113 protein-coding genes and 2 tRNA genes (2 of these 115 cut by a window edge) are annotated in these 111,008 nt (G+C 65.9%); 63 read left to right on the forward strand and 52 right to left on the reverse strand.

Annotation, left to right across the window (positions count from 1 at the left end; genetic code table 11):
• Both sdhC and WKW80_RS02410 read right to left on the reverse strand, forming a co-directional pair.
• Positions 1–273, reverse strand: the 5' portion of a protein-coding gene (gene sdhC / locus WKW80_RS02405; RefSeq protein WP_340361916.1) for a succinate dehydrogenase, cytochrome b556 subunit. Its footprint begins 174 nt before the window's first position; the window shows 273 of its 447 coding nt (coding positions 1–273); it begins with the start codon at positions 271–273; the stop codon falls past the left edge of the window.
• Between the two features lie 175 nt (positions 274–448).
• Positions 449–1,210: a GntR family transcriptional regulator gene (locus tag WKW80_RS02410; protein WP_340361917.1), complete on the reverse strand. Its 762-nt coding sequence runs from the start codon at positions 1,208–1,210 to the stop codon at positions 449–451.
• A gap of 201 nt (positions 1,211–1,411) precedes the next feature.
• Here WKW80_RS02410 and WKW80_RS02415 point away from each other — a divergent pair, with 201 nt between their 5' ends.
• From WKW80_RS02415 to WKW80_RS02455, 9 genes are all read left to right on the forward strand, one after another.
• Complete coding sequence (locus tag WKW80_RS02415; protein ID WP_340361918.1) at positions 1,412–2,398, forward strand: malate dehydrogenase; 987 nt, start codon at positions 1,412–1,414, stop codon at positions 2,396–2,398.
• A gap of 8 nt (positions 2,399–2,406) precedes the next feature.
• Positions 2,407–3,186: a trans-aconitate 2-methyltransferase gene (gene tam, locus WKW80_RS02420; RefSeq protein WP_340361919.1), complete on the forward strand. Its 780-nt coding sequence runs from the start codon at positions 2,407–2,409 to the stop codon at positions 3,184–3,186.
• A gap of 127 nt (positions 3,187–3,313) precedes the next feature.
• Complete coding sequence (locus tag WKW80_RS02425; protein WP_340361920.1) at positions 3,314–4,330, forward strand: HpcH/HpaI aldolase/citrate lyase family protein; 1,017 nt, start codon at positions 3,314–3,316, stop codon at positions 4,328–4,330.
• A gap of 33 nt (positions 4,331–4,363) precedes the next feature.
• Positions 4,364–4,909, forward strand: coding sequence for a hypothetical protein (locus WKW80_RS02430; protein WP_340361921.1), 546 nt, complete (start codon positions 4,364–4,366; stop codon positions 4,907–4,909).
• Positions 4,910–4,974: 65 nt separating this feature from the next.
• Entirely contained in the window at positions 4,975–7,560 is a 2,586-nt protein-coding gene (locus tag WKW80_RS02435; protein ID WP_340361922.1) for a bifunctional aconitate hydratase 2/2-methylisocitrate dehydratase, read from the forward strand.
• A gap of 200 nt (positions 7,561–7,760) precedes the next feature.
• Positions 7,761–9,257: a DUF4331 domain-containing protein gene (locus WKW80_RS02440; RefSeq protein ID WP_340361923.1), complete on the forward strand. Its 1,497-nt coding sequence runs from the start codon at positions 7,761–7,763 to the stop codon at positions 9,255–9,257.
• A 10-nt stretch (positions 9,258–9,267) separates the two neighbouring features.
• Positions 9,268–9,624, forward strand: a complete 357-nt coding sequence (locus WKW80_RS02445; RefSeq protein ID WP_340361924.1) for a hypothetical protein — start codon at positions 9,268–9,270, stop codon at positions 9,622–9,624.
• A gap of 10 nt (positions 9,625–9,634) precedes the next feature.
• Positions 9,635–10,867 carry a hypothetical protein gene (locus WKW80_RS02450; protein WP_340361925.1) on the forward strand — a complete coding sequence of 411 codons (1,233 nt, stop codon included), beginning with the start codon at positions 9,635–9,637 and terminating at the stop codon, positions 10,865–10,867.
• Positions 10,864–12,027 carry a HupE/UreJ family protein gene (locus tag WKW80_RS02455; protein ID WP_340361926.1) on the forward strand — a complete coding sequence of 388 codons (1,164 nt, stop codon included), beginning with the start codon at positions 10,864–10,866 and terminating at the stop codon, positions 12,025–12,027. Before WKW80_RS02450 ends, WKW80_RS02455 begins: the two co-directional genes overlap by 4 nt.
• Here the strand turns inward: WKW80_RS02455 and WKW80_RS02460 are convergent.
• A complete protein-coding gene (locus tag WKW80_RS02460) occupies positions 12,008–12,832 on the reverse strand; it encodes a helix-turn-helix domain-containing protein (RefSeq protein WP_340361927.1) in 825 nt (274 codons plus the stop codon). The two genes, WKW80_RS02455 and WKW80_RS02460, sit on opposite strands and share 20 nt — an antisense overlap.
• Positions 12,833–12,968: 136 nt before the next feature.
• Between WKW80_RS02460 and acnA the strand changes: the two genes are divergently transcribed.
• Positions 12,969–15,704, forward strand: coding sequence for an aconitate hydratase AcnA (gene acnA / locus WKW80_RS02465; protein WP_340361928.1), 2,736 nt, complete (start codon positions 12,969–12,971; stop codon positions 15,702–15,704).
• A 168-nt stretch (positions 15,705–15,872) separates the two neighbouring features.
• On the opposite strand, the gene WKW80_RS02470 is transcribed toward acnA, so the two are convergent.
• Positions 15,873–16,778, reverse strand: coding sequence for a hypothetical protein (locus WKW80_RS02470; protein WP_340361929.1), 906 nt, complete (start codon positions 16,776–16,778; stop codon positions 15,873–15,875).
• Between the two features lie 385 nt (positions 16,779–17,163).
• Here WKW80_RS02470 and WKW80_RS02475 point away from each other — a divergent pair, with 385 nt between their 5' ends.
• The 4 genes from WKW80_RS02475 to WKW80_RS02490 are packed head-to-tail and all read left to right on the forward strand — an operon-like array spanning position 17,164 to position 20,798.
• A complete protein-coding gene (locus WKW80_RS02475) occupies positions 17,164–17,445 on the forward strand; it encodes a FeoA family protein (protein WP_340362198.1) in 282 nt (93 codons plus the stop codon).
• Positions 17,438–19,339 carry a ferrous iron transporter B gene (gene feoB, locus WKW80_RS02480; RefSeq protein ID WP_340361930.1) on the forward strand — a complete coding sequence of 634 codons (1,902 nt, stop codon included), beginning with the start codon at positions 17,438–17,440 and terminating at the stop codon, positions 19,337–19,339. Before WKW80_RS02475 ends, feoB begins: the two co-directional genes overlap by 8 nt.
• A 5-nt stretch (positions 19,340–19,344) precedes the next feature.
• A complete protein-coding gene (locus tag WKW80_RS02485; RefSeq protein ID WP_340361931.1) occupies positions 19,345–19,614 on the forward strand; it encodes a DUF6587 family protein in 270 nt (89 codons plus the stop codon).
• A gap of 5 nt (positions 19,615–19,619) precedes the next feature.
• A complete protein-coding gene (locus tag WKW80_RS02490) occupies positions 19,620–20,798 on the forward strand; it encodes an FAD-dependent monooxygenase (protein ID WP_340361932.1) in 1,179 nt (392 codons plus the stop codon).
• 8 nt (positions 20,799–20,806) lie between these two features.
• Here the strand turns inward: WKW80_RS02490 and kynA are convergent, their stop codons facing one another.
• From kynA to WKW80_RS02520, 6 genes are all read right to left on the reverse strand, one after another.
• Positions 20,807–21,643: a tryptophan 2,3-dioxygenase gene (gene kynA / locus WKW80_RS02495; RefSeq protein WP_340361933.1), complete on the reverse strand. Its 837-nt coding sequence runs from the start codon at positions 21,641–21,643 to the stop codon at positions 20,807–20,809.
• Between the two features lie 20 nt (positions 21,644–21,663).
• Positions 21,664–22,926, reverse strand: a complete 1,263-nt coding sequence (kynU, locus tag WKW80_RS02500) for a kynureninase (RefSeq protein ID WP_340361934.1) — start codon at positions 22,924–22,926, stop codon at positions 21,664–21,666.
• Positions 22,923–23,579, reverse strand: coding sequence for an arylformamidase (gene kynB, locus WKW80_RS02505; RefSeq protein ID WP_340361935.1), 657 nt, complete (start codon positions 23,577–23,579; stop codon positions 22,923–22,925). The genes kynU and kynB overlap by 4 nt, the downstream gene beginning before the upstream one ends.
• A 65-nt stretch (positions 23,580–23,644) precedes the next feature.
• Positions 23,645–24,316, reverse strand: a complete 672-nt coding sequence (locus tag WKW80_RS02510; protein ID WP_340361936.1) for a DUF899 domain-containing protein — start codon at positions 24,314–24,316, stop codon at positions 23,645–23,647.
• A 63-nt stretch (positions 24,317–24,379) separates the two neighbouring features.
• Positions 24,380–25,300 (reverse strand): ornithine carbamoyltransferase, encoded by a 921-nt coding sequence (gene argF, locus WKW80_RS02515; RefSeq protein ID WP_340361937.1) that lies wholly within the window; start codon positions 25,298–25,300, stop codon positions 24,380–24,382.
• A gap of 253 nt (positions 25,301–25,553) precedes the next feature.
• On the reverse strand, positions 25,554–26,750 hold the full coding sequence (locus WKW80_RS02520; protein WP_340361938.1) for an aspartate aminotransferase family protein: 1,197 nt from the start codon (positions 26,748–26,750) through the stop codon (positions 25,554–25,556).
• Positions 26,751–26,912: 162 nt separating this feature from the next.
• Between WKW80_RS02520 and WKW80_RS02525 the strand changes: the two genes are divergently transcribed.
• Positions 26,913–27,218, forward strand: coding sequence for a DUF3579 domain-containing protein (locus tag WKW80_RS02525; RefSeq protein ID WP_340361939.1), 306 nt, complete (start codon positions 26,913–26,915; stop codon positions 27,216–27,218).
• Positions 27,219–27,347: 129 nt separating this feature from the next.
• Here the strand turns inward: WKW80_RS02525 and rpsT are convergent, their stop codons facing one another.
• Positions 27,348–27,659, reverse strand: coding sequence for a 30S ribosomal protein S20 (gene rpsT / locus WKW80_RS02530; protein WP_340361940.1), 312 nt, complete (start codon positions 27,657–27,659; stop codon positions 27,348–27,350).
• Positions 27,660–27,978: 319 nt separating this feature from the next.
• On the opposite strand from rpsT, the gene murJ reads away from it, so the two are divergent.
• The 3 genes from murJ to WKW80_RS02545 all read left to right on the forward strand — a co-directional run bounded on the left by murJ (position 27,979) and on the right by WKW80_RS02545 (position 30,990).
• The gene (murJ, locus tag WKW80_RS02535) at positions 27,979–29,541 is read left to right on the forward strand and encodes a murein biosynthesis integral membrane protein MurJ (RefSeq protein WP_340361941.1); all 1,563 of its coding nucleotides are present in this window, start codon (positions 27,979–27,981) and stop codon (positions 29,539–29,541) included.
• A 67-nt stretch (positions 29,542–29,608) separates the two neighbouring features.
• On the forward strand, positions 29,609–30,460 hold the full coding sequence (locus WKW80_RS02540; RefSeq protein WP_340361942.1) for a SirB1 family protein: 852 nt from the start codon (positions 29,609–29,611) through the stop codon (positions 30,458–30,460).
• Positions 30,460–30,990, forward strand: a complete 531-nt coding sequence (locus tag WKW80_RS02545; RefSeq protein WP_340361943.1) for a VOC family protein — start codon at positions 30,460–30,462, stop codon at positions 30,988–30,990. Before WKW80_RS02540 ends, WKW80_RS02545 begins: the two co-directional genes overlap by 1 nt.
• A 7-nt stretch (positions 30,991–30,997) precedes the next feature.
• Here the strand turns inward: WKW80_RS02545 and WKW80_RS02550 are convergent, their stop codons facing one another.
• The 4 genes from WKW80_RS02550 to purM form a co-directional block, all read right to left on the reverse strand.
• The gene (locus WKW80_RS02550) at positions 30,998–32,008 is read right to left on the reverse strand and encodes a GlxA family transcriptional regulator (protein ID WP_340361944.1); all 1,011 of its coding nucleotides are present in this window, start codon (positions 32,006–32,008) and stop codon (positions 30,998–31,000) included.
• Between the two features lie 134 nt (positions 32,009–32,142).
• Entirely contained in the window at positions 32,143–32,703 is a 561-nt protein-coding gene (locus WKW80_RS02555; protein ID WP_340361945.1) for a cysteine hydrolase family protein, read from the reverse strand.
• 122 nt (positions 32,704–32,825) lie between these two features.
• The gene (locus WKW80_RS02560) at positions 32,826–33,950 is read right to left on the reverse strand and encodes an AI-2E family transporter (RefSeq protein WP_340361946.1); all 1,125 of its coding nucleotides are present in this window, start codon (positions 33,948–33,950) and stop codon (positions 32,826–32,828) included.
• Positions 33,951–34,991, reverse strand: coding sequence for a phosphoribosylformylglycinamidine cyclo-ligase (gene purM / locus WKW80_RS02565; protein WP_340362199.1), 1,041 nt, complete (start codon positions 34,989–34,991; stop codon positions 33,951–33,953).
• A 190-nt stretch (positions 34,992–35,181) separates the two neighbouring features.
• On the opposite strand from purM, the gene hda reads away from it, so the two are divergent.
• The 5 genes from hda to WKW80_RS02590 all read left to right on the forward strand — a co-directional run bounded on the left by hda (position 35,182) and on the right by WKW80_RS02590 (position 39,751).
• Entirely contained in the window at positions 35,182–35,865 is a 684-nt protein-coding gene (gene hda, locus WKW80_RS02570) for a DnaA regulatory inactivator Hda (protein WP_340361947.1), read from the forward strand.
• Positions 35,866–35,892: 27 nt separating this feature from the next.
• Complete coding sequence (gene pcnB, locus WKW80_RS02575) at positions 35,893–37,482, forward strand: polynucleotide adenylyltransferase PcnB (protein ID WP_340361948.1); 1,590 nt, start codon at positions 35,893–35,895, stop codon at positions 37,480–37,482.
• The gene (gene folK / locus WKW80_RS02580; RefSeq protein ID WP_340361949.1) at positions 37,482–37,937 is read left to right on the forward strand and encodes a 2-amino-4-hydroxy-6-hydroxymethyldihydropteridine diphosphokinase; all 456 of its coding nucleotides are present in this window, start codon (positions 37,482–37,484) and stop codon (positions 37,935–37,937) included. The genes pcnB and folK overlap by 1 nt, the downstream gene beginning before the upstream one ends.
• Positions 37,938–38,096: 159 nt before the next feature.
• Positions 38,097–38,741, forward strand: coding sequence for a DUF47 domain-containing protein (locus WKW80_RS02585; protein ID WP_340361950.1), 645 nt, complete (start codon positions 38,097–38,099; stop codon positions 38,739–38,741).
• Positions 38,741–39,751, forward strand: a complete 1,011-nt coding sequence (locus tag WKW80_RS02590) for an inorganic phosphate transporter (protein WP_340361951.1) — start codon at positions 38,741–38,743, stop codon at positions 39,749–39,751. The genes WKW80_RS02585 and WKW80_RS02590 overlap by 1 nt, the downstream gene beginning before the upstream one ends.
• Here WKW80_RS02590 and WKW80_RS02595 read toward each other — a convergent pair.
• The 3 genes from WKW80_RS02595 to WKW80_RS02605 are packed head-to-tail and all read right to left on the reverse strand — an operon-like array spanning position 39,724 to position 40,866.
• Positions 39,724–39,891, reverse strand: a complete 168-nt coding sequence (locus WKW80_RS02595; protein WP_340361952.1) for a hypothetical protein — start codon at positions 39,889–39,891, stop codon at positions 39,724–39,726. The two genes, WKW80_RS02590 and WKW80_RS02595, sit on opposite strands and share 28 nt — an antisense overlap.
• 10 nt (positions 39,892–39,901) lie before the next feature.
• Positions 39,902–40,348, reverse strand: a complete 447-nt coding sequence (locus tag WKW80_RS02600) for a TM2 domain-containing protein (protein WP_340361953.1) — start codon at positions 40,346–40,348, stop codon at positions 39,902–39,904.
• Positions 40,345–40,866, reverse strand: a complete 522-nt coding sequence (locus tag WKW80_RS02605) for a GNAT family N-acetyltransferase (RefSeq protein ID WP_340361954.1) — start codon at positions 40,864–40,866, stop codon at positions 40,345–40,347. The genes WKW80_RS02600 and WKW80_RS02605 overlap by 4 nt, the downstream gene beginning before the upstream one ends.
• 150 nt (positions 40,867–41,016) lie before the next feature.
• Here WKW80_RS02605 and rpsP point away from each other — a divergent pair, with 150 nt between their 5' ends.
• From rpsP to hisC, 7 genes are all read left to right on the forward strand, one after another.
• Positions 41,017–41,280, forward strand: a complete 264-nt coding sequence (rpsP, locus tag WKW80_RS02610) for a 30S ribosomal protein S16 (protein ID WP_286545636.1) — start codon at positions 41,017–41,019, stop codon at positions 41,278–41,280.
• 15 nt (positions 41,281–41,295) lie between these two features.
• Positions 41,296–41,847 (forward strand): ribosome maturation factor RimM, encoded by a 552-nt coding sequence (gene rimM / locus WKW80_RS02615; protein WP_340361955.1) that lies wholly within the window; start codon positions 41,296–41,298, stop codon positions 41,845–41,847.
• 19 nt (positions 41,848–41,866) lie between these two features.
• Entirely contained in the window at positions 41,867–42,622 is a 756-nt protein-coding gene (gene trmD, locus WKW80_RS02620; protein ID WP_340361956.1) for a tRNA (guanosine(37)-N1)-methyltransferase TrmD, read from the forward strand.
• A 109-nt stretch (positions 42,623–42,731) separates the two neighbouring features.
• Positions 42,732–43,115, forward strand: coding sequence for a 50S ribosomal protein L19 (gene rplS, locus WKW80_RS02625; protein WP_340361957.1), 384 nt, complete (start codon positions 42,732–42,734; stop codon positions 43,113–43,115).
• A 114-nt stretch (positions 43,116–43,229) separates the two neighbouring features.
• A complete protein-coding gene (locus WKW80_RS02630) occupies positions 43,230–43,952 on the forward strand; it encodes a CoA pyrophosphatase (RefSeq protein ID WP_340361958.1) in 723 nt (240 codons plus the stop codon).
• A gap of 86 nt (positions 43,953–44,038) precedes the next feature.
• The gene (locus tag WKW80_RS02635; RefSeq protein ID WP_340361959.1) at positions 44,039–45,040 is read left to right on the forward strand and encodes a CobD/CbiB family protein; all 1,002 of its coding nucleotides are present in this window, start codon (positions 44,039–44,041) and stop codon (positions 45,038–45,040) included.
• A gap of 4 nt (positions 45,041–45,044) precedes the next feature.
• Positions 45,045–46,130 (forward strand): histidinol-phosphate transaminase, encoded by a 1,086-nt coding sequence (gene hisC, locus WKW80_RS02640; RefSeq protein ID WP_340361960.1) that lies wholly within the window; start codon positions 45,045–45,047, stop codon positions 46,128–46,130.
• A 9-nt stretch (positions 46,131–46,139) separates the two neighbouring features.
• Here the strand turns inward: hisC and rsgA are convergent, their stop codons facing one another.
• From rsgA to WKW80_RS02655, 3 genes are read right to left on the reverse strand one after another with little or no spacing between them, the layout of a single operon-like run.
• A complete protein-coding gene (gene rsgA / locus WKW80_RS02645; RefSeq protein WP_340361961.1) occupies positions 46,140–47,081 on the reverse strand; it encodes a ribosome small subunit-dependent GTPase A in 942 nt (313 codons plus the stop codon).
• A 26-nt stretch (positions 47,082–47,107) separates the two neighbouring features.
• Positions 47,108–47,449, reverse strand: coding sequence for a 4a-hydroxytetrahydrobiopterin dehydratase (locus WKW80_RS02650; RefSeq protein WP_340361962.1), 342 nt, complete (start codon positions 47,447–47,449; stop codon positions 47,108–47,110).
• 21 nt (positions 47,450–47,470) lie between these two features.
• Positions 47,471–48,730 carry a M48 family metallopeptidase gene (locus tag WKW80_RS02655; protein WP_340361963.1) on the reverse strand — a complete coding sequence of 420 codons (1,260 nt, stop codon included), beginning with the start codon at positions 48,728–48,730 and terminating at the stop codon, positions 47,471–47,473.
• 59 nt (positions 48,731–48,789) lie between these two features.
• On the opposite strand from WKW80_RS02655, the gene orn reads away from it, so the two are divergent.
• From orn to katG, 4 genes are all read left to right on the forward strand, one after another.
• On the forward strand, positions 48,790–49,371 hold the full coding sequence (orn, locus tag WKW80_RS02660) for an oligoribonuclease (RefSeq protein ID WP_340361964.1): 582 nt from the start codon (positions 48,790–48,792) through the stop codon (positions 49,369–49,371).
• Between the two features lie 206 nt (positions 49,372–49,577).
• On the forward strand, positions 49,578–51,422 hold the full coding sequence (locus tag WKW80_RS02665; protein ID WP_340361965.1) for a DEAD/DEAH box helicase: 1,845 nt from the start codon (positions 49,578–49,580) through the stop codon (positions 51,420–51,422).
• A 196-nt stretch (positions 51,423–51,618) separates the two neighbouring features.
• The gene (locus WKW80_RS02670; protein ID WP_340361966.1) at positions 51,619–51,852 is read left to right on the forward strand and encodes a hypothetical protein; all 234 of its coding nucleotides are present in this window, start codon (positions 51,619–51,621) and stop codon (positions 51,850–51,852) included.
• Positions 51,853–52,028: 176 nt separating this feature from the next.
• Entirely contained in the window at positions 52,029–54,281 is a 2,253-nt protein-coding gene (katG, locus tag WKW80_RS02675) for a catalase/peroxidase HPI (RefSeq protein ID WP_340361967.1), read from the forward strand.
• 207 nt (positions 54,282–54,488) lie between these two features.
• Here katG and WKW80_RS02680 read toward each other — a convergent pair.
• Positions 54,489–54,564 (reverse strand) — tRNA-Lys (locus WKW80_RS02680).
• A 213-nt stretch (positions 54,565–54,777) separates the two neighbouring features.
• Between WKW80_RS02680 and WKW80_RS02685 the strand changes: the two genes are divergently transcribed.
• Positions 54,778–55,488 (forward strand): SDR family NAD(P)-dependent oxidoreductase, encoded by a 711-nt coding sequence (locus WKW80_RS02685; protein WP_340361968.1) that lies wholly within the window; start codon positions 54,778–54,780, stop codon positions 55,486–55,488.
• A gap of 47 nt (positions 55,489–55,535) precedes the next feature.
• Here the strand turns inward: WKW80_RS02685 and WKW80_RS02690 are convergent.
• Together WKW80_RS02690 and WKW80_RS02695 are read right to left on the reverse strand one after the other, a co-directional pair.
• Positions 55,536–55,611 (reverse strand) — tRNA-Ala (locus WKW80_RS02690).
• A gap of 139 nt (positions 55,612–55,750) precedes the next feature.
• Positions 55,751–56,728 carry a GMP reductase gene (locus WKW80_RS02695; protein WP_340361969.1) on the reverse strand — a complete coding sequence of 326 codons (978 nt, stop codon included), beginning with the start codon at positions 56,726–56,728 and terminating at the stop codon, positions 55,751–55,753.
• Positions 56,729–56,963: 235 nt separating this feature from the next.
• Between WKW80_RS02695 and WKW80_RS02700 the strand changes: the two genes are divergently transcribed.
• Complete coding sequence (locus tag WKW80_RS02700; RefSeq protein WP_340361970.1) at positions 56,964–59,369, forward strand: UvrD-helicase domain-containing protein; 2,406 nt, start codon at positions 56,964–56,966, stop codon at positions 59,367–59,369.
• A gap of 197 nt (positions 59,370–59,566) precedes the next feature.
• Here WKW80_RS02700 and WKW80_RS02705 read toward each other — a convergent pair whose 3' ends face one another.
• The 3 genes from WKW80_RS02705 to WKW80_RS02715 are packed head-to-tail and all read right to left on the reverse strand — an operon-like array spanning position 59,567 to position 61,806.
• The gene (locus WKW80_RS02705) at positions 59,567–60,370 is read right to left on the reverse strand and encodes a BPSS1780 family membrane protein (protein WP_340361971.1); all 804 of its coding nucleotides are present in this window, start codon (positions 60,368–60,370) and stop codon (positions 59,567–59,569) included.
• Between the two features lie 2 nt (positions 60,371–60,372).
• The gene (locus WKW80_RS02710; protein ID WP_340361972.1) at positions 60,373–61,419 is read right to left on the reverse strand and encodes a homoserine kinase; all 1,047 of its coding nucleotides are present in this window, start codon (positions 61,417–61,419) and stop codon (positions 60,373–60,375) included.
• Positions 61,420–61,425: 6 nt separating this feature from the next.
• Complete coding sequence (locus WKW80_RS02715) at positions 61,426–61,806, reverse strand: hypothetical protein (protein WP_340361973.1); 381 nt, start codon at positions 61,804–61,806, stop codon at positions 61,426–61,428.
• A gap of 97 nt (positions 61,807–61,903) precedes the next feature.
• On the opposite strand from WKW80_RS02715, the gene polA reads away from it, so the two are divergent.
• From polA to WKW80_RS02740, 5 genes are all read left to right on the forward strand, one after another.
• Positions 61,904–64,699, forward strand: a complete 2,796-nt coding sequence (gene polA / locus WKW80_RS02720; RefSeq protein ID WP_340361974.1) for a DNA polymerase I — start codon at positions 61,904–61,906, stop codon at positions 64,697–64,699.
• 201 nt (positions 64,700–64,900) lie between these two features.
• Positions 64,901–65,797, forward strand: coding sequence for a dienelactone hydrolase family protein (locus WKW80_RS02725; RefSeq protein ID WP_340361975.1), 897 nt, complete (start codon positions 64,901–64,903; stop codon positions 65,795–65,797).
• 82 nt (positions 65,798–65,879) lie between these two features.
• On the forward strand, positions 65,880–66,770 hold the full coding sequence (locus tag WKW80_RS02730; protein ID WP_340361976.1) for a ZIP family metal transporter: 891 nt from the start codon (positions 65,880–65,882) through the stop codon (positions 66,768–66,770).
• A gap of 62 nt (positions 66,771–66,832) precedes the next feature.
• Positions 66,833–67,048 carry a hypothetical protein gene (locus WKW80_RS02735; protein ID WP_340361977.1) on the forward strand — a complete coding sequence of 72 codons (216 nt, stop codon included), beginning with the start codon at positions 66,833–66,835 and terminating at the stop codon, positions 67,046–67,048.
• Positions 67,049–67,494: 446 nt separating this feature from the next.
• Positions 67,495–67,686 (forward strand): hypothetical protein, encoded by a 192-nt coding sequence (locus tag WKW80_RS02740; RefSeq protein WP_340361978.1) that lies wholly within the window; start codon positions 67,495–67,497, stop codon positions 67,684–67,686.
• Positions 67,687–67,996: 310 nt separating this feature from the next.
• Here the strand turns inward: WKW80_RS02740 and WKW80_RS02745 are convergent, their stop codons facing one another.
• On the reverse strand, positions 67,997–68,203 hold the full coding sequence (locus WKW80_RS02745; protein ID WP_340361979.1) for a dodecin: 207 nt from the start codon (positions 68,201–68,203) through the stop codon (positions 67,997–67,999).
• Positions 68,204–68,327: 124 nt separating this feature from the next.
• Here WKW80_RS02745 and WKW80_RS02750 point away from each other — a divergent pair, with 124 nt between their 5' ends.
• Complete coding sequence (locus WKW80_RS02750; protein WP_340361980.1) at positions 68,328–69,560, forward strand: FAD-dependent oxidoreductase; 1,233 nt, start codon at positions 68,328–68,330, stop codon at positions 69,558–69,560.
• Between the two features lie 51 nt (positions 69,561–69,611).
• Here the strand turns inward: WKW80_RS02750 and WKW80_RS02755 are convergent, their stop codons facing one another.
• The 4 genes from WKW80_RS02755 to WKW80_RS02770 form a co-directional block, all read right to left on the reverse strand.
• Positions 69,612–71,528, reverse strand: coding sequence for a DUF3300 domain-containing protein (locus WKW80_RS02755; protein ID WP_340361981.1), 1,917 nt, complete (start codon positions 71,526–71,528; stop codon positions 69,612–69,614).
• Positions 71,529–71,751: 223 nt separating this feature from the next.
• Entirely contained in the window at positions 71,752–72,648 is an 897-nt protein-coding gene (locus WKW80_RS02760) for a sulfurtransferase (protein ID WP_340361982.1), read from the reverse strand.
• Between the two features lie 20 nt (positions 72,649–72,668).
• Positions 72,669–73,592 carry a DMT family transporter gene (locus WKW80_RS02765; protein WP_340361983.1) on the reverse strand — a complete coding sequence of 308 codons (924 nt, stop codon included), beginning with the start codon at positions 73,590–73,592 and terminating at the stop codon, positions 72,669–72,671.
• Between the two features lie 63 nt (positions 73,593–73,655).
• Positions 73,656–74,822 (reverse strand): aromatic ring-hydroxylating oxygenase subunit alpha, encoded by a 1,167-nt coding sequence (locus tag WKW80_RS02770; protein WP_340361984.1) that lies wholly within the window; start codon positions 74,820–74,822, stop codon positions 73,656–73,658.
• Positions 74,823–75,156: 334 nt separating this feature from the next.
• On the opposite strand from WKW80_RS02770, the gene xseB reads away from it, so the two are divergent.
• From xseB to dxs, 3 genes are read left to right on the forward strand one after another with little or no spacing between them, the layout of a single operon-like run.
• Positions 75,157–75,405, forward strand: a complete 249-nt coding sequence (gene xseB, locus WKW80_RS02775) for an exodeoxyribonuclease VII small subunit (RefSeq protein ID WP_340361985.1) — start codon at positions 75,157–75,159, stop codon at positions 75,403–75,405.
• Complete coding sequence (locus WKW80_RS02780; protein WP_340361986.1) at positions 75,402–76,319, forward strand: polyprenyl synthetase family protein; 918 nt, start codon at positions 75,402–75,404, stop codon at positions 76,317–76,319. The genes xseB and WKW80_RS02780 overlap by 4 nt, the downstream gene beginning before the upstream one ends.
• Complete coding sequence (gene dxs / locus WKW80_RS02785) at positions 76,316–78,223, forward strand: 1-deoxy-D-xylulose-5-phosphate synthase (RefSeq protein WP_340362200.1); 1,908 nt, start codon at positions 76,316–76,318, stop codon at positions 78,221–78,223. The genes WKW80_RS02780 and dxs overlap by 4 nt, the downstream gene beginning before the upstream one ends.
• On the opposite strand, the gene WKW80_RS02790 is transcribed toward dxs, so the two are convergent.
• From WKW80_RS02790 to WKW80_RS02810, 5 genes are all read right to left on the reverse strand, one after another.
• Entirely contained in the window at positions 78,208–78,927 is a 720-nt protein-coding gene (locus tag WKW80_RS02790; protein WP_340361987.1) for an ABC transporter ATP-binding protein, read from the reverse strand. The two genes, dxs and WKW80_RS02790, sit on opposite strands and share 16 nt — an antisense overlap.
• Positions 78,928–78,988: 61 nt before the next feature.
• Positions 78,989–79,777: an ABC transporter ATP-binding protein gene (locus tag WKW80_RS02795; RefSeq protein WP_340362201.1), complete on the reverse strand. Its 789-nt coding sequence runs from the start codon at positions 79,775–79,777 to the stop codon at positions 78,989–78,991.
• Positions 79,778–79,791: 14 nt separating this feature from the next.
• On the reverse strand, positions 79,792–80,655 hold the full coding sequence (locus WKW80_RS02800) for a branched-chain amino acid ABC transporter permease (RefSeq protein WP_340361988.1): 864 nt from the start codon (positions 80,653–80,655) through the stop codon (positions 79,792–79,794).
• Complete coding sequence (locus WKW80_RS02805) at positions 80,652–81,533, reverse strand: branched-chain amino acid ABC transporter permease (protein WP_340361989.1); 882 nt, start codon at positions 81,531–81,533, stop codon at positions 80,652–80,654. The genes WKW80_RS02800 and WKW80_RS02805 overlap by 4 nt, the downstream gene beginning before the upstream one ends.
• 123 nt (positions 81,534–81,656) lie before the next feature.
• Entirely contained in the window at positions 81,657–82,814 is a 1,158-nt protein-coding gene (locus tag WKW80_RS02810; protein WP_340361990.1) for an ABC transporter substrate-binding protein, read from the reverse strand.
• A 170-nt stretch (positions 82,815–82,984) separates the two neighbouring features.
• Here WKW80_RS02810 and WKW80_RS02815 point away from each other — a divergent pair, with 170 nt between their 5' ends.
• The 5 genes from WKW80_RS02815 (at position 82,985) to WKW80_RS02835 (ending at position 87,700) form a co-directional block, all read left to right on the forward strand.
• Positions 82,985–84,067, forward strand: a complete 1,083-nt coding sequence (locus WKW80_RS02815; RefSeq protein ID WP_340361991.1) for a TRAP transporter substrate-binding protein — start codon at positions 82,985–82,987, stop codon at positions 84,065–84,067.
• A 16-nt stretch (positions 84,068–84,083) separates the two neighbouring features.
• Complete coding sequence (locus tag WKW80_RS02820) at positions 84,084–85,358, forward strand: SUMF1/EgtB/PvdO family nonheme iron enzyme (protein WP_340361992.1); 1,275 nt, start codon at positions 84,084–84,086, stop codon at positions 85,356–85,358.
• A gap of 67 nt (positions 85,359–85,425) precedes the next feature.
• Positions 85,426–86,160, forward strand: a complete 735-nt coding sequence (locus tag WKW80_RS02825; protein WP_340361993.1) for an ABC transporter permease — start codon at positions 85,426–85,428, stop codon at positions 86,158–86,160.
• Complete coding sequence (locus WKW80_RS02830) at positions 86,157–86,846, forward strand: ATP-binding cassette domain-containing protein (RefSeq protein ID WP_340361994.1); 690 nt, start codon at positions 86,157–86,159, stop codon at positions 86,844–86,846. The genes WKW80_RS02825 and WKW80_RS02830 overlap by 4 nt, the downstream gene beginning before the upstream one ends.
• Positions 86,843–87,700: an ABC transporter substrate-binding protein gene (locus WKW80_RS02835; RefSeq protein WP_340361995.1), complete on the forward strand. Its 858-nt coding sequence runs from the start codon at positions 86,843–86,845 to the stop codon at positions 87,698–87,700. The genes WKW80_RS02830 and WKW80_RS02835 overlap by 4 nt, the downstream gene beginning before the upstream one ends.
• Before the next feature lie 192 nt (positions 87,701–87,892).
• On the opposite strand, the gene WKW80_RS02840 is transcribed toward WKW80_RS02835, so the two are convergent.
• Complete coding sequence (locus WKW80_RS02840) at positions 87,893–89,095, reverse strand: aromatic ring-hydroxylating oxygenase subunit alpha (RefSeq protein ID WP_340361996.1); 1,203 nt, start codon at positions 89,093–89,095, stop codon at positions 87,893–87,895.
• Positions 89,096–89,239: 144 nt separating this feature from the next.
• On the opposite strand from WKW80_RS02840, the gene WKW80_RS02845 reads away from it, so the two are divergent.
• Entirely contained in the window at positions 89,240–89,620 is a 381-nt protein-coding gene (locus WKW80_RS02845) for a nuclear transport factor 2 family protein (protein ID WP_340361997.1), read from the forward strand.
• Positions 89,621–89,882: 262 nt separating this feature from the next.
• On the opposite strand, the gene WKW80_RS02850 is transcribed toward WKW80_RS02845, so the two are convergent.
• The 6 genes from WKW80_RS02850 to WKW80_RS02875 all read right to left on the reverse strand — a co-directional run bounded on the left by WKW80_RS02850 (position 89,883) and on the right by WKW80_RS02875 (position 93,828).
• Positions 89,883–90,368 carry a molybdopterin-binding protein gene (locus WKW80_RS02850; protein ID WP_340361998.1) on the reverse strand — a complete coding sequence of 162 codons (486 nt, stop codon included), beginning with the start codon at positions 90,366–90,368 and terminating at the stop codon, positions 89,883–89,885.
• Between the two features lie 2 nt (positions 90,369–90,370).
• Positions 90,371–91,057 (reverse strand): ATP-binding cassette domain-containing protein, encoded by a 687-nt coding sequence (locus tag WKW80_RS02855; protein WP_340361999.1) that lies wholly within the window; start codon positions 91,055–91,057, stop codon positions 90,371–90,373.
• Positions 91,057–91,710 (reverse strand): molybdate ABC transporter permease subunit, encoded by a 654-nt coding sequence (modB, locus tag WKW80_RS02860; protein WP_340362000.1) that lies wholly within the window; start codon positions 91,708–91,710, stop codon positions 91,057–91,059. Before modB ends, WKW80_RS02855 begins: the two co-directional genes overlap by 1 nt.
• Positions 91,711–91,713: 3 nt before the next feature.
• Positions 91,714–92,478 carry a molybdate ABC transporter substrate-binding protein gene (gene modA / locus WKW80_RS02865; RefSeq protein WP_340362001.1) on the reverse strand — a complete coding sequence of 255 codons (765 nt, stop codon included), beginning with the start codon at positions 92,476–92,478 and terminating at the stop codon, positions 91,714–91,716.
• Positions 92,479–92,534: 56 nt separating this feature from the next.
• A complete protein-coding gene (locus WKW80_RS02870) occupies positions 92,535–92,843 on the reverse strand; it encodes an SAM-dependent methyltransferase (protein ID WP_340362002.1) in 309 nt (102 codons plus the stop codon).
• A 130-nt stretch (positions 92,844–92,973) separates the two neighbouring features.
• Entirely contained in the window at positions 92,974–93,828 is an 855-nt protein-coding gene (locus tag WKW80_RS02875; RefSeq protein ID WP_340362003.1) for an SDR family oxidoreductase, read from the reverse strand.
• An 88-nt stretch (positions 93,829–93,916) separates the two neighbouring features.
• Between WKW80_RS02875 and WKW80_RS02880 the strand changes: the two genes are divergently transcribed.
• The 4 genes from WKW80_RS02880 (at position 93,917) to WKW80_RS02895 (ending at position 96,274) form a co-directional block, all read left to right on the forward strand.
• Positions 93,917–94,351 (forward strand): winged helix-turn-helix transcriptional regulator, encoded by a 435-nt coding sequence (locus WKW80_RS02880; RefSeq protein WP_340362004.1) that lies wholly within the window; start codon positions 93,917–93,919, stop codon positions 94,349–94,351.
• Positions 94,348–95,202, forward strand: coding sequence for a methylglyoxal synthase (locus tag WKW80_RS02885; RefSeq protein WP_340362005.1), 855 nt, complete (start codon positions 94,348–94,350; stop codon positions 95,200–95,202). Before WKW80_RS02880 ends, WKW80_RS02885 begins: the two co-directional genes overlap by 4 nt.
• 28 nt (positions 95,203–95,230) lie before the next feature.
• A complete protein-coding gene (locus WKW80_RS02890) occupies positions 95,231–95,983 on the forward strand; it encodes a TOBE domain-containing protein (protein WP_340362006.1) in 753 nt (250 codons plus the stop codon).
• 192 nt (positions 95,984–96,175) lie between these two features.
• Positions 96,176–96,274, forward strand: a complete 99-nt coding sequence (locus WKW80_RS02895) for a helix-turn-helix domain-containing protein (RefSeq protein WP_340362202.1) — start codon at positions 96,176–96,178, stop codon at positions 96,272–96,274.
• Here WKW80_RS02895 and WKW80_RS02900 read toward each other — a convergent pair.
• The 4 genes from WKW80_RS02900 to WKW80_RS02915 form a co-directional block, all read right to left on the reverse strand.
• Positions 96,243–97,223 carry a Rossmann-like and DUF2520 domain-containing protein gene (locus tag WKW80_RS02900; RefSeq protein WP_340362007.1) on the reverse strand — a complete coding sequence of 327 codons (981 nt, stop codon included), beginning with the start codon at positions 97,221–97,223 and terminating at the stop codon, positions 96,243–96,245. The genes WKW80_RS02895 and WKW80_RS02900 overlap by 32 nt on opposite strands.
• Positions 97,223–97,543 (reverse strand): SMP-30/gluconolactonase/LRE family protein, encoded by a 321-nt coding sequence (locus WKW80_RS02905; protein ID WP_340362008.1) that lies wholly within the window; start codon positions 97,541–97,543, stop codon positions 97,223–97,225. Before WKW80_RS02905 ends, WKW80_RS02900 begins: the two co-directional genes overlap by 1 nt.
• A gap of 107 nt (positions 97,544–97,650) precedes the next feature.
• A complete protein-coding gene (locus WKW80_RS02910) occupies positions 97,651–98,166 on the reverse strand; it encodes a Rieske (2Fe-2S) protein (RefSeq protein WP_340362009.1) in 516 nt (171 codons plus the stop codon).
• A gap of 287 nt (positions 98,167–98,453) precedes the next feature.
• Entirely contained in the window at positions 98,454–99,578 is a 1,125-nt protein-coding gene (locus tag WKW80_RS02915) for a helix-turn-helix domain-containing protein (RefSeq protein WP_340362010.1), read from the reverse strand.
• A gap of 156 nt (positions 99,579–99,734) precedes the next feature.
• On the opposite strand from WKW80_RS02915, the gene WKW80_RS02920 reads away from it, so the two are divergent.
• The 8 genes from WKW80_RS02920 (at position 99,735) to WKW80_RS02955 (ending at position 108,204) form a co-directional block, all read left to right on the forward strand.
• Positions 99,735–100,229 carry a (2Fe-2S)-binding protein gene (locus tag WKW80_RS02920; protein WP_340362011.1) on the forward strand — a complete coding sequence of 165 codons (495 nt, stop codon included), beginning with the start codon at positions 99,735–99,737 and terminating at the stop codon, positions 100,227–100,229.
• Between the two features lie 16 nt (positions 100,230–100,245).
• On the forward strand, positions 100,246–102,624 hold the full coding sequence (locus tag WKW80_RS02925) for a xanthine dehydrogenase family protein molybdopterin-binding subunit (protein WP_340362012.1): 2,379 nt from the start codon (positions 100,246–100,248) through the stop codon (positions 102,622–102,624).
• A 117-nt stretch (positions 102,625–102,741) separates the two neighbouring features.
• Entirely contained in the window at positions 102,742–103,533 is a 792-nt protein-coding gene (locus WKW80_RS02930) for an FAD binding domain-containing protein (RefSeq protein ID WP_340362013.1), read from the forward strand.
• A 145-nt stretch (positions 103,534–103,678) separates the two neighbouring features.
• Positions 103,679–104,578, forward strand: coding sequence for an AAA family ATPase (locus WKW80_RS02935; protein ID WP_340362014.1), 900 nt, complete (start codon positions 103,679–103,681; stop codon positions 104,576–104,578).
• A 22-nt stretch (positions 104,579–104,600) separates the two neighbouring features.
• Positions 104,601–105,794 (forward strand): vWA domain-containing protein, encoded by a 1,194-nt coding sequence (locus tag WKW80_RS02940; protein WP_340362015.1) that lies wholly within the window; start codon positions 104,601–104,603, stop codon positions 105,792–105,794.
• A gap of 40 nt (positions 105,795–105,834) precedes the next feature.
• Complete coding sequence (locus WKW80_RS02945; RefSeq protein WP_340362016.1) at positions 105,835–106,482, forward strand: SRPBCC family protein; 648 nt, start codon at positions 105,835–105,837, stop codon at positions 106,480–106,482.
• A gap of 12 nt (positions 106,483–106,494) precedes the next feature.
• Positions 106,495–107,505: an XdhC family protein gene (locus WKW80_RS02950; protein WP_340362017.1), complete on the forward strand. Its 1,011-nt coding sequence runs from the start codon at positions 106,495–106,497 to the stop codon at positions 107,503–107,505.
• Positions 107,506–107,655: 150 nt separating this feature from the next.
• Complete coding sequence (locus WKW80_RS02955; RefSeq protein ID WP_340362018.1) at positions 107,656–108,204, forward strand: murein hydrolase activator EnvC family protein; 549 nt, start codon at positions 107,656–107,658, stop codon at positions 108,202–108,204.
• A gap of 12 nt (positions 108,205–108,216) precedes the next feature.
• Here WKW80_RS02955 and mnhG read toward each other — a convergent pair whose 3' ends face one another.
• The 4 genes in view from mnhG to WKW80_RS02975 are tightly spaced (at most 5 nt apart) and all read right to left on the reverse strand, a layout consistent with a single transcriptional unit that may run on beyond the window.
• Entirely contained in the window at positions 108,217–108,564 is a 348-nt protein-coding gene (gene mnhG / locus WKW80_RS02960; RefSeq protein ID WP_340362203.1) for a monovalent cation/H(+) antiporter subunit G, read from the reverse strand.
• 5 nt (positions 108,565–108,569) lie between these two features.
• Entirely contained in the window at positions 108,570–108,848 is a 279-nt protein-coding gene (locus WKW80_RS02965) for a K+/H+ antiporter subunit F (protein ID WP_340362019.1), read from the reverse strand.
• Entirely contained in the window at positions 108,845–109,333 is a 489-nt protein-coding gene (locus WKW80_RS02970) for a Na+/H+ antiporter subunit E (RefSeq protein ID WP_340362020.1), read from the reverse strand. Before WKW80_RS02970 ends, WKW80_RS02965 begins: the two co-directional genes overlap by 4 nt.
• A protein-coding gene (locus tag WKW80_RS02975; protein ID WP_340362021.1) for a monovalent cation/H+ antiporter subunit D crosses the window boundary here: on the reverse strand, positions 109,330–111,008 show its 3' portion. The gene runs 16 nt beyond the window's last position; only the last 1,679 of its 1,695 coding nucleotides appear in the window; its start codon lies beyond the right edge, outside the window; its stop codon occupies positions 109,330–109,332. The genes WKW80_RS02970 and WKW80_RS02975 overlap by 4 nt, the downstream gene beginning before the upstream one ends.

Here is a 111,008-nt window from a genome sequence, read left to right on the forward strand (position 1 = left end):
AAGCGCAACCAGCTTGATCAACACGCCCGGAACAAACCAAAGGCCGCTATTGAACGCGGCCTTGAACTTTTCAAAGGAAATCTGGGAGCTGATCGAGGTATCGAACATCCAGATGATGAACGGCAGCAGCAGGAACATCAAGAAGCCGCTGATGCGGTGCAGGATCGACACGATGCCGGCCGGAGGCAGGCGGTAGGTGCTCAGATCCTTGAATGCGTTGATGTTGCGGAACTCGCGGCGTGGGGGCCGTGGGGAGGAGGCAAGCTCGGTCATGGGAGGCTTTCGTTGCTTTTCGTGGGGGACGGCTTGGTTCTGAAGGCAAATGCAAACAACGAAAAATTGTATTGCAATGCACCATGGCGCAACGTTGCGTCGTGCATCGGCACGGTGCATCGCTCGGGGACTCTGGATTTCGGAAGCGTTTGCGGCATGTCATTACCCGTGTCATCTACCCGAGTTGGTTCCTGTAGTGGTGCGTGTCGGTGCGGTACAGGCCGCGTCGGAGTTCCATGGGCGTGTCGTGATAGGTGTAGGCCACGCGTTCGACGCTCAACAGAGGCGTTGCGCTGGTGATGCCCAGCAGCACCGCCTGCGCGTCGTCGGGCAGCACCGCGCGGATTTTCTCCTCGGCGCGGACCATGTGCACGCCAAATTCGGCTTCAAAAAGTGAATACATCGGGCCACGCCAGCCGGCAAGGCGCTCGGCTGTCAGCCCTTTGAATGACACGCCGGGCAGCCACAGGTCTTCCAGGATGGTCGGCACGCCGCCATAGGCGAGCACGCGGCGCACCTGCAGCACGGCGTCGCCAGTGCGCAACGAGAGGGCGCGTGCCACGTCGGCGGCGGCGCGCAGGCGCTTGCAATCCACGATGGTGCGCTCGGCCGGGCCTTCCGTGTTGAGGTCGCCGCTGTCGGGCACCAATTTCAGGAAGCGGTATTGCACATGCTGCTCGGTGTGCGTCGCAACGAAGGTGCCCCTGCCCTGGCGGCGCACCACGAGGTTGTCGGCGGCCAGCTCGTCGATGGCCTTGCGCACCGTACCCTGGCTCACCCGGAAGCGGGCGGCCAGGTCCATTTCGCTGGGAATCGGTTCGCCCGGCTTCCACTCGCCGGCTTGCAGTCTTTGCAGGATCAGCGCCTTGATCTGCCGGTACAGGGGGCTGAACGATGGCGTCGACGTATCTGACAGGGCGGAAAGGGGCGTGTTCATGACGTGGGAAAGCGCAGCGATGGCGCTGGAATGGCCCCTATCTTATATAAGACATAAGACATGCGCCACCAAAACGCCTTTTGGGGCCTAAAATGCCGGCCGGTTTTGCGCGCACGGGTCCCGGGCCCTGCACGACCCGTGGAATTTGCGAGAAAGCCGCGGGGCGCATCCTCACTTTTCATCACCTTCTGGAGACTTCCCATGAGCAAAAAGCCCGTCCGCGTTGCCGTCACCGGTGCAGCCGGCCAAATCGGTTACGCCCTGTTGTTTCGCATCGCTTCGGGCGAAATGCTGGGCAAAGACCAGCCGATCATCCTCAACCTGCTGGAAGTGCCGGTCGAAGGCCCGCAAAAGGCGCTCAAGGGCGTGATGATGGAACTGGAGGACTGCGCCTTTCCACTGCTGGTCGGCATGGAAGCCCATAGCGACCCGATGACCGCCTTCAAGGACGCCGACTACGCGCTGCTGGTCGGTTCGCGCCCCCGCGGCCCCGGTATGGAACGTGCTGAATTGCTGGCCGTCAACGGCGCCATCTTCACCGCGCAAGGCAAGGCGCTGAATGCCGTTGCCAGCCGCAACGTCAAGGTGCTGGTGGTCGGCAACCCGGCCAATACCAACGCCTACATCGCCATGAAGAGCGCGCCGGACCTGCCGCGCAAGAACTTCACCGCCATGCTGCGCCTGGACCACAACCGCGCTGCCAGCCAACTCGCCGCCAAGACTGGCAAGGCCGTGGCCGACATCGAGAAGCTCACCGTCTGGGGCAACCATTCGCCCACGATGTACGCCGACTACCGCTTCGCCACCATCAACGGCGAAAGCGTCGCGAAGATGATCAACGACCAGGAATGGAACGCCAATACCTTCCTGCCGACGGTCGGCAAGCGCGGCGCTGCCATCATCGAGGCGCGCGGCCTGTCTTCTGCTGCTTCGGCCGCCAACGCCGCCATCGACCACATGCGCGACTGGGCCCTGGGCACCAATGGCAAGTGGGTCACGATGGGCATCCCGTCCGACGGCCAGTACGGCATCCCGAAGGACACGATGTTCGGCTTCCCGGTTACTTGCGAAAACGGCGAATACAAGCTCGTCGAAGGCCTCGAAATCGACGCCTTCAGCCGGGAACGCATCAACAAGACGCTCGAAGAACTGCAAGGCGAACAAGCCGGCGTCGCCCACTTGCTGTAATTCGCGGCATGCTCGACTGGAACCCCGCGCTCTATTCCCGCTTCGAGGATGAGCGCACCCGCCCCGCACGCGACCTGCTCGCGCGCGTGGCGATGGATCCGGCGGGCGTGGCCAACGTGGTCGACCTGGGCTGCGGCCCGGGCAATTCGACCGAACTGCTGGTGGAGCGCTTTCCGCATGCGTCGGTTGTCGGCACCGACAACTCCGAGGCCATGTTGGACAAGGCGCGCGAGCGCCTGCCTGCAGCGACTTTTCAGCTCAGCGATATCCAGGACTGGCAGCCAGACGTCGCGCCCGACCTGATTTACGCGAATGCCTCCCTGCAATGGGTGCCCGGGCACGAAACCCTGTTCCCGCGCTTGCTGGACGCCTTGGCGCCCGGCGGCACGCTGGCCATCCAGATGCCGGACAACCGCGACGAGCCCACGCACCGGTTGATGCGCGAACTGGCGGCCAAGGCGCCATGGGCGAAGGCGATCGGCGACTTCTCCCGCTTTCGCACCGAACTGATGGCGCTCGACGGCTACTACGACCTGCTCGCGCCGTTGGCAGAAAGCATCGACGTCTGGCGAACCGCGTACCAGCATCCGATGGAATCGCCAGCCGCGATCGTCGACTGGGTGCGCGGCACCGGTCTCAAGCCTTTTGTCGACAGGCTGTCGCCCGAACTCCAAGAAAGCTACCTCGCCGCCTACGAGCGGCGCATCGACATGAACTACCCCGAACGCAGCGACGAGAAGCGGCTGCTGGCCTTTCCCCGCATGTTCATCGTGGCGCGCAAGGCATGAGCGCAGTGCCGGGCCGCCCCAAACAAGCTCGCACCGCAGTGCGCAGCACGGAGGTTATCGAAATGAGCGCAGTGCCGGGCCGCCCCAAACAAGCTCGCACCGCAGTGCGCAGCACGGAGGTCCTCAAATGAACGCGGTATCGCCTACCGACGCCATCCGACCGGGAGACGTGCTGCGCGCGGCGCAGGCCGGCTCGGTCGTGCTGCCTGTATGCGACCACTACAGCGGCGTCGAAGCGCGCATGAAGAAGAGCCTTGCCCTGCAGGTTGAGCTGGCCGAGGAGTTCGGAGCCTGCGTATTCGACGTCACGCTCGATTGCGAAGACGGCGCGCCGGTCGGCGGCGAAGCCGAGCATGCGGCGCTCGTGACCGAACTCGCGCTGGGCGCCGCGCCCGGCATGCGCGTCGGCGTGCGCGTGCATCCGGTCGACCATGCGGCATTCGAGGCCGACGTGGCCACCATTGCAGGGCTGGCCGGGAAGCGGCTCAGCCACATCATGGTGCCGAAGGTCGAATCGTTTGCCGATGTCGTGCAGGCCGCCGCCGCGCTGGATGCCGCGGGCGCCACCGAACTGCCGCTGCAGGTGCTCATCGAATCGCCGCTGGCTGTGCACAATTCCTTCGACATCGCTTCGCACCCGCGCGTGCAGTCGCTCAGCTTCGGCCTGATGGATTTCGTCTCGGCGCATGCGGGCGCGATCCCCGCCGAGGGCATGGCGGCGGCGGGCCAGTTCACGCATCCACTGGTGGTGCGCGCCAAGCTCGAGATTGCGTCCGCCGCGCATGCGCATGGCAAGGTGCCGTCCCATTGCGTTGTCACTGAGTTCACCGATATTGACGCCATGCGTGCCGCTGCGCGACGTGCGGCCGGCGAGTTCGGCTATACGCGCATGTGGAGCATCCACCCGAACCAGATCCGCCCGATCCTCGACGCCTTTGCGCCGGGAGAAAGGCAGATCGAAACCGCGACGAAGATCGTCGCTGCTGCCGAGCGCGCCAACTGGGCGCCCGTTAATTTCGAAGGCGTATTGCACGACCGCGCGAGCTACCGCCTGTTTTGGCAAGTGCTCGAGCGCGCGCACGCTACCGGCCGTGCCTTGCCTTCGGAGGCAAGGGCATGGTTCGCCGCCCCCACCAAATCCTGATTGCTCCAAACACTCCAATTAAAGGAACTCACCATGAAGAAACTCGCACTCATCGCGGCCATCGCCCTGGCACTGCCGTTCGCCGCCTCCGCGCAGGATGCAGCCAAGGCCAAGCCCCTGTCGACCGGCAAGAAGGTCACGCAGAAAGTGGTGCCCAAGAAGGTGATCAAGAAGGTTGAGGAAAAGCAGCCGATCTCCGACGACACGAATGTCGTCCTGACGCCCGAAGACGAGGCCGTGGCAAAGCGCGTGCTTACCGGCACGATCAAGTGCGAACTGGGTGCCAGCGTGAATGTCGAGGCAGACGAAAAGAAGCCAGGCTTCTTCAATCTCACCCATGCCGGCGTGCACTACCGCATGCACCCGGTGGAAAGCCGCACCGGCGCGATTCGCCTCGAAGACCCGCGTCAGCAGGCCATGTGGCTGCAACTGGGCAACAAGTCGATGCTGATGAGCCAGAAGCAGGGTCAGCGGCTGGCCGACGAATGCCTGGCCGCCTCGCAGGAGGCAATGGCCGAAGACATGAAGAAGAACCCGCCGAAGGCCCTGTTCGACGGCGCCGACGCACCGAAGAAGTAATTCCCCGGCGCGGCTCTTGCTTGAGCCGTGCGCCGCCCGCTGTCTCAAGTTTCCGGAGAGTAAGAATGTTGCAAGCCTACGTTGACCACGTTGCCGAACGCGCCGCGCTCGGCATCCCGCCGCTGCCCCTGACGGCCAAACAGACCAGCGACCTGATCGAGTTGTTGAAGGTCGCTACCGCCAAGGACGGCGAGTTCCTGCTGAACCTGATCACGCACCGCGTGCCCGCCGGCGTGGACGACGCTGCCAAGGTCAAGGCCAGCTACCTTGCGGCAGTGGCCCACGGCACTGAAAAGTGCCTGCTGATCTCGCGCGCGCACGCCACCGAGTTGCTCGGCACCATGCTGGGGGGCTACAACATCGGCCCGATGATCGATCTGCTGGACGACGCCGAAGTCGGCGGCGTGGCCGCTGAAGGCCTGAAGAAAACGCTCCTGATGTTCGACCAGTTCCACGACGTCAAGGAAAAAGCCGACGCAGGCAATGCCAACGCCAAGGCCGTGCTGCAAAGCTGGGCCGACGCGGAATGGTTCACCAGCCGCCCCGAGGTGCCGCAAAGCATGACGCTGACGGTTTTCAAGGTGAGCGGCGAAACCAACACCGACGACCTGTCGCCCGCGCCCGATGCCACCACGCGTCCAGACATCCCGATGCACGCGCTGGCCATGCTCAAGAACGCCCGCCCCGGCATCACGCCCGAGGAAGACGGCAAGCGCGGCCCGGTTAAGTTCATCGAATCGCTGAAGGAAAAGGGCCACCTGGTCGCCTACGTCGGCGACGTGGTCGGGACGGGTTCGTCGCGCAAGTCGGCCACCAACAGCGTGCTGTGGTTCACCGGCGAAGACATCCCCTTCATCCCCAACAAGCGCTTCGGCGGCGTCTGCCTGGGTACCAAGATCGCCCCGATCTTCTACAACACGATGGAAGACGCCGGCGCACTGCCGATCGAGCTCGACGTCAACCAGATGAATATGGGCGACGTGATCGAACTGCGTCCCTACGAGGGCAAGGCGCTCAAGGACGGCAAGGTCATCGCCGAGTTCACGGTGAAGAGCGACGTGCTGTTCGACGAAGTGCGCGCCGGCGGCCGCATTCCGCTGATCATCGGTCGCGGCCTGACGGCCAAGGCGCGCGAAGCGCTGGGCCTGCCGGCATCGACGCTGTTCCGCCTGCCGCAAAACCCGGTGGACACGAAGAAGGGTTTCTCGCTCGCGCAGAAGATGGTGGGTCGCGCCTGCGGCCTGCCGGAAGGCCAGGGCGTGCGCCCCGGCACCTATTGCGAGCCGAAGATGACCTCGGTCGGTTCGCAGGACACCACCGGCCCGATGACCCGCGACGAACTGAAGGACCTGGCCTGCCTGGGCTTCAGCGCCGACCTGGTCATGCAGTCGTTCTGCCACACGGCGGCCTATCCGAAGAAGGTCGATGTGAAGATGCACCACGAGTTGCCTGATTTCATGGCCAACCGCGGCGGCGTTTCGCTGCGCCCGGGCGACGGCGTGATCCACAGCTGGCTCAATCGCCTGCTCACGCCCGACACCGTCGGCACCGGCGGCGACAGCCATACCCGCTTCCCGATCGGTATCAGCTTCCCGGCCGGCTCGGGTCTCGTGGCCTTTGCCGCCGCCACCGGCGTGATGCCGCTGGACATGCCGGAGTCGGTTCTCGTGCGCTTCAAGGGCAAGATGCAGCCCGGCGTCACTTTGCGCGACCTTGTGAATGCGATTCCGCTGTACGCGATCAAGGCCGGCCTGCTGACGGTCGAGAAGAAGGGCAAGAAGAACATCTTCTCGGGCCGCATCCTCGAAATCGAAGGCCTGCCGGACCTGAAGGTGGAACAGGCCTTCGAACTGAGCGATGCCTCGGCAGAACGCTCGGCCGCCGGCTGCACCGTGCACCTCGACAAGGCGCCGATCATCGAATACATCAACAGCAACATCACCCTGATGCGCTGGATGATTTCGCAGGGCTATGCCGACGCCCGTACGCTGGGCCGCCGCATCGCCGCGCAGGAAGCCTGGCTCAAGGATCCGCAGTTGCTGCAGCCCGATGCCGACGCCGAATACGCCGCCGTCATCGAAATCGACCTGGCCGACATCCACGAACCCATCCTGGCCTGCCCGAACGATCCGGACGATGTGAAGACGCTAGGCGAGGTGGCCGGCGTGAAGATCGACGAAGTGTTCATCGGCTCGTGCATGACCAACATCGGCCACTTCCGTGCCGCATCGAAGCTGCTCGAAGGCAAGCGTGACATCCCGGTCAAGCTGTGGATCGCGCCGCCTACCAAGATGGACGCGGCACAGCTCACCGAGGAAGGCCACTACGGCGTGTTCGGCAACGCGGGTGCGCGCACCGAGATGCCAGGCTGCTCGCTGTGCATGGGCAACCAGGCGCAGGTGCGAGAAGGCGCGACGGTGGTGTCGACCAGCACGCGCAATTTCCCGAACCGCCTGGGCAAGAACTCCAACGTGTACCTGAGCAGCGCCGAACTGGCCTCCATCGCCTCGAAGCTCGGTCGTATCCCGACCAAGGAAGAGTACATGGCCGAGATGGGCGTGCTGACCGCTGCCAGCGAACAGGTCTACCAGTACCTGAACTTCGACAAGATCGACGAGTTCAAGGAAGCTGCGGCAACAGTCGCGGCCTGATCCGCAACCGCCCACCGAAAAGCCCGCGCAGCGGGCTTTTCTTTTGGGGCGACGCGACGTTCGAGAGCGCGGTCCGGCATCCTGAAAGCCGCTGAAGCATTCAGTAGCAATTTCCGCTGAATCCACAGCGCGTCCCCTCGCGTAAGTGAAGTGCTCCACCCGTTCGGCGGAGTCCCACTCAACATTTCGAGGTGACGCCAATGAAACTTTCCAGCTTCCCGGTCCGGGCCAGCGTGGCCGCCCTCTGTGCGGTCGTGGCGGGCGGCGCCATGGCCTCCAGCCATCGCGAGGCGCCGTCGATTGCCGGCATGCCAAAGCTCGACGCGACGGACTTCTACATGTTCCGCAGCTACGACCCGGCCCGAGCCGACTACACCACGCTCATCGCCGACTACCAGCCCGACCAGAGTCCGGCCGGTGGCCCCAACTTCTTCGCGATGGACCCGACTGGCCTCTACGAGATCCACATAGACAACGACGGCGACGGCAGGGAAGACATCACCTTCCAGTTCAGATTCACCAACACCCTGCGCGACATCGCGTTGCCCATCGGTGGCCAGAGCACGTCGATCCCGCTGGTGCAGGCCGGCGGCATCACCGGTCCGAACCAGCCCACCAGCAATCTGCGCGAAACCTACACGGTGAGCGTGGTACGCGGGGACCGTCACGGCCGCGTCGGCGATGCGGTCCTCAAGACTGATGGCAGCCATGTGTTCGACAAGCCCACCGACAACATCGGCGAAAAAACCTTCGGCGTTGGCGGTGCCTACGCCGCCTATGCCGCGCAGCATGTCTACGACGTGAAGATCCCCGGCTGCGACGGTCTCGGCAAGGTGTTCGTCGGCCAGCGCAAGGACCCTTTCGTGGTCGCGCTCGGCCCGATCTTCGACCTGATCAACCTCAACCCGCTCGGCAATCCCGACGTGACCGGCGCCGATTCGCTCGCCGGCAAGAACGTGACCTCGCTCGAACTCGAAGTGCCGACCGCTTGCCTGACCACCGGCGGCAGCACCATCATCGGCGGCTGGACCACCTCCAGCGTGCGGCAAGCGCGCCTGATCGCCAGCCCGCCCAAGAGCGGCTACCAGACCACGGCGCTCAACGGCGGCCCGTGGGCGCAGGTGTCGCGGCTCGGCATGCCGCTGGTCAACGAAGTGGTGATCGGCCTGAAGGACAAGGACAGGTTCAACAGCTCGCAGCCGAAGAACGACGCGCAATTCCTGGGCTACGTCACCAACCCCGCGCTGCCGACGCTGATCCAGACCCTGTTCCCCTCCGCCAAGGCGCCCACCAACTTCCCGCGCACCGACCTCGTCGCCGCCTTCCTGACGGGCATCGCCGGCCTCAACCAGCCGGCCCACGTGACGCCTTCGGAAATGCTGCGGCTGGAGACCAGGATTGCGCCGACCCCCAAGGCCAGCCAGAGCAACCTCGGCGTGGCCGGCGGCGACTTTGCCGGCTTCCCGAACGGCCGACGACCGGGCGACGACATCGTCGACATTGAGTTGCGCGTGGCCATGGGCGCACTGTGCGTGCTGACCGGCGACACGGACAAGTTCAAGGTCGGCTGCAAGCCTTCGGACGCACCCGCCGGCGGCGCGCCGCTGACCGATGGCGCGCTGCAAAGTCCCGCGCAATTCCCTGCTGCGTTCCCATACCTCAACACGCCGCTGCCAGGCGCCACAGTCGCACCGTAAGGAGCCCATCATGAAAAGAATTGCCTTCGGTTGGGCCATTCCGCTGAGCATGGCGCTGACGACCACGCTGCTGGTGACCGGCTGCGGTGGCGGGGGAGGTGGCGGAGGCTTCATCCCGTCCGTCGCCACCACGCCATCAGGCAGCACGCCCTCGGGCAACATGCCGTCGGGCAACATGACATCGGGCAACATGACATCGGGCGACGCGCCATCGGATGGCGTGCAGGCGGCCGATCCCTACGCCGGCTTCATCACGTACGTCATGGCCTTGCTCGGTTCCTCGCCCGAAACCGGCGAACCCGCCGACGTGGCCAAGTTCGATCCGCCGCCGACGTCCGAGACCAAGGACCCTGTCTCGACGCCCTGAGGTCGTGGCCATGATTCGCATCGGCGCCCTGGGCCACCGGTTGGCCGGTGCAATCGCGTTGATCGGGTTGTCGGCGCTGCTGCCCGCCACCGGCCACGCCACGCCGCGCGTGCCGGCGAGCGACACGGAAATCGTCGAGTCGCTGCCGGCCGTGGCCAGCTGGTCACGCGAAGAGCGCCGCCTTCGCCGCGAGCTGGTGCAGCATCCGCGCGACGAGGGCGTGGCACTGGCGGCCGCGCAGTCCTACCTCGACCTGGCCCGCTCGCAGGGCGATGCGCGCTACGCCGGCTATGCAATGGGCGTGCTGCAGGCCTGGCAGCCGCTGGCGGACGAGACGCCCAACGCGATCCTCGTGATGCACGCGACGGTGGCCCAGTTCCTCCACGACTTCGACGGATCGGAGCGCACCTTGCGGATGGCACTCGCCGGCCACCCGGACAACGCGCAAGGCTGGCTCACGCTCGCGACCATCCTGCGGGTGCGCGGTCGCTACGAAGAATCCGACAAGGCGTGCCGCTCGCTTGTCCGCCTACGGCAGAACCTGTACGCCGTGGCGTGCCTCGCTGAGAACGCCGGCCTGCGTGGTGACCACAAGGGGGCGCAGGAAGCGCTGCAAGGCTTGCTCGACAACGCTTTGCTCCAGGACCCACGGCAGGCATCGACGCGGCAATGGCTGCTCACGACCATGGCCGAGATCCACGAGCTCGCCGGCCGCGTCCCGCAGGCCGACACGGCGTACCGGCAGGCGATGGGCGCAGGCGCCTCCGGCTACGACGTGTTGGCCTGCAGCGGCTTCCTGCTCAACCGCAACCGTCCCGCCGAGGTCTTGCCTCTGCTCGAGGCCGAGGCGCGCAGCGACGCGGTGTTGCTGCGCATCGTCATCGCCACGAGACGACTCGCGGCGCAGAACAAGCTGTCGACACCGCAGCGCGAAGCAGCACAGCGCGACGCCGAGGAATTGGCCGCGCGCTTCGATGCCGCAGCCCTTCGACCCGGCAACTCGCAACTGCATGCACGCGAGCACGCGCTGTTCGCGCTGGACGTCCGGGGCGATGCGCAACAAGCCCTTGCACTCGCGCGCCTCAACGTGCAGTTGCAGCGCGAGCCGATCGACTTGCTGGTGTTCGCCCGCGCCGCATCGGCCGCCGGCGACGATGGTGCCCGCCGCGAAGTGCGGGAACTGATGCAGCAGATCGGCCTGCGCGATGCCCGCGTCGACGCGGTACTGGGGGGGTCGGCATGAGGCGCTTCCTCACGATGCTGTTCATGCTCGCCATGGCCGCGATCGCCGGGCCGGCGCTCGCGCACAAGGCCAGCGACGCCTACCTTCAGCTGAGCCGCACGGATGGCATCGTGCACCTGCGCTGGGACGTGTCGTTGCGCGACCTCGATGCAGTGCTCGACCTCGACCAGAACGGCGATCAGAAGCTCAGCTGGGGCGAGGTCAGGGGCCGCATGGACGACATCCGCGCCTACGCACTGGCTCACCTGCGACTGCAGGCCGGCCAGTGCGCGATCAGCGAAACGCAGCCTCCAGCACTGGAAAGCCGCGTCGATGGCACCTACCTCGTGCTGCAACTTCACAGCCGATGCGCCGCCGGGGAGGCGCTGCGGCTCGACTACAGCCTGTTCCGCGAAGTCGACCCGACGCACCGCGGCTTGTTGCGTGTTGATATGGGCGAAGGCCGGATGCCGGCCCTGCAGTCGCTCGACCCGTCGGCGGGTGCGGTTTCGGTTGCGCTCGGGCCGACGGCTTCGGATGCGCGGGAGGATGCTTCGACGCCAAAGCGCGCCGACGGAACCAGCTTCTTCCTGGATGGCGTCCATCACATCCTGATCGGCTACGACCACATCCTGTTCCTCATCAGCCTGCTGCTGCCCGCGGTGCTGGTGCGCCGCAGCGGCGAGTGGCGTCCGGTCGTACGCTGGCCTCAGGCCGTGTGGCCGATGGTGTCGACGGTCACCATGTTCACCATCGGCCACTCGATCACGCTGGCCCTCGCGGGGCTCAAGGTCGTGTCGCTCCCACCGCGGCTGATCGAGCCCGCGATCGCGCTCACGATCATCGTGGCGGCGATCGACAACATCGTGCCGCTGCTGCACGGCCGGCGGCGCATCTTCACGTTCCTGTTCGGACTCATTCACGGCTTCGGTTTTGCGAACGTGCTGGCGGAACTCGACCTGCCGGTCGCCAGCTTCGCGGCGGCGTTGCTGGGGTTCAACCTCGGCGTCGAGGCGGGCCAGCTCATCGTCGTGTCGATCGCGCTCGCGGTGCTGTTGGCCTTGCGTCGGCAGCGCCGCTATCCGCCGCTGGTGCTGCGCGGCGGGTCGGCGTTTGCCATCGCGGTGGCGGCGGTATGGTTTGTCGAACGGGTGTTCGATCTCAAGGTGCTGCCGGTGTAAGTGCGGCGAGCGCGGCCGCCGTCTGCGCGTCGGCCGGAAAGAACGACTCCACCGCCAGCTCCTGCAGCGTCACGTCCACCGGGGTGCCGAAGATCGTCGTGGTGCTGATGAAGCTCAGCAGCCCGTTCGGCGTCGCAAGCTGGAAGGGCACGACCACGCCTGCCAGTTCGCCGCCAGCCGACGGCGCGTCGTGGCATGCGATTCCGACCGGATAGGCCGCCAGTTCGTCATGCAGGGCGGTGAGCGTGGCATCCCCCGTGGCTGCGATCTGCTGCTGCAGGCGCTCGAGCAAATGCGCGCGCCATTGCGCCAGATTGGCAATGCGCGGCGCGAGCCCGTCCGGATGCAGGCTCAGGCGCAAGACGTTGACCGGCGGCTTCAGCAGCTCGGCCGAGGCGCCGGCCATCAGCAGCGGCACGACGGCGTTGTGCGCCACCAGGTTCCAGTGCCGGTCCACCGCCAACGCGGGGAAGGGCTCGTGACCTTTCAGCACCAGGTCGACCGCACGCCGGGCCGGACGCAGCGCCGGGTCGTCGAGCGAGCGCTGCCGGTACATCGGCGCAAACCCTGCGGCCACGAGCAGGGCATTGCGCTCGCGCAGCGGCACCTCGAGCCGCTCGGCCAGTCGCAGCACCATCTCGCGGCTCGGTGCGGCGCGGCCGGTTTCCACGTAGCTCAAATGACGGGTGGACACATCTGCCTCTTGCGCCAGGTCGAGTTGGCTCAGGCGGCGATGCTGGCGCCAGTGGCGCAGGTGTGCGCCGAACGGGTCGGCAGCGGTCGGGGAGGCGGCGCGAAGGTTCATGCCGCCATGCTAGGACTTGCACGTCATTTCGAACATGACCCCGCAGGTCAAGTTCATGCGACCTGCCGACAGCCACGCATCGTCGATCCCTGCTATCTTCGCCACCCAGCCCCACACGACTTCCAAGGAGACCTCCATGGCCAAGGATTCGGCGCACGCTTTTGCCTCGACGCTCAAGACATTCAAGACCGCGTCTGGCATATCGGGCAAATTCTTCTCTCTGCCCGAGCTGGCAAAGCAATTCCCCAACGTCAACAAGCTGCCGGTCTCGATCCGCATCGTGCTGGAGTCGGTGCTGCGCAATTGCGACGGGCAGAAGGTGACGGCGCAGCACGTCGAGGAGCTGGCCAACTGGGCGCCCAATGCCGAGCGCGTGGACGAGATTCCATTCGTGGTCACGCGCGTGGTGCTGCAGGATTTCACCGGCGTGCCGCTGCTGGCCGACCTGGCCGCGATGCGCAGCGTGGCGCAGTCCCTGGGCAAATCGCCAAAGACGATCGAGCCGCTGGTGCCGGTCGACCTGGTGGTGGACCATTCGGTGATGGTCGACCACTACGGAACATCCAAGGCGCTCGACCTGAACATGAAGCTGGAGTTCCAGCGCAACAACGAGCGCTACCAGTTCATGAAGTGGGGCATGCAGGCCTTCGACACCTTCGGCGTGGTGCCGCCGGGATTCGGCATCGTGCACCAGGTCAACCTCGAGTACTTTGCGCGCGGCGTCTACAAGAAGCCGGGCGACAAGGGCGACTCCGCCGTCTACTACCCCGACTCGCTGGTCGGCACCGACAGCCATACGACCATGATCAACGGCATCGGCGTGGTCGGCTGGGGCGTCGGCGGCATCGAGGCCGAGGCGGCGATGCTCGGCCAGCCGGTCTACATGCTGACGCCCGACGTGGTCGGCTTCGAGCTCACAGGCAAGCTGCGCGAAGGTGTCACCGCGACCGACCTGGTGCTCTACGTCACGGCCATCCTGCGCGGCGAAAAGGTGGTCGGCAAGTTCGTCGAGTTCTTCGGCCCCGGCGCCGCCTCCATCGCCGTGCCCGATCGCGCGACCATCGGCAACATGGCGCCCGAATATGGCGCGACCATGGGCTTTTTCCCGGTCGACGAGATGACGCTGGCCTACTTCAAGGGGACGGGTCGCACCACCAAGGAAATCGAACTGTTCGAGGCCTACTACAAGGCCCAAGGCATGTTCGGCATGCCGGGAGTGGGCGAGCTGGAGTACACCAAGATCGTCAAGCTCGACCTCGGCACCGTCACGCCGAGTCTTGCAGGCCCGAAGCGTCCGCAAGACCGCATCGATCTCGGCCACTTGTCGACCAAGTTCTCCGAGCTGTACAGCAAGCCGCAGGAGGCCAACGGCTTCAACCAGCCGGCCGAGAAGCTCAATGAACGCGTCGCGCTCAAGGAAGCCGGCACGACCATCGGCAATGGCGACGTGCTGATCGCGGCCATCACCTCATGCACCAACACCTCGAACCCGAGCGTCATGCTGGCGGCCGGACTGCTCGCGAAGAAGGCGGTGGAGGCGGGGCTCACGGTCAAGCCGCACGTCAAGACGTCGCTGGCGCCCGGCTCGCGCATCGTTACCGAATACCTCACGAAGGCCGGGCTGTTGCCGTACCTTGAAAAGCTCGGGTTCTACCTGGCCGGCTATGGCTGCACGACCTGCATCGGCAATGCCGGCGACCTGACGCCGGAGATCAACGAAGCCATCACGAAGAACGAACTCGTGGGCGCCGCCGTGCTGTCGGGCAACCGCAATTTCGAGGCGCGCATTCATCCGAACCTCAAGGCCAACTTCCTTGCATCGCCGCCGCTGGTGGTGGCTTTCGCCATCGCCGGCAACGTGATGGTCGACCTGATGACGCAGCCGGTCGGCAAGGGCAAGAAAGGCAAGGACGTCTACCTTGGCGACATCTGGCCGACGCCGAAGGAGATCGACGAAAACCTGCGCTATGCGATGAACGCCAAGTCCTTCCGCGCCAACTACGACAAGGTCAAGACCGAACCTGGCAAGTTCTGGACGAGCATCAAGGGCACGCAGGGGCAGGTTTACGACTGGCCCAAGTCGACCTACATCGCTGAGCCGCCTTTCTTCGAGGGCTTCAAGATGCAGCCGCATGCGTCGGATGCGGGCTTCAAGGGCGCGCGCATCATGGCGCTGTTCGGCGACTCGATCACTACCGACCATATCTCCCCGGCCGGCTCGATCAAGGAAAGCTCGCCCGCCGGCATCTGGCTCAAGGCGCACGGCGTGGCCAAGGCCGACTTCAACAGCTACGGCTCGCGCCGCGGCCACCACGACGTGATGATGCGTGGCACATTCGCCAACGTGCGCATCAAGAACCTCATGATCCCGCCCGACGAGAACGGCACGCAGGAGGAGGGCGGCGTCACGCGCTTCCAGCCCGGCAACGAGAAGATGTTCATCTACGACGCCGCGCAGAAGTACATGGCGGCAGGCGTGCCCACCGTGATCTTCGGCGGCGAGGAATACGGTACCGGTTCCTCGCGCGACTGGGCCGCCAAGGGCACGCAGCTGCTCGGCATCAAGGCCGTGATCGCGCGCAGCTTCGAGCGCATCCACCGCGCCAACCTGGTCGGCATGGGCGTGCTGCCGCTGCAGTTCCGAGGCGCCGATTCATGGCAGACGCTGGGGCTGACCGGCGACGAGGAAGTCGACGTGGTGATCGGCGGCGAACTCAAGCCGCAGATGGACGTAAAGCTGGTGATCCGCCGATTCGACGGCGCGCACCAGGAGGTGACGGTACGCCTGCGCATCGACACGCCGATCGAGGTGGACTACTACAAGCACGGCGGCATCCTGCCGTTCGTGCTGCGGCAGTTGCTTGCTGCATGAGGTGAATCACCCCCGAAGCGCCTGCGGCGCCTCCCCCTCAGGGCCCTCAGGGGGCGCACCCGGCGGCCCGGCAAAGCCGGTTCCGCGGGTGCCCTGGCATTTGACGGCGCCGGTTGCATGCGTCGCGCGTTGCGCGAAGCGCGGAGGAGCAACGAAGAGGCGAGCCGTTCAGGTTTCGACGCTGTAGAAATACACCACGCTGCTCAGCGGGCGCGGCTTGACCAGGATGCTCTGGTTGTCGGAGTTGCCGTTGATCGTGATGATCGAATCGGCGGTCGGGCTGGCCACGATGAAGTGGTGCACGTTCTTTGCCATCACGGCGATGTCGCCGGGCTTGCAGTCGCGCGAGAAATTGAGCTTCAGGCCGCTGGGCCCCACGCCATAGCGCCACTTGGTCTCGACCCCCGCCTGGCGCACGCACCAGGTTGCGAAGATGCCGCACCAGCTGACGCCGCCCGTCCCGGGTTGCGGTATGCGCCGGCCCGGAATGCGCACGCCGTCGTAGGTGGCCTTGTCCTTCCATTTCTGCTCGGTCCAGCCGTCGACGCCCTCGTCGAAGTACTGCTTCAGCCGCTTCCATCCGGCGCGCACGGTCTCGTTGCCGTCGCGGATGGTCTTGAGGTCGGTCACGGCCGATTCGGGCAGCGCTTCGCCCATCGCGATCTGCAGGATCCGTTGCCGCAGCGGCGACAGGCCGGACGGGATGTTCACCGGCGGATTCGGCGGCTGGTCCGACATCGGCGGCAAGAACCCCGGCGGCGTGACGATCTGCGGCGACTGGACGCCGCCCGGCAACGGGGCCGGGCCCGCCCCCGGGCCCTTGTCGAAAGTCTGGAGGCGTTCCAACGTTCGTTGCCCCACGTCGACCCGGCCGTCCGCCGAACCGAATTGCGTGTTCTGGAACTTGCGAATGGCCGCGACCGTCAGCGGGCCGCACTTGCCGTCGGTATCGAGGGCGGGCGCCGGGCCGCCGCTGCCCGCCGGCACCGAATCGAGCATGGATTGGATCGTGGCCACGTCGGCGTTGAGATTGGCGCCGCCGAGCCCGACGGATGCGACGATGTTCCTGGCCACGATGACACCTCCTTGCGTCTCCTGATGGAGACAGTCTAGACAGCGATCGCGCGGAGTGGAACTGGCCGGAGGTGTCAATCCATGGCCCTGTTTGCTATGGCTTACGGTGGCCGCCGCGTGGGGGACTATCGCCGCCGCTCCAGAACGGCATATGGCGCCCTCGCAAACCACGAAGAGTTCATGGTTCACATCGAGCCGCGCGGCATGCTGCGGTTGTTTCAGCCGGCAAAGTCAGTCTCCAGTCAGCCCTTGAACAGGCAGGAGGTTCCTCGTTCATGCCGGGAACATGCTTTTACTTGGGGCTACTTCGTGCTGGGCGTGTCGCACTGCCGAGTTTTCGAGAATAATTCTCATTTTGCAGATTTGGACTCCCAGGGTGACCACAATGAATGGAGCGGCCTTGACCGCCATGAGCCTCGACCAACTGCCCAGGAACCAATGGGCCACCGTGGTCGATGTAGCGTTGCCTGAAGCAGCGGATGACCGCGAACTGGTGCTGCGCCTGACCGAGATCGGCTTCGTCCCCGGCGAAGCCGTGCGCATCGTGGCCACGGGCGTGCCGGGGCGCGAGCCGCTGGCCGTGCGGCTGGGCCACACCACCTTCGCGCTGCGCCGCCACGAGGCTTCGTTTATTCGCGTGATGCCGGGAGCCGCCCAACATGGTTGAAGCCACGCTCAATTTCCAGCCCGGCGCCACCGGGACGGCGACCACGCCGCCCGCCCGCATTGCACTGCTCGGCAACCCCAACTGCGGCAAGACCGCGCTGTTCAACCTGCTGACCGGCAGTCGCCAGAAGGTTGCCAACTACGCCGGCGTCACCGTCGAGCGCAAGGAAGGCGTGCTGCGCACAGCCGCCGGCCGGCGCGTGCTGGTGCTCGACCTGCCCGGCGCCTACAGCCTCAATGCGCTGTCGGCCGACGAAGCCGTCACGCGCGACGTGGTCACCGGCAAGAGCAAGGAAGCCTTGCCCGACCTGCTGGTGTGCGTGACGGACGCGACCAATCTGCGCCTGAACCTGCGCCTGGTGCTCGAAGCGCGCCAGCTCGGCCTGCCGATGGTTGTGGCACTGAACATGACCGACATGGCGAAGAAGCAGGGTATCGCGGTCGACGTGGTCGCCTTGTCGCGCGAACTCGGCGTGCCGGTGATCGAGACCGTCGGCGTGCACGTCGGCGGCGCGCAGGGCCTGCTCGAACAACTCGATGCACCCGTCGCGAGTGCCTCGCCCGTTCCCTGGCAAGCGCCCGCCATGGCCGACGTGCTGGCGACCCAGCGCGAGGTGCGCCGCATCCTTGGCGTGGCTGTCCGCGAGCCGGTCGGCAGCCTGGCCACCAGCGACAAGATCGACCGCGTGGTGCTGCATCCGCTGTGGGGCATGCTGCTGCTGGCCGTCACGCTGTTCCTGATGTTCCAGGCCGTGTTCAGCTGGGCGACGGTGCCGATGGACGCCATCAAGGCCGGCACCGAAGCGCTCGGCAGCCTGCTCAAGACCGTCGTGCCCGAAGGCATGCTGCAGAGCCTGCTGGTCGACGGCATCGTGGCCGGGCTCGGCAGCGTGATCGTGTTCCTGCCACAGATCCTGATCCTGTTCCTCTTCATCCTCGCGTTGGAAGATTCCGGCTACCTGCCGCGCGCCGCATTCCTGCTCGACCGGGTGATGGGTACGGTGGGCTTGTCGGGCCGCTCGTTCATTCCGCTGCTGTCGAGCTTTGCCTGCGCCATCCCCGGCGTGATGGCGACGCGCACGATCAGCAACTGGCGCGACCGGCTCACCACGATCATGATCGCGCCCCTCATGACCTGCTCGGCGCGGCTGCCCGTCTATGCCTTGCTGATCGCGGCCTTCATTCCCGAGAAGACGGTCGGTGGCGTGTTCAACCTGCAAGGCATCGTGTTGTTCGCGCTGTATGCCTTCGGCATCGTCTCGGCGATGTCGGTCGCGTGGGTGATGAAGCGCTTTCGCGACAACAACGCGCATTCGCCCTTGCTGATGGAACTGCCGGCCTATCGCTGGCCGAACCCGCGCAACCTGGGCCTGGGGCTGTACGAACGCGCATGGATCTTCCTGCAGCGCGTGGGCACCATCATCCTCACGCTCACGATCCTGTTGTGGTTCCTGTCGACCTTCCCGTCGCCGCCCGAAGGCGCGACCGGCCCGGCCATCCAGTACAGCCTGGCCGGCATGCTAGGCCGCGGGCTCGAACACATCTTTGCGCCGATCGGCTTCAACTGGCAGATCTCGATCGCGCTGGTGCCCGGCATGGCGGCGCGTGAAGTTGCCGTCGGCGCGCTTGGCACCGTGTACGCGCTGTCGGCCACGGGAGAGGAAGTGGCCGGCCAATTGCAGCCGCTGATCGCGCAGAGCTGGTCGCTTGCGACGGCGCTGTCGCTGCTGGTCTGGTACGTGTTTGCGCCGCAATGCATTTCGACGCTGGCTGCGGTCAAGCGCGAGACCAACTCCTGGAAATACGTCTGGATCATGGCCGGCTACCTGTTCGGCCTGGCCTACGTTGCCTGCTTCGTCACCTACCACATTGCGCTCGCGCTCGGCTGGGGTTGATTGCCATGACACAACAAATCATCGTGGGCTTGATCGTTGCGGCCGCCGCCATCTACGCGGCCTGGCGCTGGATGCCGGCGGGTTGGCGACTCGGTGCCGCGCAGAAGATCGCAGCCGGCGGACAGCGCGCCGGACTGGTCGACGAGGATCGCGCAAGGCAGCTTGCCGCTTCGCTCGCGAAGACCTCGGGCTGCGGCTCGTGCGACAGTTGCGGCGCTTGCGGCACGGCCGACGCCAAGCAGCCTGCCGACAAGCCCGCAACATCCGTGCGTTGAGCCGCATGGCGGCACACATCCTCGTTGCCGGCGGCGGCATCGGCGGGCTTGCGAGCGCGCTGGCGCTGGCGCGGCAAGGTCATCGCATCGAACTCCTGGAGCAGGCTTCCGCTTTCGGTGAGATCGGTGCCGGCGTGCAACTCGGTCCCAATGCGACGCGTCGCCTGCGTGCGCTGGGTCTCGAGAAGGCGCTGGCCGCCGTCGCGGCGCAGCCCGATGCGCTGACGGTACGCAGCGCCGCCGGCAACGACGTCCTGGCGCGCATGCCTCTGGCCCAGGCCATTGCGCAACGCTACGGTGCGCCCTACCTCTGCGTGCACCGTGCCGACTTGCACACGCTGCTGCTTGACGCCGTGCGCGACCAGGAATGCATAGCGCTGAACACCGATGCACGCATCGTCGACGTCAAGTTCAACGACAATGTCGTGTGCGCGTCAAGCGCCGATGCGCGTGCATGGGAGGGCGACGCACTGATTGGCGCCGATGGCCTGTGGAGCAACGTGCGCCAACACGTTGCGACGCCCGATTCGCCACCGCGTGCCACGGGCCACATGGCGTGGCGTGCAATGGTCGCGCAGTCCGCCATTCCTGCGGCGTTGCGCCGACATGGCGTCGAAGTCTGGCTCGGCCCGCGCCTGCATGCGGTTGCGTATCCGGTGCGCGGCGGCGAATGGCTCAACGTCGTGGTGATCGCCGAAGCAACGTCCGCTGGCGACGTGCGCGATTGGGACCAGGCCAGCAGCCTTGTCGCCTTGCAGCAGGCCACGGGCAGAAGCGGCGCAGCGCTGCAGGCATTGCTCGAAGCCATGCCGGGGTGGCGCGCCTGGGCCTTGAGCGATCGCGCGCCGCTCACAGGCGCCGACGAACTGGTGCGCGAACGCATCGCCTTGGTCGGTGACGCAGCGCACCCGATGCTGCCGTACCTCGCGCAAGGCGCAGGCATGGCAATCGAAGACGCGGTTGCGTTGGGCGAAGCCCTCGGTGGTGGCGCGCCGGCTGAACTGCCCAACGCGTTGCAGCGCTACGCCGCCGCCCGCTGGCAGCGCAACGCCCGGGTGCAGGCCAGGGCGCAACGCAACGGGCAAATCTTTCATGCGACCGGGCCGGTGCGGCTCGGGCGCGACCTGGCGATGCGGACGTTCGGCGCGGCGCTGCTGGATCAGCCGTGGTTGTACGCGGGCTGACTCGCGGATCAAAGATCCGTCCGCAGCTTCCAGATCTCCGGAAACAACACCACGTCCAGCATCTTGCGCAGGTAGCTTACGCCGCCTGTGCCGCCGGTGCCGCGCTTGAATCCGATCACACGCTCGACCGTCGTCACATGGCGGAAGCGCCAGAGGCGGAAGGCATCCTCGATGTCGGTGAGCTTCTCGCCGAGCTGATAGACGTCCCAGTACTTGTGCGGATCGCGGTACGCCGCCAGCCAGGCCTGCTCGACCTGGTCGCTGGCTTCGTAGGGCAGGGTCCAGTCGCGTTCGAGATGGTCTGCCGGTACGGCCAACCCGCGCCGCGCCAGCAGGCGCAACGCCTCGTCGTATAGCGATGGCGCGCGGTATGCCGCATCGACGCGCGCCAGTAGATCGGGGCGGTGCGCATGCGGCTGCAGCATTGCCGCGTTCTTGTTGCCGAGCGCGAATTCGATGCAGCGGTATTGCGCACTCTGGAAGCCGCTCGACTTGGCCAGGTACGGCCGCATGGCGCTGTATTCGGGTGGCGTCATGGTTGCCAGCACGGTCCAGGCGCCCACCAGCTGTTCCATGATCCGCGTCACGCGCGCCAGCATCTTGAACGCGTCGGGCAACTGCTCGTTCGCGATGCAGCGCATGGAAGCATGCAACTCGTGCAGCATCAGCTTCATCCACAACTCGCTGGTCTGGTGCTGGATGATGAACAGCATCTCATCGTGCGCCGGGGACAGCGGATGCTGCGCGTTTAGCACTTCATCGAGGTGCAGGTAGTCGCCGTAGCTCATCGACTCGCTGAAGTCGAGCTGCGCCTTTTCTTCGTGGACGATTTTCTCGGTGCTCATATTTGTGTGGCCCCGCTCGCTCACGTCACCGCGTTCTTCGCGTTGAACTCGGCGCGTTGCCATTCGGCCGTTTCGAGCACTTGCCTGAGGTGCTCTACCGAATTCCAGACGTCTTCGAAGCCCAGGTACAACGGCGTGAAGCCGAAACGCAGGATGTCCGGCATTTGTTCGTCGCCGGCACGGTAGTCGCCGATCACGCCGCGCGCGATCAAGGCTTGCACGATCGCATAGGCGCCTTCGCCGCGGCTCAGGCAGACTTGCGAGCCGCGGTCGGCATGCTCTCGCGGCGTGACGAGTGACAAGCCGTGTCCGGCGCAGCGCTCTTCGACGAGTTGGATGAACAAATCCGTGAGCGCGAGCGACTTGGTGCGCAGTGCCGCCATGCCACCGTGCGCCTCGGCTGCAAGCATCGTGTCGAGGCCGCATTCGAGGCCAGCCAGGGCCACGATGGGTTGCGTGCCGCACAGGTACCGCGCGATGCCCGAAGCAGGGCGGTAGTTCGGTGTGAATTCGAAGGGCGCCGCATGGCCCCACCAACCCGACAGCGGCTGCACGAATTTGTCCGCATGCCGGGCATGAACCCACGCAAATGCCGGCGCGCCGGGGCCGCCGTTGAGGTACTTGTAGCCGCAGCCGATCGCATAGTCGGCATTGCAGTCGTTGAGCGCGACGGGCACCGCGCCCGCGCTGTGCGCCAGGTCCCACACGGTGATCACGCCCGCGGCGTGGGCGGCGGCGGTGATGGCCTTCATGTCGTGCATCGCACCGGTGCGGTAGTTGACGTGCGTGAGCATCAGTACTGCCACCTCTTCGGTGAGTACCGCGGGCAGTTCGCTGGCCTCGATGAGCTTCAGCGTGAAGCCGCGCTCGCGGCACATCGATTCGGCGATGTAGAGGTCGGTCGGGAAATTGCTGCGCTCGCTGACAACCACCCTGCGGTTCGTGGGAAGCTGCTGCGACAGCGCGGAGAACAGCACCTTGTACAGGTTGATCGAGGTGCTGTCGGTGCACACCACTTCACCCGGCGCGGCGCCGATGAGGCGCGCAACCTTGTCGCCCAGGCGCTGCGGCAGGTCGAACCAGCCGGCGGTGTTCCACGAGCGGATCAGGCCTTCGCCCCATTCCTTCGCCACCACTTCGGCGATGCGCGCTGGCGCCGCCTTGGGCAGCACGCCAAGCGAGTTGCCGTCGAGGTAGATCACGCCCGCGGGCAGCGTGAATTGGGCGCGCAGCGCGGCCAGCTTGTCTTGCGCATCGAGTGCGCGGCAGTCGTCGAGAGTCATTGTTCTTGAGCAGGGTTGAGTTCGCGCAGGATCGCGCGGACGGGAGAGGCATCGGCGCTGACCAGCTTCAGTGGCAGCGCGATGAGTTCGTAGTCGCCTTCGGGCACGTCGTCGAGCACGAGGTTCTCGAGTACGCGCAGGCCCAGGCGGCGAATCACCTGATGGCTGTCGAGCGTCTTGCTGTCGGCTGGGTCGATGCTGGCGGTGTCGATGCCGACGAGCTTCACGCCGAGCGCGGCAAGGCGCTCGATGGTCGAGGGTGCATAGGCGGCGAGGGCGTCATCCCATTGATGCACCGGCGCGCGCGTATAGGTGCGCACCAGCACGCGCGGCGGCAGGTGGTCGACGGCATGTTCGATGTGCGCCCACTCGATCAGCGGACCGCGCGCAATCGCATGGATCACGCGGCATGGCCCGAGATACGTTGCCAGATCGACATCGCCGATCGTCGCGCCGGCGGGGTCGTAGTGCAGGGGCGCGTCCGCATGCGCGCCGACGTGTGGCGACAAGGTGATCTCGCTGACGTTCACCGGGCAACCGGGGCCGATGCTTGCGGCCCAGCGCTGCCGATAGGGCGTATCGCCCGGAAAAACCGGCGCGCCGACATAGACCGGCGGGGAAATATCCCAGAGGCGGGGCGCTGAAGAAGTCATGGGCGCAAAGGTAGCGCCGCGTCAACAATCGTGGTGTCGGTTATTTCCAACAGGAATTGAAACGATCAGCGTGCGTATTCGTCGTGCAGGCGCTGCCAGCTGTAGTTCGGCTCCTGCGGCCAGCCCGCTGGAGAGTTCTCCCATTCCTCCTGGCGGCCCCATGGCGTCATGTCGAGCAACTGAAAGGTGTTGCCGATCTGTTCCGCTCCGCGGCCGGACGTGAACCAGGTCTGGAACACGCGGTCATCCTGGCGAATGAATACCGAGACACCGAAAGATGCGTTGCTCTGCGCGGTGACGAGGTCCTCGTGGAAGGTGCTGCCATGGCACGAGTACCACGGAAAGGTCCAGCCCATGCGGGCCTTCACCTGCTCGATCTGCGGCACCTTCGCACGCGCCACCATGGCGAAAGACGTGCGCCTTGCATGGAGGTGCGCGAAGTTGTTCATCAGGTTGTCGCAGACCGTCGAGCAGCCCGGACAGATGTGGTCCGAGCCATCGTTCAGCATGTTGTGATAGACGATGAGTTGGGCGCGTTCGTCGAACAGGTCGACCAGCCGCAAGTCGTCGCGCGTGGTCGAGGCGAACCGGTAGTCGCGCGTGATCTCCGTCATGGGCAGGCGCCGACGTCGCGCATTCAGCGCGTCGTGCGCGCGCATGAGTTCCTTTTCAGCCTTGAGAAACTCGTCGCGAGCGCCTTGCCAGTCGGTTCGCGAGACGATGTCGGGATAGTTCATCGGGCTTCCCCAGTCGGTATGTGAACAATGTACACATACTGCATGGCCCCGCACTCGAAAGGGTCAGGCCACGCGTCCGACCAGCAGGAACTCCATCAATGCCTTCTGCACGTGCATCCGGTTCTCCGCCTCGTCCCACACCACCGACTGCGGCCCGTCGATGACGTCGGCCTCCACTTCCTCGCCGCGATGCGCAGGCAGGCAGTGCATGAAGAGCGCGTCGGGTCGCGCCACCCTCATCATTTCGCTGTCGACGCACCAGTCGGCAAAGGCTTTGCGGCGGGCCTCGTTCTCAGCTTCGTAGCCCATGCTGGTCCATACGTCCGTGGTGACCAGGTCCGCGCCGCGGCAGGCTTCCATCGGGTCCTTGAAAACCTTGTAGCTGTCGCTCGAGCGGATGCCCGCCACCGACTGGTCCACCTCGTAGCCGCTCGGTGTGCTCAGGTGCACCTTGAAGCCGAGGATCTCGCTGGCTTGAAGCCAGGTGTTGGCCATGTTGTTGCCGTCGCCGACCCAGGCCACCGTTTTCCCGGCGATCGAGCCACGGTGCTCGATGTAGGTGAAGATGTCCGCCAGGATCTGGCACGGGTGGAACTCGTTGGTCAGCCCGTTGATGACGGGCACGCGCGAGTGCTCTGCAAACTTCTCGATCTTCGTCTGCTCGAAAGTGCGGATCATCACCAGGTCGACCATGCGGCTGATGACCCTCGCACTGTCTTCGATGGGCTCGGCGCGGCCCAGTTGGCTGTCGCCGGTGGTCAGGTGCACCACGCTGCCGCCGAGCTGGTACATGCCGGCTTCGAAGCTCACGCGGGTGCGCGTCGAGGCCTTCTCGAAAATCATTGCCAGTGTGCGATCGACCAGCGGCTGGTGTTTCTCGTAAGTCTTGAACTTCTTCTTGATCAGTGCCGCCCGCGCGAAGACATGCGCGTACTCGTCAGCGCTGAAATCGGAGAACTGCAGGTAGTGGCGGACCTCCGTCATGGTGCCTCCTGCCGGGCCACCCCAAACAGGGCATGCGCCCGCTCGGGGGGCAGCGAGAACACGTAGTGACGAGCGTGGGGGTAGATCATTTCAATGCTCCATGACGCAGGAGCGTCTTCTGCGACGGATGAAACCGGGGCCAGCAAAGCGGAGCCCGTTCGTGGGCACCCGTGGAACCGGCTTCGCCGGGCCGCTGGGTGCGCCCCCTCGAGGCCCTTCGAGCGGGAGGCGCCGCAGGCGCTTCGGGGGTGTTTCATTCCGCAAGAAAGGCCTTCACGATCGGCGCCAGAATCGCCACGATTTCATCGGCCTCGGCAATGGTCAGGATCAGCGGCGGCACGAGGCGGATTACGCTGTCGGCCGTCACGCTCAGCAGCAGGCCCGCTTCGCACGCGCGATTCAGGATGTCGCCGCATGGACGATCGAGTTCAATGCCGAGCATCAGGCCCTGGCCGCGCACTTCCTTCACGCCCGACATGCGCGAGAACTCGCGCTCCAGCGCCGACTTCAGATGCGCGCCGACGGTGGCCGCGTTCTCGAGCAGCTTCTGCTCCTCCATGATGCGGATGGTCTCGATGCCAGCACGCATCGCGAGCGGATTGCCGCCAAAGGTGGTGCCGTGGTTGCCCGGCTGGAACAGATTGGCAGCCTTCGGACCCGCGACCACGGCGCCGATCGGAACGCCCGAGCCCAAGCCCTTGGCCAGCGGCATCACGTCAGGCTTGATCCCCGCCCACTGGTGCGCAAACCACTTGCCGGTGCGGCCCATGCCGCATTGCACTTCGTCGATCATCATGAGCCAGTCGCGCTGGTCGCACAGTGCGCGCACCTGCTTCAGGTAGTCCCAGCGCATCGGGTTGATGCCGCCTTCGCCCTGGATGGTCTCGAAGAAAACCGCCACCACGTTCGGGTTGTCCTGCGTGGCCTTCTTGAGCGCCTCGATGTCGTTCAGCGGTACGCGAACGAAGCCCTCGACCATCGGACCGAAGCCGGCCTGGATCTTCGGGTTGCCGGTGGCCGACAGCGTTGCGATCGAGCGGCCGTGGAAGGCCTTCTCGTAGACCACGATCTCGGGCTTCTCGATGCCCTTTTCATGACCGAACTTGCGCGCCAGTTTGATGGCAGCTTCATTGGCTTCCAGGCCGGTGCAGCAGAAGAAGGCGTTGGTCAGGCCCGAAAGCTCGGTCAGCTTGGTGGCCAGCGCTTCCTGGCCCGGCACATGGTAGTAGTTGGAACTGTGAATCAGTTTGGTCAACTGGTCCTGCAGCGCCGGCACCAACTCGGGGTGGTTGTGGCCCAGCGTATTGACGGCGATGCCGCCGAGCCCGTCGAGGTAGGCTTTGCCATTGGTGTCCCAGACTCGGCAGCCCTGGCCGTGCGACATCGCGATCGGCAGGCGACCGTAGGTGTTCATGACGTGGGGCGACGTGGGCTGGGGAATGGCGCTCATTGATCGAATCTCCGGAAAGGGAAGCGAATTCTAGGCGGGCACTCTTCACGCTTTGCTGAGGATTGCGCATCACAGCAATGCCCTCTGGCACGGCAATGCGAGGCTGCTGGCTAGAATTGTTGTGCGCTGCAGCAAACCGCTGATCGGCCGTCGACTCGCTCCATGGACATTTCCAGCACCAAGAAACTTTTCATCCAGGGCATCACGCACGATGGCCGGACTTTCAGGCCGAGCGATTGGGCGGAACGCCTGGCCGGCGTGATGAGTTCGTTTCGCCCGGGCGGCGCGACGCCGGACAGCTATCTGAGCTATTCGCCCTGGTGCGTGCCGACGACGGTCAACAACATCAAGTGCGTGATCGTAAGCCCCGAGTTGCGCCACCACGACGTGATGGCCTGGGACTTCGTCATGAATTTCGCTCGCGACAACGACCTGACCGTGGGCGAGGCCTGCGTCTTGCCGGAATAGGCCTGCACAAACCGTTCACCCATGAAAAAACCGCCCGAAGGCGGTTTTTCGCTTTTGCTGCAGCGCACCCCTGTCAAACGGCGGATGAATGCGTTTCAGCAATCATCCGGGCTTGGCCCGACGTTGAGGTCAGGCGGCGGCAGCGGGGGTCAGGGCGAGAGCCTTGACCTTGGCCGACAGGCGGCTCTTGTCGCGAGCAGCCTTGTTCTTGTGGAAGATGCCCTTGTCGGCGACGGTGTCGACAATGGCCTGTGCCTTGGCGAACAGTTCGGTTGCCTTGGTCTTGTCGCCGGCCAGCACGGCCTTTTCGACGTTCTTCACAGCGGTACGATATTTGGAGCGCAGCGAGGTGTTCGCGGCGTTGAGCTTGACGTCCTGGCGGACGCGTTTACGGCCCGACGCGAGGCGCGGGTTCTTTTTCTTTGGTTTGGCTGATGCCATGATCTAGATTCCTTGTGTCTGGGGATGTTGCAGCAAAGCTCGCGATTATAGCTCGCCCCCAGAAAGGCTTGTTGCTCACCCCCAGGCTCCACGCACTTCGTGCGCTCCTCCCACCCCCTACCGGGGGCAACACCAGCGGCCCGGAGGGCTTGTTGCTCACCCCCAGGCTCCACGCACTGCGTGCGCTCCTCCCACCCCCTGCCGGGGGCAACACCAGCGGCCCGGCTAAGCCGGTTCCGCGGTGTTTCACGAACGTGCTTTGCTGCGCTTGCCTTGGGAATCGGAGGCCGGTTGGCGGCCCATCTACACTGCCGGCGCTGTGTCTCTCTTCAAATCCGCCTCCACCGTTTCTTTGTTGACGCTCGCTTCGCGTGTGACTGGGCTCATTCGCGATGTTCTCTTCAGTTCGATATTTGGGGTCAACGCGCTTACTGATGCTTACTACGTCGCCTTTCGCATACCTAATTTGTTTCGGCGGGTATTGGGGGAGGGGGCCTTCAGCCAAGCTTTCGTGCCGGTGTTGGCAGCTTGCAAGACCGAGCATGGCGATGAAGGCGCCAAACAACTGATCGACCATGTCGGAACGCTCCTGAGCTGGACGCTGCTGGTCTTGTGCGTGGCGGGGGTCGTCGCGGCGCCGCTGATGGTCTGGGCGATGGCCAGCGGGCTTCAGAAATCCGGGGGCTTCGACGCGGCAGTGGTCATGACGCGGTGGATGTTTCCCTACATCGGGTTCATGTCGCTGGTGGCGCTGGCAGGCGGCATCCTGAACACCTGGCGCAAGTTCGTCGTGCCGGCGGCCTCGCCGGTGCTGCTCAACCTGGCGCTGATTTCGTCGATCGTGATTGGCGCGCCGCTGTTCGAGCGCTGGGGCATCCAACCGATCTATGCGCAATGCATCGGCGTGATGGTGGGCGGCATGCTCCAGCTGGGGTTGCAGATTCCCGCACTGCGCTCCCTGGGAATGCTTCCACATGTGGGATTGCGCCTGGCGGCCATTCGCGCGGCGTGGACGGATCCGACCACGCGAAAAATCCTGCAACTGATGTTGCCGGCACTGATCGGCGTCAGCGGCGCGCAGATCTCGTTGTTGATCAACACGCAAATCGCTTCGCACCTCGCCGCAGGCAGCGTCACCTGGATCACCAATGCCGATCGGTTGATGGAGTTTCCAAGCGCAATGCTCGGCGTCGCGCTCGGCGTGGTGCTGATGCCGCAACTTGCCGGTGCCCGCGCTGCGAAGGACGAACTGCGCTTCTCGGCGATGCTCGACTGGGGCTTGCGGCTCATCGTGCTGCTCTCGGTGCCCTGCGCGCTGGCGCTACTGGTGTTTGCCAAGCCGCTCGTGGCGGTGCTTTTCCACAACGGCGCTTTCGACGACGCGAGCGTGCTGCGCACGGCCGACGCACTCGCCGGCTACGGCACCGGCTTGCTGGGCATCGTGTCGATCAAGGTGCTGGCGGCAGGCTTCTACGCGCGTCACGACATGCGCACGCCGATGCGCATCAGCCTGGCCACGCTGGCGCTGACGCAATTGCTCAACATCGCGCTGGTGCCGTACCTGCAGCACGCGGGCCTGACCTTGTCGATCGGTCTTGCGCAACTGGTCAACGCGACCCTGTTGCTGATCGGCCTGCGCCGCATGGGCAGCTACAAGCCCGAGCCCGGCTGGTGGCGCTTCATTGCGCAGGTGGCGGCGGCCACGATGGTGATGGGGGTGTTGCTGGTGTGGGCGAATGGCCATTTCGACTGGATCGCGCTGCGCGAGCACCGGTTGGTGCGCATCGGCCTGCTTGCGGCCGTCATCGCGGGTGCAGGCGTGCTGTATTTCGGCGTGCTGGCGCTGTCGGGCCTCAAGCTGCGGAGCTTCATGCGGCGCTGATCGCCGCGGATGCGACGGATGGCGTATGCCGCCTTGACGCTCCGGGCGCGCTCCACTACAAAGACACATGCCGCTGAGCCTCTCCGCGCCCACAGCCCTCGAGTATTTTCGGACGCTCGTGGAGAGCGACGACCATTTCCCGCTCCTCGAAGCGGCCGCCAGCCTCGCGCAAGACGAATATGCAGACCTCGATGTGCAGCAGGTGCTGGGCGATGTCGACCAATTGCTGGCGCGCCTCAAGCGCCGGCTGCCTGCCGATGCGGCGCCGTTGCAACGCCTGCGCCTGCTGAACCAGTTCTTTTTTCATGACCTGAGCTTCGGCGGCAACGTCAACGACTACTACGACCCCGACAACAGCTACCTGAACGCCGTGCTGCGCACGCGGCGCGGCATTCCGATTTCGCTGGCCGTGCTGTGGATGGAGCTCGCGCAGGGATTGGGGCTGCAGGCACGGGGCGTCGGGTTTCCAGGTCACTTCATGCTCAAGGTGACGCTGCCGAAAGGGCAGGTAGTGATCGATCCGTTCACCGGTCGATCTCTCTCTCGCGAAGAACTCACGGAACGGCTGGAGCCCTACAAGCGCAGCAACGGCCTCGTTGGCGATTTCGACGTTCCGCTCGGTCTCTACCTGCAGCCGGCCACGCCGCGCGACATCATCGCGCGCATGCTGCGCAACCTCAAGGAAGTGCATCGAACGCAGGAAGACTGGCAGCGCGCCATCGCCGTCCAAGACCGCCTGATCGTGCTGTTGCCAGAGGCTTGGGGCGAGCACCGCGACCGCGGTCTCGCACACGCCGCGCAGGGCAACGCTTCGCTCGCGGTACGCGACCTCGAAACCTATCTTGCTCATGTGGAAGACGCGCTCGATCTGGACGCGATTGCAGAGCGTGTCGCGGCGCTGCGCCGCGCCGAAAACTGATGGCTGCCGACGGGGAACGCGGCCCACTCGGCCTGCCGCGAAGGAGCGAAGCGCCGGGCGTCGGAGTCGCGATCGACCTGGGCACCCGCCATCGGTTTCACGGCATCCAGCCCGTGCTGCCCGTTTCCGACGTCACGCGCGCCGCACGCTACTTTCGCGAGGTTCTCGGCTTCGAACTCGACTTCATCGCCGGCGAGCCGCCGAGCTACGCGCGCGTCAAGCATGTGCCCCCGGGCGACGATCCGGTCGACGCCTCGCTCGCAGTGGGATTGCCGGGCGTCCTGCCTGGCGACCATAGCCGGGGCGACGCTGTGTACATCCGCCTGTGGCAGTGCAATGCGCGGGAAACGCGCCAATGGCGCGGCGAGATCGTGATCCATGTCGGCCGGGACATCGACGGCCTGCATGCCGCCTACGTGAAGCGCGGGGTCGAGGTGACCGAGCCGCCCACGTCGCAGCCGTGGGGACTGCGCGAGTTCGCCATTCGCGAACCCGATGGACACGTGCTGCGGTTTTGCGGGTATCTGTAGGCCGCCGTCACAGCCGCGTTGTCGTGGCCTGCCGGGACGGTGACCCCGGCAGTCCGAACTGCCGCCAGGCGCGACGCAGTTGCGTGTCGGAACTGAAACCCGCGCGCTCCGCCGCACTGGTGACGTTGGCGCCCGAGCCCAGCGCGAGTTGCGCGCTTGCCAGGCGAATGCGCCGCAGGTACTCCAATGGCGGGACGCCTGCGTGCTCGACGAACAGGCGCGTCAGATGGCGTGGCGACGTCAAGGCGACAACGGCCATTCGCGGCACGTCCCACGCGTCCTGAGGTTGTTCGCTCACCGCGTCTTGCACGCGGTGCAAGGCGGCATGCATGTGGTTGCGGTAGGCCAGGAAGGGAGACAAATCCGGGTCATGCGGGCCGCGCCTCACCGCGACCACCATCGTCTGTGCGACATGGGCGGCCAGCGCTTCGCCGCAGGTCTCGGCGATGCGATGCAGCATCAGGTCGATGCCGGTCGTCACGCCGGCACTGCTGTACACCGGCGCATCAAGTACGAACACGCGATTGGCGACGACATCGCAGCGTGGCTCGATGCGCCGAAGTTCGTCGAGGTGATGGTGATGCGTGGTGGCGCGCCGGCCTGCGAGCAGGCCGGCATGTGCGGCGAGCACGGCACCGGCGCACACCGTGACCAGTTCGAGCCGCCCACGCTCCAGCCGCAGGCCGCGAAGCCAGTGCAGCAGTGCACGCGCTTCATCGTTCTGGACGCTGACGGCATTGCCGGGCAGGCCGACCAGCACGACCCAGGCCGGATCGCCGTCCCACTGCGTCGGGAGCGGCGCGAGGCCATGCAAGGCCACGCCGACCGACGTGAGGGCATCAGGTCGAGGGCTCACGAACTCCAGCGCGAAGCGCGCCGCCTTGCCGCTGGCAACGAGTTGCTGGTTGGCAATGCGCAGCGCCTCGGCCGGGCCCGCCCAGTCCAGCACCAGGCTGTGGGCCAGCAGCACGAAGACTACGCGGATGCCGCGAGGCTGCTCGGTGCGTTCTGCGTCCATGCGAAGTCCATTTGACGTGCCGTGCGTTCGGCGGGTGCGCGGCTGGCCAAGTCCTGTGCTTCGACGCCGTCGTGCCTGTACGAATGCCCGGATTCCGGTTTGCCGTAGCGCAAGCAATCCGTGGCCATCACGCTTCAGCCGACCACTCGCGCCAGTGCCTGCTCGACGGTGCAGACCTTGGCAAACCGGCCTTCCAGCACCGTCGCAGTGCGCGCCTTGATGTCAGCGGCGTGCAGCGGACGGCCGTCGGGCTGCACCATGTCGAAGGTGAGCGTGGCGTCCAGCACATAGTCGACCTCCCAGCCCGAATCCCAGGCATGGCGCGTGGTCGTCTCGCAGCATTGCTCGGTGCGGATGCCGCTCACGATGAGGCGTCCGATGCCGTTCTGCGTCAGCCACACGTCGAGGCCGGTACCGACCAGCGCGCTGTGGCGGTGCTTGATGAAACTCGCTGCGGGCGAAAAATCGGCCAGTCCTTCGAGCGGCCGTACATGGCCCGACTCCGTTGCGAAGGGGTTGCTGGCAACTTCCGGGCCGTCCGTATGCAACACGCGCAGGATCGGCACGCCGCCCGCAGCACAGCCTTTGATCAGCGCGTTCTGCGCCGCCAGGTAGGACGGCATGTCGCGCTCGGTGGAATAGGGGCGGTGGCGGAACGATTCCTGGACGTCGATCACTATCAGACAGCTTTTCATGGGCGGGCCTTGCAGGGCGAGGTGGATGATGCGGCCTATCTTCCCTCGCTACAAGCCGGCTGTCCCTGCTGGAAGAGACATGAACCGATCAATAACGGACATCGTGCGTCCCTCGGTGCCTCTCACACCAGCTTCGACGCCTGAAGCTCTTTCTTGAGGTACGCGTAGAACAGCGGTGCTGCCACCAGCCCGGCCGGGCCGAACACCGCCTCCGCCACGAACATCACGGCCAGCAGCTCCCAAACGGCCATTTGCGTTCGGCTGCCGACAACCTTGGCGTTGATGAGGTATTCGGCCTTGTGAATCATGATCAGGAAGGCCAGGCAAGCGGCGGCCGCCAGCGGCGACACCGACAGCGCGACCAGCGTGAGCACTGCGTTGCACAGCAGGTTGCCCACGATCGGCACCAGTCCGGCCACGAAAGTCAGCGTGATGAGTGCCGGCTCATAGGGCAGTCGCAGGTCCCATAGCGGGAGCACCAACAGCAGGAACACGGCTGTCAGCATGGTGTTGAAGGTGGCGATCCAGAACTGCGCCGCGACGATTTGTCGAAATGCCTCGCCGAACAGGCGGATGCGCCGGCGCAGTTCATTGGCGAGCGGTCCTTGCAGCTTGCTGTCGCGCGCCAACCCGGCCAGCGATCCAACGATCAGGCCGACATACGAAAATAAAAGCCCGCCCAACCAGGCCCGGCCAGTGAGGGCCAATGAGCCGGCTTGCGCACGCAGGTAGGTCGCAATCATGCGTTGCACCTCGCCGGAGCCTTCAGGCAGGTACATCGCCGCTTCCGGGGGCAGCTTGAGCCGCAATTCAAGAATGGTGCGCGCAATGTAGTCGAGCAGTTCCCGGTATTGCTCCGGCGCGTCGAGCACGAACTCGCGTGCCTCGGTATAGCCCAGTGCCAGCAGCCCGAGGGGCACGAGCATCACCAGCGCGGCTGCAAAACCGCCGGCCCAGGCGGACAGCCTTGCGCCGTTGCCGGATGGCCAGGCGCGACGCAGGCCGCCCTGGAACAGGCGCGAGAGGCGCCGCGTGCCCAGGAAACCTATGCAGACGAACAGCAGCCCCGGCAAGAGGTCGCGCCACAGCACGAGCAACAAGGCGCCCGCGATCAGCAAGTAGCTGGCGATGACAATGCCGCGCGAGGCCGATGTGGCGCGGCCCCCCACTTCGCGCAATTCAGGATTCGTCGAGACCGAAGCGCGCTTCTCCCGGGAAGAGTTGGGCTGCGGCCGTAACTCTTTCATTTAGCCGACCACCACCGCCGCGCCTTCACCCCGCGCGGCGATTACGCCAATTTCGTGGACCGTTTCGCCAGCAGCGCGCAGCGTGGCGACGCAGGCCGCCGCCTCTGCGGGGTCGATCACCACCACCATGCCGATGCCGTTGTTGAACGTGCGATTCATTTCGATGTCGTCGATGCCGGCCACTTTCTGTAGCCAGGCGAAGAGTTCAGTTTGCGGCCAGCTACCCTTTTGCAAGTGGGCGGCTGTTCCGTCGGGCAGCACGCGCGGAATGTTCTCGAGCAGGCCGCCGCCCGTAATGTGGGCCAGCGCCTTGATCGGGTGCTTGCCGAGCGCCTCGAGCACCGGCTTCACATACAACCGGGTCGGCGCCATCACGGCCTGCCTGAAGGGCTGGCCGTCCAGTGTGGCGGGCAGGTCGCCGCCCGCGCGTTCGATCACCTTGCGCACCAGGCTGAAGCCGTTCGAATGCACGCCGGCGGAGGCCAGGCCCAGCACCACGTCGCCCGGCTTCACGTTGGCGCCGGTGAGGATCTTCGACTTTTCGACCGCGCCGACTGCAAAGCCCGCCAGGTCGTATTCGCCGGCCGGGTACATGCCGGGCATCTCGGCCGTCTCGCCGCCGATCAGCGCGCAGCCGCTCAATTCGCAACCGCGCGCAATGCCGCCGATCACGGCTGCGGCGGTATCGACTTCGAGCTTGCCGCAAGCGAAATAGTCAAGGAAGAACAGCGGTTCGGCGCCTTGCACCAGCACGTCGTTCACGCTCATCGCGACCAGGTCGATGCCGACCGTGTCATGCATGTTCCATTCGAAGGCCAGCTTCAGCTTGGTGCCGACGCCATCGGTGCCGCTCACCAGCACCGGTTCCTTGTAGCGCTTGGGCACCTCGAACAGCGCGCCGAATCCGCCGATGCCGGCCAGCACGCCTTCGCGCATGGTTTTCTTCGCAAGCGGCTTGATGCGGTCGACCAGGGCGTCGCCCGCATCGATGTCGACACCTGCGTCCTTGTAGCTGAGGGGAGAGGTCGAGTTCGAGGTCATGGTGATGTCGGGACGGCGTGAAGCCATGGGAAGTGGGGAGATAGCGCCGGTCGCGATGTCCGGGCCGATAGAATTCGCCACGATTTTAAGGGCCGCGGGCCCGCGCCTCTCCCAGCTCCATGAACCTCAGTACAGCGCCCACGATGGAATTGGCCGGCCACGGCACGGTGCAGCGTTGCCGCGTCGGGGCATGAAACAACTCGCCCTCGACATTGGCCTGGCAACCGGCCCGACGCTGGCCGGCTTTTTTGCCGGCCCGAACGAGGCTGCCGTGCGACATCTGCAGGTGTGGGTCGGAGAGGGCGCGCAGGCTGTGCATTCCCCGGTGCCCACCTATCTGTGGGGCGACGGCGGCAGCGGCAAGACGCATTTGCTCGAATCGGTGTCCGCAGCCTTGCATGCGCAGGGCGGGACGGTCGGCTGGCTGCATGCGGGCCTGACAGAGCCGCCGGATTTCGACGAACGCTGGATCGCCGTGCTGATGGACGACGTGCACCTGTACTCGGCAGTGCAGCAGCACGCCGCCTTCAACTGGTTCGTCAACGCGCAGAGCCTGCAGCGCGGCGTGGTGGCGGCGGGCGCCTTGCCCCCCGCCGACCTGCCTTTGCGCGAAGACCTGCGCACCCGGCTCGGCTGGGGCCATGTGTTCCAGTTGCACCTCTTGGGCGAGACCGAACGCCGTGCGGTGCTGCGCCAGGCGGCCGATGCGCGCGGCGTCATGCTCTCGGACGACGTGCTCGACTACATGCTGCACCGTTTCAGCCGCGACCTCGGCAGCCTGATGGAACTGCTCAACCAGCTCGACGGATTCGCCTTGCGCACCCAGCGCGCGATCACGATCCCGCTGATCCGGGCGATGCTCGAGAATGAATAGGCAGCGCGAGCTGCAACCAGAACTCCAATGATCAAGAAATTCATAGACAAACTGCTTGGCAAATCGGCCGGAGCCACGCGCTTCGGCAAACGGCAGGAAGTCCCCGCCAGCGTGCACCGCATCGATCCCGCGCTGGTCGACGAACGCGCAAAGAACGTCGTCACCACCTTGCAGCAAGCAGGTTTCGAGGCCTATGTGGTGGGCGGCGCCGTGCGCGACCTGCTGCTGGGCCTGCGGCCGAAGGATTTCGACGTGGCCACCAATGCCACGCCGGAGCAGGTCAAGGGCCTGTTCCGCCGCGCATTCATCATCGGCCGGCGCTTTCGCATCGTGCACGTGGTGTACGGGCGGGGCCGCGAGCACGAGGTGATCGAAGTCTCGACCTTCCGCGCCTACATGGACAACGCCGCGGCCGAGCAGGTCAAGGGCAACGAGCGCACCAGCAAGGGCGAACTCGCGAGCATGAAGCACGCGGTGGACTCGTCGGGTCGTGTGCTGCGCGACAACGTCTGGGGCCCGCAGGACGAAGACGCCGCGCGGCGCGATTTCACCGTCAACGCGATGTACTACGACCCCGCCAACCAGGTCGTGGTCGACTATCACAACGGCATCAAGGACGCCAAGAAGCTCACCCTGCGCATGATTGGCGACCCGGCCACGCGCTACCGCGAAGACCCGGTGCGCATCATTCGCGCGATCCGCTTCTCGGCCAAGCTGGCAGCGCTGGGCTTCACGCTCGAGCCGAAGACGAAGGCCCCGCTCATCGACTCGAGCAAGCTGCTGTCCGACGTTCCGCAAAGCCGGCTGTTCGACGAAATGCTCAAGCTGCTCCAGACCGGGCATTCGATCGCCACCGTGGCGCAACTGAAGAAGCTGGGCCTGAGCATTGGCATCTATCCGCTGCTCGACATCGTTGTCGAGCGTGCCGACCAGCCTTTCGTCGCCGCCGCATTGCAGGACACCGACCGCCGCGTCGGCGAAGGCAAGCCGGTTGCGCCGAGCTTCCTGCTGGCCTGCGTGCTTTGGGCCGACGTGCGCGACGGCTGGGCCGCGCGCATCGCGGGTCAGCATGGCCAACGCGGGCAGCCCTCGTATCCTGCGCTGCAGGACGCGATCGACGACGTATTCAATTCGCGCATCGGCGATGTGTCGGGCCGCGGCAAGTTGGGCGCCGACATGCGCGAGATCTGGATGATGCAGCCGCGCTTCGACAAGCGCAGCGGCGCCACGCCCCACAGCCTGGTCGAGCAGGCGCGCTTCCGGGCCGCCTTCGATTTCATGCGCCTGCGTGCCGATGTGGGCGAGGTGAACGAGGCCATTGCCGAGTGGTGGCAGGAGTTCAGCATCGCCGACGACCTGCGCCGGCAAGACCTGATGGACCAGGTGCGCGACGAGCAGAAAAAGGGGGCGCGCGTGCGGGTCCGCGCGCCGCAAACGCAGGCGCCGCGCCGTGCCCCGTCGCAGTCCGACGCCGCGGAGCCCGTCACCCGCGAAGCCGAAATGGCCGTGCCGCCCGATGGCGAAGCTGTCGCGCCGCGCAAGCGCCGGCGTCGCCGCAAGCCGAGGCCCGAAGGCGGTGGCAGCGGTGGCGATCAGGGCGCGCATTCAGGCGAGTGATGGTGCGCGCCTACGTCGGCCTCGGCGCCAACCTGGGCGATGCAAAGGCCGCCGTGGAACGGGCCATCGAAGCACTCGATGCGCTTCCGCAGACACGCGTCGCAGCGCGTTCGTCGATGTACCGCAGCGCGCCGTTCGAGGCTACGGGCCCCGACTTCTTCAACGCCGTCGCCGCGCTCGAAACGGACCTGGAGCCCATCGCCCTGTTGGCCGAATTGCAGCGGTTGGAATTGCAGGCTGGCCGCGAGCGCCCCTACCGCAACGCGCCGCGCACGCTCGACCTCGACCTGCTGCTGCACGGTGCCGCCGTGCTCGACTCGCCCATCCTGACCCTGCCACACCCCCGCATGCTGCAGCGCGCCTTCGTGCTGTTGCCGCTCGCGGAGATAGCGCCCGACCTGGTCACGCCGCAGCAAATCGCGGCGGTGGCCGGGCAAGCCATCGAGCGAATCTGAGCTCGGGGTTTCAGCCCCAAGGGTGGGGGTACGCAGCCAATTACACGATTCGCGCAATCTTGTCTACGCCGCGGACCCCAGCCTAACCCTATTACACTTGCGCGGTTTTTCACAGCGGCGTCACTGACGTTTGGTAGCCGCCCCCACCCAGGAGAGGCCATGTTCGGCAAGCTGCTGCCCCGCGAGGGGAATTTTTTCGAGATGTTCAACCAGCATGCCGAGCGCATCGTGGAAGCGGCGCGCGCTTTCGAGCAGCTGGTGGCCAACTACAACGACGTACACCTGCGTGAGCAGTACAACCGCGACGTCGACAACGCAGAGCGTGCGGCCGATCGCGTGACGCATGACGTCAACCGCCTGCTGCACAAGACCTTCATCACGCCGATCGATCGCGAGCAGATCCACAAGCTCATCAACACGATGGACGACGTGGCCGACCTGATCCAGGATTCGGCGGAGACGATGGCGCTCTACGACGTGCGTCACATGACGGAAGAAATCACTCGCCTCACCGCACTCAGCGTGAAGTGCTGCGACAAGCTCAAGGACACCGTCAAGCACCTTGGCCGTATCGCCGAGCCAGCCGTTGCCGAGGCCGCCCTCAAGGGCTGCGAGGAAATCGACCGCATCGAATCCGATGCCGACCGCGTCATGCGCAGCGCCATGAGCAAACTATTCCGCGAAGAGCCCGATGTTCGCGAAGTGATCAAGCTCAAGGCGATCTACGAATTGCTCGAAACCATCACGGACAAGTGCGAGGACGTCGCGAACGTCATCGAGGGCATCATCCTCGAGAACTCCTGATGGAAGCGGTCCAGGTCAGTTTCTGGGTGGTGGCCGTGCTGGTGGTGCTCGCCATCGGCTTTGACTTCATGAACGGATTTCATGACGCGGCCAATTCGATCGCCACCGTGGTGTCGACCGGCGTGCTCAGGCCGGGCCAGGCGGTGGTCTTCGCGGCCTTCTTCAACCTCATTGCGATCTTCATCTTTCACCTGAGCGTGGCCGCGACCGTCGGCAAAGGCATTGCCGACCCGGGCGTGATCGACGTACACGTGGTGTTCGGGGCGCTGGTCGGGGCGATCAGCTGGAACCTCGTCACCTGGTACTACGGCATTCCGAGCAGCTCGTCGCACGCGCTGATCGGTGGCATCGTCGGCGCCGTGATCGCCAAGTCCGGCTCCGGCGGGCTGGTGGCGAGCGGCATCTGGAAGACGGTGGCTTTCATCTTCGTGTCGCCGCTGCTCGGGTTCTTCCTCGGCTCGATGATGATGGTGGTCGTGGCATGGGTCTTCCGCAAGTCGACCCCTTCCCGAGTGGACCGGTGGTTTCGCCGGCTGCAACTGGTTTCGGCGGGCGCCTACAGCCTGGGCCACGGCGGCAACGATGCGCAAAAGACCATTGGCATCATCTGGATGCTGCTGATCGCCACCGGCTATGCGAGCGCCAAGGACGCCAATCCGCCAACCTGGACCATCGTGAGCTGCTACACCGCGATCGCGCTCGGCACCATGTTCGGCGGTTGGCGCATCGTGAAGACCATGGGCCAGAAGATCACCAAGCTCAAGCCGGTCGGTGGCTTCTGCGCCGAGACTGGCGGGGCACTCACGCTGTTCCTTGCAACGGGGCTGGGCATTCCGGTGTCGACGACGCACACCATCACCGGCGCGATCGTCGGCGTGGGGTCGGCGCAGCGCGCCAGCGCCGTGCGCTGGGGCGTGGCGGGCACCATCGTGTGGGCGTGGATCTTCACGATACCAGCCTCGGCTTTCGTTGCCGCGATCGCCTACTGGGTCAGCCTGCAGTTGTTCTGACTGCGCTTGCTGCTGCACGCTTCGGGCTTGCGGCAGATCGCAACCACGTCATCGTTACCCGTCGCGCCCCACTGGAGCTTGACCTTGTCGATCGAAGCATCGTAGGCAAAGTGCCCTCGATGGGTCTGATCGAAAGCCATGCCAAGTCGCCTACTGCGACATCTTCCGGCCTTCTTCGACCTGATACTCGAAGTAGCGCTGGAAGCTGAACACGATGCTGGCCATCAGCACCGTGCTTCCGATCAGCAACGCCATCACCACGGCGCCGATCGTGAGCCATTGGGTGCGGCCCGGCGCCGCGTCGAGAGGGGCATTGGCGTTGTAGCGTGCATTCCATTTTTCCGGGGTCATCAGGCCGTAGACGATGGCCGTGAGCGCGCAGCCGGCAATGGTGAAGCCAAGCAACGGTACCAGCACCCAACTCCAGGCGTCGTCGAGCCCGTACAGGCGGACCCGCTCGATGCCATAGAGGCCCAGCGCCGTCGGAATCGGCAACAACCAACCGAGCAGGCTGCCAAAGCCGCGCAGGTAGAAGCAATGCAGGCCGAGCGGGCCGCCGAGGAATGCGAGCCACGCGGCCAGGGTCTTGTTTTTCATTCGGGGTTTGTCGTGCTGCCTTCGCCCAGCACCTTTTCCATCAACACCACGTCGCGCCATTGGCCGAACTTCCAGCCGCAGTCCTTGAGCACGCCCACATGCGTGAAGCCCTGGGCGCGATGGACGCCGACCGAACCGGCGTTGGCCGAATCGCCGATCACGGCGATGAGCTTGCGCACGCCGATCGCTTCGGCTGCCAGCGACAACTCTGCGAGGAGTCTCGCGCCCAGACCCTGACCCCGCGCTGAGTCGGCCAGGTAGATCGAGTCTTCCGCCGAATAGCGGTACGCCGGGCGCGGCTTGAACCAGTTGCAGTAGGCAAAACCCAACACTTCGTCGCCGCTTTCCGCGACCAGGTAGGGCAGGTTCTTCGACAGCACATCGGCGCGCCGGCCGGCCATGTCGGCCTCGGTAGGCGGCTCGGTTTCGAAGGTGCCGGTGCCGTGCAGAACGTGGTGGGCATAGATGGCGGTGATGGCCGCGACGTCTTCGTCGCGGCTCGGGCGAATGGTGATCATGTTGGGAAAGGGACGGGGAAAAAAGGAACAGCAGCCGCAGCAGGCTATAATAGAAAGCTTTTCAGCGTGTCGCTGGCCGGGTGGTCATTGCGCGTGTCTCAACGCTGAAAGAACTCGCTGGAAGAAATTCCACCACCCCAAGGATAAAACATGGTCGTCATTCGACTCTCCCGCGGCGGCTCCAAGGGCCGTCCGTTCTTCAACATCGTCGTGTCGGACAAGCGCGTTCGCCGCGATGGCCGTTTCATCGAGCGCCTGGGTTTCTATAACCCGATCGCCAAGGAAAACGAAGAAAGCATCCGCATTGCGCAAGACCGCCTGACCTACTGGAAGAGCGTCGGTGCCCAGGCTTCGCCGACGGTGATGCGCCTGATCAAGCAAGCCGCCGCAGCGGCTCCCAAGGCAGCCGCCTAAGCGCTGCACCAGGCGATGTTGCCGACACTCGAAGCCGCCGAATTGCCGGCGGACGCGATCGAGGTGGGGCGCATCGCCGATGCCTGGGGCATCAAGGGCTGGTTCAAGGTCCTGCCCCACAGTGCCCAACCCGAGGCGCTTTTCTCCTCCAAACGCTGGTTCCTGCAAGCCCCCGGTGCAGCCGCCGGCGTTTTCCGCTTGCCCATCCGGGAAGCGAAAGACCATTCCGATTGCATCGTGGCCTGCTCCGAAGACGTGGCGGACCGCACTGCGGCCGAGGCCCTGCGCGGGGCGCGCGTGTTCGTGCCGCGTTCGAGCTTCCCCACGGCCGGCGTCGACGAGTACTACTGGGTCGATTTGATCGGCCTGGAGGTCGTGAACCGCGAAGGCATCCAACTGGGCACGGTGCGAGAGTTGCTCGCGGCGGGTCCACAGACCACGCTTGTGCTGGCATCGGAAGAGGGCGGCGTCGCGATCGAGCGCCTGGTACCTTTCGTCTCCGCGTTCGTCGACGGAGTCGACCTGGCTGGCCGGACCATCACGGTCGACTGGCAGCCCGACTACTAGGCATCCGGCGCAGCCCTTCATGCGCTTCGATGTCATCACTCTTTTTCCTGAACTGTTCGCCCCCTTCCTGGTGAGCGGCGTGACGCGCCGCGCCTACGAGTCGAAGCAGGTCGAGGTGGTCTTGTGGAATCCGCGTGACTTTGCCGCGGGCAACTACAAGCGGGTGGACGACCGACCCTTCGGTGGCGGGCCGGGCATGGTGATGATGGCCGAGCCGTTGTCCGCTTGCCTGGATGCGGCGCTCGCGGCGCGCGGCGAGTCGTTGGAACCGGTCCCGGTCGTGCTGTTCTCCCCCATTGGCGAAGTGATGCGGCATGCGGCTGTCGAGCGGTGGTCGGCCAGCCCGGGCGCAATTCTCGTTTGCGGCCGCTATGAAGGCATCGACCAGCGGTTCATCGACGCACGCGTCACGCACCAGATCAGCCTTGGCGATTTCGTGCTCTCCGGCGGCGAAATTCCCGCGATGACCTTGCTCGATGCGGTCGCGCGATTGCAACCGGGCGTGCTCGGCGATGAAGCCAGCCACGTGCAGGACAGCTTCAACCTCGCGCTGGACGGCCTGCTCGATTGCCCGCACTACACCCGGCCCGAACAGTGGCAGGGCGAGTCGGTGCCGGCGCCGCTGATGTCGGGCCACCATGCGCAGATCGAGCGCTGGCGGCGAGACCAGCGCCTGGCAATCACCGCGGCGCGCCGGCCCGAATTGATCGAAGCGGCACGCGCCGCGGGCCGGCTGGACAAGGCCGATGAGGCCTTGCTCAAAAAAAAGCTATAATCTTTGGCTCCCCGATCCTCTGGCCGGCCGCGTCCGCTTCAATCCACTTAGTGGGCTCTGAACGCGAACGCCTTTAGTGCAGCGCGGACAAGATCGAACACAGGAAATCATGAACCTCATCCAGACCCTCGAGCAGGAAGAAATCGCCCGGCTCAACAAGAAGATTCCCGATTTCATGCCCGGTGACACCGTCATCGTGAGCGTGAGCGTCGTTGAAGGCACCCGCAAGCGTGTGCAGGCATACGAAGGCGTGGTCATTGCCAAGCGCAATCGCGGCCTCAACAGCGGTTTCACCGTGCGCAAGATCTCCAGCGGCGAAGGCGTGGAACGCACGTTCCAGACATACAGCCCGCTGATCGCCGGCATCGAAGTCAAGCGTCGTGGCGATGTGCGCCGCGCCAAGCTGTACTACCTGCGCGAGCGCAGCGGCCGTTCGGCACGCATCAAGGAAAAGCTGCCGGGCAAGTCGAGCAACGCTGCCGCCTCCCAGTAAGCTGCGCCTGCCGTTGCGTCAAGAAGCCGCCGATCGAGGCGGCTTTTTGCATTGGGCCCGGCCCATGTCTTGCATTGACCCTTGAAGGAGCTTTCCCTGACCGACCGATCACCGATGCAATCCGCCGCCGTCGTCGAGCCCGCGACTACCGTTGCGCCTGCGTCGCTGCTTTCGTTTGACCCGCGCGCCGTGCCGGTGGTTGCCGTTGACCGCGACCTGCCGGCGGTTGCCCGGATGCACCTGCTGCCGGACGCGCTGCGCGCACGCTTTGCGACGCCGCCGGATTGGTCGCCGGAAACGCGGCGCGAACCACGCCTGATGGACCGCGCGCCGGCCCAGGCGGCCGTACTGGTGCCCATCGTCCTGCATGACGGCGAGCCGACCGTTCTCCTCACCGAGCGCGCCTCGCGCATGACGACGCACTCGGGCCAGATTGCGTTCCCTGGTGGCAGGGTCGACCCCGAAGATGCCAACATTGCCGCCGCGGCCCTTCGCGAGGCCTGGGAAGAAGTGGGGCTGTCGGCCGAGTACGTCGAGGTTCTCGGCAGCTTGCCGACCTACACCACGGTGACTTCGTTCATCGTCACGCCGGTGGTCGCGTTGGTGCAGCCGGGCTTCGAATTGCAGCCGAACCCCGAAGAGGTGGCCGATGCCTTCGAGGTGCCCCTCGCGTTCCTGATGAACCCGGCCAATCACCGCCGTCACGCGATGCCGGACCCGGTTGGCATGTCGCGAGAGTGGTTGTCGATGCCCTATCAAGACGGTGCGACCGAACGATTCGTGTGGGGCGCGACAGCGGGCATGTTGCGCAACCTCTATCGCTTCTTGATTGCCTGAGAAGGAATGCGCTCTGCTTGGCTCGGGATGGCCCGGCGCGCCAATTCCCGAGTCGATCTTTCGCGGTGCTCGCTATCATCAACAGCATGAGTTTTTTCGCCATCCTGTGCGCATTGCTGATCGAGCAGGTCCGGCCCCTTGGGTACCACAACCCCGTGTATGGCGGGGTGCTGGCCTGGACGCGCTGGGTCAGTCGCAACTTCGATGCCGGCAAGCCGCATCATGGCTGGATCGCCTGGGCGCTGGCGGTGGGCATGCCCACGCTGCTTTCATTCGGCGTCTACTGGCTGCTGGTGCTCACGCTGGGCCTGCCGTTTGCGGTGATCTGGAACATTGCGGTGGTCTACACCACGCTGGGTTTCCGGCAGTTCAGCCATCACTTCACCGGCATTCGCGATGCGCTCGACGCAAGCGACGAGTCGCTCGCGCGATCGCTGCTGGCCCAGTGGCAAGGCGTTGATGCCACCAGCTCGCCGCGCAGCGAAGTCATTCGGCGCGTGATCGAGCATTCGGTGATTGCGGCGCATCGCCATGTGTTCGGCGTGCTGGCCTGGTTTTCGATCCTTGCGGCGTTCGGGTTGGGCCCGGCCGGCGCAGTGTTCTATCGCATGAGCGAATTCGTGGCGCGCTACTGGGCTCACAAGGATGGCGCATCGGTGCAGCCGTCCAGCGAATGGGTGCAACATTCGTCGGCCGGCGCGTGGAATGCGATCGACTGGCTGCCGGCGCGCATCACCGCGCTCGGGTTCGCAGTGGTTGGCAGTTTCGAAGAAGCGATCGACTGCTGGCGCAACGACGCGGGCCGCTTCCCGAATCGCAACGACGGCGTGATCCTCGCTGCGACCTCGGGCGCGGTGAATGTGCGGCTGGGCGGCGGCGGACTGCGACCCACACCGGTGATCGACCCGCTCCCGCGTGCCCAGGCCGGCGAATCGATTGCGGGCATGCAAGCGTCGGACAGCGGCAGCACGCCGGGGCGCGAGCCGGAACCAGCGCACTTGCGCAGCGTGGTAGGGCTGGTCTGGCGGTCGGTCGTGATGTGGATGGTGTTGCTTGCGCTCCTGACACTTGCCCGTCTGCTGGGCTGATTCGATGAGCGCATCCTTGCCGAGCTTTTACAGCCCGCGATTGGCCTCGCTCGAACCGTATCTGCCCGGCGAGCAACCGCGCATCGCCAACCTGGTCAAGCTCAACACCAACGAGAACCCTTACCCGCCGTCGCCGCTCGCGGTCGATGCCGTCCAACTGGCCGCTGCGACGGGGTTGGAGCGCTATCCCGATCCGGAGTCGCTGGCCCTGCGCGACGCGGTGGCATGGCGGCATGGTCTCGGCGTCGATGAAGTGTTTGCGGGCAACGGCTCGGACGAGGTGTTGGCGCATGCGTTCTTCGCGTTCTTTCGCCAGAGCGAGCCATTGTTGTTCCCTGACGTGACCTACAGCTTCTATCGCGTCTATGCGCAGCGCTACGACGTTCCTTGCGAGTTGCTTCCGGTGGATGACGGTTTGCGCATCGATGTCGACGCACTCGTGGCCCGTGCCGCGCGAGGTTGTGGTGGCATCGTGCTCGCCAACCCGAATGCGCCGACCGGCATCGGGTTGCCGCTCGCACAGATCGAGCGCTTGTTGCAGGCGTGTCCGCAGCGCGTGGTGCTGGTCGATGAGGCTTACGTCGACTTTGGTGGCGCGAGTGCGCTCTCGCTCATTGCACGGTATCCGAACCTGCTGGTGGTGCAAACGCTTTCCAAGTCGCGCGCATTGGCGGGCCTGCGCGTTGGCTTTGCGTGTGGACAGGCGCACCTGATCGATGCGATGACGCGCGGGAAGAACACCTTCAACTCGTACCCGCTGGGCCGCCCCGCGGTGGCCGGTGCCATCGCCGCGCTGCAGGACGAAGACTGGTTCGACCAGACCTGCAAGGCCATCATGGACACGCGCGAAGGCTTGAGCCTGCAACTGGAAGACCTGGGCTTCGAGGTGCTGCCATCCCAGGCGAATTTTGTCTTCGTGCGGCACCCCCAGCGCGACGCTGGCGAGCTTGCCGCGGCGCTGCGTGAGAGGGCGGTGCTGGTTCGGCACTTTCGCGATCCGCGCATCGCGCAGTACTTGCGCATCAGCATCGGGACGCGCGCACAGTGCAGCACGCTCGTCGACGCGCTGAACGAAATCCTGGCGAACTGAAAAGAAGCCTCAGGGGAAGCGCCGCTGGCTCAGTTCGGCAAAGAGTTCGCCGTAGATCTTGTACCGCGTGGCGCTGATCGGGCCAGTTTGGGTGGTTGTCTCGACCTGCGGAATCACGCCGCAGCCGGGTTCGTGCAAGTGGGTGCAGTTGTAGAACTTGCAGTTCGATGCGTGTTCGGCGATGTCGGGCATCAGGCCGGCCAGTTTCATCGGTTCGATGTGATTGAGCCCGAATTCCTGGAAGCCGGGCGAGTCGATCAACGCTGTCTCGCTGGCCTTGTCGACCCAGTACCAGCTGGTGCTCGTGGTGGTGTGCTTGCCGGCGTTGAGCGCCTTTGAAATTTCACCCGTCTGCGCAAGTGCGCCCGGCACCAGCAGGTTGATCAGCGTGCTCTTGCCCGCGCCGGAGGGGCCCAGCACCAGCGTGGTCTTGCCGGTGAGCAGCTTGAGCAACGATGCGCGGTCGACGGCCCCCGATGCCTTCAACGATAGCGGCAACACGCCGTGATGCATGCGGCGGTAGGGGGCGAGCCTGGCCCACGCGCGTTCGAATGGCGCTACCAGATCGCTCTTATTGAGCGCGATGACCGGCGCGATGCGCTCGGCCTCGGCAGCGATGAGCGCACGCGCCAGTTGGTGCTCGGAAAACTCCGGCTCGGCCGCGATGAGGATCAGCACATGGTCGAGATTCGCAGCAAACGACTTGGTGCGGATCTCGTCTTGCCGGTAGAAGAGATTTCGGCGCGTCTCGACGCGCTCGATCGTGCCTTCGTCTTCGCTCGCCTGCCAGCGCACACGGTCGCCGACCACGGCCTGGCTTTTCTTGCCGCGTGGATGGCAGATCACATGCTCGCCGTCGGGTGTCTCGATCACGCAATGCCGGCCATGGCTGGCAATGACGATGCCGACGTCCAGTTCGGCAATCGCCGGCGCGCTGTGTTGCTTAGCCACCGACGTATTCCATGGTCCGAAGGCGGTCAATGCGCGAGCAGCGCGTCGGCTTGCGTAGCGCAGTCGAAGTCACTCGACGAGATGCCGCCGGCGTCGTGTGTATTGAAGCGGACCACGCAACGGTCGTAGTGCACGGACAGGTCGGGATGATGATCTTCGCGGTGCGCGATCATGGCGAGCGCGTTGACGAAGGCGATGGTCTCGAAGTAATTTGCGAAGGTGAAAGTCTTCTCGATGGCCACGTTGGCGCCATCGCCGGTGAGCTTCCATCCATCGAGGCGCGCAAGGCTGGCCACGACTTCGGTGGCGCTCAGCGCGCGGCGCGGCTGCCCTTTCCATTCCTTCGGCTTGAACATGCTGCTGGTCATTGCGCGGGGGCTCCGTTCGGGTCAGGCCGCGGCCATGCGCGCGAGGCGCTCGGACGCGGGGGGGTGCGAGTAATAGAACTTCACGAACACCGGGTCGGGCGTCAATGTTGCCTTGTTGTCGTCGTAGAGCTTGAGCAATGCGGCGCGCAGGTCGTTGCCGTTGGTCTGGGCCACGGCATAGGCGTCCGCCTCGAACTCATTGCGCCGCGAGAATTGTGCGAACAGCGGCCCGATCGGGAAGGTGAATACCGGAATCGCCAGCATGAACAGCAGCAATGCGAGACCGTTGTTGGGTGCGGCCATGTTCGGTTGGACGCCCAGCCCCGTGTAGAACCATGACTGCGCACAGAGCCATCCCAGCAATGCGAAGCCGAGCAGGCTCATCGTGAACGACAGCGCAAGCGCCTTGAGGATGTGGTGCCGCTTGTAGTGGCCGAGTTCATGCGCCAGCACGGCTTCCATTTCGCCCGCGCTGAGTTGGCGCAACAGCGTGTCGTAGAACACGACGCGCTTGTTGGCGCCAAAGCCGGTGAAGTAGGCGTTGGAATGCGTGCTGCGCGTGCTCCCGTCCATCACGAACAGGCCCTTGGCAACAAAGCCGCATCGCTTCATGAGGGCAGTGACGCGGGCCTTGATCGTCGGGTCGTCCAGCGGCTTGAACTTGTTGAAAAGCGGCGCGATCAGGTTCGGGTAGACCAGTTGCGCGAGCAGCATGAAAAGTGCGACCGCACCCCAGGCCCAGAGCCACCACAAGGCGCCGGTCGCACCCATGAGCCACAGGACCAGTGCAGCAATCGGCAGTCCGAATGCAGCGAACAAGCCCGTCTTGATGAAGGCGTCCAGCAACCAGCGCTTCCACGTCATCTTGTTGAAGCCGAAGCGTTGTTCGAGCACGAAGGTATGCCACAGCGCGAGCGGCAGTTCGAGCACGCTGCCGATGCCTGTGAAGACCGCCAGCAGCGCCAACTGTTGCACCATGCCGCCACCCAGCCAGCCGAGCAGAGCCTTGTTGAGCAAATCGACTCCCCCGAGCAGCGTCCATGCCAGCAGCAGAACGGTGCTCCACGCCACTTCGATCAACCCGAAGCGCGCTTTCGAGATGGTGTAGTCGGCCGCCTTCTGGTGAGATTCGAGAGTGATCGCCGAAGCGTAATCCGCGGGGACCACGTTTCGATGTTGTGCCACGTGGCGAATCTGCCGCGAAGCCAGCCAGAACTTCAGCAGCAGGTCGACCACCAGCGCGGCCGCAAAGGCGGAAGTAAAGATGAGTGAGGCATTCATGGGCCGCCGAGTTTAGTCGCCGCGCCGGGTGCCCGCGAGCCATCGACGACAATCCCACGATGCCCGAATCGACCGAACCGACTTCCCCGACACTGAAAAAAAGCGACCAGAACCTGGTCTGGCTCGACTGCGAAATGAGCGGGCTCGACCCCGAGAAGGAGCGCCTGCTCGAAATTGCCGTGGTCGTCACCGGCCCCGACCTGACGCCGCGCATCGAAGGCCCCGTCCTTGTCATTCACCAGACTGGCGAGGTGCTCGACGCCATGGACGCCTGGAACAAGGGCACGCACGGACGCAGCGGGCTCATCGACAAGGTCAAGGCCTCCGCGATCGACGAAGCGGCCGCCGAGGAGCAACTGCTGCAATTCATTGCGCGCTATATCCCCAAGCAAGGCTCGCCGATGTGCGGCAACACCATCGGGCAGGACCGGCGCTTCCTGGTCAAGTTCATGCCGAAGCTGGAGGCCTACTTCCACTACCGGAATCTCGACGTCAGCACGCTGAAGGAAATCGCCAAGCGATGGAAGCCGGCGGCCTACAACGCCTTCAAGAAACAGCAGGCGCACACTGCGCTGGCTGACGTTCATGAATCGATAGATGAACTTGTTCACTATCGCGAAACGTTACTGAAGCTTGATTGATTAGGTAAATACCCGAATTCGTGCGATAATCAAAAACTTCGCTGCGTAGAGCAGCGTCTTCTTGCATCTCCCCGTCTTGCACTAGCGCCCAAACGAATGGGCCCGGCTTCGCGAAAGCGATCGCTGTATGTCGTTGGATGGTTGATGTTTTTAACCACCCGACGGAGCGCCGCCTACGGCAGCGCTCGCGTATGAGAAAAAATTACATGACCGACGCTTTTGAAGCGCAGGGCGAGTTCGCGCCTGTGCAATCCACTTTCGATTCCATCAACGAGTTCGCGCCCGTCGAGTCGCATTCCGACATCACCTTGCTCGACACGCTCGACGTGGCCGCTGTGCCGGCCGAAGAGCCGAAGGCGCCCAACGGCTTCATCCGCCTTGGCCTGGCCCAGGAATTGATCGCCGCCGTCGCGGACCTCGGCTACGAGCAGCCGACCACCGTGCAGGACAAGGTCATTCCGCTGGCCATGGGCAGCACCGACGGCTCCGCCAGGTTCATCGACCTGATGGTCTCGAGCCAGACCGGCAGCGGCAAGACCGCCGCCTTCCTGCTGCCCGTGCTGCACACCCTGCTGAAGCAGGAAGCCGAAGCCGAAGCAGCTGCCCGCTCCGAGTTCCAGCGCCTGTCGGAGGAAGCCATTGCCCGCGGCGAAGCGCCCCCGAAGAAGGCCAAGCGCAAGGACCCGACCAGCCCGCGCAACTTCAAGGCTGCCACGCCCGGCGCGCTGATCCTGTGCCCGACGCGCGAACTCGCGCAGCAAGTCGCGCATGACGCCATCGACCTGGTTCGCCATTGCCGCGGCCTTCGTGTCGCCAGTGTGGTCGGCGGCATGCCGTACCAACTACAGATCGCCAAGCTGCAGAACGCCAACCTCGTGGTCGCCACGCCCGGCCGTCTGCTCGACCTGCAACGCTCGATGCAAATCAAGCTCGACCAGGTGCAGTTTCTGGTCGTCGACGAAGCCGACCGCATGCTCGACCTGGGCTTCGCGGACGACCTCGCCGAAGTCAACCAACTGACCATCGAACGCAAGCAGACGATGATGTTCAGCGCCACCTTCGCGCCGCGCATCCAGCAACTGGCCGCGCGCGTGATGCGCCAGCCGCAAAAGGTGCAGATCGATTCTCCGCAAGAGAAGCACGCCAACATCAAGCAGACGCTGTTCTGGGCCGACAACATGGTCCACAAGCGCAAGATGCTCGACCACTGGCTGCGCGACACCACGATCAACCAGGCGATCGTTTTCGCCAGCACGCAAGTCGAATGCGACGGCCTCGCCAACGACCTGCAGCAGGACGGTTTCAGTGCCGTCGCCCTGCACGGCGCCCTGAGCCAGGGTCTTCGCAACCGCCGACTGATGGCGCTGCGCCAAGGCCAGGTTCAGATCCTCGTGGCGACCGACGTTGCCGCGCGCGGCATCGACGTGCCGACCATTACGCACGTGTTCAACTTCGGCCTGCCGATGAAGGCCGAGGACTACACCCACCGCATCGGCCGCACCGGCCGTGCTGGCCGCGACGGCATCGCCGTCACGTTTGCCGAGTTCCGCGATCGCCGCAAGATCATGGACATCGAGCACTACAGCCATCAGAACTTCAAGGCCGAGACGATTCCCGGCCTCGAGCCGCAGCAGCGCATGCCGCAGTCGCGCCCGCAGGGTTTCGGCGGTGGCCGTGACCGCGAACCGCGCGACTTCCATTCGCGTGATCGCAAATTTGGCGGCGGCCATCGTAGCGGCCCGAGCGGCGGCTATGCCGGCGCCAGCGGCTTCAATGATCGTGGCGCGCGTCCTCCCATGGGCGGCGGCGCTCCGGCCCCACGCGGGTTCGGCGGTGGCCAGAACGCCGGCTTCGGCGGCGGCCGTGACCGTGACGAAGGTAGCTACGGCCGCAAGCCGGGTTGGGGCGACAACGCCGCGCCGCGCGGCGGCTTCGGCGGTGGCCGCAACGAAGGCTTCGGTGCTCCCCGCGGCAATGGCGGCGGTGGCGGCGGCGGCAAGGTCTTCGTGCCGCGCGACGCGCAAAAGCGCGGGTTCAAGCCCAGCCGCTGAGTCGCATTGATCCAATGAAAGGGCCCGCGTCCGCAAGGAGCGGGCCTTTTCTTCGTGACGCCTGATTTGGATTTGCGATGTGAATGGCCAGCCTTTGCGTACTTTGGTCTTCAAGTCAACGATGCGGCGCTTGTGGATTGAGTGAATCGCTCAGCCGTCGGCCAGAAACGCCCGCTTTCACCCGCATACTCTCGCTGTGCCCATCAATCTCCTGCACCGTTTATCAGAACAAGATCTCCCTGTTGCCGTCACACGCGGCAAGGACGTGGATTCGGTACGCGTATTGGCCCTGGCTGGTCATATCAAGGCGACTGTTCCAAAGCCGGTGCGCACGCTGGATGGCTATGACCAGCCGCCGGCGGTGGTCGCTTCGATCACGTCGCTGGGGCGCAGCATGATCAAGCGGTTCCCGCGGCGGTCGATGCCGTAGTCGAGGAGAGGCCACGGGCTGCATGGCCAGGGGAACACCGTCAGCGACGACGGCGCTCCGGTCCCTCGCCGGCATCACTGCTGCGCGCTATCGCCGGTATTGAATCGATCTATTCGCGCCGGCGTCGCGTCTGTCACAGAATCTGGCCCTCTCATTTGCTCAATCAGGAGACATCCATGGCCGATGAAAAGATCGAAGCGAAGTGTCCGTTCAGCCCGGCCGCAGGTGCTGGAACGACAAACCGTGATTGGTGGCCCCAGCAGTTGCGCGTGGATCTGCTCCATCAGCACTCGTCGAAGTCCGATCCGATGGGAAAGGATTTTGACTACGCCGCGGCGTTCAAGAGCCTCGATCTGGCCGCGGTGAAGGCGGATCTGGCCGCCTTGATGACGGACTCGCAGGATTGGTGGCCGGCGGACTTCGGGCACTACGGGCCGTTGTTCATCCGGATGGCGTGGCACAGCGCCGGCACCTATCGCATCGGCGATGGGCGGGGAGGGGCAGGCCGCGGCCAACAGCGTTTTGCGCCGCTCAACAGTTGGCCGGACAACGTCAGCCTGGACAAGGCGCGTCGCTTGCTGTGGCCCATCAAGCAGAAGTACGGCCAGAAGATTTCGTGGGCAGACTTGATGATCCTGGCGGGCAACGTCGCACTGGAAACCATGGGCTTCAAGACCTTCGGCTTTGGCGGCGGGCGCGCCGATGTGTGGGAGCCCGACCAGGATGTCTACTGGGGCCGCGAGACAGCCTGGCTCGGCGGCGATGTTCGCTATTCGCAAGGTTCGCCGGGCGTCGAAGAGGGCCATGGCGTGCTCGTCAAGGACGACGACAGCAAGGTGCAGCACACGCGCGACCTGGAGAACCCGCTGGGCGCCGTGCAGATGGGCCTGATCTACGTCAATCCGGAAGGTCCGGACGGCAATCCCGATCCGATCGCCGCAGCCTATGACATTCGCGACACCTTCGCGCGCATGGCGATGGACGACGAGGAGACGGTCGCGCTGATCGCCGGGGGCCACACCTTCGGAAAGACCCACGGTGCCGCGGCTGCGTCGAACGTGGCGAAAGAGCCCGAAGCTGCCGGCATCGAGGACCAGGGCCTCGGCTGGAAGAACAGCTTCGGCACGGGCAATGGCGGCGATACGATCACCAGTGGCCTGGAAGTCACTTGGACCACCACGCCGACCAGGTGGAGCGGTAACTTTTTCTCGAACCTGTTCGGCTACGAATGGGAGCTGACCAAGAGCCCCGCTGGCGCGCACCAGTGGGTGGCCAAGGGTGCCGGCGCGACCATTCCTCACGCGCACGACTCGTCGAAGAAGCTGGTGCCGACCATGCTGACCACAGATCTTTCATTGCGCTTCGACCCGGCCTACGAAAAGATCTCGCGGCGTTTCATGGAGAACCCCGACCAGTTCGCAGACGCTTTCGCCCGCGCCTGGTTCAAGCTCACGCATCGCGACATGGGGCCGCGCGCCCGTTACCTGGGGCCGGAAGTGCCTGCAGAAGAACTCATCTGGCAGGACCCGATCCCCGCAGTCGACCATCCCCTCGTCGAGGCGCAGGACATCGAGTCCCTCAAGAAGAAGGTGCTGGCATCGGGCCTCAGCTCTGCGCAACTCGTGTCGACGGCCTGGGCCTCGGCTTCCACGTTCCGCGGCTCCGACAAGCGGGGCGGCGCGAACGGCGCGCGAATTCGGCTCGAGCCACAGAAGGATTGGGACGTCAATCAACCCGAGCAATTGGCGAAGGTTCTCCAGGTGCTCGAGGGAATCAGAGGCGAGTTCAACGCTTCGCAGGCGGGTGGCAAGAAGGTTTCTCTCGCCGACCTGATCGTGCTGGCCGGTGGCGCTGGCGTGGAGCAAGCGGCGCGCGATGCGGGCCGCGATGTCAAGGTTCTCTTCGAGCCAGGGCGAATGGACGCTTCGCGAGAGCAAACCGACGTGGCCTCCTTCGCACCGCTGGAGCCGGTCGCGGATGGCTTTCGCAACTACGTGAAGTCGCGCTACATCGTGCCTGCGGAGGTACTTCTGATCGACAAGGCGCAGTTGCTGACGCTGACGGCGCCAGAGATGACAGTGCTGGTCGGTGGCCTGCGTGTGCTGGGCGCCAATGTAGGCCAGGCCCCGCACGGCGTCTTCACGAAGAAGCCCGGCACCTTGAGCAACGACTTCTTCGTCAACCTGCTCGACATGGGCACGGAGTGGAAGCCGGCCCCAAATGCCAACGGTGAATTTGAAGGGCGCGACCGAAAGACGGGCGAGATCCGGTGGACGGCGACACGCGCCGATCTGGTCTTCGGATCGAATGCGCAACTGCGCGCCATCGCGGAGATCTATGCAAGCTCGGACGCGGAGCAGAAGTTCATCGATGACTTCGTGGCGGCGTGGTCCAAGGTGATGAACCTCGACCGGTTCGATATCGCCTGAGTTGGGTGCGCGTCGATCATTTTTTCTACTGCGGTGCGCAGCGTGACGGTGATCGACTGCTTGCACTGAATGAGTCGCCGGCCATTGGCAGATGAAGCTCGCGCCGAGGGTTGCATGGCCATCGGGCAGGAACTTCACCGGCACGGGCATGAAAAAAGCCTGCTATCCATTCGATAGCAGGCTTTTCAACGCTGGTGCGTGTGTTGGTGGTGGGCCCTGAGTGACTCGAACACTCGACCTACGGATTAAGAGTCCGCTGCTCTACCAACTGAGCTAAGAGCCCCTGAATCACATTGCTGCGATCAGGCAATCCAACGATTATAGCCCAGAATTTGCCACAGTCCTGGAACACGCTGCCGCAGCGAAACACAGGAGCGCGAGATGCCGTGCCCGGAATGCGTCACGCGCTCCGGGCGCGGCGCTACCATCCCCGCCTTCGCCACAGTATTGCCACACAGCTCACGCCGTCGCGTGCGCAGAACCCAAGGACGCATCCATGATCGAGTCTTCTTCCACCACCCCCGCGCATGTCGTGTTAACAGGTGCTGCAGGCGCGCTGGGCCGAGCCGTGGCGCAACACTTTCTCGACATGGGCGCACGCATCGCCTTGATGGACCACCATGTCGACAAGCTGGCCGAGGCGTTTCCCGGGCTCGACAACTCGCGCCATCTGCTGATTGCCTGTGACGTGACGTCGGCGCAGTCGATGCAGGAAGCGGCGGCGAATGTGCTCAAGTCGTTCCAGCACGTCGATACGGTGGTGCACGTCGCGGGCGGCTTCGAGATGGGGGCGCCCGTGCACGAACTGGAGCGCGCAGGCTGGGACCGGATGATGAATCTCAATGCCTGGTCGTTCGTCGCCGTCAGCCAGGCCTTTGTGCCGGCGATGATCGAGCGCGAAAGCGGCAGCGTGGTCGCGGTCACTGCCGGCTCGGCCTCGCGCGGGTTGGCGGCCATGTCGGCCTACATCGCATCGAAAAGCGCGCTGCAGCGCCTGGTTGAAGCGTCGGCCGCGGAGTTGAAGCCGCACGGCATTCGCGTCAACTCCATCGCACCGACGATCCTCGATACGCCGGCCAACCGGCAGGCGATGCCCGACGCCAATCCGGCCACTTGGGTGTCCACGGCTGTCGCCGCGCAAACCGTCGCATACCTTGCTTCGACGGCAGCAGCAGCGGTGCACGGACAGCACCTTTTGCTGGACTGACAGATGGAAAAGGCCCTGGCAATTGCCAAGGCCATTTTTTGATTCGTTGGTGGAGAGGAGGAGGATCGAACTCCCGACCTCCGCATTGCGAACGCGGCGCTCTCCCAGCTGAGCTACCCCCCCAACGCGGTGCGAGTGTAGCGCGATTCACGCGGAATCGCCGTGCAGGCATGGATCATGTCCCCACCGCTCTCATGAGGAAGGAATGGTGCATGGCGCACACCCCACAAGCCCCACCGCAGGGCGATGGCGCTGTCGACTGCTACATGAGCAGGTGCTCGCCCGCGTTGTCGCCACCCAGCGTGACGTAGTTGACCTTGCGGATGTCCATCAACTTCTTGCCCCCGGCGTAGCTGATCGAGCTCTGCACGTCCTGCTCCATTTCGACCAGAGTGTCGGCCAGCTTGCCCTTGATCGGCTCGAGGATGCGCTTGCCTTCGACGTGCTTGTACTCGCCCTTGTTGAAGTCGCTGGCCGAGCCGTAGTACTCCTTGAACAGCACGCCATCGACCTCGACGGTCTTGCCAGGCGATTCCTCGTGGCCGGCGAACAGCGAGCCGATCATCACCATCGAGGCGCCGAAGCGAATGCTCTTGGCGACGTCGCCATGGTCGCGGATGCCGCCGTCGGCAATGATCGGCTTGGTCGCCACTCGCGCGCACCATTTCAGCGCGCTGAGCTGCCAGCCGCCAGTGCCGAAACCGGTCTTGAGCTTGGTGATGCAGACCTTGCCCGGACCGATGCCGACCTTGGTTGCGTCGGCGCCCCAGTTCTCGAGGTCGATCACGGCTTCGGGCGTGCCCACGTTGCCGGCGATGATGAACGATTCCGGCAGCTTCTCCTTCAGGTAGCCGATCATGTTCTTCACGCTGTCGGCATGGCCGTGCGCGATGTCGATGGTGATGAATTCGGGCACCAGGCCCTTGGCGACGAAGGCGTCGACCGTGTCGTAGTCGGCCTTCTTCACGCCGAGCGAGATGGATGCGAATACGCCCTTGCCGTGCATTTCCTCGACGAACTTGACGTTGTCGAGGTCGAAGCGGTGCATCACGTAGAAATAGCCGTTTTGCGCGAGCCAGAGGCAGATGGCTTCGTCGACCACCGTCTTCATGTTGGCCGGCACGACCGGGATGCGGAAGCTGCGGCCGCCCAGCTCGACGCTGGCGTCGCACTCGGAACGGCTCTCCACGCGGCACTTGCGCGGCAGCAGGAGGATGTTGTCGTAATCGAAAATTTGCATGATGAACCAGGCTCCTTGAAGGATCGTTTGAATGAACGAATGAGCGCTTGGTCCGGCCGGCCTTTGCAGCGCCCCCGCCAAGGGACGGCCACAAAAAACCGGGCGCAAGAAACTTGGGCCCGGTGACTGATTGTACGCCCCCACTCCTGGGTGCATCAAAGGCCTCTTCGTATACCCCCTATTCGCCTCGCATATGCACAGCGACCGGGGCGAGCGTGCTTCCTACAATCGAAGGATGCTCACCGATCTCGCGCCACAGGCTGGCTTGCCCCTGCTTCAGAACCTCAATCCGGAGCAGCTGGCGGCAGTCACCTTGCCCGCCGGCAACGCGCTGATCCTTGCCGGTGCAGGTTCCGGCAAGACGCGCGTGCTGACCACGCGCATTGCCTGGCTGCTGCAGACCGGCCAGGTGTCACCGGGCGGAATCCTGGCCGTGACGTTCACCAACAAGGCCGCCAAGGAAATGATGACGCGGCTGGCGGCGATGCTTCCAGTGAACGTGCGCGGCATGTGGATCGGTACCTTCCACGGACTGTGCAACCGTTTCCTGCGCGCGCACTGGAAACTGGCCGGATTGCCATCGACCTTCCAGATCCTCGACACGCAAGACCAGCTCTCGGCCATCAAGCGGTTGATGAAGCAGTTCAACGTCGACGACGAGCGCTTTCCGGCCAAGCAGACGCAATGGTTCATCGCGGGCGCCAAGGAAGACGGCCTGCGCCCGCGCGACATCGAGGCACGCAGCGAGGACGATCGCAAGAAGATCGAGCTTTACCAGTTGTACGAGGAACAATGCCAGCGGGAAGGCGTAGTCGATTTTGGCGAACTCATGCTGCGCAGCTACGAGCTTCTGCGCGACAACGATCCGGTGCGCGAGCACTACCAACGGCGCTTCCGCCACATCCTCATCGACGAATTCCAGGACACGAACCGGCTGCAGTACGCCTGGATCAAGATGCTTTCGGGTGCCATCGTGGAGGGGACGTTCCACCCCGGCGGCAACAGTGTGATCGCGGTGGGCGACGACGACCAGAGCATCTATGCCTTCCGCGGCGCCCGCGTCGGCAACATGGCCGACTTCGTGCGCGAGTTCGATGTGCGCCAGCAGATCAAGCTCGAACAGAACTACCGCAGCTACAGCAACATCCTCGATTCGGCCAACGCGCTGATTGGCCACAACACCAAGCGGCTCGGCAAGAACCTGCGCACAGAACAGGGTCCGGGCGAGCCGGTGCGGGTGTACGAATCGACCAGCGATTTCGCCGAGGCGCAGTGGATGGTCGACGAGATTCGTCAACTGGCGCGCGACGGCATCGACCGCAGCGAAATGGCTGTGCTCTATCGCAGCAATGCGCAGAGCCGGGTGATTGAAACCGCGCTGTTCAATGCGTCGGTGCCGTATCGCGTTTATGGCGGCTTGCGCTTCTTCGAGCGCGCGGAAATCAAGCACGCACTGGCTTACCTGCGACTGCTGGAGAACAAGGACGATGACACGAGCTTCCTGCGCGTCGTTAACTTTCCGCCGCGCGGCATCGGTGCGCGCAGCATCGAACAATTGCAGGACGCGGCGCGTGCGCGCGGGCAGTCGCTTCACGATGCGGTCGGATTGCTCGGCGGCAAGGCCGGCTCGAATCTATCGGCCTTCGTCGCGAAGATCGACGTGCTGCGCGAGCAGACGCAAGGCATTTCGCTGCGGGAAATCATCGAGCTCGTGCTCGACCACAGCGGCCTCATCGAGCACTACAAGGCCGACCGCGAAGGCGCGGATCGCCTCGAGAACCTGGACGAACTGGTGAACGCCGCTGAAAGCTTCGTCACGCAGGAAGGCTTTGGCCGCGACGCGGTGGCGCTGCCAGTCGACGAGTTGCGCCAGAGTGCCGCCAGCCAAGGCATCGACACCAGCCGGCCGTTGCTCGACATCCCGCTGGCAGACCTTGCGCCTGACGCGGACACCGGAGAAACGCTGAGCCCGCTGGCCGCCTTCCTCACGCATGCCGCGCTGGAGTCCGGCGACAACCAGGCCAAGGCCGGACAAGACGCGGTGCAGCTCATGACGGTGCACGCCGCCAAGGGCCTCGAGTTCGATTGCGTGTTCATCACCGGCATGGAAGAAGGGCTGTTCCCGCACGAGAACTCGATGAGCGACCGCGACAGCCTCGAGGAAGAGCGTCGCCTGATGTACGTCGCGATCACGCGCGCGCGCAAGCGCCTGTACCTGAGCCATTCGCAGACACGCATGCTGCACGGCCAGACGCGCTACAACCTCAAGAGCCGTTTCTTCGATGAGTTGCCCGACAGCGCGCTCAAGTGGCTGACGCCGAAGAACCAGGGCTTTGGCCAGTTTGGTGGCGGCATGACGAGTGCGGGGCGCGCGGGCGGAAGTTCGGGCAGTCGCTTCGGATCAGGCTATGGCGGTGGAAACCGGGCGCCGGAAACCTACGGAAGCGGCGCGGTGCCGATACAAAAGGCTGCACCCGCGCACGGCCTTCGCATCAGCCAGCAGGTGTTCCACAACAAGTTCGGCGAAGGCACGGTGACGGCGCTCGAAGGCAGCGGGGATGATGCGCGCGCGCAGATCAAGTTTTCGCGGCATGGCATCAAGTGGCTGGCACTGTCGGTGGCCAAGCTGACGCCGGTGTGACCGGCGCGCCGACGGGCGATCGAGTCCGTCGCCTTGTCTCAGTGCTCCATGACGCTGGCGCGTCTTCCGCGACGCATGAAACCGGGACGAGCACGGCAAGTCTGTTCGTGGCACCCGGCGACCGGCTTTTGCCGGGCCGCCGGGTGCGCCCCCTCGAGGACTTGAGGGGGAGGCGCCGCAGGCGCTTCGGGGGGTGCCTAGTCCGCGTTGAAGCTGTCGCGGAAACTGAACCAGGTGGAGCTGAGCGGCATTGCCGCCAGTGAAAGGGCGCAGCCGATCATGAGCGCGCCGCCCAGCACCGATGCCGCGTCGCCCAGGGCGAGCGCGCCAATGCCGACCAGCAGGGTGGCGATCAGTGCGAAGCTGATCGCGGCAACCATGCACACGCCGAACCACGACAGCAGGAACATCGCGTGGGCCCTGAAGTTGCGAAACAGCGCCACCAGGCTGAAGAACAGGCTCTTGACCGGCTCGACGCCATGCCAGTGCACGAGCCCTGGCGCATGCCACATGGCCAGCGACAGCGGTAGGTTGAGGCACATCACGAACAACTGCGCCAATTGAAATCGCTTGCTTGCCACGACTTCCGGGAGCACGTTGCTGTTGAGAAGGTAGGCGCCGGCGACCAGGCCGCCATCGATCAGCGCGGAAAGCCCGACCACCACCGCGAAATACAGCGCCGAAATCATGCCGAGCACCAGCATCGGCCGCCAACGCAGGCGCAGTGCCTGCAGGGCCGCGGTGAACATGGCGGGACCGACCGGCTTCGGTGTGTCGTCGTTGCTTGCTACCGATGCAGCGACCATCATTCCCAGCGTCAGGATCGGGACGAACAGGAACGGCAGGAAGCTTCCGACGAGCGGGAGTTGCGAGACGATCGAGATCAGCGCCATCAGCGAGAAGAACAACGAGATGAATGCCAGCGGTTGCCGCCAGAAAGTACGCAGGCCGAGTCGGACCCATTCGATCCCTGCGCGGGCCGGGACGAGGTGGAGTTTCATGGTCAGGCAGCTTGCAGTACGGGCCGCACGCGAATCGGCGAGCTGAGTTGCTGGACACGTTGACGCAGCACGCGCTCGAAGTGGCTCGGGTCGTGCGGCTTGAGCATGCTGGCTTCGCGCGGCAGGTGGAAATCCCACAGGCGAGAGATCCAGAAGCGCAGCGCGGCGGCGCGCAGCATGGCGGGCAGCAGGGTCCGCTCGGCCGGGTTCAGCGGACGCACGGAGCAGTAGGCGTCGAGCAGGGCCGCTGAGCGATCCACGTCTGCCTCGCCGGTAGGCAGGTCGATCGCCCAGTCGTTCAGGCACACGGCAAGGTCGAACAGCCAGGTGTCGGTGCCGGCGAAGTAGAAGTCGAACACGCCAGTGAGACGTGGCTTGCCGTCGCCGTCCACGGAAAACATGGCGTTGTCGCGGAACAGGTCGGCATGGATCGGGCCGCGCGGCAGGGCGAGGTAGGCGGACGACTCGGCCACATGGTTCTGGTAGGCCAGCTCGCTTTGCAGCAGGGCGGCTTGCGGCGCTTCGAGGTAGGGCAATACCACCGGGGCCGTGTCGTTCCACCAGGGCAGTCCGCGCAGGTTGGGCTGGATGCGTGGAAAGTCTCGCGCCGCGATGTGCATGCGGGCCAGCAACCGGCCGAGTTCGGTGCAATGCGCGGCGGTCGGCTGGAGTTCGCTGTGGCCTGCCAGCTTTTGCACCACGGCGGCCGGCTTGCCCTGGACCGTGTGCAACAGTTCGCAAGGGGCGTTGGCGGCTCGTTCCAGCGCGTGGCCCATCGGCGCCAGATGGATGGCCGGGTCGGCAGCCGGTGCCGGCACCGGAACGCCGCGCTCCGCCAGGTGCTGCATCAGGCAGAGGTAATACGGGAGCTGGTCGAAATGCAGGCGTTCGAATAGCGTCAGCACATATTCGCCGCGCTCGGTGGTCGCGAAGTAGTTGGTGTTTTCGATGCCGCCCTGGATGCCGCGCAGCTCGCGCAGTTCACCCAGGCCCAAGCGCTCAAGTAGCGCGCGCGCTTCGTCCGGCGCGACTTCCGTGAAGACAGCCACGGACGTTCAGAACTTGAAAACGTTCCAGACCCGGGGACCATTGCCCCCGGCGTCGGACTGGCCTGGCTGGTTCTGCTGCACGTGGGCGCCCGTACCCGGCAGCACCTCGTACTCGGGCGCCCTGCCTTTAGGCTTGACAGTGATGCTCTGCGTCTGGCCGCCATAGCGGACTTCATCGACAGTGGCGTTGCCGTCCTCGACGTGGATGTTCTCGATCTTCTGGTTTTGCCGTCCCGATGCGCCTTCAGGGACTGGCCGCACATCCGGCGCGGCCTGCGTGGGCGCCGGAGGTGGAGGGGTGGTCTGGGCCTGAACGCCGGCCAGCGGCAATACCCAGGCCAATACCGCGAGGGCATCGCGAACGGGCGGCAAATTGAGACGGCGCATAAAAGGATTGTAGGCCGCTGAACATGCCCGCGTTGTAAGAAGGTGCCAGCGGCGGGCGTCCGGAGAGGGACGTTTGGCCGCACGGCAAAATGGGCCGATGACCGACAAGAAAACGCTGCTGCTCGTCGATGGATCGAGCTACCTTTACCGTGCCTTTCACGCCATGCCGGATCTGCGCGCCGTGCCCGGCGACAACACGAGCCCGGCCACCGGCGCCATTCGCGGGATGATCAACATGACGCAGGCGCTGCGCCGCGAAGTGCGCGCCGATTACGCCGCCTGTGTCTTCGACGCGCCGGGCAAGACCTTTCGAGACGACTGGTACGGCGAATACAAGGCCAACCGCTCGCCGATGCCCGACGACCTGCGCAGCCAGGTGGCGCCCATCTACGAGGTGGTGCGCCTGCTCGGCTGGCCGGTGATGGTGGTGCCGGGCGTGGAGGCCGACGACGTGATCGGCACGTTGGCAAGGACGGCCGCGGACCAGGGCGTCGAGGTGATCGTGTCCAGCGGCGACAAGGACATGAGCCAGCTGGTCGACGAGCACATCACCATCATCGACACGATGAACGGCAAGAAGCGCGACGTGGCGGGGGTGACGGCCGAGTTCGGTGTGCCGCCGAACCTCATGATCGACTACCAGACGCTGGTCGGCGACTCGGTCGACAACGTGCCTGGGGTGGAGAAGGTCGGCCCCAAGACTGCCGCGAAGTGGTTGCTGGAATACGGCTCGCTGGATGGCCTCATCGCGCGGGCCGGCGAGGTCAAGGGGCAGGCCGGCGAGAACCTGCGCAAGGCGCTGGAATGGCTGCCGCAGGGCAAACGTCTTGTAACCATCCGCACCGATTGCGACCTGGCCGAGCATGTGGCCGGGCTGCCGTCGCTGGACGCGCTCGTGCCTGGAGCGCAGCAGGTCGACGAGCTGAAAGTCTTCTACGAGAAGTTTGGCTTCAAGAGCCTGGTCAAGACGCTCGAAACGCACGCCGTGCCGCCCGAACTCATCGAGCAGGACGCCAAGGCACAGCAGAGCGCCGACCCCAACCCTGGCCTGTTCGACGAGCCGGCCATGGCCGCGGCGGAGAAGGTCAGCAACCTCGCCTACGACACCGTCATGACGTGGGAAATGTTCGATGCGTGGCTTGCAAGGATCGAGGCCGCGGAGCTGGTTGCCATCGACACCGAGACCACGTCGCTCGACGAGATGCGCGCGGAGATCGTCGGCATCAGCTTCAGCGTGAAGCCGGGCGAGGCGGCTTATGTGCCGGTCGGCCACAACTATCCCGATGCGCCGGCGCAGTTGCCGCGCGACGAGGTGCTCGCGAAGCTCAAGCCCTGGCTCGAAAACGGTGCGAAGAAAAAGCTCGGCCAGCACGTCAAGTACGACCGCCACGTGTTCGCCAACCATGGCATCGAGGTGCAGGGTTATGCGCACGACACGATGCTGCAGAGCTACGTGCTCGAAGTGCACAAGCCACATGGCTTGGCGAGCCTGTCCGAGCGGCATCTGGGCCGCAGCGGCATCGACTACGAAGACATTTGCGGGAAGGGCGCGCACCAGATTTCGTTCAGCCAGGTGTCGATCGACAAGGCGGCCGAATATTCATGCGAGGACAGCGACCAGACGCTCGACGTGCACCTGGCACTGTGGCCCCAGTTGCAGGCCAACGAGAGACTGCTGTTCATCTACCAACTGGAGATGCAGAGCAGCGAGGCGCTGTATCGCATCGAACGCAACGGCGTCCTGATCGACGCGCCCACGCTGTCGGCGCAGAGTCACGAACTCGGCACGCGCATCATGGCGCTGGAACAGGAGGCCTACGGCATTGCGGGGCAGCCGTTCAACCTCGGCTCGCCCAAGCAGATCGGCGACATCTTCTTCAACAAGCTTGGCCTGCCGGTCATCAAGAAAACTCCCAGCGGTGCGCCGAGCACGGACGAAGAAGTGTTGGAGAAGCTCGCGGAAGACTATCCGCTGCCGGCGAAGATCCTCGAGCACCGTGGATTGTCGAAACTCAAGGGCACGTACACCGACAAGCTGGGCCAGCTTGCCAACCCGCGCAGCGGCCGCGTACACACGCACTATGCGCAGGCCGTGGCGGTGACCGGGCGGCTCAGCAGCAACGATCCGAACCTGCAGAACATTCCGATCCGCACGCCCGAAGGCCGGCGCGTGCGCGAAGCCTTCGTGGCACCCGCAGGCAGCGTGATCGCGAGCGCCGACTATTCGCAGATCGAGTTGCGCATCATGGCGCACCTGAGTGACGATGCCTCGCTGCTGCGTGCCTTCACCGAGGGCATCGACGTGCATCGCGCCACCGCGGCCGAGGTGTTCGGCAGCACGCCGGACCAGGTGTCGAGCGAGCAGCGCCGCTATGCCAAGGTGATCAACTTCGGCCTGATCTACGGCATGAGCAGCTTCGGCCTGGCACGCAACCTGGGTATCGAGACGAAAGCGGCTGCGGCGTACATCGACAGGTACTTCCAGCGCTATCCGGGCGTGAAGGTCTACATGGACGAAACCAAGGCATTGGCGAAGGAGAAGGGCTACGTCGAGACGGTGTTCGGCCGTCGCCTGTATCTGCCCGAGATCAATTCCCCCAACGGTCCGCGCCGCGGCGGCGCCGAGCGCGCCGCCATCAACGCGCCGATGCAGGGCACGGCAGCCGACTTGATCAAGCTCAGCATGGTCGAGGTGCAGCGTGTGCTCGATGCCGAGCAGCGTTGCACGAAGATGATCATGCAGGTGCACGACGAACTGGTGTTCGAAGTGCCCGAGGCCGAGAGCGAGTGGGTGCGCACGGAGATTCCGCGCATCATGGCCGGCGTCGCGTCGCTGAAGGTGCCGCTGCTCGCAGAGATCGGCTTTGGTCCGAACTGGGACAAGGCGCATTGAGTCCGGACAGCCGGACGGGGACGAGTCAGAGGTACTTGTGGAAGTCCGCAACACGCGGCCGCTTGCAACTCCCATTGCGCCGTCTTGTCGCAGTAGGCGCATTCCTTCAGCCAGGGGCGGCACCAGCCGGTTGCACCCGAATCCGCAGCTAATTCTCATCAAGCAAACTCTTGTCCAATCACACTCTGGAGACACCCTCCGATGCTCAAGTCAGACCTGCAAGACGAATTTGATTCCCTGAACCCCGGCGACTCGAACGAGGCGGGTGCGTCGCGCCGCACCGCGCTCAAGATCGCCATCGGCGTGGGCTATGCGGCGGCGACGCTGCCGATTGCGGCGCAGACGGTGATCTCGACAACGACCGAGGGGCTGAAGGCGGGTCCGGTCAAGTACCCGGTGAATGGGTTCGATGTGCCGGCCTACATCGCGGCGCCCGCCGGGGGCACGGGCTTTCCGGTCATCCTGGTGGTGCAGGAAGTCTTCGGCGTGACCGAATATATCGCCGATACTTGTCGCCGATTCGCCCAGCTCGGCTACCTTGCCATCGCGCCTGAACTCTATGCCCGACAGGGTGATCCGCGGCGCGCCGACGACACTGGCAAGCTGCTGACCGAGATCGTTTCGAAGGTGCCCGATGGACAGGTGCTGGCGGATCTCGATGGTGCCCTGGCATTCGCCGGCGCCAACGGCGGCAACGTGGCCAAGGCCGGCATCACCGGCTTCTGCTGGGGCGGTCGCATCGTCTGGCTGTACGCGGCCACCGGCAAGGTCAAGGCCGGCGTGGCCTGGTATGGCCGGCTGGTGGGGCAGGAGAGCACGCTCACGCCGAAGCAGCCGGTCGACGTCGGCGCCATGCTGCAGGCGCCGGTGCTGGGTCTCTACGGCGGCAAGGACAAAGGCATCCCGCTTGACACGATTGATAAGATGAAGTCCGTCCTGGCAATCGGCACGCCCGCTGCCAGGGCCTCGCAGTTCGTCGTGTACCCCGAAGCAGGCCATGCCTTCCATGCCGACTACCGTCCGAGCTATGTGAAGAGCGCGGCAGACGATGGATGGCGGCGTGCGCTGGAGTGGTTCAAGGCCAACGGCGTGGTCTGACGACGACAATTGCAACCACGGCATTCGCGCTCAGCGCATGTGAGCCGTCCTTCGGGGCGGCTTTTGTTTTGACCCGAGCTACATGAACCTAATCGCCATCACCGTTGCGACCCTGGTCGCCGGCATCGGCAGCGTCTGGATCGCGGCCTTGCTGCTGCGACTCGGCGTGCAGCGCGACGACAGCGCGCACGGCGCGCAATACCTGCTGAGCCTGGCAGCCGGCGCGCTGCTGGCCACCGCCTTCATGCACCTGCTGCCCGAGGCTTTCGAAAGCGGCCTGGAGCCCGCCACGCTGTTCGCGACGCTGCTGCTGGGGCTGGTGGTTTTCTTCCTCCTCGACAAGGCCGAGTTGTGGCACCACGGGCACGAGCATCATCACGAAGACAAGCACGAGCTCGAACACGGTCACGCCCATGAACATGCGCACGCGCATCACCATCATCACGGCGAAGCGCCGCGCGCCGGCGGCTGGGCTGTGCTTACGGGCGACAGCGTGCATTGTTTCGGCGATGGCGTGCTGATCGCATCGGCCTTCATCGCCGACATGCGCCTCGGCATGGTCGCCGCGCTGGCCGTGCTGGCGCACGAGGTGCCACACCACATCGGCGACCTGGTGGTGCTGCGCCAGACCTCGGCAAACCCGCGCGCGGCGCTGGTCAAGGTGTCGCTGGCCGGCACCATGACTGCCTTGGGCGGGCTGGCCGGCTGGGCGCTGGTCGATTCGCTGCACAGCCTGCTGCCTTACTTCCTGGTGCTGGCGAGCAGCAGTTTCATCTACGTGGCGCTGGCCGACCTGATTCCGCAGTTGCAGAAGCGCTTGACCGCGCGCCAGACCGTTGCGCAGATCACCTGGCTCGCGGTCGGCATCGTCCTTGTCACATTGGTGAGTCGCCTGGCGCATGGCGAGCGTGGCCATGGTCATGGGGAGCCGCACGCGGCGCACGGTCCGGCATCGAGCACGTTGCAACTTTGAACATTTCGGGCCAAATCAGGCGCACCATTGGGGGTCTGCGAGAAATCCCAAGGAGCACGACCATGAGCAGGGCCCCATCAACCCGCCGCACCGTCAAGCCGCCCACGGGCGCCCCCGACGTTCCCATGCTTGGCGATGGCTTCGAAGTGTCTGACGACGACCTGGCCAACGAGCTGGAAGAAGAAACCGGCATCGACCTGACCGATGCCAGCGAACTCGATGCCGACAACGTTCCGATCGATGAGGAGTTCGATCGCGTGAGGCAGGCGCCCGATTGACCGATTGATTCGTCAGGCCTTGCGCACCGCCGCGCGCACGGCGGCATTGACCGAGGGCCGGTCGGCGTAGAAGTGGAGTCTTCAACGCCCTCCGATGTCGCCTTACCGGCATAGGCCGTGATTTCCGCGCCGTCACCTTGTGCAGTTCACCTGCCATCGGCACGATCAGGTCGTGCTCCCCGCCGGCCGCTTCCCACAGCTCGATGGACATGGCGTAGTTGTCGGCCGGGTCGCCATTGCCTACCGCGCCCGCATCGCCGCGCCAGTACGCCTGGGGCAGCAGCACCGTCGCATGCCTGAAGAACGCTGCCCAGGGCAGGTTGGGGTGTTGCATGCTGGCGCGATAGTGCGAGGTCACGCCGAAAGGCCGGCCGTTGGCCGCACAGGAAATCGTTTCGCAAAATTCCAAGGCCAGGCCGGCAAGTCCGGGGCGGTTCCAGTCGCAGGTGGCCTGGCCCGTTGAGCCTTTCGGGGGCGACGTAGTAGCCGTCGAGGCCGTGCGCGAACAGCTCGACCGCCTTTTGCGCCTCTTGCATCGCCGGATCGCGCCGGGGCCGAGGGCCGGCGCCAAGCCGTACACCGCCATGCCCGCCGCGTGGAACACGCCGATCGCCTTCTGCTCGTCGTTGTCGGCGTGAATCGCTACGTCGGTGGCGCCGTACTGCTGCGCGCTCTGGAGAAATTCGTTGACCTCGTCGTAGTGGACCGCCCAGAGGACTTTTTTCGGGACATGGCAAGGACCCCGGTCAACAAGGGATGAATGGGGTTGCCAGAGTGCGCGGGCTTGCACGCTTGCACATCCCTCCCGCGGGGGCGTCCACGCGCTTGTCGCGCCCATGGCATCTGGGTTGGCCTGATCCGGGACGCGCAGCGAATGCACGGCCGCAGCCCCGCTGCGCGGGGTGCGTTCCGCGGCCTGCGTTCAGGCCCTGAGGAGGGGTTCGGCGATCACTCGAGGGTGAAGCCGACCTTCAGCGTCACCTGCCAGTGCGCTACCTTGCCATCCTGCACATGGCCGCGCGTTTCGAGTACCTCGAACCACTGGATGTTGCGCACCGATTCGCTGGCCTTGGTGATGGCATTCTTCACCGCCTCGTCACTGCTGGTCGGCGACGAGCCGGTGAGTTCGATGTGCTTGTAGATGTGCGTGCTCATGATGTCTCCGGTTGGTTGAAAAAGCGGCGGCGCCATCTTATGACCGAAGACGCCTTGGGTGCACGCTGATGGACAGCCGCGCCGCATTGCGGCTCAATCCGGCATGGTTGCCGGAGTCGCACCGATGAAGTCCATTGATCCCACGCGCTGCTGCATCGTCGGTGGCGGCCCGGCCGGCATGATGCTTGGGCTCTTGCTGTCGCGCGCCGGCGTCGAAGTGATCGTGCTCGAAAAGCACGGCGACTTCTTGCGCGACTTTCGCGGAGACACGGTGCATCCCTCCACGCTCGACGTGATGGCCGACCTGGGCCTGCTCGACCGCTTCCTGTCCCGGCCGCACGACGAGGCGCACCGGCTGCGTGCGCACATTTCCGGGCAGGAAGTCGGGCTGGCCGATTTTTCGCGCCTGTCGACGCGTTGCAAGTTCATCGCGATGATGCCGCAGTGGCACTTCCTGGATTTTCTCCGTGATCAGGCCGAGCAGTACGCCGAGTTCCGGCTGATGCTCGACACCGAGGCCACTGGTCTCGTCGAGCGTGACGGGCGCGTGGTGGGTGTCGAGGTATCGAAGGCGGAGGGCGCGTCGCGGATCGCCTGTGATCTGGTGGTGGCGGCCGACGGGCGCCACTCGGTGCTTCGCGGGGCGGCCGGGCTCATGGTGCGCGACATTGGAGCGCCCATCGACGTGCTGTGGATGCGCCTGCCCAAGCGGCCCGACGACCCCGACGGATCGAGCGGCTACATCGACACCGGCCACTTCATGGCGACCATCGACCGCAACACCTACTGGCAGTGCGCCTACGTCATTGCCAAGGGCGGCATCGCGGCGATCCAGGCGCGCGGGATCGAGAGCTTTCGCAAGGAAGTCGCGGCGATCGTGCCGCCCTTTGCGGATCGCGTGGACCAGATTGCGAGTTGGGACGACGTGAAACTGTTGAGCGTGACGGTCGACCGGCTCGAGAAGTGGTGGAAGCCGGGCCTGCTGTGCATTGGCGATGCGGCGCACGCGATGTCCCCCGTGGGCGGCGTCGGCATCAATCTCGCTGTGCAGGACGCGGTCGCCACGGCCAACCTGCTGCGCGACGTACTGGTCGACCCGAACGAGAGCGCCAATGCCATCACGGCGCTGCTGCCCAAAGTGCAAGAACGGCGCGAGTTTCCCGCCAAGGTGACGCAGGCAGCGCAGGTGGCGGTGCAGAACCGCTTGCTCGCGCCGGTGCTGCAGAGCGGCGCTGGGCCGGGAAAGCGATTCGCGGTGCCGTGGATCTTGCGCATGGCGCAGCGATTTCCGATCTTGCAGGGCATCCCGGCGTATGCCGTCGGGATCGGGGTGCGGCCTGAACGGGTGCGCCGATAGGCCGAACTGGGTCCCGGCGCTGGCGCGCTTCGGGAAGCAACGCAATCCGTGTCAGCGGTTGTTCGGATCGTCCGGCCGGTGGCCCGGAGGGCGGTCCGAGGAACCGCGCGCCTGCTGTTCCCGGGCGCGGTGTTGTTGCGCCTGCTGGGCCTGCTGGGCATGCTGGGCCTGCTGCGCCTGCTGCGCCTGCTGCGCCTGCTGCGCCTGCTGCGCCTGCTGCGCCTGCTGCGCCTGCTGCGCCTGCTGCGCCTGAGCCTGAGCCTGACGGGCCTGGGCTTGTGCGAGCTGTTGGGCTTGCTGTTGTTGTTGCTGTTGCCGTTGCTGCGCCTGTTGCTGCCGCGCCTGCTCCTGATGTTGAAGCTGCTGTTGCTGCTGCGCTATTTGTTGTTGGCGTTGCGCCTGTTGTTGCTGCGCTTGCTGCTGCTGCTGCTGCTGTTGCTGCAGTTGTCGTTGATGCCGCGCCTGATCCTGCTGCTGGGCCTGCAACTGACGGGCTTGCGCCTGGTGCGCGTGTTGCGCCTGCGCCTGCGCTTGCTGTGCCTGTGCCTGCTGGGCTTGCAACTGTTGGTGGTGTTGCTGTTGTTGTTGTTGCTGCTGCTGCTGCTGCTGCTGCTGCTGTTGCGCCTGATGCCTGCGCGCGTCTTCCTGCTGCGCTTGCTGCTGATGAAGCTGGCCCTGCCGTGCGTCGTTCTGCGCCTGCCTTGCTTGCTGTGCCTGTTGCGCCTGTTGCTGCCGCGCCTGCTCTTGCTGCTGGCGCAATTGCGCCTGTTGTTGTCTCGATTGCGCTTGCTGGGCCTGTGCCTGTTGGCGGCTTGCCTGCTCCTGCTGCAGTCGCTGCGCCTGCTGTTGTTGTCGCGCTTGTTGTTTGCGCAACTCGTCGAGTTGGGCCTGCTGTTGCCGCTCCTGCGCCTGCAGCGCCTGCATCTGCTGCGGCCGTGCGCCGGTATTGTTGTTGAAGTAGTTGTTGCGAGTGTTGTTCTGAATCACCGTTTCGGAGCGCGACACGTAGGTCGAGCGGTTGTAGACCACCGCGGGCCTTTCATACACAGGCGCCGCTTGCGGCGCGCGCGCGCCGCGCGGGTAGGGTACCGGCCGGCCCCAGTTCATGCCCCATGAATGCCAGCCCCAGTCGTGCCGCTCCAGCGCCGCGCCGACCACCACCCCGGCACCGAATGTCAGCAGGCCCGCCGTCGCGACCTGGGCGTTGCTATAGCGCGGCTCGGCGTACACGGGGGGCGACCAGACATAGCCGGGGTACAGGGGTACGGGCTCCCCGTAGATAACCTGCGGGTCATAGCTCGGCACGTAAACCAGGTCGGGTTGTGCGGGCGCAATGGTGATGTAGGCGTCCGGCCCCGGCGCCGCCGCGACGCGCAGTTTCGGCGTGCTCTTCAACTTGCCGGCCCGCGACGCACGCTGGCGCATCGCCTGGACCGCGCCCAGCGTGCCGTCCGGGTCGTTGTAGTAGGCCTGCCCGAGCGCGGTGGTCCACGGCAGGTTGTTTGCCATCTGGTCGAGCACGGGCCTGAAGGCGGTGAGCGACTTGATGCTCGGGTCCCATGGTTGTCGTTCGGCGGCATCAGCCAGCGGGCCGGCCTTGAGTCCGGCGTTCCGCGCGAGCCATTGGTCGGCGGCCGTGACCTGGTCGGGCCAGGTAGCGCCGGCCAGCACTTGCGCGACCAGCTTGTCGGGGTACAGCGCGATCGGGGCCACGAGTTGATCAAGCTGTTCCGGGGTCGGTGGCGTGTAGGCCGGTGGTGCGGGCGCGGCGACGGCCACGGTCTGTGGCGCCGGCTCGGCCGGCGGTGGTAGCGGCTCGGCTGTTGCGGAAGGCGCCGGCGGCGCGGTGGGGTTGGGAACGCCCTTGAGCTTGTCGCAGCCGGCCAGAGTGAGTACGCCCGCGCAGGCCGCAAGAATCAGGAGCCGGGAGAGCGGGGCGCCGCGAAAGGAGGTAATGGCAGAAGTCATCGCATGCAGGGTGTGAAAGTCGTCATGGTCCTCCACAGACTTGTACAACGTCCATCTTCAAGGGTGCGACGACATCCGGGTGACGGCCTTCGTCGTCGTGCCTTGTAGTCGCAGCGCCATTGCTTCGCGCCGCCGGTGCATTCTGCCGGACCTTTTCCGGCCTTCAATACTTGCGCGCCCGGCCAGCCGGAGTCAGTCGATCCGTGTTGGACCGGCGGTGCGCTCAGCCCTTTGCGACAGGCCTCGCGGCATCGCTGCACCACTCGCTCCAACTGCCTGCATAAAGGCCGGTGGCGCCATAGCCGGCCACGCGCATGGCCAGCAGGTTCGGCAGGGCGCTCACGCCGCTGCCACAGTGGTGCACCACGCCGGCCGGATCGCGTCCGGCCAGCAGGGCATCGAACTCCTGGCGGAGTTGCGCTGCAGGCTTCATGCGCCCGTCGGCACCGAGGTTTTCGCTGAACGGACGGTTCAACGCGCCCGGGATGTGGCCGGCCACCGGGTCGAGGGGTTCCACTTCGCCGCGATAGCGCGGTGCGGCGCGCGCATCGATGAGGGTTTGGCCGGAGTCGCCGAGCCGCTGGAGCACCGTGTCGGTCACGACCAGGCCGGCCAGTTCCGTCCCGATCACGAAGTTGGACTGGAAGTGCGACGGCTCCTCGCGTCCGGTGACTTCGCCGCCCGCGGCCTGCCACGCTTGCAACCCCCCGTCGAGCACGGCTGCGGCCTCGTGCCCGACCCACTGGAGCATCCACCAGAGCCGGCCGCAGTAGTTCAGTCCATTGCGGTCATACACGACGGCCTGCATGTCGTTGCGAAAGCCGATGCTCGACAGCCATTCGGCAAAGCGTTCGCGGCTCGGCAACGGATGGCGGCCCCCCGATGCCGGCGCGCCCATGTCCGCGGCGATCACCGTGCCGCCCTTGCCCGGCACGCCGTGCGGCGCGCTCAGGTCGGTGTCGAGGTTGGCATACACCGCGCCAGGGATGTGGCCCTCGCGGTATTGCTGTTCGCCGGCATGCGGCCGGGTCAGGTCGAAGGTGCAGTCGAACACCATCAACGGTGTGCCGCCGGCCTGCAGGGCCTTCAGTTGCTCGACGGAGACTAGGGTCGTATACATCGGTCTGTCCTTTTCCTGGCTCAGTGTTCTTCCGCTGGCGCCTTCGGCACGGCACGCTGGCGCAGGATGGTCGCGACGATGCCGCTGGCCACGATCAGCGCCATGCCGCCCCAGCCCAGCGCGTCGATGCGGTCGCCGAACAGCAGCACACTGTAGAGCCCCGCGAAGACGATGCCCGAATATTGCAGGTTGGCGACCAGCAGCGTACCGCCGGGGGTCTTGGCCCTCGAGTAGGCGCGTGTCATGCACAACTGTCCGAGGGCAGCCAGTACGCCGACCGGCAACAGCCACAGGGCCTGGACCCCGGGCCACTCCGAGAACCCGGTCGCCACCGAACCGATGCCGCCCGCCACGGCGGAGCCCACCGCAAAGTAGAACACCGTGCGCGCCTCCGGTTCGCCGAGCTTCGACAGCGCCACCACCTGCATGTAGGCAAAGGCGGCCGTCAGGCCGGACATCAGGCCGATCATTCCGGCAAAGGCCTGCCGGGCGCCGAGCGTGGGCCGCAGCATCATCACCACGCCGGCAAAGCCCACGACCACCGTGAGCATCAGCGCACCCTGCAATGCCGGACGTTGCACACGGCCATCACGCCCCGGCAGCGGCACCCACGCGAGCAGCGTGCCGCCGATCAGGAACACGGCAATCCACACGCTGCTCATGTAGTTGAGCGTCATCGACGTGGCCAGCGGCAGGTGGGCAATGGAATAGAACCAGGCGCCCAGCGACACCACGCCGATGAAGCTGCGCCAGGCATGCATGCCGGGGTATTGCGTGCCCAGCGACACGCCGCGGCTGCGTGCCAGCAGCGCCAGGAAAACGATGCCGATCAGCCCGCGGTAGAACACCAGTTCGGCGCTCGAGAACCACACCGAGGCAATCTTCACGCAGACCCCCATGGTCGCGAAAATCAGTGCGGCCAGCACCATCCAGAGCGCTTGCATCTTGCCTCTAAACGTGTGAAAAAAGGGGAGGCAGCGCCGGGTGAAAGCACGCTGCAAACGGGCTCAGGCCGACAGTGCTTGCTGGGGCAGGGCCTCGGGCAACATCGCGCGCCGATACCACTCGTGGAAGTGCTCCATGCCGTCTTCCATCGGGCTCTGGTAAGGGCCGCTTTCATCGTCGCCGCGCAGCATCAGTGCGCGGCGGCCGGCGTCCATGCGCTCGGCGATCTCGTCGTCTTCCACGCAGGTTTCCATGTACGCGGCCTGCTGCGCCTCGACGAACTCGCGCTCGAAGGCGACGATCTCCTCGGGGTAGAAGAACTCGACCATGTTGAGCGTCTTCTGCGGCCCGATCGGGTGCAGCGTCGACACGGTGAGCACATGCGGATACCACTCGACCATCACGTTCGGGTAGCAGGTGAGCCAGATCGCGCCGTATTTCGGCGGCTTGCCCTCGCGGTATTGCAGGAGCTGCTCCTGCCACTTCTGATAGACCGGGCTGCCCGCACGGCCGAGGCGGTTGGCCACGCCGACGGTCTGCACCGAATACTTCTCGCCGAACTCCCAGCGCAGGTCGTCGCAGGTGACGAAGCTGCCCAAGCCGGGGTGGAACGGACCGACGTGGTAGTCCTCGAGATAGACCTCGATGAAGGTCTTCCAGTTGTAGTTGCACTCGTGCAGCTCGACGCGGTCGAAGGCGTAGCCAGTGAAGTCGAGATCGGCGCGCGGGCCCAGCGTGGCCAGTTCGGCCGCCACGCTGCGGCGGCTGCCGCCAGGACGTGTTTCGAACAGCAGTCCGTTCCATGCCTCGAGCGGATAGTTGTGCAGGTTCAGGCAGGGGTCTTGCGCGAAGTGCGGCGCGCCTATCAGCGTTCCGGTGAGGCGCGGGTCGGCCGCGGCATAGGTCCAGCGATGCAGCGGGCAGACGATGTTGCCGCCGGTCTTGGCATCGAGCGCGCCGCGACCCTGCAGGATCACCGCCTGGCGGTGGCGGCAGACGTTGGAAATCAGCTCCACGCCCTTGGGCGTGTGCACCAGCGCGCGGCCTTCGTGTTCTTGCGGCAGCGTGTGGTAGTTGCCCAGCTCGGGCACCGTGAGCTGGTGGCCGACGTAGCGCGGGCCGTCGGCAAACAGCGTGGCCATTTCGCGGGCGTAGAGCGCCTCGTCGAAATACGAGGAAACATGAAGAGGGCTTGAGGCCTGCTGCAGTTGAAGACTTAAATCAGACATCGAGGACCTGACCAAGCTCCCCACAGGGAGAAAGATGAAACGGGAGACGCCGTCGCGAAAGCAGGAACGGCCCAACAAAAGGAATCGGCAACCTGCCGGGGCGGGACGGCGGATTGTACCCGCCGGGTAAATTTCTGCCCTCGCGTCTCGCCGCCGCGTGTGCTTCGCCAACCCGAGCGCAGGCGCCGCTCGCCTTGGACGCGCCCGGCGGCTACCGCCTGTTTCCGCCTCCGCCGGTCGTACCATGCGATTTGTCACGTCCCGGTGTCAGTGGCGGGACGGCCCCGATTGTGGCCCCCGCCCTAAAATGTCTGGTTTGATCGACCATCCCCGCATGCCCAAGCCCATCCCTCCCGCGTCCGCGCCGGCCGCGCCGTTGCCGGCCAGCTACGAAGCCGGCCTGCAGGAACTCGAACAACTGGTAGCCGCCCTCGAATCGGGCCAGCTGCCGCTGGACGAACTGCTCGGCAGCTACCAGCGCGGCGCCGTGCTGCTGCAGTTCTGCCGCCAGAAGCTGCAGGCCGTCGAAGACCAGATCAAGGTGCTGGATGCCGGCAGCCTGAAGGCCTGGGCACCCGAATGACCGTTCGCCAACTGGAGTCCTGGGACGCGGCTCGCCTGGCCGCCTGGTGCAATCCGCTGCTGGCCGAAGTCGAGGCCGCGCTGTCGCGATGGGTCGGCGTCGACGGGCCGCCACCGCTCGGCGACGCAATGCGCTATGCCGTGCTCGATGGCGGCAAGCGCCTGCGCCCGCTGCTGGTGCTGGCCGCGAGCGACGCCGTCGGTGGCGAGCCGCAAGCCGCCCTGCGCGCGGCCTGCGCCACCGAACTGATCCACGCCTATTCGCTGGTGCACGACGATTTGCCTTGCATGGACAACGACGTGCTGCGCCGCGGCAAGCCGACGGTGCACGTGAAGTTCGGCGAAGCCGATGCGCTGCTCGCAGGCGATGCCCTGCAGGCGCTGGCCTTCGAGTTGCTCACGCCTGGTGACGGCAGCGTGGCCGACGCTGTGCAGGCGCGCCTGTGCCGCCTGTTGGCACTCGCGGCCGGCAGCCACGGCATGGCGGGCGGCCAGGCCATCGACCTGGCCAGCGTCGGCGTGGCGCTGGACGAGCCGCAACTGCGCCGCATGCATCAACTCAAGACCGGCGCGCTACTGCAGGCCAGCGTCGAAATGGGCGCGTCATGCGCCGAAGGCGTTTCCGTCGAAGCCATGCGGGCCCTGCGCGCGTACGGTGCGGCGCTCGGCCTCGCGTTCCAGGTCGTCGACGACATCCTCGACGTGGTCGCCGATTCGGCCACGCTCGGCAAGACGGCAGGCAAGGACGCCGAAAACGACAAGCCCACCTACGTATCGCTGCTCGGCCTCGAGGGCGCGCGTGCCCGTGCGAAGGCGCTGCTGGCCGATGCGCTGGCCGCACTCGAGCGCAGCACACTGCCCGACACTGCGGCGCTGCGCGCGTTGGCCCACATGGTCGTGGACCGCGACCGATAAAGACAAACATGGCTCCGCTTCTCCCCACATTGCACGACCCCTCGGCGCTGCGCCACTTCGACCGGGCCCAGCTCAAGCAGTTGGCCGACGAGGTGCGCGACTGCGTGCTCGACAACGTGTCGCGCACCGGCGGCCACCTGAGCTCGAACCTCGGCACGGTCGAACTGACCGTGGCCTTGCACCACGTCTTCAACACGCCGCATGACCGCCTGGTGTGGGACGTGGGCCATCAAACCTACCCGCACAAGATCCTGACCGGCCGGCGCGAGCGCATGCCCACGTTGCGGCAATTGGGCGGCCTTTCGGGCTTCCCGCAGCGCGGCGAGAGCGAATACGACACCTTCGGCACCGCGCATTCGTCGACCAGCATCTCGGCCGCACTCGGCATGGCGATGGCGGCCAGGCAGAAGGGCGAAGACCGCCATTCGGTCGCGATCATCGGCGACGGCGCGCTGACCGCCGGCATGGCCTTCGAGGCGCTCAACAACGCCGGGGTCTGCGACTGCAAGCTGCTGGTCATCCTGAACGACAACGACATGTCGATCAGCCCGCCGGTCGGCGCGCTGAACCGCTACCTGGCGCAACTGATGAGCGGCCAGTTCTATGCCGCGGCCAAGAATGCGGGCAAGAGCGTGCTGCGCAAGGCGCCGCCGTTGTTCGAGTTCGCCAAGCGCTTCGAGCAGCATGCCAAGGGCATGGTCGTGCCGGCCACGCTGTTCGAGAAATTCGGCTTCAACTATGTGGGGCCGATCGACGGCCACGATCTCGATTCGCTGATTCCCACGCTGGAAAACCTCAAGCACCTCGAAGGCCCGCAGTTCCTTCACGTGGTCACGAAGAAGGGGCAGGGCTACAAGCTGGCCGAGGCCGATCCGGTGGCCTATCACGGGCCGGGCAAGTTCGATCCGTCGGTGGGCCTGGTCAAGCCGGCGACCGCGCCGAAGCAGACCTTCACCCAGGTGTTCGGCCAATGGCTGTGCGACATGGCCTCGCATGACGGCCGCCTGGTCGGCATCACGCCGGCGATGCGCGAAGGCTCGGGCATGGTGGAGTTCGAGAAGCGCTTTCCAAACCGCTACTACGACGTCGGCATCGCGGAACAGCATGCGGTGACTTTCGCTGCCGGCCTGGCGTGCGAAGGGCTGAAGCCGGTGGTGGCGATCTACTCGACCTTCCTGCAGCGCGCCTATGACCAGATGATCCATGACGTCGCGATCCAGAACCTGCCAGTGGTGTTCGCGCTGGACCGCGCCGGCCTCGTCGGTGCCGATGGCGCGACGCATGCGGGGGCCTACGACATCCCCTTCATGCGCTGCATCCCGAACATGAGCATTGCCTGTCCGGCCGACGAGGCCGAATGCCGGCAACTGCTCACGACGGCCTATCAACAGAACCACCCCGTTGCCGTGCGTTATCCGCGCGGTGCGGGGGCCGGCGTGATGCCGCATCTCACGCTCGATGCGTTGCCGTTCGGCAAGGGCGAGATCCGGCGCAACGGCGAACGCATTGCGATCCTCGCCTTCGGCACGCTGCTGCATCCGGCATTGCAGGCAGCCGAGGCATTGAATGCCACGGTGGTCAACATGCGCTGGGCCAAGCCGCTCGACGTGGCGTTGCTGCTGCGGGTCGCGGCGTCGCACGAGGCCATCGTCACGGTGGAAGAGGGCGCCATCATGGGTGGCGCGGGAAGTGCGGTGACCGAGGCGCTGAACGCGGCCGGCGTGCTCAAGCCCGTGCTGCAGCTGGGCCTGCCCGACCAGTTCATCGAGCACGGCGATCCGGCCAAGCTGCTGGCGCTTCAGGGGCTGGACGCTGCAGGCATCGAGGCCCGCATCCGCGCGCGCTTCCCGAGGGAGCAGCGGGTCCAGTCGCCCGCCCCGTCCCTCGTTCAGTTCCCCAGGTAGGCGTCCTGCACCCTTGGGTTGCCGAGGAGTTCGCGGCCGCTGCCTTCGAGCACGATGGCGCCGGTTTCGATCACATACGCGCGATCGGCGATCTTCAGCGCCTGGCGCACGTTCTGCTCCACCAGGAAGATCGTCAGGCCCTGCTTGTTGATCTCGCGCAGCGTGCGGAAGATGTCCTGCACGATGATCGGTGCCAGGCCCATCGAGGGCTCGTCCAGCAGCAGCACGCGCGGCTTGGCCATCATGGCGCGGCCGATCGCGAGCATCTGCTGTTCGCCGCCCGAGAGGTTGCCGGCCAGCCCTTCGGCGCGCTCTTTCAGCACCGGGAACAGCGCGAAGATGCGTTCCAGGTCCGCGGCACGCGCCGCCGCTCCGTCACGGCGCGTGTACGCGCCGAGTTCGAGGTTTTCGCGCACCGTCAGCGTGGTGAGCGTCGCGCGGCCCTCGGCCACCTGCACGACACCGCCCGAGACGATCTTGTGCGGCGCCAGCGCGGTGATGTCGCGCCCGTCGAACGTCACGCGTCCGGCGGTCTTCTTCACGAGGCCCGACAGGGCAAGCAGCGTGGTCGACTTGCCCGCGCCGTTGGCACCGACCAGCGTGGTGATCTGGCCTTCGTGCAATTGGAAGTCGATGCCCTTCACGGCTTCGACGTGGCCGAAGGAAACCTTCAGGCCCTGGACTTGCAACAGAGGGAGGCTCATTGTTCAACTTCCGTGCATCGCACTGCGGTGCGAGCTTGCTTGGGGCGGCACGGCACTGCGCTCATGCTGTCGCTCCTTCGTCGTTGGTCGCTTCGTCGTCTTCGCGGCCGAGGTAGGCCTCGATGACTTGCGGATCGTTGCGGATCTGGTCCGGCCCGCCGCGCGCAATGATGCGGCCGAAGTTGAGCACGGCGATCTGCTCGCACAGGCCCATCACGAAGCGCATGTCGTGTTCGATCATGAAGATGGTGTAGCCGCGTTCGGCGATGTTCTGGATCTCGCGCATGAGGTCGAGCTTCTCGGTGCTGTTCATGCCGGCGACCGGTTCGTCGAGCAGCAGCAGGCGCGGTTCGGTGGCGAGCGCGCGGGCCAGCTCGAGCTTGCGCTGGTCGCCGTAGGAGAGGTTGTCGGCCAGTTGGTCGGCCTTGTGGTCGAGCTTGACCCAGCTCAGCAATTCACGCGCACGGTCGCGCGCGCGGCGCTCCTCGCTGCGGAACATGCCGGTGCTGGCCAGCAGCCCGAACGCGCCGTAGCGCAGGTGCGCGTCCATGCCGACGATGACGTTCTCGGTCAGCGACATTTCCTTGAACACGCGGATGTTCTGGAAGGTGCGCGCAATGCCGCCACGCGTGATCTGGAAGGGCTTGCGGCCGACCAGGTCCTGCCCGTCGAAGTGGATCGTGCCGCTGGTAGGCGGCAGCAGGCCCGTGATCAGGTTGAACACCGTGGTCTTGCCGGCGCCGTTGGGGCCGATCAGCCCGAACACGCCCTTGTCCGGCACGGCCAGGTTCACTTCCTGCAGCACCTTGAGGCCACCGAAATGGCGCGAGACGCTGGAAAGTTCAAGCAGGGTCGCGGACGTGCTCATGCTGCTTCTCCCTTGCGGCCGAACCATTGGCGAAAGCGCGTCGGATCCCAGATGCCCTTCGGCAGGAACAGGACGATCAGCACCAGGACAAGTCCATTGACCACGAGGCGGAAGCCGCCGAGGCCGCGCAGCAACTCGGGCAGGATCGTCAGGATCACGCCGCCGAGCACCGGGCCGGTCAGGCCGTTGATGCCGCCGAGGATGGTCATCGTGAGGATGTCCACGGCGCGGTTGAAACCGTATTCGCCGGGGCCGATGAAGAAAGTGAGGTGTGCGTTCAGCGTGCCGGCCAGGCCCGCGATCGCGGCGCCGAGCACGAAGGCCAGCATCTTGTGGCGGGCCACGTCGATGCCCATCAGGCCGGCGGCGGTCTCGTCTTCCTTGATGGCCTCGAAGGCGCGGCCGACCTTGGAGCGGCGCAGGCGCCAGAGCACCAGCAGCGTGAGGACCAATGCCAGCAGCACATGCCACCACTGGGTCAGTTGCGGGATGCCGTTGAGGCCCAGTGCGCCGCCGGTGATGGACTCGGTGTTCAGCACCGCGATGCGCACGACCTCGCCGAACGCCAGCGTGGCCATCGCCAGGTAGACGCCCGACAGCCGCAGCGTCGGCTTGCCCATGATGAAGGCGACGATCGCCGGTGCTGCCATGCCGGCGAGGATGGCCACCGGGAACGGCACGCCGTAGTTCATCGTCAGGATGGACGCCGTGTACGCGCCGATGCCCATGAATGCCGCGTTGGCCACGGAGAGCATGCCGCAAGCCAGCGTGAGCCAGATCGAGAGCGCGAGCAGCGCATTGACGCCCAGCGATAGCACCAGGTTGCTGTAGACGGCCCAGAAGTTGTCGAGCGAACTCATACCTTGCGCTCCTGCAATGAGCCAAAGAGCCCCTTGGGTCGCACGAGCAGAACGAGGAAGAGCAAACCGAAGGCCACCGCGTCGCGCATGCTCGAACCGACATACGCCACCGACAGGACTTCCGCAAAGCCGAGGAACAGCCCCGCCAGCATGGCGCCGCGGATGTCGCCCATGCCGCCGAGGATGATCACCGCGATGCCCTTCTCGAGCATCGGCTGGCCCATCAGCGGGAACAGCGCATTGGAGTACAGGCCGATCAGCACGCCAGCCAGACCGCCAAGCCCTGCCGCGACGAACGACGTGAGATAGAACAGGCCCTCGACGTTCACGCCGACCAGGTACGCGGCCTTCGGCGATTCCGCGATGGCCCGCAGCGCGCGCCCCATCTGCGTCCGCTTGAGCGCCAGCATCAGCACGCCCATCAGCACGAAAGACATCAGGATGATGCCCAGCTCCAGCACCGTGACATGGATGCCCGCGAACTCCAGCGCGTTGTCCGGAATGGTGCCGGCCGGAAAGCGCAGGTTCTCCGCGCCGAAGATGGCCTGCACGCCGTTGTTCAGGATGATCGCCACGCCGATGGTCGCGATCATCGGAATCAGGTGCGGTGCATTGCGCTTGCGCAGCGGCTTGAGCACCAGCACGTCGATCAGCAGCCCGAACAGGCCGCTGAAGACGAAGGCGCCGAGCAAGCCGGCCCACAGCGGCAGCGCGGCCAGGCGCATGAACGTCGCCGCCGCATAGGCGCCCACCATGAAGACCGCGCCATGCGACAGGTTGATGACGCCGAGCACGCCGAAGATGAGGGTGAAGCCGAGCGCGAAGAGTGCGTAGACGCATCCCAGCGAGAGGGCATTGACAAGTTGCTGATCGAGCACGACGGGCTCCTGACATTCACAGCACTGCGCTGTGGCACTACAAAAAAGAAAACGGCGCAGATGTCTGCGCCAGAGGCAAAACCGAACGCAAGGCCGCGGGGGCGACCTTGCGACAAAGGCGGCTTACTTCTCGATCTCGAACTGCGTGCCCTTGGTCACGCTGACGATGGCCTGCTGCCGCGCATCATAGCCAGCCGGCTTGCCGGACTTGTCGGTGGCGCGTGCGAACGTGAAGGCACCGGTGGCGCCGGTCCACTTGACGTTGGGCAGCGCGTCGCGCAGTGCGGCACGGTCGGCCGGCAGTGTCCCGGTGAACTTGACCGCCTTCAGCGCCTGCGCCGCGATGTACATGCCGTCGTAGGCCTGCGCCGCGAACTGGTCGGGCGAGGCGTTGTACTTCGCGCTGTAGGCCTTGATGAACCTGGTGTTCTCGGGCGTCGCGTTGCTGGCCGACCAGGGGCTGCCGACATAGAGGTTGTCGGAGGCGCCCTTGGCCAGATCGAAGATCTTCACCGAGTTCATGCCGTTGCCGCCGATGAAGGGCACGTTGATGCCCAGCTGGCGGGCCTGCACCATGATCGGTGCGCCTTCGGCAATCAGGGCCGACAGCACGATCGCATCCGGGTTGGTGGCCTTGATCTTGGTCAGCTGCGCCTTGAAGTCGACGTCGCCCTTGGCGAAGGTCTCGGTGGTGGTCACCGGCATCTTCGCGTCTTCGAGTGCCTTCTTGAAGTTGTCGTAGCCGCTCTTGGTGAACACGTCGTCATTGCCGTAGAGCACCGCGACCTTCTTGAGGTTGGCATGCTTGACGGCCACGCGCAGCGTCTCGGGCAGCACGTCGGCTTCGGTGACCGAGTTGCGGAACACGTGGTCCCCGATGGAGGTGATGCCGTCCGCGGTGTTCGAGGTGCCGAAGGCCACGGTCTTGGCGGCCTGGGCGATCGGGTCGGCGGCCTGGGCCGAGTTCGACAGCGTGGGGCCGAAGACCATCAGCACGTTGTCCTGGAAAATCAGTTTCTTGAAGACGTTGATCGCATCTTCCTTCTTGCCCTGCTCATCCTCGATCACCAGCACGATCTTGTTGCCGTTGATGCCGCCGGCAGCGTTGATCTCGTCGGTCGCCAGTTGGAGTCCGTTGCGGATGGCCGTGCCGTACTGGGCGGCGCCGCCGGACAGCGCTTCCGCGACACCGATCTTGATGTCGGCAGCCTGGGCGGCCGCGGCGAATGCGGTGGCGGCGAAGGCCGCAAGAAGCGCAGGTCTGAATCGGGGTGAGTTCATCTTTGATGGCACTTTGGATAGAGTTGGAAGAGAAGCGGGTTGGCATTTTAAGACGCGGCCGTCAATGCAAGGTCCGCTGCATTGCAGGGTATCCCCTCGACGCCGGCTTGGCAGCGTCCATGATGGACGCGCTGCACGGGCCCTGAAACACACCTAAGGAGAACGAATCGATGGACCGTCGCGGGTTGATGAAAAACGCAGGGGTCGCAGGCGTGCTGGCCGCGGGCCTTGCGCCCGCCGTCCATGCGCAGGCGGCAGTGCGCTGGCGCCTTGCGTCGAGTTTTACGAGCTCGACCGCGAACCTCTTCGGCGCGGCGACGGCATTCGCCAATGCGGTCAAGGCCATGTCGGGCGGCCGCTTCGATGTCTCGGTGCACGCGGGCGGCGAACTCATGACACCGCTGGGCGTGGTCGATGCGGTGCAACGCGGCTCGATCGAGATGGCCCACACCTTGACGTCGTCGTTCTATGAGAAGGATCCGGCCTTCGCCATCGGCGCAGGCCTGCCGTTTGGACTCGACGGGGAGCAAATGGCCGCATGGATGCAGGCCGGCAACGGCCGCAAGCTCATGAACGACTTCTACGCGGCCTACTCCATGGTGGGGCTGGAGGCAGGCAACACGGGCATGCAGATGAGCGGCTGGTATCGCCGGCCGATCCGCAGCGCGGCCGACTTCCAGCAACTCAAGGTGCGCGCCACCGGCGGGCCGATGGACGCGGTCATGACCCGCCTTGGCGCCGTTCCCCAGCCTGTTGCAGTGACCGACCTCCGCCAGGCGCTGGCGAAGCGGCGCATCGACGCGGCGGAGTGGCTGGGCCCGACCGACGACCTGGCCCTGGGCCTGCCGGGCGCGGTGCCGTACTACTATGCGCCGGGCTGGTGGACTGGCGGCCTGAACATGAGCTTCCTGATCGGCCAGAAGGCGCTGGCCGCGCTGTCGGCTGAACACAAGGCCATCGTCGAAGCCGCCGCGGCCCAGGCGGGCGCCGCGATGCGGGCGCGGTACGACGCATCGAACGCCATCGCGCTGAAGGACCTGGCGGCGCGCGGCGTCGTCGTCCAGTTGGTCCCGCTGGCTGTGATGCGGGCCGCGTACGCGGCTGCGAAGGAGGTCTATGCCGACAACAACGGGAAAAGCCCCGAGTGGAAAAAAATACACGCGGACTACCTGAGCTTCCAGCGCGGCCAGTTGCACTTGTCGCGCATCGGCGGTGCGCCAACGGAAGCGTTCGTGTCCAAAATGCAGCCTTGACCGCCAAGGCCAGCCAATGTCCACGTCGTCCTATTCCGATCTGCCCGACTCGATCGATTCGCCATTGATGCGCCGCGCCGGCCGCGAGCTGCTGTCGTTGGCGCTGATCGACGCACGCAATCACACGCTGCACCTGCTGTCGCTCTACGAGCAGGCGATAGGCACGGCCAGATTGCCGGTCGAGCGCCTCGACGGTGTGCTGCCGCCGATCTGGCTGGCCGGCCATGTCGCGTGGTTTGCCGAATGGTGGATCGGCCGCAACACGCAGCGCGCCTTCGGTATCGATTGCCCGTCGCGGCCGACGCGCCTGGCCGCCATCGACCCGCAAGCCGACGAGTGGTGGAACCCGCTTCTTGGCGGAGCCGAGCAGCCTTGGGCGCAGGACCTTCCGGACCTTGGCCAGACCAAGGCCTACCTGCTCGAAACGCTGGAAAGCACGCTCGAGCTGCTGGAGCGTGCGGCCGAGACCGATGCGGGCCTCTACTTTTATCGGCTCGCGCTGTTCCATGAAGACATGCGCGGCGAGCAACTCGTGGTGATGGCGCAAACGCTGGGCCTGCCGATCGGCGTCGAGATCGCGCCCGCCGCGCCGCCGCACGAGGCGGTGCTCGTCCCGGCCACGCATTGGGAACTGGGCCTGCCGGCCGCAGGGTTTTCGTTCGCCCAGGAGCAGGGCCTGCAAGAGGCCGAAGTGCCCGAATTCGAGATCGACGCGCAACCCGTCACCTGGAGCCAGTACGTCGAGTTCGTCGACGACGGCGGCTATGACCGCAGTGAACTCTGGGCGCCCGAAGGCTGGGCCTGGCTCGGCCAGCATGCCGAGGAAGGGCGTCGCGGCCCGCGCCACGTCGAGCAGATCGGCGTCGAGCGACATGGCACCGGCGGCTCGGTGCTGCAGCACCGCTTCGGCCGCACCGTGCGTGCGGCCGGCCATCAAAGCGCCGTGCACCTGAGCTGGTGGGAAGCCGATGCATGGGCGCGCTGGGCAGGTCGCCGCATCGCCACGGAGGTCGAATGGGAGATTGCTGCAGAGACCGCGTCGCGCCGCGGTTTTCGCTGGTCCGACGTGCACGAGTGGACCGCAGGCACGCTGAGGCCATGGCCCGGATTCCGCACCGACCCGTGGAGCGAGGGCACGCCCTTCGACCCGGTGCCGGCGTTCGGCCAGGCGCGCGTGCTGCGCGGCGCCTCGCTCGCCACGCGCGCGCGGCTGCGCTCGACCAAGGCCCGCGGCTTTGCCCTGCCGGCGCGGGACGAAGGCTTCTACGGATTTCGCACCTGCGCGATCTGATCGCACACGCAGGGCTTCGAGGAGGCACGGCCATGGCGGCTTGTTCTTGCCCGTTGGTTGACTATCGATGAATACCCTTGTCGCAAGCCTCGTGTCCGCATGGCAACTCGTCGTGTCGGGAGACCCGGTGCTGCTTGGCATCGTCGGGCGGTCGTTGGCCGTGAGCGCCACTGCGTGCGCCCTGGCCTGCGGCCTTGGCGTGCTGGCCGGCGCCTGGCTCGGCGTGGCCCGGTTCCGCGGGCGTGGGGCGGTGCTGGCGTTGCTCAATACGCTGCTCGCGCTGCCCTCGGTGGTGGTCGGGCTGGTGGTCTATCTGCTGCTGTCGCGCTCGGGTCCGCTGGGTTGGCTGGGCTGGCTGTTCAGCTTCAAGGCGATGGTGCTGGCACAGACGGCGCTGGTGCTGCCGATCGTGACCGCACTCACGCGCCAGGCCATCGAAGACGCCGACCGCGCGCATGGCGAACAGTTGCGTTCGCTCGGCGCCGGCAGGCTGGTGCGTGCGGTGCTGCTCGTGTGGGACGAGCGGTACGCGCTTGTCACAGTGCTGATCGCGGCTTTTGGCCGCGCGGTGTCGGAGGTGGGTGCGGTGATGGTGGTGGGCGGCAACATCGATGGATTCACCCGCGTGATGACCACGGCGATCGCCCTGGAAACCAGCAAGGGCGACTTGCCGCTGGCACTGGCGCTGGGGCTGGTACTGCTGCTGGCGGTGCTGGCGCTGAACGTGCTGATTGCGGTGGTGCGCAACTGGCGCGAACGTGTCGATGGCGGTGCGGCGTCGGCCATGCCGGTCCCTGCATGAGCTTGCTGTTTGCATTGAACCAGGTCGATGTGCGGTTCGGCCGCGTCACGGCCTTGCACGGTGCGACGCTCGCCATCCATGCTGGCGAGCGAGTCGCTTTCATCGGCGCCAACGGCAGCGGCAAGAGCACGTTGCTGCGCCTGCTGCATGGCCTGGTGCCGCATGCGGCGGGGCAGTTCGCGAGCCATGCGCCGCAGCGCGAGCAAGCCATGCTGTTCCAGCGGCCGCACATGCTGCGCGCGAGCACCGCCACCAACGTCGCGCTGGCGCTCTGGCTGCGCGGAACGCCGTGGCGCGAGGCCCGCAAGGCCGCGGCACCGGCGCTGGCCCGCGTCGGGCTTGAGGCGCTGCTCTCCCGCAATGCACGTACGCTGTCGGGCGGCCAGCAACAGCGGTTGGCACTGGCGCGTGCCTGGGCGCTGCAGCCGCAGGTGCTGCTGCTCGACGAGCCGACTGCCAGCCTCGATCCCACCGCCAAGCGTGAAGTCGAAGCCCTGATGGCCGAGGCCGCGCAGGGCCGCACCCTGCTGTTCGCGAGCCACAACCTGGGCCAGGTCAAGCGTCTGGCCAGCCGCGTGGTCTACCTGGAGCAGGGCAGGGTCGCGGCCGACCTGCCCGTGCATGACTTCTTCCACGGGCCGCTGCCCGAGGAGGCCCGTTTGTTTGTCAAAGGAGAGTCGGTATGAGGGTGTTTTTCAAGCGCTTCGGCGTGGGACCGACGGCGCAGGCGACGGTCGCGCTGGTGTTGCTGGGCGCCAGCATCCTGGCGGCGCGGGCCGAATCGATCACGATGGCCTCGACCACGTCGACGGAGCAGTCGGGCCTGTTCGCCCACATGCTGCCGGCGTTCAAGCAGGCCAGCGGCATCGACATCAAGGTGGTCGCGGTCGGCACCGGGCAGGCCATCGACATGGCGCGCCGCGGTGATGCCGACGTGCTGTTCGTGCACGACACCGTGGCCGAGGAAAAATTCGTTGCCGAGGGCTACGCGGCGAAGCGCTATCCGGTGATGTACAACGACTTCGTGCTGGTCGGCCCGAAGAACGATCCGGCCGGGGTCAAGGGCAACGACATCGTCGCGGCGCTGAAGAAACTGGCAGCGGGCAATGCGCCCTTCGTGTCGCGCGGCGACAAGAGCGGCACCGATGCGGCCGAGCGCCGGCTCTGGAACCAGACGGGGCTGGGCGACGCCAGCCAGCCATTGCCCAACGACAGGAAGGGCAGCGGCTACCGGGAGTGCGGCTGCGGCATGGGCCCCGCGCTCAACATCGCGGCCTCGACCGGCGCGTACGTCGTGGCCGATCGCGGCACCTGGCTGAGCTTCAAGAACCGGGCCGGGATGGCGGTGCTGGTGGAAGGCGACAAGCGCCTGTTCAACCAGTACGGCGTGATGGTGCCCAGCCCGCAGAAGTTTCCGAACCTCAATCACAACGGTGCGCAGAAGTTCGTCGACTGGGTGATCTCACCCGCGGGGCAAGCGAACATTGCGAGCTACAAGATCGACGGCGAACAGCTTTTCTTCCCGAACGCCACGAAGTAGCCGAGACGTCGTGAAATGACCCCCCCCGAAGCGCCTGCGGCGCCTCCCCCTCAGGGGGCGCACCCGGCGGCCCGGCAAAGCCGGTTCCGCGGGTGCCCACGAACAGACTTCGCCGTGCTCGTCGTGGTTTCATGCGTCGCGGGTCACGCGACGGCGGGTGGCGCAAGACTGATCAGAGACTATCAAGCACAGTCAACCTGCAGGGACCAGCGCTCCTGAAATCGCCTGGTCGACGCGGCGGTGGAACCCCAGCACGTCGCTCTCCAGCCGGCCGGCAACGAGCCCGGTGTTGGCCCCGCTCGGCAACCCGCGCTGGATCGCGACGGCACTGGCGATGTCTTCCCGCTGGAACACTGTCTTCTCGATCAGGTCGAAGGTTTTTTCCCAGTGCGCGTTCCATTCCTCGCCGGTGCGGTCCGGCGGAATCAGCATGGTGTGGACCCAGCGCACCTGATCGGGCGCCGGCGAGAACATGCCGATCAGGCTGACGTAATCCGGGTGCCAGATCAGGAAGCTGTTCGGGAACAGGAACTGTGTTGGCGTGGCCAGCTTGCACAACGCCTTGCGGTCGCGCGGCGGCTCGAACGGCTCGAAGGCGGTGCGCCGTGCGACCAGTGAATCCTGGTGCGGTCCCGCGTAGAGGTTGACCGCGAATGCATCCGCGAAGAACGGATAGATCGTGTCGCGGTGCAGCACGCGGATGTGATAGCTCTCGAGGAAGGCGTCGGCGGTGAGCTTCCAGTTGGCCGGGTAGACCTGGTCGACCTTGCGGAACACCTTCATGTCGGCCAGGCCGAGCCACAACAGGTGCTGGTCCAGCCCGTGCAGGCAGTCGGCGGCGGAAAATGGCGGGCCGGGCGTCCGCTTGACGAAGATCAGCCCGCCCGCTTCATCGCAGGGCAACTCGACCAGGTTCAGCGTGGCCGGGTCGATGCCATCGAAAGTCTCGGCATGGAGGCGGTGGCGCAGGTGCCCGTCGAGGTCGTAGGTCCAGCCGTGGTAGGGGCACACCAGCGTCTTGCAGGGCTTGGCCATGGCCGGGCCCGACGCGGGAGAGGCGACCAGCGCCATGCCGCGATGCCGGCATACATTGAAGAAAGCCCGGGCGCGGCCATCGACTGAGCGGGTCATGACGATGGGCACGCCGAGTGCATCGAAGGGCAGTGCGGAGCCGATCGCAAGTTCCGAGCTATGGCCCGCCACGATCGGCCACTGCCCGAACAGCACGTCCTGTTCCTGCTGCCAGTGGCCGCGATTGATGTAGTGGCTTGCGGGCACGCGGCCTGCCTCGGTGCCCAACTGGCGCTCCCCGCTGACGCAGGCCTGTTCGAACCGGCGGATCAGGTCGGCCAGCGTGGCGGGGACTGGGGCGGCGGTCGCGATTGCTTCTGTCAATGTGGACTCCCAAAACCCCATGGTAGCGGCCTGCCTCGTGGCCGTCGCACATGACCTGTCACGTCATCGACACCCTGCGCGGGCTTCGCGACCATTCGTTCACCCCGCGCCGTTGCGGGCCTCCAAACCGAAAGGAATCGCATCATGAACACTGCCAACGCCACGCCTGATGCCGCCGGCATCGCCCACCGCTACATCGCTCTCTGGAACGAGTCCGACGCCAGCCGCCGCCGGCAGATGCTCGAAGCCGGCTGGGTCGCGGACGCACGCTACGTCGACCCCGTGATGCAGGCCAGCGGCATTGAAGAAATTAACACGCTGGTCGGCGCGGTGCACCAGCGTTTTCCGGGCTTTCGGTTTGCATTGGCAGGCAATGCGGATGCGCACGGCGACAACCTGCGCTTCAGCTGGACGCTGGGCCCGGGCGACGCGGCCGACCTGATCCAGGGCACCGACTTCGCGCAGCTCCAAGCCGGCAAGCTGCAGTCGGTCACAGGCTTCCTGGACAAAGTCCCGGCAAGCTGAAATGCACGCCCTCGATGCGCGTGCGGCGCTTCCCCCTCGAAGGGGCGCACCCGGCGGCCCGGCAAAGCCGATGGAATGAAACACCCCCGATGCGCCTGCGGTGCCTCCCCCTCGAGGGGGCGCACCCAGCGGCCCGGCAAAGCCGGTTCCGCGGGTGCCCACGAACAGACTTCGCTGCGCTCGTGCTGGTGCGTCGCGGGTCACGCGATGGCGTGCTGGAAAGCTGAAATGAGTCAGTCGAGCGGGCGGACTTCGATGCGCATCAGGTTGCGCACATGGCGCGGACCGAGGCTGCGGTCCGAGGTCGACATGAGCGCGATGCGCCTTCGCGGTCGTCGAGCGGCTTGCCGTCGCGTTCGAGCAGGACCAGCACGCCGTCGCCGACGGCGGTGTTGGTGATCTCGGGCCACGAGAACACTGCGCGGTAGCCGTCCGTCGCCGTGCCGACGATGACGAGCGCCTTCCATCTGTCGCGGCCCTTGGCCGCCAGTGCGGCGCGCTCGATGAGGGCCGACAGCTTCACGCCGCGCACCGTGCTTTTGCTTTCGACGCCCTGGCCGCTGCGCGCCTGGACGAAGGTGCCGATCTGCTGTGAGTCGAACGCAGCGAGCTCGATCGCATCGAGGCGGAGCGGGTGAAGCACTGCGCCGGTGACTTCGACGTGCGGGCTGACCTGGGCAGCGGCAAAGGCACAGCACAACGCGCAGAGTGCGATGAAGGCAGCAGCGCATCGGGAACGCAGCCGCATGGTCATCCTTTGCTGGAATCGGCGGCCACGACCTGGCCGTTGTCGAGCTCGACCGTACTCTGCGCCAGCGCTTCGACATCGTGCGGATCATGCGTCACGAGCAACGTCGGCACCTGCACGCGGTCGAGCATTTGGGCGAGTTCCGCGCGCAGCCGCGTGCGCAGTTGCGTGTCGAGCGCCGACAGCGGCTCGTCGAGCAGCAGCAGGCGCGGATTGGGCGCCAGCGCGCGGGCCAGCGCCACGCGCTGCTTCTGCCCGCCCGACAAGTGCCGCGGATAGGCGCGGGCGAGCGACTCGATGCCGAACTGGCGCATCAACTCGTCGATGCGCGCCGTCGTCGAGGCGGGCACGGCGGCGCCGAGCCGGTGCATGCCGAACAGCAGGTTCTGCGCGACCGTCATGTGCGGGAACAAGGCGTAGTCCTGGAACACGAAGCCGATGCGCCGCTCGCGCGCTGGCAGGTCGACGCCGGCCGAGGTGTCGAGCAGCGTCGTGTCGCCGAGCCGCACATGCCCGCGCGCGCCGGGTATCAAGCCGGCCACCGCCAGCAGCACGGTCGACTTGCCTGCGCCCGATGGCCCGAGCAATGCAGTGCGCATCGACTGCGTGGTGAAGCGGGCATGCAGCGCAAAGTCGCGCTCGTCCGAGTGCAGCGCGACGTGCAGGTCGATGTCGAGGAGCGCGGCCATCAATGCTTCGCCTGCAACAGGCGGCCGGAGATCACCAGCACGACCACGCACACCACCGAGATCACCAGCGTGAGCCACAGCGCCTGCGCATCGTTGCCGGCCTGCACCGCGTCGTACACGGCGATCGACAGCGTTTGCGTCTTGCCGGGCAGGTTGCCGGCGATCATCAAGGTGGCACCGAATTCGCCCATGGCGCGTGCAAAGGCCAGCATCAGGCCGGCCGCGATGCCGCGCACGGCCAGCGGCAGGCTCACGCGCAGGAAGACCTCCCACTCACCGGCGCCGAGCGTGCGCGCCGCATGCGCGAAACGGCCGTCGACGTCCTCGAACGATGCACGCGCCGCCTTGTAGATGAGCGGCAGCGACACGATGGCCGCCGCGATCACCGCGCCCTGCCAGGTGAAGATGAGGTTGATGCCGAACCACCGGTCGAGGTATTGGCCCAGCACGCCCTTGCGGCCGATGAGCACGATCAGGTAGTAGCCGAGCACCGTGGGCGGCAACACCATCGGCAACATCAGCACGGCATCCACGACGCCATGGCCCCAGAAGCGGCGGTGCGACATCCACCAGCCCAATCCGATGCCTGCCGCGCCGGCCAGCAGCGTGGCGATCAGCGCGACCTTGAGGGTGAGCCAGAGGGGGACGAGCAAGGGTCAGGGCTTCGAGAAGCCGTAGCGTTCAAGGATCTCCTGGCCCGGCGCGCTGTGAACGTAGGCGACGAACACCTTGCCGAGTTCGGCGTTCTTGCTTGCGGCCAGTTGCGCGATCGGGTAGCTCACCGGCGTGAGGGTCGGGACCGTCATCGTGATCCTTGCCTTGTCGCGCTCGATCATCGCGTCGGTGCGGTAGACGAAGGCGGCATCGACTTCTCCGCGCGCGACGTAGTTGAGCACCTGGCGCACGCTCTCGCCGTAAATCCACTTGGGTTCCAGCGCGGCGGTAAGGCCGGCCTTCTGCACGGCTTCCATCGTGTAGCGGCCGATCGGCACCGAGGCGGGCGTGCCGGTGGAGATGCGCTTGTAGCCGTCCCCTGCCAAGTCGGCGAGTTTTTGCGGCGCAGCCGTCGCGGTGGCCGGGACGATCAGCACCAATGTGTTGTGCGCAAAGTCGGCGCGCGTGCCTTCGGCGATCAGCTTGGCGGTGACGGCACGGTTCATCGTCTCCTGGTCGGCCGATGCGAACACGTCGACCGGTGCGCCCTGCGTCATCTGCGCCAGCAGCGCGCCCGAGGCCCCGAAGTTGAACGTCACCTTGGCACCCGGCTGTGCCTTCTCGAAACCCTTGCCGATTTCCTGGAAGGCATTGGTCAGGCTGGCCGCGGCTGACACCACGATCTCTTGCGCTTGCGAGGCGACAGCGCCGAAGGAAAGCGTTGCCAGCACGGCGGCGCTGCGCAGCCAGCGGGGATATGTCTTCATTTGCGGTGGACCTTTCATGCTCTGCGGTGTCGCTATTCATCAACGGAATAGCGAAATCATAGCCTCAGGTCACATGCGCGGTCAGACGGTGCTGTCGGTAATGCGAGGAAGGGCAGGACCTCCAGCGGCTCGCGCGTGCACAGGTGCATGTGTGTGACGAAGATCAGGTGGGCGAAGCCCTCGATGTCGCGCAGGCCGGGTGCGAACTCGCCGAACAGTTCGAGCCGCGCCGTCTCTTCGGACGCTGCCGCCTGGATCGGCATGCCCGTGACTTCGGTGAAGCGGCTGCGCACGATGCCGACGGGGCGGCAGGCGATGCGGGGCGCACCGACACCGTTCGGGTCGGCGTCCGGTTCGGCGGTCATGCGAGGCTCGAGAAGCGGTGGCGGTGGCCGGGAAGGCGCTGCGGGTCGGCGAGCATCATGGAAATTGCGGCGCCGCGGCAGGCGCCGGCGCTATTCGGTTTGTGAATAGCGAAAGTGTAGACCGGCCTTCTCAGCCGGCCAATGCCGCGGTGATCGTGCTCGCCATCGGCGTGGTGGCATGGCCGATGAGTTTGCCGAGCTGATGGCCTTCATCGAACAGTGCCCCTTTCGACGCGCATGCATCGGAGTCCGAGAGCAATGCAGCAATGGGCTCCGGCAGACCGAAGCCGAGCAGCGCGGCCTTGTGTTCGGCCTCGGACACGTTCTTGTAGACGACTGGCTTGCCCGATTGCTTCGCGATCTCGGCGGCCATCTCGGCCAGCGTGTAGGCAGTGTCGCCGGCCAGTTCGTATACCAGGCCGGCCTGGTTGTCGCGGGTGAGCACGGCCGCGGCCGCTTCGGCAAAGTCGGCGCGGGCGGCCGAGGCAATGCGGCCATCGCCGGCGTTGCCGATCAGCGCGCCGCTGCCCACGGCGGCGCCAGTCCAGCCCGCGTGGTTCTCGGTGTACCAGCCGTTGCGAAGCAGGACGAAGGGAATGCCCGAATCCTTGAGCATGTTCTCCGTGGCGACGTGCTCGGCGGCCACGCCCAGCGGCGAGGTGTCGGCCCGCAGCAGGCTGGTGTAGGCGATGAGCTTCACGCCGCCGGCCTTGGCCGCGTCGATGACGGCGCGGTGGTGTACCGCACGCTGCCCGACTTCGCTGGACGAGATGAGCAGCAGCTTGTCCGCGCGGGCGAATGCGGCGCGCAGCGTGTCCGGCTTCGTGTAGTCGGCCTGGCGCACGGTAACGCCGAGATCGGCCAGGTCCTTCGCCTTGTCGGGAGTGCGCACGGCCGCGACGATTTGGCTGGCGGGGATGGTGCGAAGCAGCGCCTTGATGACGAGACGGCCCAACTGGCCGGTAGCGCCGGTGATGACGATCATGATGGAAATTCCTTGTGGTGAGAGATGAGGGAGGGCAGAATAATCCTCAAACTTACTTTTTGTAAGTACGTACCTGAAGGTTAGCTAGATGAAACCGTCGCCCGCCACCGCCACGTCTCCCTCCACCCTCGCCGAAGTGATACGCCGCGGAGAACTCCTGTCGGCCGAATGTCCGTCGCGCGAAGTGCTGAAGCACGTCACCAGCCGCTGGGGCGTCCTGCTGCTGGTGGTGCTGCTGGGCGGCATGCATCGCTTCAGCGAACTGCATCGCAAGATCGGCGGCGTGAGCGAGAAGATGCTGGCGCAGACGCTGCGGTGGCTGGAGGCGGACGGGCTGGTGTTGCGCAAGGCCTACGCCACTGTGCCGCCGCATGTCGAATACAGCCTGACGCCGATGGGCGTCGAACTTGCCAGGCGGGTCGAGTCGCTCGCGGACTGGATCGAGTTCAACCTGCCGCGGATCATGGAAGTGCGGCGGGAGCAGGCGGGTGCGGGCGAGGCGCTGGAGGCGCAGGTCGCATGAAGCGCTTCGGTCTCGTTGCGAACAGGCTGCATCGCCAGGATGCCGACGGCGCACTGGCAGGATGGGCCAGGGCCTGCGATGCCGGTATCCGCGCACTGGGGCTCGGGCTGCATGCCGTCGGTGGCACCTACGACGCGCTGGAACGGCTCAAGTTGCTGTCGGATTACCCACCGCTTGCCCGGCTGCCGTCCGGCGTGGAAGGCGGCGTGATGCGCCTCGCATCGCGCATCACCGGCGGGCTGGCGCCGGGTGACGAACTCGACGGCGTGATCTACCTCGTCGATCCGGTCGATCCGTCGAGCCTCTATCCGGAGACTCAGGCGCTGAAGCGGCAATGCGTGATCCATGGCAAGCCGTTCATTTCCACAGCCGCGGGCGCGGCCGAATGGATCGGCGTCGAGCTGGTGCATGCGAAGAAGGGCGGCGCCGAACTCGCAGGCGCCATCGAAGGCAGGACGGTCGCGCTGATCGCGCACGATGCGTTGAAGCGGCGCATGGTCGACTTTGCCTCCGCGCACTTCGATCTGCTGTCGCGCTTTGCGACGCGCGTGGGTACCGGCACGACCGGCGGGCTGCTCAACGACTTGGCCTGGTCGCGCGGATGGCCGGCCGGCAAGCCCTGGGTCAACCGCTACCTCAGTGGCCCGATGGGTGGCGATGCGCAGATCGCCGAACTGGTGCTGGACCGCCGTTGCGACAAGGTCATCTTTTTCGAGGATCCGCACGTGGCCAGGCAGCATGAGGCCGATATCCAGTTGCTGGAACGCGCCGTGAGCGCGGCAACGCACGACACCACCTGCTTCAATTCGCCGGTGACGGCCGAGCGCTGGGCTGCCGCGGTCACCGCGTAGGCGGTACGGCTGCCCGCACAATCCGGGCATGACAGCACCCCGTTTCAGCGATGCGCTCGGCCACGGCATGAGCGACAAGCGCATCGATATCCTGCGCGGCATCGGACGCACCGGCAGCATCTCGCAGGCCGCGCGCGAAGCGAAGGTCAGCTACAAGGCGGCCTGGCAGGCGATCGCCACGCTGACCAACCTGGCGGGGGTGCCGCTGGTCGAACGCTCGGTGGGTGGCGCGGGCGGCGGCGGCGCGGTGCTGACAGATCAGGGCCGGCAGTTGCTGGTGCTCGCGGATGCGCATGAAGCGGCGCGGCGCGCGGTGCACTCGGGCAGCACCGCGTCGACGGCGATGGCACGACTGTCGATCCGCACCAGTATGCGCAACCAGTTGCCGGGCACGGTGAGCGGGCTGGAGACCAGGGGCCGCGTCGTGCGCGTGCTGATGACCTTGCCCGGTGGCGACGGCATCGCCGCGCGCATCACGCACGAGAGCGTCGAACTGCTCGGCCTTGCTGCAGGCATGAACGCGATGGCGCTGTGCAAGGCCACGGCCGTGCAGGTCGAGCGCGCCGACGTCGTGGACGGACAGCGCGGCAACCAGCTCACCGGCACGGTGGCGCGCATTGCGCGCGGCGGCGATGGCGACAGCGGCGACGAGATCGTCATCGCGCTGGCCGGCGGCCTGCAGGTGGTGGGCTTTGCCGCCGGCGGCAGCGGCCTGCGCACGCGTCAGCGCGTGACGGCCGTGGTCGACGAATCGGCGGTCGTGGTGGCCTTGCCGGGCTGAGGATCGCGAAGCGGATCAAGCCGACGGCATCGTCCAGGTGGATCCATGGCGCCGGCTGGCCTCCGCTGCCGAGCTGCGCACCGAAGCCCAGGCGCGCGCTCAGCGCGAGCATCGGGTAGGCCCCGCCGCCGCGGCCGAGCACGACGCCGCAACGCATGCGATGAACTGGAATTGCGCCTCGTCCGCGACGCGATGACGGCGACTGGCGGCAATCAGTCCGAAGCCGCGCGGCGACTGGGGATTTTGCGGGTGGGGTTGATCAAGAAGCCGACGCGTCTCGGGTCGAGGTGACGTGCGGATCCACGGCTTGCGGAGCGGATGCGCTCGTCGATTCATCCGCCGCGCGATCGAGGCTCTGGACTTGCAAGGCCGCTTGCAATACCGCTTCGAGCTGCCGCGCCGTGGACGCATCGATGGCACCTCCCTCCAGCGCCAACTTGACCGTGCTGCCGCACAGCACGCGATAGAAATCCAGCGTGTGGCTGCCCAATCCGCCCAGGGCAGCCACGTGCTTTTCGACCGAGCTCACGTCGCCGCGGGAAACCGGCCCGGGCATGCCGCGCGCAATGCCGGCGGATTCGATCGATGCCAGCGTGCCTTTTGCCATGGGCATCATGGCTTGCAGCGCGTCGGCCTCCGTCGCGCCCCATGATTCCCACACGCGCGCGGCCTCGGCGAAGAGGGCGTTGATGAACTGCGAGGTGAAGCCGGCCGCGGCGTGATAGCGGCCGCGCATGCCGGGCGGCAGGCGGTTGACGCGGCAGCCCAGTCGCTGCGCCAGCATGACGAGCGCGGCATTCAGGGTTTCGGATTCGGCCTCGATCGTGATGGTCGAGCCGGGCAGCGAAGCCACCGCGGCTTCGGGATCGCCGAAGGTCTGCATCGGATGAAAGCCGCCGATCGAGGCGCCCTGGTCCCTCGCGGCGGCGAGCGCATCGACCTCCGTGACGCCGCTGCAATGCACGACGGCGACGCCTGTGCGCCAGCGCAGCGCAGCCACGGCCCGGGCGATGGCGGCATCCGGCGTGGTGACGAAGACAAGATCGCAGCCATCGACCACTGCCTGCGCCGTCGTCGCTTCGCAGCCGTCGATGCGGGCGGCAAGCTCGGCCGCCCGGTCGTGCTGGTTGCTGGCCGCCGCGGTCACGCGCAGGCCGGCGCCCGCCAGGCTCCAGGCCAAAGCCTTGCCCAGTCGGCCCGCACCGATGAAGCCGATGCGCGGATCGAGGATGCCGTGCATCAGGCCCACCCATCGTTGAAGCGATGGCCGGGCACCACTTCCGGCGGCCGCGCGAAGGCCTCGAGCCTGCCGCTCACGCCATCGAACAGCGCGACCAGCAATCGGTCTTCGTCCGGGGGCGCGATGGAAGCCATCAGGTCGGGCATGGCCCATCTGTCGATGCGTCCTCTCTCGGGGTGCCGCCGGCGGATGGCGGGGCGGCGGGTTTCCACCCAGTAAAGGCATTGGCCCCGGTCGCCCCAGATCGGGCTTTCGCCCAGGGTGTCGGTCTGCGTGCCGACGCGCAGGGGCGCGACCTCGGCCGTGTGTCGTGTGTACATGTACAAATAGTAGGAGCCCGTTCGCAGCCGCGCCATCTGCATTGCGGCTATCGAGGTCTTTGAATCAGGGCAAGCCCGGCCTTCGCTTGGGGCAAAGAGCGCGTTGCCTATCGCTTCGGCGCACGGGTAATGCGCAGGATGTGCTGTTCCCTGAGTTCGAAGTCCGGAACATCCAGATCGGGCATCCGCAGCAACTGCGCGTCCTGGTCCGCGTACTGCTTGATGGCGCGGCCAGCGTAGTCCCATTCGCCAAAGCGGCAAGGGTCGTAGTACCCGCCTTGCCACGGGCGAACGGGCGCGTAGCGATCCGCGCCCTTGGGCACGTGTTCGACCTCGCATCCGTCGGCCGGGCTCACCAGGGAGTAGACGAAGAACGATGGACGCGGAGCCGCGATCGGACGCTGGTACCAGGTGTGGGTGGTTTGCGCCTGAAGGTCATCCAGCATCGCCTCGGTGGTTCGCACGAGGGCCAGCGGTGTACGTTGGAAGGTGTAGAACTTCGGGCTGCCCGTCGGAATCTCCGCAAGGTCGATGTCCAGGTAGGCCGCCTCCTTGCGTTCCAGCCCTGTCATCCAGTACACGAAGGCAACCCAGGCGCCCGTGGCGACAAGGATGGCGATCACAAGCAGAACGCGGCGTAGGGTCACTTCGTATCGAGGAAGTCAGCGACAAGATGAAGTCTTTCGGACTGGGTCCAGGATCCGCGTCCACGAAATGAATGATCCCACACGGGTCGCTATTCCGTGGGCACCGCCGTCGGCAATTCAGCCAGCGTGTACGCGCTGACCGTGGGATCAGCTCTCGATGGCAGATCGATGGCAGATCGATGGCATGCCCCGATGTACGCAACGTCACGACTGCGATGCAGCGTGGTTCCGGCGCCGTACCGCCGCCGCGCGAGCAGTGCGGTTCAGCGCCCGCCGCGCCCCAGCTTCCGGTATACCGTCGCGCGGCTGATGCCGAGCACGCGCGCCGCTGCGGCCACGTTGCCCCGGGCCTCGCCGACTGCCTTGCGGATCAGCGCGGTCTCGACATCGCGCAGGCGGGGCCGGGGCGCGAGATCGTCCAGGGTCGAGGCAGCCTCGCGCCCGGCGCGTGCGGCCTGGGGCCGCGCCTGCAACCGCAGTCCCGACCACAACGGCACCTCGATCACCGCCTCGTCCGCCCGTTGCGCGGCATCCCACAGCATCGTCCAGGGCAGGGCGAACAGGTCGCTCGCGTGCAGCAGCGGCGCCCCCGCCATCACCACCACCGGCTGATTGACCATCTCGCGCGCCGCCGCGTTGCTGGCCGTGACGCGGCCGTCGCGGTCGAGGCAGAGCAGTCCTTCGGATTCGGCATGGTCGCCCCAGCCGGGCCAGTTCAGGCGCACCAGCAGATCGTGCGGCTGCCGCAGCACCAGCGCGTTCTCGATGCTGCGCGCCGACAGCGCGGCCAGGTGCTTGAGTTCGGGGCGCTCGACCACGTTCACACCGCTCAGGTCAAGCATGCCGACGCACTCCCCGTCATGCCCGAACAGTGGGGCGCCGGCGCAGCTGAAGACGCTGGTGTCGTCGAAGAAGTGTTCTCCGCGGTGCAGCCACACCGGCTGCAATTCGGTCAGCGCCGCGCCGATGGCGGTCGTCCCCACCGCGCGTTCCGACAGGTCGACGCCGATGCGCGCAATGTCAGTGGCCACACGCTCCGCATTGGCCGGCACGCCGCGCGAGTCGATCACGATGCCGTGCGCATTGGTGAGGATCGCGAAGTAGCGGGTGCCGGCGATGGCGCGCGCCAGCCGGTCGAGCACCGGACCGGCCGCGGCGACCAGGCCGCGATTGCGTTCGCTCATGCGTTGCGCGTGCTGTGCCGACACGGCATCGAAATGGACGCGCTGCTGCGGCCTGTGCCCAGCCGACAGGCAGCGCTGCCACGAGCGCGTGATCCAGGGTGCGATGCGCGGGCTGTCGGAGGCGGCGGAGTCCATCACCTCGTGGCGCGCCTTCGCGATCGACGCGGTGCGTTCGGGTAGCAGGGCGGGAGGGGGCGGCAACATGCAGGGATTGTGGGCGTGCGCTGTTTCATTTTGAGAATTTCAAAGCAAGCCTGCAAGCGTCTAGGGTTTTGCCTAGCATCTCGCTTTCGACCCGCGCCGAAGATGCAACTCGCCGGAATCGGTCATCAGCCATCACCCTCAACAGGAGACAGCCAAATGCAGGTCAAGCTCACGGTCAACGGCCGCGAAGTAACGGTCGACGCGCCCCCCAATACCTTCCTGGTGCACGCCCTTCGCGAGCACCTCCACTTGACCGGTACCCACGTCGGCTGCGATACCGCCCAGTGCGGCGCCTGCACAGTCCATGTCAACGGCCGCGCCGTCAAGTCCTGCAACGTCCTCGTCGGCCAGGTGGCGGGCGCCAACATCACCACCATCGAAGGCATCGCCCAGCCCGATGGCACCATGCACCCGATGCAAGCCGCCTTCAAGGAGTGCCATGGCCTGCAATGCGGCTTCTGCACGCCCGGCATGGTGATGAGCGCCATCGACCTGTGCACGCACCACCCGAAGTCGAGCGAGACGGAGATCCGCTCGCTGCTCGACGGCAACATCTGCCGCTGCACGGGCTACCAGAACATCGTCAAGGCCGTCCAGATGGGTGGCGAAGCGATGCTTGCCGCGCCGGCCAAGTCCGCCGTCACGGCTTGAGCAAGGAGCACACATCATGGGTGCATCCGACTTCTCCAGGCTGCCGCACATCGGCGAGGCCCTGCGGCGCAAGGAAGACTATCGCTTCCTGACCGGCGCCGGCAACTACACCGACGACGTGACGCTGGCCAACCAGGCTTACTGCGTCTTCCTGCGTTCGCCGCACGCGCACGCGACCATCAAGTCCGTCGACACCGCCGCCGCGTCGAAGATGCCCGGCGTGGTCGGCATCTTCACCGGCAAGGACATCGAGGGAAAGATGGGCGGGCTGCCCTGCGGCTGGCTCATCAACAACCCCGACGGCACCCCGATGAAGGAGCCGATGCATCCGATCCTCGCGATCAACAAGGTGCGCTACGTGGGTGACCACGTCGCCATGATCGTGGCCGAATCGGTCGAGCAGGCGAAGAACGCGGCCGAGGCCATCGAGGTCGACTACGACGTGCACCAGGCGCTGGTCAGCGTGGCCGACGCGGCGAAGAAAGCGAGCGGCGTCACCATCCACGACGAGGCGCCCGACAACCAGTGCTACAAGTGGGCGATCGGCGACAAGGCGGCGGTCGACGCGGCCTTTGCGGGCGCGGCGCACGTCACCAAGCTGGACCTGGTCAACAACCGGCTGGTGCCCAATGCCATCGAGCCGCGCGTCGCCATCGGCAGCTTCAGCCGCGCCAACGACGAATACGTGCTGTACGTGTCCAACCAGAACCCGCACGTCGAGCGGCTGCTGATGACGGCCTTCGTGCTCGGCCTGCCGGAACACAAGGTGCGCGTGATCGCACCCGACGTGGGTGGCGGCTTCGGCTCCAAGATCTACCTGTATGCCGAGGACGTGTGCCTGACCTGGGCCTCGAAGCAGCTCAACCGCAGCATCAAGTGGACGGCCGACCGCTCGGAAGCCTTCCTCAGCGACGCGCACGGCCGCGACCATGTGAGCCATGCCGAGATGGCGATGGACAGCCAGGGCAAGTTCCTCGCCCTCCGGGTGCACACCGATGCCAACCTCGGCGCCTACCTGTCGACCTTCGCGACGGCGGTGCCGACCATCCTCTACGCGACGCTGCTCGCCGGCCAGTACACGACGCCGCAGATCTACGTCGAGGTCGATGCGTGGTTCACCAACACCGCGCCGGTCGATGCCTACCGCGGCGCGGGCAGGCCCGAGGCAACGTATCTGCTGGAGCGCCTGGTGTCGCGCTGCGCCTGGGAAATGAAGCTCGGCCAGGACGAGATCCGCAAGCGCAACTTCATCTCCGCCTTCCCGTACCAGACGCCGGTGGCGCTGCAGTACGACACCGGCGACTTCCATGCCTGCATGGACAAGTCCAAGGCGTTGGCGGACGTGGCCGGCTACGCTGCGCGCAAGTCGGCGACCGAGGCCCAGGGCAAGCTGCGCGGCATCGGCTATTCCAGCTACATCGAGGCCTGCGGCATTGCGCCGTCGAACATCGCGGGCGCGCTCGGTGCGCGTGCCGGCCTGTTCGAATGCGGCGAGATCCGCGTGCATCCGACCGGCAGCGTGACCGTGTTCACCGGCTCGCACAGCCACGGCCAGGGCCATGAAACGACCTTCGCGCAGGTGGTGGCGGCGCGCCTCGGCATCTCGCCGGAAGCGGTCGACGTGGTGCACGGCGACACCGGCCGCGTGCCCTTCGGCATGGGCACCTACGGCTCGCGCTCGATCTCGGTCGGCGGCGCCGCGATCATGAAGGCGCTGGACAAGATCGAGGCCAAGGCCAAGAAGATCGCGGCGCACCTGATGGAGGCCAGCGATGCCGACATCGAGTTCGCCAACGGCGAGTTCACCGTCAAGGGAACCGACAAGAAGATCCCCTTCGGCCAGGTGGCGCTGACGGCCTACGTGCCGCACAACTACCCGCTCGACAAGCTGGAGCCGGGACTGAACGAGACCGCCTTCTACGACCCCACCAACTTCACCTTCCCGGGCGGCACCTACATCTGTGAGGTGGAAGTCGACAAGGGCACGGGCGAGGTCAAGGTCGACCGGTTCACCGCGGTGGACGACTTCGGCACCATCATCAACCCGATGATCGTCGAGGGCCAGGTGCATGGCGGGATCGTCCAGGGCATCGGCCAGGCGCTGATGGAGAACTGCGTATACGACAAGGAAAGCGGGCAACTGCTCACCGGCAGCTTCATGGACTACGCCATGCCGCGCGCCGAGGACTTCCCGCAATTCAAGCTCGACACCGTGTGCACGCCTTGCACGCACAACTCGCTGGGCACCAAGGGCTGCGGCGAGGCGGGCGCCATCGGCTCGCCGCCAGCGGTCATCAACGCGGTGCTGGATGCGCTCGCGCCGCTCGGCGTGAAGGATATCGACATGCCCGCGTCGCCGAACCGCGTGTGGGAAGCCATGCAGGCGGTGAAGTGAACCACCCCCGATGCGCCTGCGGCGCCTCCCCCTCGAGGGGGCACCACCCGCGGCCAGGCAAAGCCGGTTCCGCGGTGGTCCTTGCCTTGCCGTGCCAATAAAGAGGAGATCTCCATCATGTACGCCTTCACACTCGAACGTCCCGCCACGGTGGCCGATGCGGTCAAGCTGGCCGCGGCCGGCGGCAAGCCGCTCGCCGGCGGCCAGACGCTGCTGGCCTCGATGAAGCTGCGCCTGTCGGCGCCCGAGCAACTCGTCGACCTCGGTGGCATCAAGGAACTCACTGGCATCCGCAAAGACGGCAATACGCTCGTCATCGGTGCGATGTCGCGCCACCTGGACGTGGCCAACAACGCCGACGTCAAGGCCGCCTACCCGGCGCTGGCCGACCTGGCCTCGCGCATCGGCGACCGGCAGGTGCGCGCGATGGGCACCATCGGCGGCTCGGTGGCCAACAACGATCCGGCGGCCTGCTACCCCAGCGGCGTGCTCGGCTCGGGCGCGACCATCGTCACCAGCAAGCGCGAGATTGCTGCGGATGATTTCTTCGTCGGCCTGTTCACCACTGCGCTCGAAGACGGCGAACTCATCACCGCCATCCGCTTCCCGATCCCGAAGCGGGCGGTGTACGAGAAGCTGCTGCAGAAGGCATCGCACTTCCCGCTGGTCGGCGTGTTCCTGGCGCAGTACGACAGCGGCGTGCGCGTGGCCGTCACCGGTGCGGGCAACGGCGTGTTCCGGCACAAGGGCCTGGAGGATGCGCTGAACAAGAGCTTCACGCCCGAGGCAGCCGCGGCGGTGAAGATCGATGCGAGCGAACTCAATTCCGACCTGCACGCGTCGGCGGCCTATCGCGCCAACCTGATCAGCGTGCTGACGCAGCGGGCCGTGGCGAAGGCGGTGGGTTGATCCTGCATACGGCCAACCGAAGAACTACGGGCAGCCGAACGCAAAGGGCGCGCGGGCTGCGCAAGGGACGCCGGAAAGCCAGGGAGAATATTGGGCAAGATTCTCCTTGGCGACTCCAGCACCTTCGCGGCCCCTGCGTTCAAACATGACTTTCACATCCATCGACGGCGTCGCGCACGGCCTCCAGCAAGAAGGCTACTTTGCCGACAGGCGGCTTGCGACGGCCGTGTTCCTCGCGCTCAAGCTGCAGCGTCCGCTGCTGCTCGAAGGCGAGCCCGGCGTCGGCAAGACCGAACTGGCGAAGGCGCTTGCCAAGGCGCTGGGCCGCGAGCTGCTGCGCCTGCAGTGCTACGACGGGCTGGAGCAGCGCGAAGCCCTCTACGAATGGAACTACGCCGCGCAGTTGCTGCATATGCGTGCGGCCGAGGCGCATGGCGCATCGAGCGACATCGAGTCCGAGGTCTACCAGCCGCGCTATCTCGTGCGCCGCCCGTTGTTGCAGGCGCTGCAGGCGCCGGCACCCGGCGCGGTGCTGCTGATCGACGAGGTCGACCGCGCCGACGAGCCCTTCGAAGCCTTCCTGCTCGAATACCTGGGCGAGTACCAGGTCAGCATTCCCGAACTCGGCACGGTGCGCGCGCTGGTGCCGCCGGTCACCATCCTCACGAGCAACCGCACGCGCGAGCTCAACGATGCTGTCAAGCGGCGCTGCCTCTACCACTGGCTCGACTATCCGGAGCGCGAGCGCGAACTGGCCATCGTGCGCGCGCAGGCGCCGCAGGCCGGCGAAGTGTTGTCGGAGCAGGTCGCCACCTTCGTCGGCAAGCTGCGGTCCACGCCGTTCAGCAATGCTTTCCAGCGCGCGCCCGGCATCGCCGAAAGCGTGGAATGGGCGAAAGCGCTGGTCGCCCTGGACACCCTCGAGCTCGACCCCGAAGTTGTGGTCGACACCGCCGGCATCCTCTTCAAGCAGCGCGACGACGTGGCCGCCCTGACGCGCGAGCTGGCCGCCGACCTGCTGAAACCGGAGGAGGCGGGGGCATGACGCCGGTCGCGGCCGTGGCGCCATGCAGCAACTAGGCGATGCCCGCCGCGGCAAGCTGGCCGGCAACATGGCCGCGTTCGGCCGTGCCCTGCGCCGCGCCGGCGTCCGGACTGATTCGGCGCGCATCGCGCTGGCGGCCGAGGCCGCCGCGCTGGTCGGCGTCGACAGCCGTCTCGACCTCGCCGCCGCGATGGAATCCGTGATGATCAGCCGCGAGCAGGACCGCATGGTGTTCCGCGAACTGTTCGACGCCTGGTTCCGCGACCCCGAGCTCGCGAAGAAGATCCTGCGGCAGATGCTGCCGAGCGCCGAAGGCAAGGCCGAGCCCGTCAAGCGCCGGCCGCGCGTGCGCGAGGCGCTGGCCGCGCCAAGCCCCAAGGTCATGCCTGCGAAGAACGAGCGCGAAGTCGAGTTCGACGCCGCCATGACCGCCAGCGATCGCCGGCGCCTGCAGCATGCCGACTTCAACGCGCTGGGCGCCGCCGAATACCAGCTGGTCGAACGGCTGGCCCGCGAGATCGCACTGCCGGTGCCCGAGCTTCCGGCACGGCGCCTGCGCGTGGCCAGCGGCGCCAGCACACATTCGCGCATGCACTGGCCCGGCGTGCTGCACCAGGCCGCGCGCACCGGCGGCGAGTTGATCCGCCTGCCGCGCCTGGAGCGTCGCCGGCAACCGCTGCCGCTGCTCGTGCTGGTCGACGTCTCCGGCTCGATGGAGCGCTATGCCCGCCTGCTGCTCGCCTTCCTGCATGCGGCCACGCGCCGGGCCGGCCGGCGCGACGTATTCGCGTTCGGCACGCACCTGACCGACCTGACGCCCGCTTTCCGCATCGCCGACACCGACGCGATGCTCGAGGCCGCCGGCGCCGCCATCGACGACTTTGCCGGCGGCACGCGCCTCGGCGGTTCGTTGGTCCAGCTGCGCCGCCGCCATGCGAGAAGGCTGACCGGTCGCCGTACCCTGGTGCTGATCATCAGCGACGGCCTCGACACCGGCGAGCCGGCCGAACTGGAGCACGAACTGCTCTGGCTCAAGCGCCATTCGCGCAAGCTGCTGTGGCTCAACCCGCTGATGCGCTACGAGGGCTATGCACCCCTTGCGCGTGGTGCGGCTTTGCTGCATCGCCATGCGGACGCGATGCTCGCGGTCCACAATTTGACCGCACTGGCGCAATTAGCCACGAGCCTTGCGGCGCTCATGAAAGCGGGGCGTTGAGAAGCCGCCGCGAACGACCTCACAAGAGAAGGAATCCACCATGGAAATGCTCGGCACCCGCCAGCTCGGCGTCACGCAACAACAGGCGTGGGAAGCACTCAACGACCCCGAGACGCTGAAAGCCTGCCTGGCAGGATGCGACAAGTTCGAGCCCGCCGGCAGCGACACCTATGTGGTCGGCATGGCCGTCAAGGTCGGTCCGGTCTCGGCCAAGTTCAACGGCAAGGTCACGCTTTCCGACATCGTCCCGCCGCAAAGCTACAAGCTGTCGTTCGAAGGGCAGGGCGGCGTCGCCGGTTTCGGCAAGGGCTCGTCCGCCGTCTCGTTGACGCCCAACGCCGGAGGCTGCGAACTCGGCTACACCGTGCAGGCGCAGGTCGGCGGCAAGATCGCGCAGTTGGGCCAGCGGCTGATCGACGGCGCCGCCAAGTCGATGGCCGATGATTTCTTCAAGCGCTTCGACACGATCATGGCCGAGCGCTACGCACCCGCCGTGGCCGCCACTGCGGCGAACGACGACGAGGATGAAGGCGGCACGTCCTTCGGCAGCATCGATTCGCCTGCGCCCCGCACACGGCCGATGACACCTGCCGGCGCGTCTTCCCCGGGCGGGTCGAGCCAGAAGTGGATCTGGGTCGTCGTGGCCATCGTCGTGGCCGTCGGCGCCTACCTCTACATGCGCGGCTGAGGACCCACGGCCATGGAAAACCTCGATGTGATGGTGCTGCGAACCTTGCGCGACTGGCGCCTGGCCGGCCGCCGCGCCATGCTGACCACCGTCGTGCGCACCTGGGGCTCGTCACCCCGGCCAGTCGGCTCGATCATGGCGCTGGCGGAAGACGGCGTCGTGGTCGGCTCGGTGTCGGGCGGCTGTATCGAAGACGACCTGGTCGCACGCTATTCGCGGATCCATGGTTCTGGCGCGATGCCCCACGGTGCGCCCACGCTGGTCAAATACGGCATCACCGCCGACGAAGCTCATCGCTTCGGCCTGCCCTGCGGCGGCACCCTGGAATTGCTGCTCGAATACGACCCCGAGCCGCAACCGCTGGAGGCGCTCGTCGCCCAACTCGAGCAGGGCAAGCTGATGCGCCGCACCGTTCGGCTGGCCGACGGCGGCGTCACGCTGGCCGAAGCCTCGTCGCCGGCCGAGCTCGCCGTGAACGAGCACGAGCTGGTCAACACCTTCGGCCCCGAGTACCGCATGCTGCTCATCGGCGCCGGACAGCTGGCCGAATACCTCGCCACCATGGCGCGCTTCAGCGGCTTTGCCGTCACCCTGTGCGACCCGCGCGCCGAGTACCGCAGTGCCTGGGCCGTGCCCGGCGTCACCATCTCCACCGAGATGCCCGACGACGCCGTCATCGCCTTCCAGCCCGACCGCCGCAGTTGCGTGGTCGCCCTGACCCACGATCCCAAGCTCGACGACCTGGCACTGCTGGAAGCGTTGCAGAGCGATGCCTTCTACGTCGGCGCCATCGGCTCGCGCCGCAACGCGGACGCGCGACGTGACCGCATGATCGAGCACTTCGATCAGACCCACGAATCGCTGGCCCGCCTGCGCGGCCCGATCGGCATCTACATCGGCAGCAAGACGCCGCCGGAAATCGCGGTGAGCGTGATGGCGGAGATTCTTGCCGTCAAGAATGCGGTGGTGTTGCCGCGCGAGACTGAAGTGGCGCATGCCAAGGCTCTGCAGGAAGCCGATTGACGTTGAACATTCACGGGATCGCGTTCGGAGCGCGGCTACGTCGAGTCTGCGGATTTGTGGACCGCAGAATCGGGTTGTGATGTATAAAACCTTGGTCTGGCATGACGTTGTCGCACCTGATCGTCGATCCATCACGGCCGGCAGGCAGATATGCACCACTCACGCAGTCCTATTACTTCGGCCCTTGACACCCTTTGCACCGGCTTTTGGGCAGTCGCACTGATCGGCATCGCGGGCTGCGCCAGCGACCGGGTCCCCCTGCCACCGCTACCGCCGTTGCCCGCTTCGACGACCGGCCCCGCAGCGCCAGTGGTTGCGCCCCGGTCCACGGCTGCCTACATCCGGCCAGCTCGTGGCCCGGTTCTCGCCCGATACGACCGCGATCGAAACAAGGGACTCGACATCGCAGGCATGGTGGGCGAGCCAGTGCTGGCGGCACGCGACGGGCGCGTGGTGCTCGTGAGCAGTGCGCTGGCGGAATACGGCACGATGGTCGTCGTCAAGCATGACGAGACCTTCATCACGGCCTATGCGCATGTCGGCCGCGTGCTCGTCAAGGAAGACGAAGTGGTTCGGCAAGGCCAGCAGATCGCCGAGATGGGCAGCAGCGGCGCCAACCGCGTGATGCTTCATTTCGAGATCAGGAAGCAGGGTGTTGCACAGGACCCCGAGCCCTACCTGAGCGGCGAGTTGCACTGATCCGCGACAAGGCTACGCATCGTCCGGCGAGGCAGCCTCGGCCGCCTCCCGGTTGCCTTTTCGTTCACGGAACAGCGCTGCGCGCATCAGGAATATGGTGGTGACCGGCGCCGTCAGCGCAACGAACAGCGCAATCAGCCCCGCGTGCAGGAACAGGTGGAGCCCCTGCACCGAGAAATAGATGCCGGTTGCCAGGGTGATGCACCAGACGCCGAGCGTCGCACCCAGCGTCGGCGCGTGGATCCGGCGGAAGAAGGTCGGCAATCGGACCAGGCCGAACGAGCCGATCGCGGCGAACGCGGCCCCGAGCACGGCGAAGACGGCCGTCAGGATTTCCGCCCACAGCGGCAAGGCCTCCATCGGGTTCACTCGATCACCTCCCCGCGCAACAGGAACTTCGCCATCGCCGTCGATCCCACGAAGCCGAACAGCGCAATCAGCAGAGCGGCCTCGAAGTACACGCTGCTCGCGTAGATGATGCCGAGCACCAGCATCATCAGCATGCCGTTGATGTAGAGGCAGTCGAGCGCCATCACGCGGTCCTGCGCAGTGGGGCCGATGAGCAGGCGGGCCAACGCGCAGAGCATCGCAACCGCGAGCAGGAAGAGGGCCCCCTTCAGAGCCCAGAACAGCACGGGCGTCATTCGAAGATCTCCATCAGCAGGCGCTCGTAGCGCTGCTTGACCAGCGCGATGAAGGCCTCTTCGTCGTCCACGTCGAACACGTGGATCAGCAGCGTCGACCGGTCCAGCGCCAACTCCGCCCAGGCCGTGCCGGGCGTGAGGCACAGCACCATCGCCAGCATGGCCAGGCCGTTCGGATCGCGCAAGTCCAGTGGCACACGCACGAAGCGCGACCGGATGGCGCGGGTGCGGCGCGTCAGCAGCAACCGTGCAACGTCCAACGCCGACACCACCAGGTCCACCGCCACATGGCCCGCCAGCTTGAACAGCAAGGCCGGGCGGCGCACGTGCGCGCCAGCCGGCCGCAAGCTCCGGGTGATCAGCGGCACCGCAATGGCCAGCACGGCGGCCAGCAGCAAGGTGCCGGCATCCACCGACTGGTTCAGCAGCACCCACACCACGAAAAGCACAACCGACAGCGGCGGCAACGGTATCCAGCGATTCATGGCGCACGCTTTCCGGGAACGGGGTTGGGCACCTGCCGGGCACTCATCACGGCCTTGCGATAGGCGGTCGGGGTGAACAAGCCCTTGGCCGTCGCGGTGGCGTGCTGCATGACCGCCCCTGCTTCGGTCGTCAGCGCCACGCACGCGAGCAGCAACGCGGCCACCGGCACCACCTCGACCGCGCGCAGCACCGGTCGACTCGACACCGGATGGGTCCAGAAGTGCCGCACGCCGGCGCGGCTCATCGCCACCAGCGTGAGAAAACCGGACACCAGCAGCAGCACCATGAAAGTCCAGCTTGCCGCGCCCACCTCGCGTGCGTCGAGCAAGCCTGACAGCATCGCGAACTTCCCGATGAAACCCGAGAACGGCGGCAGGCCCGCGAGCAGCAGCGTGCAGCCGATGAAGCCCAGGCCGAGGAAGGCGATCCCCGCCGGAATGGCGCGCCCATAGAGCGCCTGCTGATCGTCGTCCAGGTTGACGTCTTGAAGCGGCTGGAGGTCGGGCGCAAGAAACGGTGCGTCACCGGCGCTCTCGTGCGGCGCGATGCTGGCGCCCTCGTTGCGCCAGCGCTCGATCATGTCGATCAGCAGGAAGAACGCGCTCACCGCCAGCGTCGAACTCAGCAGGTAGTAGACCGCGCCGGCCCACACGGCCGGCTGGCCGAGGCCGATGGCCGTCAGCAGCGTCCCGGCCGACACCAGCACGCTGAACCCCGCCAGGTTCGACATGCGCTGCGTGCCGACGATGCCGAGCGCGCCGACAAATAGCGTGGTCATCCCGAACCCCATCAGCACGTTATGGCCGATCTGCGCCGACGCGCCGGTGTCGGGCGCGAACAGCAGCGTCCACAGCCGCAGGATGGCGTAGATGCCCAGCTTGGTCAGCAGCGCGAACACCGCACTCACCGGCGACACGGCCGCGCTGTAGGCCGGCACCAGCCAGAAGTTGAGCGGCCACGCGCCGGCCTTCGCGAAGAAGGCGGTGAAGAGGATGGCCGTTGCCGCATGCACCAGGCCGCGGTCGGCCGGCGCGATCTGCGCGATGCGCATGCCGATGTCCGCCATGTTCAGCGTGCCCGTCGCACCGTAGAGCATCGAGGCGCCGATCAGGAACAGCGATGAAGCCGCCAGGTTGAGCGCGACGTAGTGCAATCCGGCCTGCACGCGCAGCTTGCCCGAGCCATGCAGCAGCAGGCCATAGGAAGCGGCCAGCATCACCTCGAAGAACACGAACAGGTTGAACAGGTCGCCGGTCAGGAAGGCGCCGTTCAGGCCCATCAGCTGCAACTGCAGCAGCGCGTGGAAATGCACGCCGGCGCGGTCCCAGCGCGATGTCGAATAGACCGAGGCCGCAAATCCGATCACGCCGGTAAGCGCCACCATCAGCGTTGACAACCGATCGGCCACCAGCACGATGCCGAAGGGCGCGTGCCAGTTGCCGGGCAGGTACACGCCGATGGAGCCGGGGCCGCTGCCGGTGTCGGGCGCATTCACCCAGCGCAGCAATGCGAGCGCGGCGATGAGCCCGACCAGCCCCGCCGCCACGCTCAATGCGGCCTTCGCGCGGCGCCGCTGCTCGTTCAGCAACATCATCAGCGCCGCCGTCAGCATGGGTACGAGGATCGGCACCGCCACCAGGTGCGGCATCGTGGCTTCGAGGAGGCGGTCGAGCA

The organism is Variovorax humicola (assembly GCF_037889915.1).
Lineage (GTDB): Bacteria > Pseudomonadota > Gammaproteobacteria > Burkholderiales > Burkholderiaceae_C > Variovorax > Variovorax humicola.

Coding starts and splice junctions, on each gene's coding strand:
- kynU (WP_340361934.1), bottom strand. CDS start 22,926: ATGACTCTCGACGACTGCCGCGCACTCGATGCGCAAGACAAGCTGGCC.
- WKW80_RS02560 (WP_340361946.1), bottom strand. CDS start 33,950: ATGAAAGAGTTACGGCCGCAGCCCAACTCTTCCCGGGAGAAGCGCGCT.
- WKW80_RS02585 (WP_340361950.1), top strand. CDS start 38,097: ATGTTCGGCAAGCTGCTGCCCCGCGAGGGGAATTTTTTCGAGATGTTC.
- folK (WP_340361949.1), top strand. CDS start 37,482: ATGGTGCGCGCCTACGTCGGCCTCGGCGCCAACCTGGGCGATGCAAAG.
- WKW80_RS02770 (WP_340361984.1), bottom strand. CDS start 74,822: ATGTCTGATTTAAGTCTTCAACTGCAGCAGGCCTCAAGCCCTCTTCAT.
- WKW80_RS02650 (WP_340361962.1), bottom strand. CDS start 47,449: ATGACCAGCAGCATGTTCAAGCCGAAGGAATGGAAAGGGCAGCCGCGC.
- trmD (WP_340361956.1), top strand. CDS start 41,867: ATGCGCTTCGATGTCATCACTCTTTTTCCTGAACTGTTCGCCCCCTTC.
- WKW80_RS02635 (WP_340361959.1), top strand. CDS start 44,039: ATGAGTTTTTTCGCCATCCTGTGCGCATTGCTGATCGAGCAGGTCCGG.
- WKW80_RS02880 (WP_340362004.1), top strand. CDS start 93,917: ATGAAACCGTCGCCCGCCACCGCCACGTCTCCCTCCACCCTCGCCGAA.
- WKW80_RS02460 (WP_340361927.1), bottom strand. CDS start 12,832: ATGAACCTTCGCGCCGCCTCCCCGACCGCTGCCGACCCGTTCGGCGCA.
- polA (WP_340361974.1), top strand. CDS start 61,904: ATGACCGACAAGAAAACGCTGCTGCTCGTCGATGGATCGAGCTACCTT.
- WKW80_RS02630 (WP_340361958.1), top strand. CDS start 43,230: ATGCAATCCGCCGCCGTCGTCGAGCCCGCGACTACCGTTGCGCCTGCG.
- WKW80_RS02715 (WP_340361973.1), bottom strand. CDS start 61,806: ATGCGCCGTCTCAATTTGCCGCCCGTTCGCGATGCCCTCGCGGTATTG.
- WKW80_RS02835 (WP_340361995.1), top strand. CDS start 86,843: ATGAGGGTGTTTTTCAAGCGCTTCGGCGTGGGACCGACGGCGCAGGCG.
- WKW80_RS02820 (WP_340361992.1), top strand. CDS start 84,084: ATGTCCACGTCGTCCTATTCCGATCTGCCCGACTCGATCGATTCGCCA.
- hda (WP_340361947.1), top strand. CDS start 35,182: ATGAAACAACTCGCCCTCGACATTGGCCTGGCAACCGGCCCGACGCTG.
- argF (WP_340361937.1), bottom strand. CDS start 25,300: ATGACGGAGGTCCGCCACTACCTGCAGTTCTCCGATTTCAGCGCTGAC.
- WKW80_RS02885 (WP_340362005.1), top strand. CDS start 94,348: ATGAAGCGCTTCGGTCTCGTTGCGAACAGGCTGCATCGCCAGGATGCC.
- WKW80_RS02455 (WP_340361926.1), top strand. CDS start 10,864: ATGAGGCGCTTCCTCACGATGCTGTTCATGCTCGCCATGGCCGCGATC.
- WKW80_RS02945 (WP_340362016.1), top strand. CDS start 105,835: ATGGAAATGCTCGGCACCCGCCAGCTCGGCGTCACGCAACAACAGGCG.
- WKW80_RS02955 (WP_340362018.1), top strand. CDS start 107,656: ATGCACCACTCACGCAGTCCTATTACTTCGGCCCTTGACACCCTTTGC.
- xseB (WP_340361985.1), top strand. CDS start 75,157: ATGCCCAAGCCCATCCCTCCCGCGTCCGCGCCGGCCGCGCCGTTGCCG.
- WKW80_RS02790 (WP_340361987.1), bottom strand. CDS start 78,927: ATGAGCCTCCCTCTGTTGCAAGTCCAGGGCCTGAAGGTTTCCTTCGGC.
- WKW80_RS02900 (WP_340362007.1), bottom strand. CDS start 97,223: ATGCACGGCATCCTCGATCCGCGCATCGGCTTCATCGGTGCGGGCCGA.
- WKW80_RS02425 (WP_340361920.1), top strand. CDS start 3,314: ATGAACGCGGTATCGCCTACCGACGCCATCCGACCGGGAGACGTGCTG.
- WKW80_RS02555 (WP_340361945.1), bottom strand. CDS start 32,703: ATGAAAAGCTGTCTGATAGTGATCGACGTCCAGGAATCGTTCCGCCAC.
- WKW80_RS02850 (WP_340361998.1), bottom strand. CDS start 90,368: ATGCGGCTGCGTTCCCGATGCGCTGCTGCCTTCATCGCACTCTGCGCG.
- WKW80_RS02925 (WP_340362012.1), top strand. CDS start 100,246: ATGGGTGCATCCGACTTCTCCAGGCTGCCGCACATCGGCGAGGCCCTG.
- WKW80_RS02830 (WP_340361994.1), top strand. CDS start 86,157: ATGAGCTTGCTGTTTGCATTGAACCAGGTCGATGTGCGGTTCGGCCGC.
- WKW80_RS02605 (WP_340361954.1), bottom strand. CDS start 40,866: ATGATCACCATTCGCCCGAGCCGCGACGAAGACGTCGCGGCCATCACC.
- WKW80_RS02445 (WP_340361924.1), top strand. CDS start 9,268: ATGAAAAGAATTGCCTTCGGTTGGGCCATTCCGCTGAGCATGGCGCTG.
- WKW80_RS02590 (WP_340361951.1), top strand. CDS start 38,741: ATGGAAGCGGTCCAGGTCAGTTTCTGGGTGGTGGCCGTGCTGGTGGTG.
- katG (WP_340361967.1), top strand. CDS start 52,029: ATGGCCGATGAAAAGATCGAAGCGAAGTGTCCGTTCAGCCCGGCCGCA.
- WKW80_RS02930 (WP_340362013.1), top strand. CDS start 102,742: ATGTACGCCTTCACACTCGAACGTCCCGCCACGGTGGCCGATGCGGTC.
- WKW80_RS02750 (WP_340361980.1), top strand. CDS start 68,328: ATGAAGTCCATTGATCCCACGCGCTGCTGCATCGTCGGTGGCGGCCCG.
- WKW80_RS02410 (WP_340361917.1), bottom strand. CDS start 1,210: ATGAACACGCCCCTTTCCGCCCTGTCAGATACGTCGACGCCATCGTTC.
- rpsP (WP_286545636.1), top strand. CDS start 41,017: ATGGTCGTCATTCGACTCTCCCGCGGCGGCTCCAAGGGCCGTCCGTTC.
- pcnB (WP_340361948.1), top strand. CDS start 35,893: ATGATCAAGAAATTCATAGACAAACTGCTTGGCAAATCGGCCGGAGCC.
- purM (WP_340362199.1), bottom strand. CDS start 34,991: ATGACCTCGAACTCGACCTCTCCCCTCAGCTACAAGGACGCAGGTGTC.
- WKW80_RS02595 (WP_340361952.1), bottom strand. CDS start 39,891: ATGGCTTTCGATCAGACCCATCGAGGGCACTTTGCCTACGATGCTTCG.
- rplS (WP_340361957.1), top strand. CDS start 42,732: ATGAACCTCATCCAGACCCTCGAGCAGGAAGAAATCGCCCGGCTCAAC.
- tam (WP_340361919.1), top strand. CDS start 2,407: ATGCTCGACTGGAACCCCGCGCTCTATTCCCGCTTCGAGGATGAGCGC.
- WKW80_RS02545 (WP_340361943.1), top strand. CDS start 30,460: ATGGCTGCCGACGGGGAACGCGGCCCACTCGGCCTGCCGCGAAGGAGC.
- WKW80_RS02890 (WP_340362006.1), top strand. CDS start 95,231: ATGACAGCACCCCGTTTCAGCGATGCGCTCGGCCACGGCATGAGCGAC.
- WKW80_RS02970 (WP_340362020.1), bottom strand. CDS start 109,333: ATGAATCGCTGGATACCGTTGCCGCCGCTGTCGGTTGTGCTTTTCGTG.
- WKW80_RS02760 (WP_340361982.1), bottom strand. CDS start 72,648: ATGTATACGACCCTAGTCTCCGTCGAGCAACTGAAGGCCCTGCAGGCC.
- WKW80_RS02430 (WP_340361921.1), top strand. CDS start 4,364: ATGAAGAAACTCGCACTCATCGCGGCCATCGCCCTGGCACTGCCGTTC.
- rpsT (WP_340361940.1), bottom strand. CDS start 27,659: ATGGCATCAGCCAAACCAAAGAAAAAGAACCCGCGCCTCGCGTCGGGC.
- modA (WP_340362001.1), bottom strand. CDS start 92,478: ATGAAGACATATCCCCGCTGGCTGCGCAGCGCCGCCGTGCTGGCAACG.
- WKW80_RS02935 (WP_340362014.1), top strand. CDS start 103,679: ATGACTTTCACATCCATCGACGGCGTCGCGCACGGCCTCCAGCAAGAA.
- WKW80_RS02725 (WP_340361975.1), top strand. CDS start 64,901: ATGCTCAAGTCAGACCTGCAAGACGAATTTGATTCCCTGAACCCCGGC.
- WKW80_RS02550 (WP_340361944.1), bottom strand. CDS start 32,008: ATGGACGCAGAACGCACCGAGCAGCCTCGCGGCATCCGCGTAGTCTTC.
- orn (WP_340361964.1), top strand. CDS start 48,790: ATGCCCGAATCGACCGAACCGACTTCCCCGACACTGAAAAAAAGCGAC.
- kynB (WP_340361935.1), bottom strand. CDS start 23,579: ATGACTTCTTCAGCGCCCCGCCTCTGGGATATTTCCCCGCCGGTCTAT.
- WKW80_RS02415 (WP_340361918.1), top strand. CDS start 1,412: ATGAGCAAAAAGCCCGTCCGCGTTGCCGTCACCGGTGCAGCCGGCCAA.
- WKW80_RS02700 (WP_340361970.1), top strand. CDS start 56,964: ATGCTCACCGATCTCGCGCCACAGGCTGGCTTGCCCCTGCTTCAGAAC.
- WKW80_RS02810 (WP_340361990.1), bottom strand. CDS start 82,814: ATGAACTCACCCCGATTCAGACCTGCGCTTCTTGCGGCCTTCGCCGCC.
- WKW80_RS02870 (WP_340362002.1), bottom strand. CDS start 92,843: ATGACCGCCGAACCGGACGCCGACCCGAACGGTGTCGGTGCGCCCCGC.
- WKW80_RS02905 (WP_340362008.1), bottom strand. CDS start 97,543: ATGTACACACGACACACGGCCGAGGTCGCGCCCCTGCGCGTCGGCACG.
- WKW80_RS02510 (WP_340361936.1), bottom strand. CDS start 24,316: ATGAACTATCCCGACATCGTCTCGCGAACCGACTGGCAAGGCGCTCGC.
- WKW80_RS02490 (WP_340361932.1), top strand. CDS start 19,620: ATGGCGGCACACATCCTCGTTGCCGGCGGCGGCATCGGCGGGCTTGCG.
- WKW80_RS02765 (WP_340361983.1), bottom strand. CDS start 73,592: ATGCAAGCGCTCTGGATGGTGCTGGCCGCACTGATTTTCGCGACCATG.
- WKW80_RS02920 (WP_340362011.1), top strand. CDS start 99,735: ATGCAGGTCAAGCTCACGGTCAACGGCCGCGAAGTAACGGTCGACGCG.
- WKW80_RS02730 (WP_340361976.1), top strand. CDS start 65,880: ATGAACCTAATCGCCATCACCGTTGCGACCCTGGTCGCCGGCATCGGC.
- mnhG (WP_340362203.1), bottom strand. CDS start 108,564: ATGGAGGCCTTGCCGCTGTGGGCGGAAATCCTGACGGCCGTCTTCGCC.
- WKW80_RS02600 (WP_340361953.1), bottom strand. CDS start 40,348: ATGAAAAACAAGACCCTGGCCGCGTGGCTCGCATTCCTCGGCGGCCCG.
- WKW80_RS02825 (WP_340361993.1), top strand. CDS start 85,426: ATGAATACCCTTGTCGCAAGCCTCGTGTCCGCATGGCAACTCGTCGTG.
- WKW80_RS02845 (WP_340361997.1), top strand. CDS start 89,240: ATGAACACTGCCAACGCCACGCCTGATGCCGCCGGCATCGCCCACCGC.
- WKW80_RS02435 (WP_340361922.1), top strand. CDS start 4,975: ATGTTGCAAGCCTACGTTGACCACGTTGCCGAACGCGCCGCGCTCGGC.
- WKW80_RS02520 (WP_340361938.1), bottom strand. CDS start 26,750: ATGAGCGCCATTCCCCAGCCCACGTCGCCCCACGTCATGAACACCTAC.
- rimM (WP_340361955.1), top strand. CDS start 41,296: ATGTTGCCGACACTCGAAGCCGCCGAATTGCCGGCGGACGCGATCGAG.
- WKW80_RS02875 (WP_340362003.1), bottom strand. CDS start 93,828: ATGATCGTCATCACCGGCGCTACCGGCCAGTTGGGCCGTCTCGTCATC.
- WKW80_RS02440 (WP_340361923.1), top strand. CDS start 7,761: ATGAAACTTTCCAGCTTCCCGGTCCGGGCCAGCGTGGCCGCCCTCTGT.
- WKW80_RS02800 (WP_340361988.1), bottom strand. CDS start 80,655: ATGAGTTCGCTCGACAACTTCTGGGCCGTCTACAGCAACCTGGTGCTA.
- WKW80_RS02540 (WP_340361942.1), top strand. CDS start 29,609: ATGCCGCTGAGCCTCTCCGCGCCCACAGCCCTCGAGTATTTTCGGACG.
- WKW80_RS02965 (WP_340362019.1), bottom strand. CDS start 108,848: ATGACGCCCGTGCTGTTCTGGGCTCTGAAGGGGGCCCTCTTCCTGCTC.
- WKW80_RS02485 (WP_340361931.1), top strand. CDS start 19,345: ATGACACAACAAATCATCGTGGGCTTGATCGTTGCGGCCGCCGCCATC.
- WKW80_RS02950 (WP_340362017.1), top strand. CDS start 106,495: ATGGAAAACCTCGATGTGATGGTGCTGCGAACCTTGCGCGACTGGCGC.
- WKW80_RS02525 (WP_340361939.1), top strand. CDS start 26,913: ATGGACATTTCCAGCACCAAGAAACTTTTCATCCAGGGCATCACGCAC.
- feoB (WP_340361930.1), top strand. CDS start 17,438: ATGGTTGAAGCCACGCTCAATTTCCAGCCCGGCGCCACCGGGACGGCG.
- WKW80_RS02735 (WP_340361977.1), top strand. CDS start 66,833: ATGAGCAGGGCCCCATCAACCCGCCGCACCGTCAAGCCGCCCACGGGC.
- WKW80_RS02940 (WP_340362015.1), top strand. CDS start 104,601: ATGCAGCAACTAGGCGATGCCCGCCGCGGCAAGCTGGCCGGCAACATG.
- WKW80_RS02695 (WP_340361969.1), bottom strand. CDS start 56,728: ATGCAAATTTTCGATTACGACAACATCCTCCTGCTGCCGCGCAAGTGC.
- hisC (WP_340361960.1), top strand. CDS start 45,045: ATGAGCGCATCCTTGCCGAGCTTTTACAGCCCGCGATTGGCCTCGCTC.
- WKW80_RS02665 (WP_340361965.1), top strand. CDS start 49,578: ATGACCGACGCTTTTGAAGCGCAGGGCGAGTTCGCGCCTGTGCAATCC.
- WKW80_RS02475 (WP_340362198.1), top strand. CDS start 17,164: ATGAATGGAGCGGCCTTGACCGCCATGAGCCTCGACCAACTGCCCAGG.
- WKW80_RS02450 (WP_340361925.1), top strand. CDS start 9,635: ATGATTCGCATCGGCGCCCTGGGCCACCGGTTGGCCGGTGCAATCGCG.
- WKW80_RS02745 (WP_340361979.1), bottom strand. CDS start 68,203: ATGAGCACGCACATCTACAAGCACATCGAACTCACCGGCTCGTCGCCG.
- WKW80_RS02855 (WP_340361999.1), bottom strand. CDS start 91,057: ATGGCCGCGCTCCTCGACATCGACCTGCACGTCGCGCTGCACTCGGAC.
- acnA (WP_340361928.1), top strand. CDS start 12,969: ATGGCCAAGGATTCGGCGCACGCTTTTGCCTCGACGCTCAAGACATTC.
- WKW80_RS02895 (WP_340362202.1), top strand. CDS start 96,176: ATGACGGCGACTGGCGGCAATCAGTCCGAAGCCGCGCGGCGACTGGGG.
- WKW80_RS02915 (WP_340362010.1), bottom strand. CDS start 99,578: ATGTTGCCGCCCCCTCCCGCCCTGCTACCCGAACGCACCGCGTCGATC.
- WKW80_RS02705 (WP_340361971.1), bottom strand. CDS start 60,370: ATGAAACTCCACCTCGTCCCGGCCCGCGCAGGGATCGAATGGGTCCGA.
- WKW80_RS02685 (WP_340361968.1), top strand. CDS start 54,778: ATGATCGAGTCTTCTTCCACCACCCCCGCGCATGTCGTGTTAACAGGT.
- WKW80_RS02655 (WP_340361963.1), bottom strand. CDS start 48,730: ATGAATGCCTCACTCATCTTTACTTCCGCCTTTGCGGCCGCGCTGGTG.
- WKW80_RS02755 (WP_340361981.1), bottom strand. CDS start 71,528: ATGACTTCTGCCATTACCTCCTTTCGCGGCGCCCCGCTCTCCCGGCTC.
- WKW80_RS02780 (WP_340361986.1), top strand. CDS start 75,402: ATGACCGTTCGCCAACTGGAGTCCTGGGACGCGGCTCGCCTGGCCGCC.
- WKW80_RS02815 (WP_340361991.1), top strand. CDS start 82,985: ATGGACCGTCGCGGGTTGATGAAAAACGCAGGGGTCGCAGGCGTGCTG.
- kynA (WP_340361933.1), bottom strand. CDS start 21,643: ATGAGCACCGAGAAAATCGTCCACGAAGAAAAGGCGCAGCTCGACTTC.